This window comes from Streptomyces sp. KR80 (assembly GCF_052245555.1).
In the GTDB taxonomy this organism is placed as follows: domain Bacteria; phylum Actinomycetota; class Actinomycetes; order Streptomycetales; family Streptomycetaceae; genus Streptomyces.
In genome coordinates, this window is the sequence record NZ_JBQQCD010000014.1 from 1 (window position 1) to 115,343 (window position 115,343).

87 protein-coding genes, 1 tRNA gene, 1 rRNA gene, 1 other RNA gene and 1 pseudogene (1 of these 91 running past the window's edge) are annotated in these 115,343 nt (G+C 70.2%); 57 read left to right on the plus strand and 34 right to left on the minus strand.

Features of this window, described 5'->3' with window-relative positions:
* Positions 1 to 6: 6 nt before the first annotated feature.
* Positions 7 to 123: ribosomal RNA gene (gene rrf, locus ACTWQI_RS19745) — 5S ribosomal RNA — on the plus strand.
* A gap of 109 nt (positions 124 to 232) precedes the next feature.
* Here the strand turns inward: rrf and ACTWQI_RS19750 are convergent.
* From ACTWQI_RS19750 to ACTWQI_RS19770, 5 genes are read right to left on the minus strand one after another with little or no spacing between them, the layout of a single operon-like run.
* Positions 233 to 1,546, minus strand: a complete 1,314-nt coding sequence (locus ACTWQI_RS19750) for a DUF58 domain-containing protein (RefSeq protein ID WP_443272208.1) — start codon at positions 1,544 to 1,546, stop codon at positions 233 to 235.
* An 18-nt stretch (positions 1,547 to 1,564) separates the two neighbouring features.
* A complete protein-coding gene (locus ACTWQI_RS19755; protein WP_443272210.1) occupies positions 1,565 to 2,530 on the minus strand; it encodes an AAA family ATPase in 966 nt (321 codons plus the stop codon).
* On the minus strand, positions 2,527 to 3,780 hold the full coding sequence (locus ACTWQI_RS19760; RefSeq protein ID WP_443272211.1) for a DUF4350 domain-containing protein: 1,254 nt from the start codon (positions 3,778 to 3,780) through the stop codon (positions 2,527 to 2,529). Before ACTWQI_RS19760 ends, ACTWQI_RS19755 begins: the two co-directional genes overlap by 4 nt.
* Positions 3,777 to 4,466, minus strand: coding sequence for a DUF4129 domain-containing protein (locus ACTWQI_RS19765; RefSeq protein WP_443272441.1), 690 nt, complete (start codon positions 4,464 to 4,466; stop codon positions 3,777 to 3,779). The genes ACTWQI_RS19760 and ACTWQI_RS19765 overlap by 4 nt, the downstream gene beginning before the upstream one ends.
* Before the next feature lie 7 nt (positions 4,467 to 4,473).
* Positions 4,474 to 5,649 carry a DUF7544 domain-containing protein gene (locus tag ACTWQI_RS19770; RefSeq protein WP_443272213.1) on the minus strand — a complete coding sequence of 392 codons (1,176 nt, stop codon included), beginning with the start codon at positions 5,647 to 5,649 and terminating at the stop codon, positions 4,474 to 4,476.
* A gap of 295 nt (positions 5,650 to 5,944) precedes the next feature.
* Between ACTWQI_RS19770 and mtnA the strand changes: the two genes are divergently transcribed.
* The 7 genes from mtnA to ACTWQI_RS19805 all read left to right on the plus strand — a co-directional run bounded on the left by mtnA (position 5,945) and on the right by ACTWQI_RS19805 (position 14,798).
* The gene (gene mtnA, locus ACTWQI_RS19775; protein ID WP_443272215.1) at positions 5,945 to 7,108 is read left to right on the plus strand and encodes an S-methyl-5-thioribose-1-phosphate isomerase; all 1,164 of its coding nucleotides are present in this window, start codon (positions 5,945 to 5,947) and stop codon (positions 7,106 to 7,108) included.
* A gap of 4 nt (positions 7,109 to 7,112) precedes the next feature.
* Complete coding sequence (gene mtrA, locus ACTWQI_RS19780; protein WP_443272217.1) at positions 7,113 to 7,802, plus strand: two-component system response regulator MtrA; 690 nt, start codon at positions 7,113 to 7,115, stop codon at positions 7,800 to 7,802.
* Between the two features lies 1 nt (position 7,803).
* Positions 7,804 to 9,885, plus strand: coding sequence for an MtrAB system histidine kinase MtrB (gene mtrB, locus ACTWQI_RS19785; RefSeq protein ID WP_443272218.1), 2,082 nt, complete (start codon positions 7,804 to 7,806; stop codon positions 9,883 to 9,885).
* On the plus strand, positions 9,875 to 11,713 hold the full coding sequence (locus ACTWQI_RS19790; protein WP_443272219.1) for an LpqB family beta-propeller domain-containing protein: 1,839 nt from the start codon (positions 9,875 to 9,877) through the stop codon (positions 11,711 to 11,713). Before mtrB ends, ACTWQI_RS19790 begins: the two co-directional genes overlap by 11 nt.
* A gap of 243 nt (positions 11,714 to 11,956) precedes the next feature.
* Positions 11,957 to 12,637, plus strand: coding sequence for a ComF family protein (locus ACTWQI_RS19795; RefSeq protein ID WP_443272221.1), 681 nt, complete (start codon positions 11,957 to 11,959; stop codon positions 12,635 to 12,637).
* Between the two features lie 415 nt (positions 12,638 to 13,052).
* Positions 13,053 to 13,733, plus strand: a complete 681-nt coding sequence (gene hpf / locus ACTWQI_RS19800; RefSeq protein ID WP_443272223.1) for a ribosome hibernation-promoting factor, HPF/YfiA family — start codon at positions 13,053 to 13,055, stop codon at positions 13,731 to 13,733.
* Positions 13,734 to 13,994: 261 nt separating this feature from the next.
* Complete coding sequence (locus tag ACTWQI_RS19805) at positions 13,995 to 14,798, plus strand: response regulator (RefSeq protein ID WP_443272224.1); 804 nt, start codon at positions 13,995 to 13,997, stop codon at positions 14,796 to 14,798.
* An 81-nt stretch (positions 14,799 to 14,879) separates the two neighbouring features.
* On the opposite strand, the gene ACTWQI_RS19810 is transcribed toward ACTWQI_RS19805, so the two are convergent.
* Complete coding sequence (locus ACTWQI_RS19810) at positions 14,880 to 15,017, minus strand: hypothetical protein (protein ID WP_443272226.1); 138 nt, start codon at positions 15,015 to 15,017, stop codon at positions 14,880 to 14,882.
* A 213-nt stretch (positions 15,018 to 15,230) separates the two neighbouring features.
* Between ACTWQI_RS19810 and secA the strand changes: the two genes are divergently transcribed.
* Positions 15,231 to 18,101 (plus strand): preprotein translocase subunit SecA, encoded by a 2,871-nt coding sequence (gene secA / locus ACTWQI_RS19815; RefSeq protein WP_443272227.1) that lies wholly within the window; start codon positions 15,231 to 15,233, stop codon positions 18,099 to 18,101.
* Positions 18,102 to 18,185: 84 nt separating this feature from the next.
* Here the strand turns inward: secA and ACTWQI_RS19820 are convergent, their stop codons facing one another.
* Entirely contained in the window at positions 18,186 to 18,719 is a 534-nt protein-coding gene (locus ACTWQI_RS19820; protein WP_443272229.1) for an Rv3235 family protein, read from the minus strand.
* 507 nt (positions 18,720 to 19,226) lie between these two features.
* Between ACTWQI_RS19820 and ACTWQI_RS19825 the strand changes: the two genes are divergently transcribed.
* Positions 19,227 to 19,733 carry a DUF6912 family protein gene (locus ACTWQI_RS19825; RefSeq protein ID WP_443272231.1) on the plus strand — a complete coding sequence of 169 codons (507 nt, stop codon included), beginning with the start codon at positions 19,227 to 19,229 and terminating at the stop codon, positions 19,731 to 19,733.
* Positions 19,734 to 19,864: 131 nt separating this feature from the next.
* A complete protein-coding gene (locus ACTWQI_RS19830) occupies positions 19,865 to 20,530 on the plus strand; it encodes an HAD family hydrolase (protein ID WP_443272234.1) in 666 nt (221 codons plus the stop codon).
* A gap of 143 nt (positions 20,531 to 20,673) precedes the next feature.
* Here the strand turns inward: ACTWQI_RS19830 and ACTWQI_RS19835 are convergent, their stop codons facing one another.
* The gene (locus ACTWQI_RS19835) at positions 20,674 to 21,240 is read right to left on the minus strand and encodes a DJ-1/PfpI family protein (protein WP_443272235.1); all 567 of its coding nucleotides are present in this window, start codon (positions 21,238 to 21,240) and stop codon (positions 20,674 to 20,676) included.
* Between the two features lie 507 nt (positions 21,241 to 21,747).
* Here ACTWQI_RS19835 and ACTWQI_RS19840 point away from each other — a divergent pair.
* Entirely contained in the window at positions 21,748 to 26,748 is a 5,001-nt protein-coding gene (locus ACTWQI_RS19840) for an NAD-glutamate dehydrogenase (protein ID WP_443272237.1), read from the plus strand.
* Positions 26,749 to 26,883: 135 nt separating this feature from the next.
* On the opposite strand, the gene ACTWQI_RS19845 is transcribed toward ACTWQI_RS19840, so the two are convergent.
* Positions 26,884 to 28,983, minus strand: coding sequence for a PIG-L family deacetylase (locus ACTWQI_RS19845; protein WP_443272239.1), 2,100 nt, complete (start codon positions 28,981 to 28,983; stop codon positions 26,884 to 26,886).
* Positions 28,983 to 29,210, minus strand: a complete 228-nt coding sequence (locus ACTWQI_RS19850) for a hypothetical protein (protein ID WP_443272240.1) — start codon at positions 29,208 to 29,210, stop codon at positions 28,983 to 28,985. Before ACTWQI_RS19850 ends, ACTWQI_RS19845 begins: the two co-directional genes overlap by 1 nt.
* Positions 29,211 to 29,481: 271 nt before the next feature.
* Here ACTWQI_RS19850 and ACTWQI_RS19855 point away from each other — a divergent pair, with 271 nt between their 5' ends.
* Positions 29,482 to 30,366, plus strand: a complete 885-nt coding sequence (locus tag ACTWQI_RS19855) for a PIG-L deacetylase family protein (RefSeq protein ID WP_443272242.1) — start codon at positions 29,482 to 29,484, stop codon at positions 30,364 to 30,366.
* Positions 30,367 to 30,609: 243 nt separating this feature from the next.
* Positions 30,610 to 32,190, plus strand: coding sequence for a DUF6056 family protein (locus ACTWQI_RS19860; protein WP_443272244.1), 1,581 nt, complete (start codon positions 30,610 to 30,612; stop codon positions 32,188 to 32,190).
* 17 nt (positions 32,191 to 32,207) lie between these two features.
* On the opposite strand, the gene ACTWQI_RS19865 is transcribed toward ACTWQI_RS19860, so the two are convergent.
* The 5 genes from ACTWQI_RS19865 to ACTWQI_RS19885 form a co-directional block, all read right to left on the minus strand.
* Positions 32,208 to 32,666 carry a GtrA family protein gene (locus tag ACTWQI_RS19865; RefSeq protein WP_443272246.1) on the minus strand — a complete coding sequence of 153 codons (459 nt, stop codon included), beginning with the start codon at positions 32,664 to 32,666 and terminating at the stop codon, positions 32,208 to 32,210.
* Positions 32,663 to 33,640 (minus strand): glycosyltransferase family 2 protein, encoded by a 978-nt coding sequence (locus ACTWQI_RS19870; RefSeq protein WP_443272443.1) that lies wholly within the window; start codon positions 33,638 to 33,640, stop codon positions 32,663 to 32,665. The genes ACTWQI_RS19865 and ACTWQI_RS19870 overlap by 4 nt, the downstream gene beginning before the upstream one ends.
* 189 nt (positions 33,641 to 33,829) lie before the next feature.
* The gene (locus ACTWQI_RS19875; protein ID WP_443272248.1) at positions 33,830 to 35,500 is read right to left on the minus strand and encodes a glycosyltransferase family 2 protein; all 1,671 of its coding nucleotides are present in this window, start codon (positions 35,498 to 35,500) and stop codon (positions 33,830 to 33,832) included.
* A gap of 19 nt (positions 35,501 to 35,519) precedes the next feature.
* Positions 35,520 to 37,784: a bifunctional glycosyltransferase/CDP-glycerol:glycerophosphate glycerophosphotransferase gene (locus ACTWQI_RS19880; RefSeq protein WP_443272249.1), complete on the minus strand. Its 2,265-nt coding sequence runs from the start codon at positions 37,782 to 37,784 to the stop codon at positions 35,520 to 35,522.
* Between the two features lie 620 nt (positions 37,785 to 38,404).
* Positions 38,405 to 39,442: a glycosyltransferase family 2 protein gene (locus ACTWQI_RS19885; protein WP_443272251.1), complete on the minus strand. Its 1,038-nt coding sequence runs from the start codon at positions 39,440 to 39,442 to the stop codon at positions 38,405 to 38,407.
* A gap of 567 nt (positions 39,443 to 40,009) precedes the next feature.
* Here ACTWQI_RS19885 and ACTWQI_RS19890 point away from each other — a divergent pair.
* The 5 genes from ACTWQI_RS19890 to ACTWQI_RS19910 all read left to right on the plus strand — a co-directional run bounded on the left by ACTWQI_RS19890 (position 40,010) and on the right by ACTWQI_RS19910 (position 44,713).
* Positions 40,010 to 41,011 (plus strand): hypothetical protein, encoded by a 1,002-nt coding sequence (locus ACTWQI_RS19890; RefSeq protein WP_443272253.1) that lies wholly within the window; start codon positions 40,010 to 40,012, stop codon positions 41,009 to 41,011.
* 375 nt (positions 41,012 to 41,386) lie between these two features.
* A complete protein-coding gene (locus ACTWQI_RS19895) occupies positions 41,387 to 41,881 on the plus strand; it encodes a DUF4232 domain-containing protein (protein WP_443272256.1) in 495 nt (164 codons plus the stop codon).
* 178 nt (positions 41,882 to 42,059) lie between these two features.
* Positions 42,060 to 43,274, plus strand: a complete 1,215-nt coding sequence (locus ACTWQI_RS19900) for a helix-turn-helix domain-containing protein (RefSeq protein WP_443272445.1) — start codon at positions 42,060 to 42,062, stop codon at positions 43,272 to 43,274.
* 527 nt (positions 43,275 to 43,801) lie between these two features.
* On the plus strand, positions 43,802 to 43,996 hold the full coding sequence (locus ACTWQI_RS19905; RefSeq protein WP_443272258.1) for a hypothetical protein: 195 nt from the start codon (positions 43,802 to 43,804) through the stop codon (positions 43,994 to 43,996).
* A gap of 177 nt (positions 43,997 to 44,173) precedes the next feature.
* Positions 44,174 to 44,713, plus strand: coding sequence for a 2'-5' RNA ligase family protein (locus ACTWQI_RS19910; RefSeq protein ID WP_443272259.1), 540 nt, complete (start codon positions 44,174 to 44,176; stop codon positions 44,711 to 44,713).
* 31 nt (positions 44,714 to 44,744) lie between these two features.
* Here the strand turns inward: ACTWQI_RS19910 and galE are convergent, their stop codons facing one another.
* Both galE and ACTWQI_RS19920 read right to left on the minus strand, forming a co-directional pair.
* A complete protein-coding gene (gene galE / locus ACTWQI_RS19915) occupies positions 44,745 to 45,731 on the minus strand; it encodes a UDP-glucose 4-epimerase GalE (RefSeq protein ID WP_443272261.1) in 987 nt (328 codons plus the stop codon).
* Positions 45,732 to 45,835: 104 nt separating this feature from the next.
* Positions 45,836 to 46,708: a glycosyltransferase gene (locus ACTWQI_RS19920; protein ID WP_443272263.1), complete on the minus strand. Its 873-nt coding sequence runs from the start codon at positions 46,706 to 46,708 to the stop codon at positions 45,836 to 45,838.
* A 372-nt stretch (positions 46,709 to 47,080) separates the two neighbouring features.
* On the opposite strand from ACTWQI_RS19920, the gene ACTWQI_RS19925 reads away from it, so the two are divergent.
* Positions 47,081 to 47,311, plus strand: a complete 231-nt coding sequence (locus ACTWQI_RS19925; RefSeq protein ID WP_443272265.1) for a hypothetical protein — start codon at positions 47,081 to 47,083, stop codon at positions 47,309 to 47,311.
* 97 nt (positions 47,312 to 47,408) lie between these two features.
* Positions 47,409 to 48,929, plus strand: a complete 1,521-nt coding sequence (locus ACTWQI_RS19930; protein ID WP_443272266.1) for a glycosyltransferase family 39 protein — start codon at positions 47,409 to 47,411, stop codon at positions 48,927 to 48,929.
* A 178-nt stretch (positions 48,930 to 49,107) separates the two neighbouring features.
* On the opposite strand, the gene ACTWQI_RS19935 is transcribed toward ACTWQI_RS19930, so the two are convergent.
* From ACTWQI_RS19935 to ACTWQI_RS19950, 4 genes are all read right to left on the minus strand, one after another.
* Entirely contained in the window at positions 49,108 to 49,950 is an 843-nt protein-coding gene (locus ACTWQI_RS19935; RefSeq protein ID WP_443272446.1) for a carbohydrate ABC transporter permease, read from the minus strand.
* Between the two features lie 86 nt (positions 49,951 to 50,036).
* Positions 50,037 to 51,398 carry a carbohydrate ABC transporter permease gene (locus ACTWQI_RS19940; protein WP_443272269.1) on the minus strand — a complete coding sequence of 454 codons (1,362 nt, stop codon included), beginning with the start codon at positions 51,396 to 51,398 and terminating at the stop codon, positions 50,037 to 50,039.
* Positions 51,399 to 51,413: 15 nt separating this feature from the next.
* Complete coding sequence (locus ACTWQI_RS19945) at positions 51,414 to 52,805, minus strand: ABC transporter substrate-binding protein (protein WP_443272272.1); 1,392 nt, start codon at positions 52,803 to 52,805, stop codon at positions 51,414 to 51,416.
* Positions 52,806 to 53,047: 242 nt separating this feature from the next.
* Positions 53,048 to 57,238 carry an FHA domain-containing protein gene (locus ACTWQI_RS19950; protein ID WP_443272274.1) on the minus strand — a complete coding sequence of 1,397 codons (4,191 nt, stop codon included), beginning with the start codon at positions 57,236 to 57,238 and terminating at the stop codon, positions 53,048 to 53,050.
* A 462-nt stretch (positions 57,239 to 57,700) separates the two neighbouring features.
* Between ACTWQI_RS19950 and ACTWQI_RS19955 the strand changes: the two genes are divergently transcribed.
* Positions 57,701 to 59,422, plus strand: a complete 1,722-nt coding sequence (locus ACTWQI_RS19955; RefSeq protein ID WP_443272276.1) for a serine/threonine-protein kinase — start codon at positions 57,701 to 57,703, stop codon at positions 59,420 to 59,422.
* A 181-nt stretch (positions 59,423 to 59,603) separates the two neighbouring features.
* A complete protein-coding gene (locus tag ACTWQI_RS19960) occupies positions 59,604 to 60,875 on the plus strand; it encodes a serine/threonine-protein kinase (protein ID WP_443272278.1) in 1,272 nt (423 codons plus the stop codon).
* A gap of 192 nt (positions 60,876 to 61,067) precedes the next feature.
* On the opposite strand, the gene ACTWQI_RS19965 is transcribed toward ACTWQI_RS19960, so the two are convergent.
* The gene (locus tag ACTWQI_RS19965; RefSeq protein WP_443272280.1) at positions 61,068 to 61,259 is read right to left on the minus strand and encodes a hypothetical protein; all 192 of its coding nucleotides are present in this window, start codon (positions 61,257 to 61,259) and stop codon (positions 61,068 to 61,070) included.
* 168 nt (positions 61,260 to 61,427) lie between these two features.
* On the opposite strand from ACTWQI_RS19965, the gene prfB reads away from it, so the two are divergent.
* Together prfB and ACTWQI_RS19975 are read left to right on the plus strand one after the other, a co-directional pair.
* Complete coding sequence (gene prfB / locus ACTWQI_RS19970) at positions 61,428 to 62,534, plus strand: peptide chain release factor 2 (protein WP_443272282.1); 1,107 nt, start codon at positions 61,428 to 61,430, stop codon at positions 62,532 to 62,534.
* 463 nt (positions 62,535 to 62,997) lie between these two features.
* Positions 62,998 to 63,636: a hypothetical protein gene (locus tag ACTWQI_RS19975; protein ID WP_443272284.1), complete on the plus strand. Its 639-nt coding sequence runs from the start codon at positions 62,998 to 63,000 to the stop codon at positions 63,634 to 63,636.
* Positions 63,637 to 63,744: 108 nt separating this feature from the next.
* On the opposite strand, the gene ACTWQI_RS19980 is transcribed toward ACTWQI_RS19975, so the two are convergent.
* A complete protein-coding gene (locus ACTWQI_RS19980) occupies positions 63,745 to 63,942 on the minus strand; it encodes a hypothetical protein (RefSeq protein ID WP_443272286.1) in 198 nt (65 codons plus the stop codon).
* A gap of 331 nt (positions 63,943 to 64,273) precedes the next feature.
* On the opposite strand from ACTWQI_RS19980, the gene ftsE reads away from it, so the two are divergent.
* From ftsE to ssrA, 5 genes are all read left to right on the plus strand, one after another.
* Entirely contained in the window at positions 64,274 to 64,963 is a 690-nt protein-coding gene (gene ftsE / locus ACTWQI_RS19985; RefSeq protein WP_443272287.1) for a cell division ATP-binding protein FtsE, read from the plus strand.
* 44 nt (positions 64,964 to 65,007) lie between these two features.
* Entirely contained in the window at positions 65,008 to 65,925 is a 918-nt protein-coding gene (gene ftsX / locus ACTWQI_RS19990) for a permease-like cell division protein FtsX (protein ID WP_443272289.1), read from the plus strand.
* A 68-nt stretch (positions 65,926 to 65,993) separates the two neighbouring features.
* Positions 65,994 to 67,175 carry a S41 family peptidase gene (locus tag ACTWQI_RS19995; protein WP_443272291.1) on the plus strand — a complete coding sequence of 394 codons (1,182 nt, stop codon included), beginning with the start codon at positions 65,994 to 65,996 and terminating at the stop codon, positions 67,173 to 67,175.
* 18 nt (positions 67,176 to 67,193) lie between these two features.
* Positions 67,194 to 67,673, plus strand: a complete 480-nt coding sequence (gene smpB / locus ACTWQI_RS20000) for an SsrA-binding protein SmpB (RefSeq protein WP_443272293.1) — start codon at positions 67,194 to 67,196, stop codon at positions 67,671 to 67,673.
* A gap of 99 nt (positions 67,674 to 67,772) precedes the next feature.
* Positions 67,773 to 68,142, plus strand: a transfer-messenger RNA (tmRNA) gene (ssrA, locus tag ACTWQI_RS20005).
* A 202-nt stretch (positions 68,143 to 68,344) separates the two neighbouring features.
* Here the strand turns inward: ssrA and ACTWQI_RS20010 are convergent.
* The gene (locus ACTWQI_RS20010) at positions 68,345 to 69,439 is read right to left on the minus strand and encodes an MFS transporter (RefSeq protein WP_443272295.1); all 1,095 of its coding nucleotides are present in this window, start codon (positions 69,437 to 69,439) and stop codon (positions 68,345 to 68,347) included.
* Between the two features lie 314 nt (positions 69,440 to 69,753).
* Here ACTWQI_RS20010 and ACTWQI_RS20015 point away from each other — a divergent pair, with 314 nt between their 5' ends.
* The 3 genes from ACTWQI_RS20015 (at position 69,754) to ACTWQI_RS20025 (ending at position 73,054) form a co-directional block, all read left to right on the plus strand.
* Positions 69,754 to 69,954, plus strand: a complete 201-nt coding sequence (locus ACTWQI_RS20015) for a hypothetical protein (protein ID WP_443272296.1) — start codon at positions 69,754 to 69,756, stop codon at positions 69,952 to 69,954.
* 345 nt (positions 69,955 to 70,299) lie between these two features.
* The gene (locus tag ACTWQI_RS20020) at positions 70,300 to 71,691 is read left to right on the plus strand and encodes a nitrate/nitrite transporter (RefSeq protein ID WP_443272298.1); all 1,392 of its coding nucleotides are present in this window, start codon (positions 70,300 to 70,302) and stop codon (positions 71,689 to 71,691) included.
* Positions 71,692 to 71,854: 163 nt separating this feature from the next.
* Complete coding sequence (locus tag ACTWQI_RS20025) at positions 71,855 to 73,054, plus strand: uroporphyrinogen-III synthase (RefSeq protein ID WP_443272300.1); 1,200 nt, start codon at positions 71,855 to 71,857, stop codon at positions 73,052 to 73,054.
* 14 nt (positions 73,055 to 73,068) lie between these two features.
* On the opposite strand, the gene ACTWQI_RS20030 is transcribed toward ACTWQI_RS20025, so the two are convergent.
* On the minus strand, positions 73,069 to 73,845 hold the full coding sequence (locus ACTWQI_RS20030; protein WP_443272448.1) for an SDR family oxidoreductase: 777 nt from the start codon (positions 73,843 to 73,845) through the stop codon (positions 73,069 to 73,071).
* 449 nt (positions 73,846 to 74,294) lie between these two features.
* On the opposite strand from ACTWQI_RS20030, the gene ACTWQI_RS20035 reads away from it, so the two are divergent.
* The 5 genes from ACTWQI_RS20035 to ACTWQI_RS20055 all read left to right on the plus strand — a co-directional run bounded on the left by ACTWQI_RS20035 (position 74,295) and on the right by ACTWQI_RS20055 (position 80,677).
* Positions 74,295 to 74,933 carry a sigma-70 family RNA polymerase sigma factor gene (locus ACTWQI_RS20035; protein ID WP_443272302.1) on the plus strand — a complete coding sequence of 213 codons (639 nt, stop codon included), beginning with the start codon at positions 74,295 to 74,297 and terminating at the stop codon, positions 74,931 to 74,933.
* The gene (locus tag ACTWQI_RS20040; protein WP_443272303.1) at positions 74,930 to 75,700 is read left to right on the plus strand and encodes a zf-HC2 domain-containing protein; all 771 of its coding nucleotides are present in this window, start codon (positions 74,930 to 74,932) and stop codon (positions 75,698 to 75,700) included. Before ACTWQI_RS20035 ends, ACTWQI_RS20040 begins: the two co-directional genes overlap by 4 nt.
* A 98-nt stretch (positions 75,701 to 75,798) precedes the next feature.
* Positions 75,799 to 78,246: a HelD family protein gene (locus ACTWQI_RS20045; RefSeq protein WP_443272305.1), complete on the plus strand. Its 2,448-nt coding sequence runs from the start codon at positions 75,799 to 75,801 to the stop codon at positions 78,244 to 78,246.
* Positions 78,247 to 78,636: 390 nt separating this feature from the next.
* Positions 78,637 to 80,070: an NAD-dependent malic enzyme gene (locus ACTWQI_RS20050; RefSeq protein WP_443272307.1), complete on the plus strand. Its 1,434-nt coding sequence runs from the start codon at positions 78,637 to 78,639 to the stop codon at positions 80,068 to 80,070.
* Between the two features lie 325 nt (positions 80,071 to 80,395).
* Positions 80,396 to 80,677 (plus strand): HU family DNA-binding protein, encoded by a 282-nt coding sequence (locus ACTWQI_RS20055; RefSeq protein WP_443272308.1) that lies wholly within the window; start codon positions 80,396 to 80,398, stop codon positions 80,675 to 80,677.
* Positions 80,678 to 80,752: 75 nt separating this feature from the next.
* On the opposite strand, the gene murA is transcribed toward ACTWQI_RS20055, so the two are convergent.
* The gene (gene murA, locus ACTWQI_RS20060; RefSeq protein ID WP_443272310.1) at positions 80,753 to 82,090 is read right to left on the minus strand and encodes a UDP-N-acetylglucosamine 1-carboxyvinyltransferase; all 1,338 of its coding nucleotides are present in this window, start codon (positions 82,088 to 82,090) and stop codon (positions 80,753 to 80,755) included.
* Between the two features lie 271 nt (positions 82,091 to 82,361).
* Here murA and ACTWQI_RS20065 point away from each other — a divergent pair, with 271 nt between their 5' ends.
* The 9 genes from ACTWQI_RS20065 to ACTWQI_RS20105 all read left to right on the plus strand — a co-directional run bounded on the left by ACTWQI_RS20065 (position 82,362) and on the right by ACTWQI_RS20105 (position 94,011).
* Positions 82,362 to 82,940: a YqgE/AlgH family protein gene (locus ACTWQI_RS20065; protein ID WP_443272312.1), complete on the plus strand. Its 579-nt coding sequence runs from the start codon at positions 82,362 to 82,364 to the stop codon at positions 82,938 to 82,940.
* Positions 82,941 to 82,968: 28 nt separating this feature from the next.
* Positions 82,969 to 83,256 (plus strand): DUF3039 domain-containing protein, encoded by a 288-nt coding sequence (locus ACTWQI_RS20070; protein WP_443272314.1) that lies wholly within the window; start codon positions 82,969 to 82,971, stop codon positions 83,254 to 83,256.
* 478 nt (positions 83,257 to 83,734) lie between these two features.
* A complete protein-coding gene (locus ACTWQI_RS20075; RefSeq protein WP_443272316.1) occupies positions 83,735 to 85,039 on the plus strand; it encodes an extracellular solute-binding protein in 1,305 nt (434 codons plus the stop codon).
* Positions 85,040 to 85,043: 4 nt separating this feature from the next.
* Positions 85,044 to 86,036 carry a carbohydrate ABC transporter permease gene (locus tag ACTWQI_RS20080; protein WP_443272318.1) on the plus strand — a complete coding sequence of 331 codons (993 nt, stop codon included), beginning with the start codon at positions 85,044 to 85,046 and terminating at the stop codon, positions 86,034 to 86,036.
* Complete coding sequence (locus tag ACTWQI_RS20085) at positions 86,033 to 86,899, plus strand: carbohydrate ABC transporter permease (protein WP_443272319.1); 867 nt, start codon at positions 86,033 to 86,035, stop codon at positions 86,897 to 86,899. The genes ACTWQI_RS20080 and ACTWQI_RS20085 overlap by 4 nt, the downstream gene beginning before the upstream one ends.
* A gap of 5 nt (positions 86,900 to 86,904) precedes the next feature.
* Positions 86,905 to 88,626, plus strand: coding sequence for a beta-N-acetylhexosaminidase (locus ACTWQI_RS20090; RefSeq protein WP_443272321.1), 1,722 nt, complete (start codon positions 86,905 to 86,907; stop codon positions 88,624 to 88,626).
* 288 nt (positions 88,627 to 88,914) lie between these two features.
* Entirely contained in the window at positions 88,915 to 89,835 is a 921-nt protein-coding gene (locus tag ACTWQI_RS20095; protein ID WP_443272323.1) for an FAD binding domain-containing protein, read from the plus strand.
* The gene (locus tag ACTWQI_RS20100; protein ID WP_443272325.1) at positions 89,832 to 91,640 is read left to right on the plus strand and encodes a 2Fe-2S iron-sulfur cluster-binding protein; all 1,809 of its coding nucleotides are present in this window, start codon (positions 89,832 to 89,834) and stop codon (positions 91,638 to 91,640) included. Before ACTWQI_RS20095 ends, ACTWQI_RS20100 begins: the two co-directional genes overlap by 4 nt.
* A 37-nt stretch (positions 91,641 to 91,677) precedes the next feature.
* Positions 91,678 to 94,011, plus strand: coding sequence for a xanthine dehydrogenase family protein molybdopterin-binding subunit (locus tag ACTWQI_RS20105; RefSeq protein WP_443272326.1), 2,334 nt, complete (start codon positions 91,678 to 91,680; stop codon positions 94,009 to 94,011).
* 301 nt (positions 94,012 to 94,312) lie between these two features.
* Here the strand turns inward: ACTWQI_RS20105 and ACTWQI_RS20110 are convergent, their stop codons facing one another.
* The gene (locus tag ACTWQI_RS20110; RefSeq protein WP_443272449.1) at positions 94,313 to 94,813 is read right to left on the minus strand and encodes a tetratricopeptide repeat protein; all 501 of its coding nucleotides are present in this window, start codon (positions 94,811 to 94,813) and stop codon (positions 94,313 to 94,315) included.
* 159 nt (positions 94,814 to 94,972) lie between these two features.
* A complete protein-coding gene (locus ACTWQI_RS20115) occupies positions 94,973 to 95,887 on the minus strand; it encodes an IS982 family transposase (RefSeq protein WP_443272327.1) in 915 nt (304 codons plus the stop codon).
* Between the two features lie 70 nt (positions 95,888 to 95,957).
* Here ACTWQI_RS20115 and ACTWQI_RS20120 point away from each other — a divergent pair, with 70 nt between their 5' ends.
* Entirely contained in the window at positions 95,958 to 96,347 is a 390-nt protein-coding gene (locus tag ACTWQI_RS20120; protein ID WP_443272328.1) for a hypothetical protein, read from the plus strand.
* A 293-nt stretch (positions 96,348 to 96,640) separates the two neighbouring features.
* Here the strand turns inward: ACTWQI_RS20120 and ACTWQI_RS20125 are convergent.
* The 3 genes from ACTWQI_RS20125 to ACTWQI_RS20135 all read right to left on the minus strand — a co-directional run bounded on the left by ACTWQI_RS20125 (position 96,641) and on the right by ACTWQI_RS20135 (position 98,261).
* A tRNA-Cys gene (locus tag ACTWQI_RS20125) sits at positions 96,641 to 96,715 on the minus strand.
* A 105-nt stretch (positions 96,716 to 96,820) separates the two neighbouring features.
* Positions 96,821 to 97,693, minus strand: a complete 873-nt coding sequence (locus tag ACTWQI_RS20130; protein WP_443272330.1) for an alpha/beta fold hydrolase — start codon at positions 97,691 to 97,693, stop codon at positions 96,821 to 96,823.
* A gap of 94 nt (positions 97,694 to 97,787) precedes the next feature.
* Positions 97,788 to 98,261: a hypothetical protein gene (locus ACTWQI_RS20135; RefSeq protein ID WP_443272332.1), complete on the minus strand. Its 474-nt coding sequence runs from the start codon at positions 98,259 to 98,261 to the stop codon at positions 97,788 to 97,790.
* Between the two features lie 264 nt (positions 98,262 to 98,525).
* On the opposite strand from ACTWQI_RS20135, the gene ACTWQI_RS20140 reads away from it, so the two are divergent.
* From ACTWQI_RS20140 to ACTWQI_RS20160, 5 genes and pseudogenes are all read left to right on the plus strand, one after another.
* Positions 98,526 to 99,431, plus strand: coding sequence for a LysR family transcriptional regulator (locus ACTWQI_RS20140; protein WP_443272334.1), 906 nt, complete (start codon positions 98,526 to 98,528; stop codon positions 99,429 to 99,431).
* Positions 99,432 to 99,531: 100 nt separating this feature from the next.
* Positions 99,532 to 100,110 carry a cysteine dioxygenase gene (locus tag ACTWQI_RS20145; protein WP_443272335.1) on the plus strand — a complete coding sequence of 193 codons (579 nt, stop codon included), beginning with the start codon at positions 99,532 to 99,534 and terminating at the stop codon, positions 100,108 to 100,110.
* Positions 100,111 to 100,402: 292 nt separating this feature from the next.
* A complete protein-coding gene (locus ACTWQI_RS20150) occupies positions 100,403 to 101,485 on the plus strand; it encodes a YeiH family protein (protein WP_443272336.1) in 1,083 nt (360 codons plus the stop codon).
* A 333-nt stretch (positions 101,486 to 101,818) separates the two neighbouring features.
* Positions 101,819 to 102,979, plus strand: a complete 1,161-nt coding sequence (locus ACTWQI_RS20155) for an RNA-guided endonuclease InsQ/TnpB family protein (protein WP_443272338.1) — start codon at positions 101,819 to 101,821, stop codon at positions 102,977 to 102,979.
* A 183-nt stretch (positions 102,980 to 103,162) separates the two neighbouring features.
* A pseudogene (locus ACTWQI_RS20160) lies at positions 103,163 to 103,684 on the plus strand (flavin monoamine oxidase family protein); the annotation flags it as partial.
* Positions 103,685 to 103,790: 106 nt separating this feature from the next.
* Here ACTWQI_RS20160 and ACTWQI_RS20165 read toward each other — a convergent pair.
* On the minus strand, positions 103,791 to 104,960 hold the full coding sequence (locus ACTWQI_RS20165) for a GDSL-type esterase/lipase family protein (protein ID WP_443272340.1): 1,170 nt from the start codon (positions 104,958 to 104,960) through the stop codon (positions 103,791 to 103,793).
* A 273-nt stretch (positions 104,961 to 105,233) separates the two neighbouring features.
* Between ACTWQI_RS20165 and ACTWQI_RS20170 the strand changes: the two genes are divergently transcribed.
* Complete coding sequence (locus ACTWQI_RS20170) at positions 105,234 to 106,745, plus strand: MFS transporter (RefSeq protein WP_443272342.1); 1,512 nt, start codon at positions 105,234 to 105,236, stop codon at positions 106,743 to 106,745.
* A gap of 272 nt (positions 106,746 to 107,017) precedes the next feature.
* Here the strand turns inward: ACTWQI_RS20170 and ACTWQI_RS20175 are convergent, their stop codons facing one another.
* Positions 107,018 to 109,327 carry a glycosyl hydrolase family 18 protein gene (locus tag ACTWQI_RS20175; protein WP_443272344.1) on the minus strand — a complete coding sequence of 770 codons (2,310 nt, stop codon included), beginning with the start codon at positions 109,325 to 109,327 and terminating at the stop codon, positions 107,018 to 107,020.
* 658 nt (positions 109,328 to 109,985) lie between these two features.
* Between ACTWQI_RS20175 and ACTWQI_RS20180 the strand changes: the two genes are divergently transcribed.
* Positions 109,986 to 111,683 (plus strand): carbohydrate binding domain-containing protein, encoded by a 1,698-nt coding sequence (locus ACTWQI_RS20180; protein ID WP_443272345.1) that lies wholly within the window; start codon positions 109,986 to 109,988, stop codon positions 111,681 to 111,683.
* Between the two features lie 136 nt (positions 111,684 to 111,819).
* Here ACTWQI_RS20180 and ACTWQI_RS20185 read toward each other — a convergent pair whose 3' ends face one another.
* Complete coding sequence (locus ACTWQI_RS20185; protein WP_443272347.1) at positions 111,820 to 112,194, minus strand: ATP-binding protein; 375 nt, start codon at positions 112,192 to 112,194, stop codon at positions 111,820 to 111,822.
* 358 nt (positions 112,195 to 112,552) lie between these two features.
* Between ACTWQI_RS20185 and ACTWQI_RS20190 the strand changes: the two genes are divergently transcribed.
* A complete protein-coding gene (locus ACTWQI_RS20190) occupies positions 112,553 to 113,809 on the plus strand; it encodes a PucR family transcriptional regulator (protein WP_443272349.1) in 1,257 nt (418 codons plus the stop codon).
* Between the two features lie 288 nt (positions 113,810 to 114,097).
* Positions 114,098 to 115,343, plus strand: partial view of a sodium/proline symporter PutP gene (putP, locus tag ACTWQI_RS20195; RefSeq protein ID WP_443272351.1) — the 5' portion only. The gene runs 281 nt beyond the window's last position; only the first 1,246 of its 1,527 coding nucleotides appear in the window; the start codon lies at positions 114,098 to 114,100; its stop codon lies off the right edge, out of view.

Below are 115,343 nucleotides of genomic sequence, written 5' to 3' on the forward strand. Positions count from 1 at the left end.
TAGTGTTTCGGTGGTTATTGCGTGAGGGAAACGCCCGGTTACATTCCGAACCCGGAAGCTAAGCCTTTCAGCGCCGATGGTACTGCAGGGGGGACCCTGTGGGAGAGTAGGACACCGCCGGACAATCTTTGATCCGCAACCCCCGGGCCCCGCCCGGGGGTTGCGGCATTCTTATGTGGAAAACCAAGCGGTTAGTTTTCTTGCCGCAAGCCTCATGCACCCCGTTCCGTGCTCAGAGCCGTCCGGCGGCCTTGAGGGCGAGATAGGCGTCGGCGAGAGCGGGGGCGAGCGCATCGGGCGTGGCATCCACAACCGTGACACCGTGCCGTCGGAGCCGGTCCCCGATACGGAGGCGTTCGGACTTCGTCCGTGCACCCGCCGCGGCCTCGTACACCCCCTCCACCGAGCCACGGTGGCTCACCATCTCTTCGATACGAGGGTCGGCCACGGAGGCCAGCAGGACCGTATGGCGGTGAGTGAGCTGCGGGAGGACGGGGAGCAGGCCCTCTTCCACTGGGGCGGCGTCGAGGGTGGTCAGCAGCACGATCAAGGAGCGCCGTGGTGCAGTGCGCAGAGCCGTGGCAGCCAGGCCTCGTGCATCGGTCTCGACGAGCTCGGGTTCGAGCGGGGCGAGGGCGTTGACGAGTGCCGGAAGCAGGTCCCCCGCTGTGCGGCCCTGGACCGAGGCGCGGGGTCGGCGGTCGTAGGCGAGCAGATCCACTCGGTCTCCAGCGCGGGTCGCGAGTGCGGCCAGCAGCAGTGCGGCGTCCATCGCCGCGTCCAGTCGTGGGGCGTCGCCGACCCGGCCGGCTGAGGTGCGTCCGGTGTCGACGACGAGGAGGATGTGACGATCGCGCTCGGGGCGCCAGGTACGCACAGCGACGGTGGATTGCCGCGCGGTGGCGCGCCAGTCGATGGATCGGGTGTCGTCGCCGGGAACATAGTCGCGGAGGCTGTCGAACTCGGTTCCTTCGCCGCGCGTCAGGATGCTCGTACGGCCGTCGAGCTCACGGAGCCGCGCCAGTTTCGCCGGAAGGTGCTTGCGGCTCTTGAACGGTGGGAGAACGCGTACGGTCCAGGGGACCTCGTGGTGGCCCTGTCGTGCTGCGAGGCCCAGCGGGCCGTGGGAGCGCACGGTGACCCGATCGGATCGGCGGTCACCGCGCCGGGACGGTTGCAGCGTCGTGGTGAGGCGACGGCGCTCTCCGGGAGGGATGTCGACTCGGTGGCGCGAGGAGGTCTCCGAGCTGGTGCCGGACGGCCAGCTGCTGGGCGGCCAGGCATCGCGGATCTGAGCACGCAGGGGGCGGCGAGCGGGGTTCGCGATGGTGAGGTATACGTGCGCCTGTTCACCGAGTCGAACTGATGTGTCACCAGATCGAGTGAAATGGAGCTTGCTCACTGGCGCAGCGAGCATGAGATCGAACAGAATTGCCAGTGCAAGGGGGGCATTCACAGCGACAATGCCGGCCCAGTCGGGAAGCAGAAGGCCGGTGAGCAGAGCGCCGAGTGCGGCGATCAGGGCAGCGCGTCCGGTGATTGCCAATGACCTGTTCCCGTCGACTCAGCGGGGCACGGGGACGTTGGCGAGTACCGCAGTGATGACCGAATCGGGGGTGACACCCTCCATCTCGGCCTCCGGTCGCAACTGGATCCGGTGGCGAAGTGTGGGTAGGGCGAGGGCCTTCACATCGTCGGGGATGACGTAGTCGCGGCCGGTCAGCCAGGCCCAGGCGCGTGCGGTAGCGAGGAGGGCCGTGGCCCCGCGGGGGGAAACGCCCAACGACAACGAGGGGGATTGACGCGTGGCACGGCAGATATCGACGACATAGCCCGCGATGTCGGGGGACACGGAGGTCTTTGCGACGGCTGCGCGCGCGGCTGCGAGGTCGTTCGGGCTTGCCACGGGGCGGAGTCCTGCGGCTTGCAGATCGCGGGGGTTGAAGCCTTCCGCATGACGGCTGAGGACATCGATCTCGTCCTGGCGGGATGGCAGAGGCATGGTCAGCTTGAGTAGGAATCGGTCGAGTTGGGCTTCGGGGAGGGGGTAGGTGCCCTCGTACTCGACCGGGTTCTGGGTGGCCACGACGAGGAAGGGGTCGGGCAGCGGTCGTGGTGTGCCGTCGACCGAGACCTGACGTTCCTCCATCGCCTCGAGGAGCGAAGCCTGAGTTTTGGGCGGCGTCCTGTTGATCTCGTCGGCGAGCAGCAGATTGGTGAAGACCGGGCCGGGTTGGAACGAGAACTCGGACGTGCGCGCGTCGTAGATCAGGGAACCCGTGATGTCGCTCGGCATGAGATCGGGGGTGAACTGGACGCGCTTGGTGTCAAGTTCGAGCGAGGCGGCCAGGGCCCGGACGAGGAGTGTTTTGGCGACTCCCGGGACGCCCTCCAGGAGGACATGGCCGCGGCACAGTAGTGCGACGACCAGACCGGTCACGGCGGGGTCCTGGCCGACAACGGCCTTGGCGATTTCGGTTCTCAGCGCTTCGAGGGAGGTTCGGGCGCTGTCGGAGGTCGGGGCGCTCACGGGGTGCGGTCCCTTTCGATCGGGGGTGGTGCGGAGTCCGACGGTGGTACGGAGTCGAGAAGTGATGCGGTGTCGGAGGTGATGGCGCGCTCGAGTTCGTCGAGTTCATCGGCGAGCCGGATGAGGGCGGAGTCGTCGGCGGGCGCCGGGCCGAACAGCAGGAACGTGATGTCCGGTGCCGGATGGGCCAGATGGGCCGCGACCGCCGGGCAGAGGGCATGCGGACTGTGGACCTGGGCCGCGGGGATGCCGACGAGCGGGGCAAGGCGGGTCCGCATGGCGGTGCGAAGGGCCTCGGCACTCCGGTCGCGGGCGTTCGCCTGCTGGTAGAGGCGGGCACGACCTTCGGTCGCCTCCGCCGCGCGGACCGCTACCGGCAACCGTTCGGGGACCAGCGGGCCCAGCCTGCGGGCGCGCCACAGCGCTGCGAGTGCTGCGGCGATGGTGAGTTGCAGCAGTGCCCAGTTCCAGCCCGTGGGGATGAGGTCGAAGAAGCCGCGTTCGGCGCCGTCGGTGGCGGCGGTGTCCGCGAGGGAGGGGAGGTACCAGACCAGATGCGGGCGGGATCCGAGGAGTTGAAGGGCCAGCGACGCGTTGCCCTGCTTGGCGAGATGGTCGTTGAAGAGGATATGGGGCGAGCCCAGGAGAACGGTGTCACCGCCCTTCGGGCCGGGGATGCGAAGCAGTGTGGGCAGACCCGCGCTGCGGTAGCAGGCATCTACACCCGGGGCGGAGAACTCGTAGCGGACACCTCCGAGTTCGGCGGGACCGGCCCGTTCGGCCGAGGGCAGTGTGCAGTTGGGAGAGCGAACGGTCACTCCTGTGCGGGCACCGGTGCGTACGCCCGGGGCGAGTCCGGCGGAGGAGTCTTCGGCGGTGAGCAGCACCGTGCGGCCTCCGGAAGAGGCGAAGGCGCTGTGCAGCATGGACTGCTGGCGGCCAGTCAGTCGTTCGGGATCGGTGACCAGGACGGTCGTACGGTGGTCGGCGGCGTCCGCGGCGGCGGCCGTGGTGGTCACGACGTCGGTAGTGACACCGTGGTCCTTGAGGAGTTCGGCGACGGCCCGGCTGCCGGAGGGGGCCGCGGAGCGGGGATCGAGACGGCCGTGCCGCTCGCCGGAGCGTACGGCAGCGAGGACGACACCGGCGAGGACGAGAACCACGACGGCGAGCAGAAAACCGCGGGATCGTGTCCACAGTTGACGGACTGTAGGAGAAGTCGACGTGGTGTGCTCGGCCGTTCCGTTCATGTCACGCCCCCGGAGACGGCTGCATCGAGGCGCGGCTGGCTGCGCTGGACGTCCAGATCGAGATCCCGCAGCCGGAGGTACGCATCCTGGGAGGCGGGGCGGCCTCCATACGTGACGTCGTCGAAGTCCCGGGCCGCGGCGTGCAGTCGGGAGGCGTGGTCGGGAAGCGACCGGCCGGCCTCGGCGGCTGCTTCGTCGGAGGTGCGGCCCGGGCGCGGATCGAGCAGCGCACGCTCCTCCAGGGAGCGGACGATGGCCCGCATGCGCTCCTGGACAGCCTGGTCCCACCGGTGTTCGGCCGCGTGCCGTTCGGCGGCTGCGCGATGTTCGGCCGCGCTGCGGGGGCGCTCGTCGAAGAGCGTGGCGCCAATCGTAGAGGTGCGGTGGAGCGCGCCCAGGCGCAGGCGGAGGGCGACCAGAAGGAGAACGACCACGATGGCGATGACGACAAGGCCGAGCGTGCCACCGGGTGTTGCCCCGGCGGCGGCGCCGAGGAGGTCGTCGACCCGCTGCCAGAACCAGTCGAGGGCGCGCTGGAACAGACCGGGCTCGTGCTCCTGGTACACCCGCTTGGAGAGTTCGCGCTCCGCCGCCTCCCGAGCAGGCATGCGTGGGACCGTCACCGGTACGTCGTCGTCGGCGCGCGCCAGGAGTCGCGCCACCGCGCTCGTGCCCCCCGTGGCGATCACCGCATCAGCTCCCTGGGCTCGTGTCGTGGGGAGGTTGAAGGCCCTGTGGCTGCGTGCCGTATCCGGGGACACCGGCGGCTCGTGCCAGCTCCAGGTCGAGAGCCTCGCGACGGATGCGCTGGTCCATGTAGAGGAGCGCGGTGACCCCTGCACTGATCGGGAAAGTGACGGTCGAGCTGATCACTGCGCCGATGCCGACGACGATCAGAAAGGTCCAGCTGGTGGGGACGCTCTCACCGGCGAGCCAGTCCATCGCGCTCTCACCGCCCGTCGTCATGGCAATGATGCTGGTCGGGATCTCGATGACCGCCGACACGAAGAAGATCAGGATGACGGTGAGGAGCTGGATGCCGAAGATCCGCCACCAGGCGCGGCGTACGAGCCTCGCCGAGCGTCGCATGGAAGCAATGACGCCCTGCCTCTCGAGCATCAGTGCGGGCGCGGCCAGGCTGAAGCGGATCCAGAGCCAGACTGCGACGGGCACGGCGACGAGGACGCCGAGGGACGCGAGGGCGGCTCCTCCGTCGGAGTCACCGGTCGAGGACAGGACGAGGCCGGGCGTCATCGCGAGGGTGGCGACGACGGCGATGATCAGGGGCACCAGGAACAGGAGGCCGAACAGTCGCGGCAGCTGCTGCCGGGAGCTGCTCCAGGACTCGGCCATGGAGACCGGACGTCCGAGTACTGCCCGGCTGACGATCACGGTCAGCATGGCCGTGGCGACGATGGTGCCGAGCATGGTGATCAACCATGTCACGCCCAAGCTCGCGAAGGTGCCGGTGAGGGCGTCCGCGGTCTCGTCGAGCGTCGGGTTCGGGTTGTCCTCCAGGCCTTCGAGGCCGGCGGAGTCGCGGAACCACAGCCCGGTGACAAGGGTCGTCGCGGCCTGGGTGACGACGGCGACGGCGAGGGAGATTCCGAGCACGGTGCGCCAGTGGGCGCGCATGGTCGACACCGCGCCGTCCAGGATCTCTCCGACCCCGAGGGGCCGCAGCGGGATGATGCCGGGCTTGGCCGCCGCCGACGGCTGGGCCCATCCGGTGCCCCAGTTGCCGTGACCCCAGCCCTCTGGTCCGCTCGGGCCACCCCAGCCGGGTCCGCTCTCGGTCGGCGGCGCTGCCCCAGGCCCGGTGGGTGGGGCCCACTGGGCGGCGGGCGGCTGCTCCTTGGACCAGTTCACCGGCTGATCCGGCCCGGCCGGCCCTTGCCCCTGCTCCGGCCTTGTGTCCCCTCGCCCAGGCTCGTCGGAGGGGGAGGATCCGGGCGAAGCCCAACCCGGAGAGTCGTTCATCAGCGCTCCTTCACGGTGCCCGTCCGCGGTTTCGACTGGGCTCCGGTGGCGGGGAAACAACCCCTGGAAACCACAGTGACGGCCGGTTGGCTGCCATCGTGCCATGGCCCTCCGGCGTTCGTACCCGGCCCTCTACCCAGGCTGCACCTTCAAATACCTGTGCCCGGCGGGGCAGACTGGGCGAATGGCTGATCAGGACGCGGTACCTCAGGTGGCCGACGGACCCTCCGCTGTTCTTCCCGCACTGCGCTGGGACGAGCCGCCCGAGGGGCCCGTGCTGGTACTCCTCGACCAGACTCGGCTTCCTGCGGAAGAGATCGAGCTGGTCTGCACCGACGTACCGGCGCTGGTGCAGGCGATCCGTACGCTCGCGGTCCGCGGAGCGCCGCTGCTGGGCATCGCGGGAGCGTACGGTGTCGCGCTCGCCGCCGTACGCGGCTATGACGTGGACGAGGCGGCGGAGCTACTGGCGCATGCCCGTCCCACGGCGGTCAATCTCGGTTACGGGGTGCGGCGGGCCGTCGGCGCGTACCGCCGGGCTCTCGGCGAGGACGGCGACCATCGCCGCGCGGCCGGGGCCGCGCTCGCTGAGGCGCGGGGCCTGCACGAGGAGGAGGCCGAGGCGAGTGCGCGGATGGCGGAGCACGGCCTGGCGCTGTTGGGCGAGCTGCTGCCAGGCCGGGGTCATCGCATCCTGACGCACTGCAACACCGGCGCACTCGTGTCGGGCGGTGAAGGGACGGCGCTCGCGGTGGCGCGGGCGGCACACCGGGCCGGGAAGCTCAGACGGCTGTGGGTGGACGAGACCCGGCCGCTGCTGCAAGGGGCTCGCCTGACCGCTTACGAGGCCGCCCGCAGCGGCATGGCGTACACGCTGCTCTCGGACAATGCGGCAGGATCGCTGTTCGCGGCGGGCGAGGTGGACGCCGTACTGGTCGGCGCGGACCGCATCGCGGCGGACGGCTCGGTGGCCAACAAGGTGGGCAGCTATCCCCTCGCGGTACTGGCGCGGTACCACCATGTGCCATTCATCGTCGTCGCGCCCGTCACGACGGTGGACCTCGAGACTCCGGACGGGGCGTCGATCCATGTGGAGCAGCGGCCGGGGCGCGAGGTGACGGAGTTCCCGGCTCCGTATGCCCCGGCTGAGCTGCGGGTGCCCGGTGCCGAGCCCGGCGGGGGAATACCGGTCGCTCCGCTGGGGACGCAGGCCTACAACCCCGCTTTCGACGTCACACCACCGGACCTGGTGACTGCGATCGTCACCGAGCTGGGCGTGGTTTCCCCCGTGACGGGCGACGGGCTCGCCCAGCTGTGTGCCAGGTCACGCCAGGTAACGATTAGCTAATGGGATGATGTCGATTATGAAGGGACGCGTCCTGGTCGTCGACGACGACACCGCACTGGCAGAGATGCTTGGCATCGTGCTGCGCGGCGAAGGCTTTGAACCGTCGTTCGTGTCGGACGGCGACAAGGCTCTCGCTGCTTTCCGCGAGGTCAAGCCGGATCTGGTGCTGCTCGATCTGATGCTGCCCGGACGGGACGGCATCGAGGTGTGCCGGCTCATCCGGTCCGAGTCCGGAGTTCCGATCGTCATGCTGACCGCGAAGAGTGACACGGTCGATGTGGTGGTCGGGCTCGAATCGGGGGCGGACGACTACATCGTCAAGCCGTTTAAGCCGAAGGAGCTGGTCGCCCGGATCCGGGCGCGGCTGCGACGCTCCGAGGAGCCCGCGCCGGAGCAGCTCGCCATCGGAGATCTCGTGATCGACGTGGCGGGCCACTCGGTGAAGCGGGACGGGCAGTCGATCGCGCTGACTCCCCTGGAGTTCGACCTCCTGGTCGCGCTGGCCCGTAAGCCGTGGCAGGTCTTCACCCGCGAAGTGCTGCTGGAACAGGTGTGGGGCTACCGGCACGCAGCCGATACGCGCCTGGTGAACGTGCATGTGCAGCGGCTGCGCTCGAAGGTCGAGAAGGATCCCGAGCGGCCGGAGATCGTGGTGACCGTGCGTGGTGTCGGGTACAAGGCGGGGCCGGGCTGAGATGTCCGAGGACGGTGCCGCTCCGGAGGCCGGAGCTCTGGGGGCCGGGCCCCCGGAGGCCGTGCGCGAGGGGCGGCCCGTGAGTCCGGTCGGCAGGATTTCGCTGTTCGACCGCTTCTGGCAGGGCGGTCACCTGCTGCAGGACGGTGCGCCTGGCGGACCGGTGCACCCCGTGTTGCGGCTGCTCGTGCGCTGGGTTCGCAGGCCGCTGCTGCCCGCCGTACGGCTGTGGCGGCGCAACATCCAGCTGCGGGTCGTCGCGACCACGCTGCTGATGTCGCTGGGCGTCGTGCTGCTGCTCGGTGTCGTCGTCATAGGGCAGGTGCGCAACGGCCTGCAGGACGCCAAGCAGGGGGCGGCACAGAGCCAGGCCGCGGGCGGGTTCAACGTCGCCCGTGAGCAGGCCGACCGGGACGCGCGCGGCCAGAACGCCGGTCAGGTCGCGGGGCGCGGAGCGCAGAACTCCAGCGAGTGGCTGACCGATCTCGTGCAGCAGCTCGCAAGCGGAGGCCAGGGCGTGTACTCGGTGGTGGCGCTCAGCTCCGACACCGAGCAGCCGTTCGTGAACGACAGCAGGGGCACTCGCGCGCCCCGGGCGTCGGGCCTCGTGGAGCCCGAGCGGAGCGTTCCGCAGGAGCTGCGGGACGCCCTCGACGCCGAGCCCGGGACACATGAGCAGCACACGCGGATCTTCCGTGGCGCCAAGGACGACGGTGAGCCCGCGCTGGCCATCGGCAAGCAGCTGAACGACGTCAACGGCAATCCGTACCAGCTGTACTACCTCTTCCCCTTCACGCAGGAGGAGAAGTCGCTGAGCCTGGTCAAGGGGACGCTGGCGACCGCCGGGGTCTTCGTGGTGGTGCTGCTCGGCGCCATCGCCTGGCTCGTGGTACGCCAGGTCGTCACCCCGGTGCGGATGGCCGCGGGCATCTCCGAGCGTCTGGCGGCGGGCCGGCTGCAGGAGCGGATGAAGGTCACCGGTGAGGACGACATCGCGCGGCTCGGCGAGGCGTTCAACAAAATGGCGCAGAACCTCCAGGTGAAGATCCAGCAGCTGGAGGAGCTGTCGCGGATGCAGCGCCGCTTCGTCTCGGATGTGTCGCATGAGCTGCGGACCCCGCTGACGACCGTACGGATGGCGGCCGATGTGATCCACGAGGCGCGGGAAGACTTCGATCCGGCGACCGCCCGGTCCGCGGAGCTGCTGCGCGGCCAGCTCGACCGGTTCGAGTCGCTGCTGTCGGATCTGCTGGAGATCAGCCGGTTCGACGCGCACGCCGCCGCTCTGGAGGCCGCGCCGTTCGATCTGCGGGACATCGTCCACCGGGTGATCGAGGGTGCCGAGCCGCTCGCCGAGCGCAAGGGCAGCCGGATCCTGGTGCGCGGCAGGGATCAGCCGGTGATCGTCGAGGCGGACGCCCGGCGTATCGAGCGGGTGCTGCGCAACCTGGTGGTGAACGCCGTGGAGCACGGCGAGGGCCGCGACATCGTGGTGCGGCTCGCCGCGGCGGGGGGAGCGGTGGCGGTCGCGGTACGGGACTACGGCGTCGGTCTCAAGCCCGGGGAGGCGACCCGGGTGTTCAACCGCTTCTGGCGGGCGGACCCGGCACGCGCGCGTACCACCGGGGGCACCGGCCTTGGCCTGTCGATCGCGGTCGAGGACGCTCGGCTGCACGGCGGCTGGCTGCAGGCCTGGGGCGAGCCGGGCGGCGGTTCGCAGTTCCGGTTGACGCTGCCGCGTACCGAGGGTGAGGCCCTGCGCGGCTCGCCGATTCCGCTGGAGCCGGAGGACTCGCGCCGAAACCGGGGCCTGAACGACGCGGGGCTGCCGTACGGGGGTGCGGGACGGATCGCAGCGGTGCCGCCACAGCCGCGGCCGGTCAGGCACGGGGCGCCTCCTGCCGTCGGCGCGGCGGCCTCCGAAACCGCGATCTCCGAGACGGTGGCCTCCGACTCGGCTGCCACCGGGGCGGCCACCGTCTCAGCGGCCGCCGATCCGTCCGCCCCTGCCACCGGCCGGGAGCCGGGCGAGCGACAGGACGACCGGGAACCGGAACGGGAGGGCGGGCCGCGTGGGCTCTGACCGGCAGACCAACCGTCGATGGTGCCCGCTGCGGCCCTTCGCGCTGCTCGGCTGCGGAAGCCTGCTGGCGGTGGGCTGCGCCTCGATGCCGGACAGCGGGGAGGTGCACCGGGTCGACCCCTCGCAGCGCGCGGACGCCGACGCGCAGGTTCGGGTCTTCGGGGTGCCGCCGAGGCCCGGTGAGGGGCCGAACGACATCGTGCGCGGCTTCCTGGAGGCGACCACGAGCGACGAGGCGGACTACAAGACGGCCCGGCTGTACCTCACCGAGGAGGCGTCGAAGAGATGGGAGCCGTTCTCGCAGACGACGGTGCTGGAGGACGGGCCCATTCCGAGGACGGACGGGGCTCAGGGCGGCCAGATCGAGAGCGGTACCACGGCCGAGCTGAGCGGCAAGCGGATCGCCACCGTCGACCGGAAGCACGCCTACAAGCCTGCGGAGGGCACGTACAGCACACACATCCATCTGACGAAGGTGGACAACGAGTGGCGGATCGACGTCCCGCCACAGGGCCTTGTGCTCGGCAAGTCCGACTTCGAGCGGATCTACCGGTCGGTCAACAAGTACTACTTCGCGGAGCCCGGCGCGGGCGAGCAGGCCTCGGGAAGCCCGAGGGAGGTGCTGGTCGCCGATCCGGTCTATCTGCGCCGACGCATAGACCCGCTCACCTCGACGGTGAAGGCGCTGCTCAGAGGGCCGACGAACTGGCTGGACCAGGTGGTGGACACCAAGTTCCCGAGCGGTTCGCGGCTGGTGGACGAGACCTTGTCCCTGGACGACGCGAACGGGCTGCGGGTCCGGCTGGGCGGCCGGGCCTCACGCGTCGGCGCGCCGCAGTGCACCAGGATGGCTGCACAGCTGCTGTACACCGTGCAGGACCAGGCCTCGGCGAAGATCAGCAGAGTGGAGCTCGCCGACCAGGACGGCAATGAGCTGTGTGTGCTCAGGCCCGGGGAGGCTGCCGCCTACGCGCCTGCGGGGCTCAAGAAGCGGATCGAGCACCAGTACTTCATCGATGCGCAGCACCGCCTCGCGAGCCTGTCAGACGGCAGCGACGAGCCAAGCCGCGTGGAGGGGCCGTTCGGCGACGGTTCGGTGCAGCTGGGCGCGGTCGGGGTCGATCGCGCCGAGTACTTGGCGGCCGGGGTCTCACTGGACGGGCGGGAACTGTACGTGGCCCCGATGAGTTCGGGTGCCGAACGGGGCGGGCCCCGGCTGCGCTCCGGCGCGAAGAAGGAACAGGACGGTCTGACGGCGCCCAGCTGGGACGGGAACGGGAATCTGTGGATCGCCGACCGGGATCCGGACCGCCCGCGGCTGCTGCGGCTGGACTACGGCACGGACAAGCCGCAGGAGGTCGCGGTGCCCTCGCTCGGCGAGGGACGGATCGAGGGCCTGCGGGTTTCGTCCGACGGGATGCGGCTGGCGCTGCTGATCACCCGTGACGGCCGTACCTCCCTGGAGCTGGGGCGCGTGGAGCAGACGCGCGCGGACGGGGGGAAGCCGACCCTGTCGGTGAACGATCTGCTGTCGGTGGCGCCGCAGCTCGAGGATGTCCAGTCGGCGTCCTGGGCGGGCAGTAGCCGCTTGGTGGTCGTCGGCCGTGAGGCCGGCGGGGTCCAGCAGCTCCAGTACGTGCAGACGGACGGGTCCTCTTCGAACACCCCGACGCTGCCGGGGATCAACGGTGTGGAGGCGGTCTCGGCCTCGGAGGACGAGAGCAAGCCGCTGATCGCCGACTCGGCCGACGGCATTGTGCGGCTGCCTCTCGACGCCAACTGGAAACTGGTCACGGAGAAGGGCTCGGCACCGGTCTATCCGGGGTGACCGCCTGTCCGCGACCGGCCGTCTCCGACCGGCCGTCTCCGACCGGCCGTCTCCGACCGGCCGTCTCCGACCGGCCGTCTCCGACCGGCCGTCTCCGACCGGCCGTCTCCGACCGGCCGTCTCCGACCGGCCGTCTCCGACCAGCCGTCTCCGGAGCGGCCCGATGTGGCCGTGCGGAGGCGCCCGGGGTGCGGTTATCCACAGCACTGGTGAGGCCTGCCGCGAGCGGGCACGCTGGCACACATGCGTGGGTGGTGGCAGGACATCGCGGATCTGGTTCTCCCGGTCGACTGCGCGGGCTGCGGCCACCCGCGGACCACGCTGTGCGATCGGTGTCGTGTGGCGCTCGCCGGGAGGGCGCCGCGCCGGGTGGTGCCGACCCCGCCGCCCGACGGGCTGCCGCCGGTGTATGCAGCGGCGGCCTATGCGGACGAGGTACGGTCCGCGCTGCTGGCCCACAAAGAGCGCGGTGCGCTGGGGCTGGCCCGTCCCCTGGGCGAGGCGCTCGCGGGAGCGGTCCGCGCGGCGTCTCCCGGGACGGGCGCGCTGCTGCTCGTACCGGTCCCCTCGGCTCGGCGGGCGGTGGCGGCCCGGGGACATGACCCGACGCGCCGGATGGCCTTCGCCGCCGCTGCGGAGCTGCGGCGCGGGGGCAGGGTGGTACGGGTGCTGCCGGTGCTTCGGCAGCACCGCGTCATGGCCGACCAGTCCGGTCTGAGCGCCCGCCAGCGGCTGGACAACGTCGCGGGTGGCCTGTCGGTGGCGAAGGGCGCCGGAGCGCTGCTGGTCGTCGACTCGGTGGTGCTGGTGGACGATCTCATGACGACGGGAGCGTCACTGCTGGAAGCTGCACGTGCAGTGACGGCGGCGGGCGGTCGCGTCGCCGGTGCCGCCGTGGTGGCCGCATCCGTGACGCCATTTTGAACGGAGAGGTGAACGGAAGCGGTGTGCGGAGGGGAACTGACGCCGAGCGCGCGACGTTGCCGGTGTAGGGAGAAGGAGAAGGTCCGGAACGGTACGGGCCGGTAGGGGGTGCCGACACCCGTCTGGTCGAGCTATGTTCGGTTGTGAGGAATGGCGGACGCTATTCCGTTAAATGTCGGACAAGCGTGCTTCGGGGCTTTCCCGATCCTGAAGTCGATGGGGTGGCGATCTTTCCGGCTGGGGAGGAGGAGGTGGAAGTCGCGGCGCCGCGGTTCCGGACTATCCCCGGTTTCGTGGCGGTGCAGCAGACGCAGTGCCGGACGGGCCTCGCCCGCAGACCAGGCGACCCGACGGCCTCAGGGCAAAAGGGATCTGCTCCGCGCCGTCGCGGAGCGATCCGGGAACGGAGTTCTGCGTGGACATCGTCGTCAAGGGCCGCAAGACCGAGGTGCCCGAGCGCTTCCGCAAGCACGTGGCCGAGAAGCTGAAGCTGGACAAGATCCAGAAAATCGACGGCAAGGTGATCCGCCTCGATGTCGAGGTGTCCAAGGAACACAACCCCCGGCAGGCCGACCGCAGTGACCGAGTGGAGATCACCCTCCGCTCCCGCGGGCCGGTGATCCGCGCGGAGGCGGCGGCCGCAGACCCGTACGCCGCACTCGACGCAGCAACCAGCAGGCTGGAAGCGCAGCTGCGCAAGCAGGCTGACAAGCGTCGTGTGCATCGCGGCGGCAGTCGCACGCCGACGAGCGTCGCAGCCGCCACCGCACCGCTCGCCTTCCACCTCAACGGCGAGCCACCCTCCGAGGACGTCGAGGAGACCGTGCCCACGACGAGGATGGGCTCCCTCGAAGTCCAGGGCGAAGGCCCGCTGGTGGTCCGCGAGAAGACCCATGCCGCGGCCCCGATGACCCTCGACCAGGCCCTCTACGAGATGGAGCTGGTCGGCCACGACTTCTATCTGTTCGTCGACTCCGAGACCAAGCAGCCGAGTGTGGTCTATCGCCGTCACGGCTATGACTACGGCGTGATTCATCTGGAGTCGGACCCGTTCGTCGCAGAAGCCCCACGGGGCGCAGGCGGAGCGCTCGGCTGACACAGACCCGGACGACGACAGGAAACCCGCAGGTCAGTAAGGTACGCGATAGGGGTGTGCCGATACGGCGGCACACCGGGCAACGCATGTCGGTGCCCCCGGGAGCGTCTGTGCGCCCCCCGGGGGCACCACCGTGCGACCACGGGAGCAACGCTCCACCGGCCAGGCATGAAATCATGGCCGCGCAAGCCAACCCACGCTCTTTCGAGACCGGTTGGCCTGGCACCCGATCATGGGCCATGGCCTTCAGGGGGAGGAACGATGGCGGACAGCTTCGAGCCCGGGACCAGCGGGAACGACGAGGCGGTCGCAGACCAGGCGGTCGCGGACGACGCGACCCCAGACGACACAGCCTCGGACGAGGCGGTCGCTTACGCCGGTACGGACGCGAGTGCTCCGCGCGAGGAACCGATCCGGGTTCTCGTGGTGGACGACCACGCCCTCTTCCGCCGTGGGTTGGAGATCGTCCTTGCACAGGAGGAGGACATCCAGGTCGTCGGTGAGGCGGCGGACGGCGCGGAGGCGGTGGACAAAGCCGCCGATCTGCTGCCCGACATCGTGCTGATGGACGTACGGATGCCCAAACGCGGCGGGATCGAGGCCTGCACGTCCATCAAGGAGGTGGCCCCCAGCGCCAAGATCATCATGCTGACGATCAGCGACGAGGAGGCCGACCTCTACGACGCGATCAAGGCCGGGGCCACCGGCTATCTCCTCAAGGAGATCTCCACGGACGAGGTGTCCACCGCGATCCGCGCGGTGGCCGACGGACAGTCCCAGATCAGCCCCTCGATGGCCGCCAAGCTCCTCACCGAGTTCAAGTCGATGATCCAGCGCACCGACGAGCGGCGTCTGGTGCCTGCACCGCGGCTCACCGACCGTGAGCTCGAGGTCCTCAAACTGGTCGCCACGGGTATGAACAACCGGGACATCGCCAAGGAGCTCTTCATCAGTGAGAACACGGTGAAGAACCACGTCCGCAACATCCTGGAGAAGCTGCAGCTGCACTCCCGGATGGAGGCCGTGGTCTACGCGATGCGCGAGAAGATCCTCGAGATCCGCTAGCCCGACCGGTCGGCGCGCGATGCGGCCCACGGGCCCCGCGACGGGTTCGCGCCCGTCCGGGCACGGCCGGCCCGCCGCGGATCAGGGCTCCCGCCGGGCGCCGTCGGCTGACAGGTCGATCACGGACAGTGGCGGTGTCGTCATCGTCGGCACCCAGGACTCGGCCACCGACCGCGCGTCCCCGATGCCGTAGCGGTGCCCGCGCACCCCGAATTTCACGCCACGACGGCCGCACCGGGCACCTTCGGCGCGCTTCGGACGTTGTTCTATCGGGTGATACCGGCTCTCGATACCGACGGACCTCCCGAGGCGGCGGGGTCCTGACTTACGATGGCCGTTGCGGCGGGGCTTAACCTCGCTGCGCCCGCGCACCCTCCCGCCTCGGCGGGGGGACCCCAGTGCCAGGCCCGACCGGCAAGGAGACCAACCTACGTGTCCGTCTTCAACAAGCTCATGCGTGCAGGCGAAGGCAAGATCCTGCGCAAGCTGCACCGCATCGCGGGCCAGGTCAACTCCATCGAAGAGGACTTCGTCAACCTCTCCGACGCCGAGCTCCGGGAGCTCACCGACGAGTACAAGGAGCGGTACGCCGACGGTGAGAGCCTGGACGACCTGCTCCCCGAGGCCTTCGCCACCGTCCGAGAGGCCGCCAAGCGCGTACTCGGCCAGCGCCACTACGACGTCCAGCTGATGGGCGGCGCGGCGCTGCACCTCGGATACGTCGCCGAGATGCGCACCGGTGAGGGCAAGACCCTCGTCGGCACGCTGCCCGCCTACCTCAACGCGCTGTCCGGCAAGGGCGTCCACCTGGTCACGGTGAACGACTACCTCGCCGAGCGCGACTCCGAGTGGATGGGCCGGGTGCACAAGTTCCTCGGCATCTCGGTCGGCTGCATCCTCGCCAACATGACTCCCGCGCAGCGCCGCGAGCAGTACGCCTGCGACATCACGTACGGCACCAACAACGAGTTCGGCTTCGACTACCTCCGTGACAACATGGCGTGGTCGAACGACGAACTCGTCCAGCGCGGTCACAACTTCGCGATCGTCGACGAGGTCGACTCCATCCTCGTCGACGAGGCCCGTACCCCGCTGATCATCTCCGGCCCGGCCGACCAGGCCACCAAGTGGTACGGCGACTTCGCCAAATTGGTCACCCGCCTGAGCAAGGGGGAAGCCGCCAATCCGCAGAAGGGCCTGGACGAGACGGGCGACTACGAGGTCGACGAGAAGAAGCGCACCGTCGCCATCCACGAGGCGGGCGTCAGCAAAGTCGAGGACTGGCTGGGCATCGACAATCTCTACGAGTCGGTGAACACCCCGCTCGTCGGCTACCTCAACAACGCCATCAAGGCCAAGGAGCTCTTCAAGCGGGACAAGGACTACGTCGTCATGGACGGCGAGGTCATGATCGTCGACGAGCACACCGGCCGTATCCTCGCCGGCCGCCGCTACAACGAGGGCATGCACCAGGCCATCGAGGCGAAGGAAGCCGTGGAGATCAAGGACGAGAACCAGACGCTCGCCACGATCACCCTGCAGAACTTCTTCCGCCTCTACGACAAGCTCTGCGGCATGACCGGTACGGCCATGACCGAGGCCGCCGAGTTCCACCAGATCTACAAGCTCGGTGTGGTCCCGATTCCGACGAACCGCCCGATGGCCCGTCTCGACCAGTCCGACCTGATCTACCGCACCGAACCCGCGAAGTTCGACGCGGTCGTCGAGGACATCGTCGAGAAGCACCGCAAGGGCCAGCCGGTCCTCGTCGGCACCACCTCCGTCGAAAAGTCCGAGTACCTCTCGCAGCAGCTCACCAAGCGCGGCGTCCCGCACGAGGTGCTCAACGCCAAGCAACACGACCGTGAGGCGCAGATCGTCGCGCAGGCGGGCCGCAAGGGATCCGTCACGGTCGCCACGAACATGGCCGGCCGCGGTACGGACATCCAGCTCGGCGGCAACCCCGAGCACATCGCCGAGGCGGAGCTGCGCTCGCGCGGCCTCGACCCGGTCGAGCACCTGGAGGAGTGGGCCGCGGCGCTGCCCGCGGCGCTGGAGAAGGCCGAGGCCGCGGTCAAGACGGAGCACGACGAGGTCAAGGAGCTCGGCGGGCTCTACGTCCTGGGCACCGAGCGCCACGAGTCGCGCCGGATCGACAACCAGCTGCGCGGCCGCTCCGGCCGTCAGGGCGACCCCGGTGAGTCCCGGTTCTATCTCTCCCTGGGCGACGACCTGATGCGTCTGTTCAAGGCCCAGATGGTCGAGCGCGTCATGGCGATGGCCAACGTCCCGGACGACGTGCCGATCGAGAACAAGATGGTGACCCGCGCCATCGCCTCCGCTCAATCGCAGGTCGAGCAGCAGAACTTCGAGACCCGCAAGAACGTCCTGAAGTACGACGAGGTCCTCAACCGGCAGCGCGAGGTCATCTACGGCGAGCGCCGCCGCGTCCTGGAGGGTGAGGACCTGCACGAGCAGATCCGGCATTTCATGGACGACACCATCGACGCGTACGTCCAGGCGGAGACCGTCGAGGGCTTCGCCGAGGAGTGGGACCTCGACCGGCTGTGGGGCGCCTTCAAGCAGCTCTACCCGTGCAAGGTCACCGTCGAGGAGCTGGAGGACGCGGCCGGCGACCGGGCCGGGATCACCGCCGAGTTCATCGCGGAGTCCGCCAAGGACGACGTCCACGAGCAGTACGATGAGCGGGAGAAGCAGCTCGGCTCAGAGATCATGCGTGAGCTGGAGCGGCGCGTCGTCCTGTCGGTCCTGGACCGCAAGTGGCGCGAGCACCTCTACGAGATGGACTACCTCCAGGAGGGCATCGGCCTGCGTGCGATGGCCCAGAAGGACCCCCTGGTGGAGTACCAGCGCGAGGGCTTCGACATGTTCACGGCCATGATGGAGGGCATCAAGGAGGAGTCCGTCGGCTATCTGTTCAACCTGGAGGTTCAGGTTGAGCAGCAGGTCGAGGAGGTTCCGGTCACGGAGGCCGCCGAGAAGCCCACCCTCGAGAAGGTTCCGCAGGACGCCGCGACCACCGCGGCAGGGGCAGCGGCAGGGGCGGGGGCCGGGGTCGTCCCGGCAGCCGCGGGCCGCCCCGAGATTCGCGCCAAGGGCCTGGAGGCCCCGCAGCGCCCCGACCGGCTCCACTTCACCGCCCCGAAGGTGGACGGCGATGGTGCCATCATCGAGGGCGACTTCGCGACGGATGGCGGACCCACTCGTTCCGAGTCGGACGGCATGACCCGGGCAGAGCGCCGGAAGGCTCAGAAGTCCGGCGGTCGGCGGCGGAAGAAGTAACCCGACCCACGGTGACGGGCCGCGCCCCTTCCTCGGGGGTGCGGCCCGTACTGCTGTGGGCTGGGCGGTCCCGTTGGACCCGCCCTAGGTGATCCCGCCCAGCTCCACCGCAGAGCAGCGCCAGCGCTCGTCGCGGCACTGCTCCAGCCGGAAGGCCAGGGCCTGGACGCGATCGCCGGAGACGATCCGGGCGAAGGCCTCGATGACACGCGGGTCGGGCCGGTACTCGTCGCATCGGCCGACGACCGGTGCGGCGGGGGCGGGGCCGCCGGCCCGGGCGGTCGGGCGCAGGGGTGCCAGCGGGGCGAGCCGCACCAGCTGGTCGTACGCGGCGCCGAGGGTGTGTCCCAGCATCCAGTGGACGGGCTTCTGGCCGCTCAAAGTGAGCAGCAGCCGGTTCGCGAACCAGTAACGGGGCTGGCGCTCCAGCTCACGTCTGCGCAGCGAGGCAGCGGTGGCGCCGCCCGGGCCGCCGCCGGGCCTGCGCGTGTCCCGTCGCTGCGGAGGCACGATGCCGGCCGCAGTGGCGCCGCGGCCGGGCCCCGCGCGGCCCGCGAGGCGTCGATCGGTGGTGCGGCCTGAGGCCCGGCCGGGAGTTCGGCTCCGGGTGTGGTCCATGGTCATTGCCCCGTGATGTCGTGATGTCGTCTCGAGCGCGAGTACCAGTGGGTAACTTCGCTGCCCAGACTTCTAGTCGGGCCGTCGCAGGCCCGCAACGACGGCGAACGGGGCCTCGGAGCACCGTAAGGGATCACCTATCCGGGTGACAGGGTGGGCTGCGCCGGTCGGAGCCCCGTCTGGCGGACGGCTGTGGGAACCGGGCTGCCCGCGGTCGACGGGCAGCCCCTGGTGGCCGCGTACGGACCGGTCGAGGCGGGATCCCGGAGTGGTCGGGCTCAGTCCCGCGCGCCTGAGTGTGCCGCCGGAGCGCGGTCGGCCCACGCGCGTGTCTGCCGCGTCAGCACGGACGTCTGCCGCGTCAGCACGGATGGGGTGCTCGGACCTCGAAGGGGGACGCACGCCCGTATGCTGGCCGCTGTCCGGCCGGTCCCTGGCCGGCGTCGGCCGAGCGTTCACCACCCTCCCGTCCGACCTACCGTCGGTGTCTTCACGAAAGCGGCAGACATGCGCGTCTACGTCCCCACGACCCTCCCCGGTCTCGCAGCGGCGTACAAGGCGGGCGAGCTCGGGCCCGGCCCGCTGGACGCTTTCGCCGTCACCCCCGCGCTGCGCGAGTGGTATCTCTCCGACGACATCGAGGAGCTGGAGTACGCCGCCCTCAGCCGGGCCGCCCAAGCTTCGCTGCGCCTCATCGCCGGCGATCCCGGGGCACCCCGTCGCCGCGTCGTCGTGGCCTTGGAGGTGGCGGACCGCGAGGCAGTCGCCGATCCGGACCGTGGGCTGGACGTCTCGGGCCTCGGCGCGGTGCGGATCGCCCGGCCGGTGCCCTTCGCCAAGGCCGCCGCCGTGCACGTCGACTCCAGTGAGGCGGAGGCGGACGTTGCGGCCGCCGCGGCGGCGCTGGGCGCGGCGGACCTTGGGGACGACGATGCCCAGTTCACAGTGGACGGCGCGGACGACCACGAGCTGCTCTGGTACGCCACCCAGGAGATCCCGCAGCTTTTCGACTGACCGTTTCCGCTGACCGGTTCGACTGACCGGCCGGTCGGCCGGAGGCTCCGACGAGCCGATGGGAGGGGCGAGCCGCCCGACCGCCGGATCCGCCACGGGGCGCTGTCCGAGGCCCCGGGTACGGTCTTCTTATGGGGAAGTACGCGGCGCACATCGTCTGGGACTGGAACGGCACCCTCTTCCACGACATCGACGCGGTGATCGAGGCGACGAACGCCTCGTTCGCCGAGATCGGCCTGCCGCCGATCACGCTCGCGCGCTACCGCGACCTCTACTGCGTGCCGGTGCCCCGTTTCTACGAACGCCTGATGGGACGGCTGCCCACGGACGAGGAGTGGGAGGTCATGGACGAGGCCTTCCACCGCCACTACTGGGCACGGGCCGAGAGCGCAGGCCTCACCGAAGGCGCCAAGGAGCTGCTCTCCCAGCGCGTGGCCGCCGGGCTGACCCAGTCCCTGTGCTCCCTCGCCCCGCACGAGTTCCTGATACCGATCGTGCGCACGCACGGCATCGAGCAGCACTTCGTCCGCGTGGACGGCCGGATCGGACCCTCGCACACGGGCAAGGCCGAGCACTTGGTACGCCATCTCGCCGCGCTCGACGGCGTCGTCCGGGAGCGCCGCATCGTCGTCATAGGCGACGCGGTCGACGACGCCCTCGCCGCGGCCCACGTCGGGGCCCGAGCGGTGCTCTACACCGGGGGCTCGCACAGCCGCGCCAGCCTGGAGACGGCGGGCGTGCCGGTCGTCGACAGCCTCGTGGAGGCCGTGGAGGCCGCCGAGGAGTTGTTCGGCTAGCGCGTATGGCATGGCATGGGCACGCTCGCCACATGCACCCGCCCGCGCGGCGCCGGGAGCCCGGGAGTCCGGGAGTCCGGGAGTCCGGGAGTCCGGGCAGGCCCGCCGCCCGCCCATGCACCCGCTCGCGCGGGCCGGCGCCGTCAGGCCACCGGCGCCTTGGACCGCAGTACGGTCAGGAACTCGCGCATCCAGGCCGAGTGGTCGGGCCAGGCCCGGGAGGAGACCAGCATGCCGTCGACCACCGCTTCCGCGTCCCGGAAGGAGGCGCCCGCCGCCTGCATGTCCAGCTCCAGGGCCGGATAGGCGGTGACCCGCCTGCCGCTCAGGCATCCGATGGCCGCCGTCAGCAGCGGCCCGTGGCAGATCTGCGCGACGGGTTTGTCGGCGTCGAAGAAGGCCTTGAGCACCTTCCGCAGCTCGGGGTCGTTGCGCAGATACTCCGGCGCGCGTCCGCCCGGGATCACCAGGGCCACGTACTCCCCCGGATCGACCTCGGAGAAGGCCAGGTCGGCGGGCCAGGTGTAGCCCGGCTTCTCGGTGTAGGTGTCGAAGCCGTCCTCGAAGTCGTGCACCACGAACTGCAGCTTCTTCCGGCTCGGAGCAGCGAGGTGCACCTCGTACCCCTCCTCGCGGAGTCGCTGATAGGGGTAGAGCACCTCGAGGGACTCGGCCGCGTCCCCGGTCACGATCAGGATTTTGGCCGCCATGGCCGCCACCTCCACGCTGTCCGATTCGCACCCCTCATGCCCAACCTGCCCCCCGGACCGCTGTTTGCCAAGAGGCCCCCACGTCGCTGTCCAGAACGTCAAACTTCTGCCCCCAGTTTTGTACACAAACGGCTCATGACGTCTCCCCCGGGAGGGGCGATAGCCTTGACCCGTGATCAGCGCGATACGCCCTTCTCCGCTCGTAGCGGGGAGGAGGCGCCGACGCCGGGGCAGCGAAGCCCCGGTCCAGCACCAGGTGAGCCATCGAGCCCCCGGTGCCGTTGATCCCCTGTACCGGGACCGCTCGACGGGATATGGCCGATACCGGCCCGGTCGTCTCTCACCCAGGCATACCGCCGATCCACGACCGGAGACGCCCCCTGACAACTCCCCCAGGCGCCGCCTGGGAGGGACTCCCGGGGGAACCCCCACGTGTCTCGGCGCATGCTGCGAATGCCGATTTCATCGCCTACGTCACGCAACGGCGCGCGACAGGAGCCAGAGGACATGCAGACCAAGCTGGACGAAGCCAAGGCCGAGCTGCTCGCACGAGCGGCCGGGGTAGCTGAGAGCAGCCCTGCCGGGGGGCAACATCCGGTTCAGGGGCTCGCCCCGGAGACCCTCTCCGCGTATCTCCAGCGCTACTACCTGCACGTGGCCGCCGAGGACATCACGGACCGTGACCCGGTCGACGTCCTTGGCGCCGCTCTCTCCCACTACCGCCTCGCCGAGACCCGCCCGCAGGGCACGGCCAACGTCCGGGTGCACACCCCGACCGTCGAGGAGAACGGCTGGACCTGCAGCCACTCCGTCGTCGAGGTCGTCACCGACGACATGCCCTTCCTCGTGGACTCGGTCACCAACGAGCTCTCCCGCCAGGGCCGCGGCATCCATGTCGTGATCCACCCGCAGTTCGTGGTCCGCCGCGACGTCACAGGCCAGCTGATTGAGGTTCTCGGCGACGCCAGGACCGTTGCCGAGGAGACCGGCGGCGCCCTGCCGCACGACGCCCTGATCGAGTCCTGGATCCATGTCGAGATGGACCGGGAGACCGACCGCGCCGACCTCAAGCTGATCACCGCCGATCTGCTCCGCGTGCTGTCCGACGTCCGTGAGGCCGTCGAGGACTGGGCCAAGATGCGCGACGCCGCGCTGCGTATCGCCGACGGGCTGGCCGACGAGCCGCGCCCCGAGGACCTGCCGCAGGAGGAGATCGAGGAGGCCCGTGAGCTGCTGCGCTGGCTCGCCGAGGACCACTTCACCTTCCTCGGCTACCGCGAGTATCAGCTGACGACCGAGCCGACCGACGGCGAAGAGGAGGACGTGCTCACCGCCGTTCCCGGCACGGGTCTCGGGATACTGCGCTCGGACCCCACCCACAACACCCACAAGGAGGCGACCGGCCATCCCGTCTCGCCGTCCTTCAACCGGCTGCCCGCCGACGCCCGCGCGAAGGCCCGCGAGCACAAGCAGCTGGTGCTCACCAAGGCCAACAGCCGTGCCACCGTGCACCGCCCCTCCTACCTCGACTACATCGGGGTCAAGAAGTTCGACGAGCAGGGCAACGTCGTCGGCGAGCGCCGCTTCCTCGGCCTGTTCTCCTCCGCGGCCTACACGGAATCCGTCCGCCGCGTCCCGGTCATCCGCCGCAAGGTCGGGGAGGTGCTGACGACCACCGGGTTCACGCCGGACAGCCACGACGGCCGCGACCTGCTGCAGATCCTCGAGACCTACCCGCGCGACGAGCTGTTCCAGACGCCGGCCGACAAGCTCCGCGAGATCGTCACCAGCGTCCTCTACCTGCAGGAGCGCCGCCGGCTGCGGCTGTACCTGCGCCAGGAGGAGTACGGCCGCTACTACTCCGCGCTCGTGTACCTGCCGCGCGACCGGTTCAACACCACCGTCCGGCAGCGACTGACCACCATCCTCATGGAGGAACTGGACGGCACCAGCGCCGACTTCACCCTCATGAGCACCGAATCAGTGCTCACCCGGCTGCACTTCGTCGTGCGCGTCCAGCCCGGCACGGAGCTGACGGACCTCACCGACTCCGACGTCGAGCGGATCGAGGCCCGGCTCGCCGAGGCGGCCCGCTCCTGGGAGGACGGCTTCGCCGAGGCGCTGAACGCCGAGGTCGGTGAGGAGCGCGCCGCCGAGCTCATGCGCCGTTACGCCAGCGCCTTCGAGGAGGGCTACAAGGCGGACTACTCGCCGCGGGCCGCCGTCTCCGATCTCCAGCATCTCGAGCAGCTCACCGCGCCGGGCGGCGAGCGCGACTTCGAACTCAGCCTGTACGAGCCGGTGGGTGCGGCCCCCGGTGAGCGCCGCTTCAAGATCTACCGCTCCGGTGAGCAGGTCTCGCTGTCGGCCGTCCTCCCGGTCCTCACCCGGCTCGGTGTCGAGGTCGTCGACGAGCGGCCGTACGAGCTGCGCTGCACCGACCGCACCAGTGCGTGGATCTACGACTTCGGGCTGCGGGTGCCGGCCCCGACGAAGAACGGCGGCGAGTACCTCGCCGACGACGCCCGCGAGCGTTTCCAGGACGCCTTCGCCGCCGTCTGGACGGGCGAGGCCGAGAACGACAACTTCAACACGCTGGTGCTGAGCGCCGGGCTGACCTGGCGGCAGGCGATGGTGCTGCGCGCCTACGCCAAGTACCTGCGCCAGGCAAGCTCTCCCTTCAGCCAGGACTACATGGAGGACACCCTCCGCAACAACGTCCACACCACCCGGCTGCTGGTGCACCTGTTCGAGGCCCGGATGTCCCCGGCACGCCAGATGGCGGGTCTGGAGCTGACCGACGCCCTGCTGGAGGAGCTGGACGCGGCGCTGGACCAGGTCGCCAGCCTGGACGAGGACCGCATCCTGCGCTCCTTCCTGACCGTCATCAAGGCGACCCTGCGCACGAACTACTTCCAAAGCGCCGAGGCCGGGTCGGGCCAGCTCGGCGCCAAGGGTGCCAAGCCGCACGGCTACCTCTCGCTCAAGCTGGACCCGCAGGCCATCCCGGACCTGCCCGCTCCCCGCCCGGCCTACGAGATCTGGGTGTACTCGCCCCGGGTCGAGGGCGTCCACCTGCGCTTCGGCAAGGTCGCGCGCGGTGGTCTGCGCTGGTCCGACCGCCGCGAGGACTTCCGTACCGAGATCCTCGGCCTGGTCAAGGCGCAGATGGTGAAGAACACGGTGATCGTGCCGGTCGGCGCGAAGGGCGGCTTCGTCGGCAAGCGGCTGCCGGACCCGTCCGTGGACCGCGAGGCCTGGCTGGCCGAGGGCATCGCCTGCTACAAGACCTTCATCTCCGGCCTGCTGGACATCACCGACAACCTGGTCGGCGGCGGGGTGGTGCACCCTAAGGACGTCGTCCGCCACGACGGCGACGACACCTACCTCGTCGTCGCCGCAGACAAGGGCACCGCGACCTTCTCCGACATCGCCAACGAGGTCGCCACGGCGTACGGCTTCTGGCTCGGCGACGCATTCGCCTCCGGCGGTTCGGCGGGCTACGACCACAAGGGCATGGGCATCACCGCCCGGGGTACGTGGGAGTCGGTCAAGCGGCACTTCCGGGAGCTGGGTCACGACACCCAGACCCAGGACTTCACGGTCGTCGGCGTCGGCGACATGTCCGGTGACGTGTTCGGCAACGGCATGCTGCTCTCCGAGCACATCCGGCTGGTCGCGGCCTTCGACCACCGGCACATCTTCATCGATCCGGATCCCGACGCGGCCACCTCGTACGCCGAGCGGCGCCGCCTGTTCGAACTGCCGCGCAGCTCCTGGGCCGACTACAACACGGAGCTGATCTCGCAGGGCGGCGGAGTCCACCCGCGTACGGCCAAGGCCATCCCGATCAATGCGCAGATCCGCTCGGTGCTCGGCATCGAGGGGCGGGTCACCAAGATGACCCCGGCCGAGCTGATGAAGGCGATCCTGAAGGCCCCGGTCGACCTGCTGTGGAACGGCGGCATCGGCACGTACGTCAAGTCCTCGGTCGAGACGCACGCCGACGTCGGCGACAAGGCCAACGACGCGATCCGGGTGGACGGCCAGGACCTGCGGGTCAAGGTCGTCGGCGAGGGCGGCAACTTGGGCCTGACCCAGCTCGGCCGGATCGAGTTCGCCACCCGCGGCGGCAAGGTCAACACCGACGCCATCGACAACAGCGCCGGTGTGGACACCTCCGACCACGAGGTCAACATCAAGATCCTGCTCAACAAGCTCATCGAGGACGGCGACCTCACGGTGAAGCAGCGCAACCAGCTGCTCGCGGAGATGACCGACGAGGTCGGCGCACTGGTGCTGCGCAACAACTACGCGCAGAACGTCGCCCTGGCCAATGCCGCGGCGCAGGCGCCGAGCCTGCTCCACGCCCACCTGCGGTTCATCCGGCGGCTGGAGCGCGAGGGTCGCCTCGACCGCGAGCTCGAGTTCCTGCCGAGCGACCGTCAGATCCGCGAGCGAATGGGCGCCGGCCGGGGCCTCACCCAGCCGGAACTCGCCGTCCTGCTCGCCTATCTGAAGATCACGGTCGCGGAGGAGCTGATCACCACCGGGCTGCCGGACGACCCGTACCTGGAACGCCTGCTGCACGCGTACTTCCCCAAGGCGCTGAACGAGCGGTTCATCGAGCACATCGACAACCACGCGCTGCGCCGGGAGATCGTGACGACGGTTCTCGTCAACGACACCATCAACAGCGCCGGTACGACCTTCCTGCACCGAATGCGGGAGGAGACCGGTGCCTCCACCGAAGAGGTGGTGCGCGGCCAGACCGCGGCCCGCGCGATCTTCAAGCTCGGCCAGGTCTGGGACGATGTCGAGGCCCTGGACAACCTGGTCCCCGCGGCGGTGCAGACCCGTATCCGGTTGCACTCGCGGCGGCTGGTCGAGCGCGCCACGCGCTGGCTGCTGGGCAACCGGCCGCAGCCGCTGGAGCTGGCGGAGAGCGTGGAGTTCTTCAGCGAGCGCGTCGACGCCGTCTGGTCCGAACTGCCCAAACTGCTCAAGGGCTCGGACCTGGAGTGGTACCAGAACATCCGGGACGAGCTGACCGAGGCCGGGGTGCCCGACGAACTGGCGCAGCGCGTGTCCGGATTCTCGTCCGCCTTCCCGTCGCTCGACATCGTCGCGATCGCCGACCGCACGGGCAGGGCTCCGCTGGAGGTCGCTGAGGTCTACTACGACCTGGCCGACCGGCTGCGGATCAGCCAGCTGATGGACCGGATCATCGAGCTGCCGCGCGCCGACCGGTGGCAGTCGATGGCCCGTGCCGCGATCCGCGAGGACCTGTTCGCCGCGCACGCGGCGCTCACCGCCGACATCCTGGCGTCGGCGGACGGCGGCCCGACGCCGGAAGAGCGGTTCAAGTCCTGGGAGCAGAAGAACGCGGCGATCCTGGGCCGGGCGCGTACGACCCTGGAGGAGATCCAGGGCTCGGAGTCCTTCGACCTGGCGAACCTGTCGGTCGCGATGCGCACGATGCGGCAGCTGCTCCGCACGAACCAGTAGTCGGCGGGGCGCAGGGCGCATGCAAAGGGGCGCCCGGACGATATCCGGGCGCCCCTTGCTGTGCGCGGCGCGACGCGCTGCGAGGCGGGGGTGGCGCGGGGGTGTCGGCGATCGTCGTGGCCGCTGCGGCCGGGGTCAGCCGGTGGTCGCAGGGCGCCAGGAGTCCCCGCCCGGCTTCCAGTACAGGCGGGAATCCAGGCCGACGACCGCCAGCGCTGCTTCCGACGGGCCGTACGGGGCGGCCGCCGGTGCGCTGCCGAAGAGGAAGCCCGTGGAGGACCATCGCGGTGCCCTGCTGTCGTCCCGGACCGACAGTACGTGCACGGCGCTCAGCGTTCCGTCGTCGTTGCGGGTGGCCAGCACTGCCCGGGAGCCGTCCGTGGCGACGGCGACGGGCCCGAAGCCCGCGTGGCCGCCGAGGTCGGCGGTGCCCTGGCCCCAGGAGCGCCCCGGCTCGGGCGATAGAGCGGTGAGCACGTCGGCCGTTCCCGGACGCCGGAAGTAGAGCCGTATGCCCGGACCGTCGGCGTATGCGGTCAGCGGACCGGTGGTCGGGGGCAGTCCGGTGGGCAGCGGGGCGCTCAGCGGGCCGCCCGGCCGGGACTGGGACCACGCCAGCACGGAGGTGGCGGTGCTCGCCACGACATGGATACGGCCGCCCATATCGGTCGCTGCCGCGAGGCTGCCGAGCAGCCCGCTGCCGCCCAGTCCGGTCCATGGCTGCCAGCCGCCGTCCGGCCGCTGCGTACGGGAGCTGAGGCCGTGGACCCCGTTGCGGACGCAGACCATCAGTCGGCCCGAGCCGTCCACGGCCGCGACGGGTGCGCTGAGCTGCCAACTCGACACGTTGTCCGCAGCCGGGGCGCCGAGGGACTGCCAGGGGCCGAACGTGCCCCGGTCCCTGGTCTGCACGGTGGTGACCACTTCCCGCCGGTAGTCCGCCGGGCCGGCGCCGAGCACCGTACGGGTCGCGAAGACCGCGATCCGCCCGTCCGGCAGCCCCACGGCCGTGACCCCGTCGTCGATGCCCGCCCCCGGCAGCAGCTCGGGCCCGGACCACGGGGTTTCACTTTGGCCGGCCGAGCCGCGCGTCGGCCGGCTCCAAACAGCGAGCCGCCCGTCGAGAACGGCGAACGCCCGCAGCGCGCCGTTCTTCCCGGGCTGCAGCCATGTGGTGCTCTCGCCTCGGTGGTAGCGCGTGCTGGGAGCCCAGTTCGAGCCGAGGGGGTGGGCGCCCGCCCCCCGGTCACCGCAGCCCGCCGGGTCCCGGCAGTCATAACCGTCGGCCCAGCCGTAGGTCTCGAGGGCGTCCAGCTTCGCGCGCAGGGCGGCCGGGCCGAGGGCGTGCGGCAGGAAGCCGTTGAGATAGCCGAGATAGACCTGGGTGCCGACGCGTGGACGGAAGCGGGCATCCGCAGCCGTGTAGCGGGCGAGAGCCTGCTGGACGAAGCGGGCCCCGTATATGTGGTCCTGGTGGTCGATCCAGCCGCCACCCGGACTGTGGTCGGGAGTGGGGTCCTGCATCCGGACGAAGGTCGGTGCGAAGCGCTCCATCAGCCCGGCGAGCGTGGCTATGAGCTGCTCCTTGGTGTACGCGAAGTCGCGGGTGACCAGGCTGCCGGTGGCGAGCAGCGAGCGCAGGGCCGGCGTACGGCCGTCCCACAGCCCGCGCAGGCTGTGCGGCTGGTCGCCGCTCACGCTCTCCGCCTCGTGGAGTTGGAGCCAGATCAGCCGTATCTGCGGGTGGTTCTCCAGTGTGTCCAGTTCGGCCAGTCCGCCGCCGGCTGTCGGTATCACCTCGCGCCGCCAGGAGCTCGTACGGTCGCCGGTGGCTATCCGGGCGTACGCGGCACGTATGCCGTTCTGCCGGGCTTTCGCGAAGGCGGCGCGATCGGCGGGCGGAGGATTGAGCTGTCTCTCCTGGGCCGGTGCATTGATGCCGTCGGACTGGCCCGCCGTCAGATAGACCGTGACCACGGGGTTGCCGGAGCGGAGCGACTGACCCAGGTCCGGGTTCATGAAGTACAGGTCGTCGTCCGGGTGGGCGACGACGTGGAGCACTGTCTCCTTGGTACGGATGGGGAGGGTCGCCGCTTGGTCGGCCGTCGCCGCGCCGCCCCCCTCCAGCTGCCCGGCCGTGCTCTCGGAGAGCGACGCGGTGCATGCAGCCACCGTGCCCGTCAGGGCGAGGGTGACCGCGCTGGTGAGAACGCGGCGTCGGGATATCGGAGACATCAGGGGGCGCTTTCGTGCTCTGCCGAGGCGGCGGCCGCTGCGCTCGTCGTGGATTCCATGAGGACGGCGGCCGTGAGCGCGGCAGCGGTCACGGCGTTGGTGCGGCCGACGACGGGTCGGTCGTGGGCGCGCTCCCAGATCGGCAGCGGGGTGAGGGTCGCGTCACCCGAATCGAGGACCACGAGCCGGGTGAGGGGGCCCACACCGTTCTCGTGGTGTACGGACACGGCGGCAATTATGCAGGTGACCGCAGTGGTCGCTGATAACGGGACCGAAACGGTACGTGTACGGGACAGCCTCTACCCCCCGATGCCCCGTCAGACACGACGGGATGGCCTGTCACGCAATGCGCGTCCCGGAGCGGATCGAGACCTACAGTGCGCACACCGCCTGGCCGGGCCGCGGGTGACACCATCCGGCGCCCGCTCACCGCCCTGAACCCTGATGCGTCCGGAGGCCGTTGGCGCGCGAATGTGAGACAGACAAAGCGGAGAGGTCATGATGAGTCCGGATGACTTCACTCTGACGAGACGCCGTCTCCTGGAGGCGTCCGCGGCGGCTGCGGCGGGCGTGGCACTGGATTCAGCGGTGTTCGCGCCATCGGCCGGAGCTGTCGGCCGACCTGCCATCTTCTACTCCCCGCACCAGGACGACGAGGCCATCGGCATGGCGGGTTCGATCATGGAGCTCAAAGCCGCCGGACGCCCCGTGTACCTGGTCCTGGTCACCAGAGGCGAGAACCGCGAGCTGGCCGCGATCATGAACGAGGGCACATGCGCCAGACTCCGCGGACGCTGCCCCGCTCCTCGCCACTACCACCACCTCGGCTGGAACCCGGCGGACGACGCCACGCTGGTGCGCTGCCGGACAGCCGAGTTCCACGCCTCGGCCCAGGCGCTGGGGGTGGACCAGGTCATCCGTTTCGACCTGCCGGACAGTGCGCCCGGCGAACCTCCTGCGTACGACCAGTTAGTCCGCGACATCGTTGCCCAGATCCGCGCCTTGGCACAGAAGTACCCTGCGGCCTCGCACAGGTTCGCGGCAGGCTGGCTCGACGGGAACGCGACGCACAAGGCATGCAGCGATGCGGCCCACGCGCTCCGCGACGAGATCTCGGATCTGCGGTTCCACCACATCTACACGTACAACCAGTACGACCGGAGGCACCGCGACCGCGGGGCCGAATCCGTGCTGCACATCCCACCACGGCACATGGCGGCCAAGCGGCGGTCGATCCTGGCGTACAAGACCTGGAACCCGGCCGAGAATCTCTACGCGCTCGGCTACCACAGCGTCCCCCGATTCCTGGACGAGGCGTACGCGGACCCGCGGGAGTTCATCTATCGGCTGCCCGTCGACTACAAACCAGGCAGGCCCTGGTAGCACCGGACGCCGCCCGGAGGGACGGGCCCGCCCACCACCGTGAGATCGCCGTTACTCCAGCCCTGTGGTTCCACCTGGGTGGAGACCTCATCCGTGCGGGGCTCGCGACCAGCACCATTGCGGCAGATGGACGAATCGGGCAGCTGTCCACGGCGAGCGGTGCCCCGTAGGAGATGCGAGGCTGGCTCGAGTCCGGTCTCCGCCCGGGCCCGGTGCAATCGAAGGCCAAGGGGAACATCCGCGATGCCCCAGCTCACGCGCAGCGCCGAACAGGGAGAGCGCGGCCTGCACACCTCTTCCTCGTCGCTCGCCTGGCAACGATGGGTGGCGCACGCAGCCGGCCTGATCCTGATCGCGGCGGGTGCGCTGCTCCTTGTCGGATGCTTCCTGGGCCTGTACCTCCGTCCCACCTCGGACGACTGGTGTGCCGGCTGGAAGAGCCGCGACATGGGTGTTCTCGGTATCGCACGGGACTTCTACGAGACGCAGAACGGCCGGATCGCCAACGGACTCATCAGCGGAATCGTGTACTCGTCCGGCCTTGTCGGACCAAAGATCCTTCCGGCCGTGCTGGTGATGGCGCTGGCGGCGGGCCTGGTTCTGTTGCTGCGGATCGTCTGGCGGATGCTGGGATGGGATGCGCCCCTGCTGGTGATGGTCGCCGCTGTGGCCGTTGTGGAGATGCTGCTGTTCTTCGCGGGGACCAGGTCCTACCAGGTGCTGTTGTGGGCGCCCGCCACCATCACGCACATCGTGCCGGGCGTGCTGGCCGTGTGGAGTGTGCTGATCGCGATCTACGCCGGCCGCCGTGGTGGCCGGACCGCCATCCGGTGTGCACTGGCGGTCGCCGTCGTCACGGGCATCGTCATCGGCACTCTCAGCGAGCCCTTCACCGTCGTGATCAGCCTGTTCGCCGGTACCGCCGCCCTGCTCCTGCTGCCCAGGCGCCGATCGTGGAAGGACTGGTACCCGTTCGCCTGGTGCGTGACCTGGTGCGTCGGTCTGGCCGTCGGGTATGTCCTGCTGTACACCTCACCAGGTGCCGCCAGGCGGCGTGAGCAGCAGTTGCGGGAGGTATCCCCGCTGTCGCCCACCGAGTTGATCGGTGCCTTCCACGACTGGCAGCACATGTGGTCGGCCATCGGCGGCCAGTGGGCCTATCTGGGTGCGATCACCGTTGGTCTGCTGCTCGGGGTGGCGACGGCGCGGCGTGCCGGGCCGGCCGCCCAGGACGGCCCCGCCACCGGTGGCATGGAGCCCATGACCATGGACCGGATCCGCACGCTGCCGGTCAGCCTGCTGGTCCTGCCGGCTCCGCTGGTGGCCGTCTCGTCCTTCGCAGTGGCCATCGGGGTACGGATGGGCTCGAGCTGGACGTACGCCCGCACCTGGGTCGGCTTCCTGTTCCCCACGCTCCTCCTGCTGTGCATGTACGGAGTGGTGGGTGGACTGGCGCTGACCCGCCGCTGGGCCGCTGCGCGCGACCTGGGAGGTCGCGGTCCCACCAGGTACAAGGCCCCAGCGGCCGTGGCTGTGGCTGTTGTCGCGGCAACGGCGGTGAGTCTCTGGGCGGCCGCCCACCTCGTCCCGGTCGTGCACACCATGGCCAAGCAAACGGTGACCCGCTCGGTGACCTGGGACCGCCAGGACGCCCGGATCCGCAAGGAGGTGGCCAACGGCGCGACCGTCGTGACCTACCGTCCGCTGCACATCGGCTTTCTTGCCGAGCCGTACTACACCTCGGACTACTCCAAGGACTGGGCCGCCGCGTGCGTCTCTCGCTACTACGGCGTCGAGCGCATCCGGAAGCCTGCACCTGCCTAAGCCCGGTGGCCGGGCGATCACGACCGGCGGCGCCCTTCTACGAGAGCGGGCGGGTTCGTCGGCGCGGGTGCGTCGGGCGCCGAGGGGACGAGGATCAGGCGCGAGACGAGATACGTGACGGGGATCGCGCCGGCGGCAGCGAGGAGTGGTGCGATCCGCGAGTCCATGCCCAGGGTGGAGACCAGAACGTATACGCCCACGGTGGTCAGCAGCAGGTTCGTCGCATTGGTCAGTGGGAAGAGCAGGAACTTCCGCCAGGTCGGGCGGGTCCGGTAGGTGAAGCGGACGTTCAGGAAGAACGAGCCCACCATGCTCAGCAGGGTCGCGACGACATGGGCGACCAGATACGGCAGCCACAGGTGCAGCAGCCGGTAGAACACGTAGTACGTACCGGTGTTGACGACGCCGACGAGGGCGAAGCGGGTCATCGGCGCGCTGATGAGGGCCCGGGCGCCCCAGGAGCTCAGGACCCTCATGGGGAGGGAGCCCGCAGCGACGAGGACGGGGCGGCGCTGGCGGCACCCTCCACGGTGGCTGGGCCAGGAGTGTGCTCGCGCACCAGGTAGTGCGGCCGCTGCTTGCTCTCGTTGTAGACCCGGCCGACGTACTCGCCGATGAGTCCGAGCAGCACCATCTGCATCCCGCCGAATCCGGTGATCGCGACGAGCAGAGTCACATAGCCCGGAGCGGTGATCCCGCCGAGGAGCACCGCGGCGATGCACCAGGCGGCGTAGAGGAAGGCAAGACCGGCGAGCAGCAGGCCGACGTGGATGGCGAGGCGCAGCGGACGGCTGTTGAAGGACACCAGGCCGTCGACGGCGTAGTTGAGCAGCTTGCGATAGCTCCACTTGCTGGTACCGCGGGCGCGCGGGGTGTCCTCGTAGTCGAAGAAGACGGTGTTGAAACCGATCCACGAGAAGAGGCCCTTGGAGAAGCGGTTGCGTTCACCCATGTTCAGCAGCGAGTCGACCGCGCGGCGGGACAGCAGCCGGAAGTCTCCCGCGCCATCGACCAGCTCGACCTCGGCCCAGTGGTTGAGCAGCCGGTAGTAGCCGCGGCTGAACAGGGTCCGCAACCGGCCGTCGTGGGCGCGGCTGCGGCGAGCGACGACCTGATCGAATCCTTCGCGCTGCAGTTCGAGCATGCGTGCCATGAGCGCCGGCGGGTGCTGGAGGTCGGCGTCCATGATGACGACCTGGTCTCCGGTGCTTTCCCGCAGGCCGGCCAGCATGCTGGCCTCCTTGCCGAAGTTCCGGGACAGCGCGAGATAGCGGACGCGGTGGTCGCGGGCGGCGAAGTTGCGGAGCAGGGACAGCGTGCCGTCGGTGGATCCGTCGTCGACGAAGACCACCTCGTACGGCGCCTTCAGCTCGTTCAGGCGCACGTGCAGCTCGTCGTTGAACGCCTCGAGCACCTGCTCCTCGTTGAAGCAGGGCACCACGACCGACAGCAAAACCGCACACCTCCGGTGCCGCACCGTCAGATCTCGCACACCATGTGCGATATGTCTTAGCTTGGCATGTTACGTCCAGTAACACTTTCGGACAGGACAGTTCGGCGGTAGGTGATTGATCCTCGGAGGTTGCAGTCGGAGGGGACAGGCACGTCCCCCCGTCAGGGCGGCTCCTGGGCGGTGTGATCAGCGCACGAGGCCGCGCGTCAGTGCGCGAGCGACGCTCAGGTGAGGGCCGATGACACCACGGACGACCGGCAAGTGGGGCTCGGCTCTGGCCAGGAGGCCCGCCCGCTGCCAGACCACCTGCAGCCGCCCGGCGCCCTTGCCCTCCGGCTCGACGGTGATCAGGTGCTCGCCGACGCAGTGCGCGATCCGCTGATGGACCGTGGGGAAGGCGAGGGGAGCAAGCAACGGTCCGGTGTTGTGGCGGCGGTACCGAGTGATGGTGAGCACGGGGTGGCGCGCGCCGCTGAAGCCGTGCAAGGCCAGCGGGACCGCCGAGAGATCGAGTGTGACCGTGCCCTCGTAGAGCCCGGGGCGCACGAGGTCGAGCCGGAAGGAGGTGCGCAGTCTCCGACGAGACGTGGCCAACTGGACCGTCGCGGCGACCGGTCCCATCGGCAGCTGACGGCCGGCATCATAGGTACGGACGTGCAGGCCGAGGCGAGAGTCGGACAGCGGTTCGATCCGGGTGATCTCATGCCGCAGCAGTGCCCGATGAAAAGGGCGGGAGCGCAACGCCTCGGTCACGTCCAACTCACATGCGGCGGACGGATCGGCGGGCAGCTCGGAGCCCCAGAAGAGGCGCCCCGTGCCGTCCTCGACCACCTCACGCGGCCCGACATTGCGGCCCAGCCCGCGAGCGGCGAGCTGTGCCTCCTCGAAGCGTTCGGAACGCAGAAGTTGGATGCACACCCGCTGGTCGCGTGGCAGCCGTGCGAACGCCTCAGGAGCGAGAGTGTCCAGATAAGGGGACGTTTCCTCGGTGAACTGACGGATCCATTCCGGGGTCCGGTGCGGCAGGTCACCCGTGTACATACGCAAGTCGTGCTTGAGGAACTTGTGGTCCTTGTCAGCTTTGATGCGCTGGTAGCCGTTTTCCAGCAAGAAGTCGTCGACCAGACGGGCGACATGGACGCGGTCCCGGACATTCTCGATGCGGTGCCGTTGGTTCGAGATGGACAACGTGGCTTCGGCCTCATACGGCGAGATATGCCAGCGGTAGACGGGTTCCGGGATGATCGCGAAGGAGTTGGCGAGGCAGTAGGCCTGCGCGCTGAACAGCTGATCCTCGTAGTGAATGCCGAGCGGGAACCGGAGCTGGTGCTGGTCCATGAATCGCCTGCGATACATCTTGTTCGTCGCCAGGTGGTCGAACATCAGCTCCGGCTGCTCCTCGATGCCGTGCACGGTCCGCTGTTCGCTGAACAGGCCTGGATGCCAGGAGCCCACGCTCCCGGTGTCGGCGCGTACCCTCTCCACGGCGCCCATGGCGAAGTCCAGACAGTCGTCGGCGAGCAGCGTCTCCAGCAGCATCCGACAGGCGTCCTCCGGCAGTTCATCGTCGCTGTCCAAGAACATGAGGTACGGCGCGCGGGCACGTTCGATCGCAGCGTTGCGCGGAGCGCTGCACCCGCCACTGTTCACCGGCAACCGGAGGTAACTGATGCGGTCGTCCTCGGCAGCGAGAGCGCGGGCGACCTCCGGGCTGCGGTCGGTCGAATGGTCGTCGCTGATGATGATCTCGATGTTTCGCAGCGTCTGTCGGCGCAGCGACGCCACGGCGCGCACCAGGCGTTCGGCGTCGTTGTAGACAATCACGATGACGGTGACGTCGGGCGTCGTCCGCGCCATAGCTCAACCTTTCCGGATGTCAGGGTACGAGAGCCGTGGTCGAACGCGGCGGAGTGGGCGTCGCAACCCCGGGCGGCGGAGCCGGGGTACGGCGCTCGATGGGGATGATCGGCGGAGTTCCGGGCTGGCCGAGGAAAACGTGCCGTACGACCCGTTCGGCCGCGTGGCCGTCGTCGAACTGGCAGAACCGGCGCCGGAACTCGGCCCGCTGCTCGCCCGCTTCGGGGCTTCGCCAGGCGTCGGAGAGGAAGATCTCCACCACGTCCTCCTGGCTTCGGGCGACGGGCCCCGGAGCACACCGCGTCACGTCGAAGTACACACCGCGGGTGTTCGAGTAGATCTCCCAGTCATCGGCGAAGATCACGATCGGCCGGTCCAGATTGGCGTAGTCGAACATCAGGGAGGAGTAGTCGGTAATCAGAGCATCCGAGGCGAGCGCGAGTTCTTCCACCGAGTCGGAGCCGGAGACATCGATGACGATGCCCCGGCGGTGCAGCTCTTCAAGGGGCGAGGGGCCGCTGTCGTAGAAGTAGTGGCCCCGGACGAGCAGCACGAAGTCCTCACCGAGTCGGCGGGCGAGGGTTTCGAGATCGAGGCGCGGTGTCCACGTCGCCTCGTAGTCGCGATGCGTGGGCGCGTACAGCAGTGCCACTCGCCCCTGGGCGATGCCCAGACGTTCTCGTACGCGCCGAACGTCGACGGCCGTGGCGGTGTAGTAGACGTCGTTGCGCGGATAGCCGTAGTTGAGGGAGGTGAACGGGACGGGATAGGCGCGCTCCCAGATCTCAGTGGAGTGACTGTTCGCGGAAATGCTGTAGTCCCAATTCCTGCAGCGTTCCACCAGCGCTTCGTAGTCCACTCCGCGCGAGGTGGCAGGGAATGGGATCTGATCGGTGCCCATCCGCTTCACCGGCGTGCCGTGGTGCGTCTGGACGAGGATCTGGCCTGGGCGCTTGATCATCTCGTCGGCGAAGTTGACGTTGTTCACCAAGAACTTGGCGCGGGCGAGCACGCTCCAGTAGCGGCGGGTGCCGGGGACGACGCAGGTGGTGCCGGGTGGCACCAGCGGTGCGTCGGCGCTGCGCACGACCCAAACCTGGCGGATGTCCGGGGCGAGTTCCCCGAGCTTCGCGGAGATCGCGGCGGGACTGCAGGCCACCCCGCGATCCCAGTAGGAGGAGAAGACGGCGAGATCTTCCGCGATAGGCCGTAGCAACTGCTCACGGTAGTAGCCGGCGAGCGCCGTTTCCTCAGCACGCTGCTTGGCCCGGGCAGCGAGTTCGCGCACGTTCCTGCGCTTGTGGTTGGCGATCTGCAGGGCGCGGTAGCCGGTGAAGCCGTCGCGCTCCAGCAGCGCATGGCGGATTCCGTCGAGACCGGCGGGGCGCCGGTATCCGGTCGGTCGGAAGCGTGTGAAGTGTTCGGATGCCCGGTGGAAGACACCAGCCCGTGCGCTCTCCGGAAGGCCGGGAGCGGCCAGAAGTCTCAGATAGTGGCGGACCATTCCGGTGAAGAAGACGTTATGGAGCGGGGCCGTCTCGGGCCGTGCCGCGATCAGGGCCATCAGGGCGTCGTACTGGGCGAAGAGGTTGCCGTACGCGTCGGGGGTGTCGGGAAGCTGCGGAGCGTCGGGCTCGTACCGCCGGACATACACCGCGTCCGTGGCGGCGATCCGTTCGGCGGTGAGCAGGCTGCCCAGTGCCGGGAGGACTTCCGCGAACTCGTCCTTGGTGAACAGCTCGCGATGGGCCCGGTAGAGGTCTCTGCGCAGCAGGCGGTTGCCGAGGGTCGGAGTTGCGTGCAGCAGGTTCGGGTGGTCGGCGAGCGGGAATGCCGCTGGCCCGGGTCGGCCGAGCAGCCGACTGTCGCCGCTTTCGATCGCCAGGGTCCGCCAGTGCCAAGAGGCATGGTCGAAGACCAGGACGTCAGGTTCCTCGGCTGCGTCGAGCCGGGTCACCAGCGATGGCAGGGCGTCGGGGACGAGCGCGTCCGTGCCGCCCAGGAAGAGGAGGTACGAGCCTTGGGCGAGCGCCGCGCCGGCGTCCCGGGCGGCGCCGGCGGTGAGGGGCCGCGGGAAGTGGAGCGCCCGGACCCGGCTGTCGCGGGCGGCGAATTCATCGAGGATGGCCCTGGTGCCGTCCGTCGAGCCGTTGTCCACGCCGATGAGCTCGAAGGCCTTGCCGTCCGCACGGTTCCCCGAGGGCAGGGCGAGAGCGCTGTCGAGACACTCGCGGAGGTATCCCTGATGGTTGCGGGCTGTGACGATGACGCTGACCGTGATCATGACGGGCGGCTCCTGCTGGCAGGCTCTGGCGGGTGCAAGGTGGTCACGTGGGCACTGAAGCCTGTTTTCTGGCCTAATAAGCGGAATCGTACGACAGAAGCCATGGCGACCGCCCGATATGTGCGGCGGGACGGTCGCAGATGTGTTCGCGATCTACCTGTAGTGCTCGACAGGCGGGCGGCGTTGTTGAACGAGATCGACCGTTGCCGCCGTGTGGGGTCCCCGAGCCGAGACGGACCGCTAGGGAGACGCCAACCGAGCGGTGTACGGGTGGGTGGATCAACAGCAGCCGGTGCTACTGGCTTGCCGCCCTACCCGCCTGTTGCTTGGGCAAGGCAGGTCGCGTCCGCACGCGCGGGAATTCAGTATGCCGGTGCCGGTCTTGGCGGCCTGCAGCCAGTCGACCTAGCGGGCGACTGCACGGGACATGCCGCGAGGGCGGCGGGGTCGACGACGGCCAGGGAACACCAGGCATGTGTGTGGCACTGGACGGCCTGGTCGCGCAGCAGGCGTCGGCAAGATTGGCCAGCAGACGGGAACCGGCGTGGTTGACCACCCCGCGCGAGGACGCCGAACCAGAGGGCGACGCCGGGCTCCGCATCGTCCTCCGCGAGTCCACGTCAGGGCGGCGAAGCAGTCCTCGATGGAGGGTCAGACCGGGGCATGACCTGCTGGAAATCCCTTCCGGGGTCGACAACGAGCCGTCTTCGGCCTCCGGGGCCGACGCGGCGCGGCGCGCGCCTCGGCGCCGGGTAGGCAAGGTGCACGAGTCGGGACTGTTCTTGTCGCATGTGCATGACCGACTCGAGGATGTAGCCGACGAGCAGGATGAGTGCCGCGATGGTCATGATCGCGGCCGCGAGGATCGCTGTGGGGAAGCGTGGCACGGTGCCCGTGCGGATGAAGTCGATGACGATGGGGATACCGAGAATGAGCGCGCCGAGGGCGAGCAGACCCGCGGCCACGCTGTGGACCAGCGAGGGCCGCTCGCGCCGCGCCAGATTGAGGATGACTCGGAGGATGCGCCAGCCGTCTCGATAGGTCCGCAGTTTGCTCTCGCTTCCGGCGGGCCGGCCCTTGTAGTTGACTGCGACCTCTGCCGTGGGAAGCCGGAGGTTGAGTGCGTGAACCGTCATCTCGGTCTCGGTCTCGAACTGGCGGGAGAGAGCCGGGAAAGACTTGACGAAGCGCCGGGAGAAGACCCGGTAACCGCTCAGCATATCGGTCACATCATTGCCGAAAAGAGACCGCACTGCCCCAGTGAGCAGCTTGTTACCCACAGCATGGCCCGCCCGATAGGCACCGTCGACCGTCTCGTGGCGAGCACCGACGACTTGGTCGTAGGGCCCCTCGAACAGGAGATCCACCATTTCACGCGCCCGTGACGCGTCATACGTGTCGTCACCGTCGATGATGAGCAGGGCGTCAGCGTCGATATCGGCGAATGCGCGCCGAATGACGTTGCCCTTCCCCTTGCGAGGCTCCTCCCGGATAATTGCGCCCGCCTCGCGAGCGACCTCCACCGTGCGGTCGGTTGAGGCGTTGTCGTAAACGTAGATATCGGCATCGGGGAGCGCCTCCCTCAGATCGCGCACAACGTTGCCGACGGCTGCTTCCTCGTTGTGGCACGGCACGACGCAGGTGACAGTCGGGCTCACAGCCTCTCCTCAGCTGAATGGACTCTGGGGATAATAGGACATTATGTGAGATTGGTGAGTTCAATCGGCGAAGGCGCGCCGCGCCGTTGAGCTGTTTTTGGCGCTGACCGAAGCTCCGTCTCGGTAGGCAATGCGCGTCCGGCCCTGGCCTCGTTGTTAGCATCCTGACATATGGGATATCTCCGAGCTATCTGGCATGAACGGGGCTGGGTCTGGAGTCTGGCGATCACTGCCGCGGCCTGCTGCCTGGCCACCGCCGTCCTGTTCTCGCCCGGTTACATGAGTTCCGACAGTATTTCCCAGCTCAAGCAGGCCATGGGCGAGGAACCACTGAGTGACTGGCACCCACCCATCTTGAGCTTGGTATGGCATGCGCTCATCGTTGTGACCGGCACACCCGCGTCCATGGCTGTCCTACAGTCCATCGTTCTCTGGGGGGCCCTTTGGGTAATGGCCTGGTGTGTCTGGGAACTGACCGCAAGTCGTCCAGGATCCCTCGCTGTCCTCGGCCTTGGGCTAAGTCCCCACGTTCTGACGTTCGTCGGAGTTGTGTGGAAGGACGTCCAGATGGCGTTCGCTCTTCTTGCCACCAGCTCGGTCGCGCTCATCGGCCTTCGCCTGGTAGTCCGTCGCCCCGCCTTGCGGTGGGGACTTTTGGGGCTCGGTCTCTTCTTCCTTGTCTATGCCGTCTTGGTGCGCAAGAACGCGATCTTTGCCGCCATCCCGATCTTCGTGATGCTTGTGCTCGCGCTGTGGCGCAATCCCGGACGCCGGATTTGGGTGATGTCCACGGTGGCCCTCGTCGTTGGCCTACTCGTGCCCACTGCCGCCATCTCCTTGATTGCCCGGCCGGTACAGACGAGCCAAGGCTCGCAGATCATGTTGGATGATCTGCTCCACGTACTGAGCGTGGACGAGTTGCGGTCGGCACCCGTGTCACCGGACCTTCGGGATCGCCTCGTGAATGCGGCGAAGGAGTGCAACCGCGTCAAGTCCTTGTCAGACTCGTACTTCACCTGTTACGAACGCGGCGCGAGCGGGTTGGTTGGCCACTCGGACCAGATTACGTCTTTGTGGATCAGGGGGATGACCAGCCACGTTCCCGGCTACCTCCAGTACCGTCTGCAACTCTTCTCGGAATTGCTCTTCAAGACCCGCTATCAGTACAAGTCCGGGATCTCGGAGAACGACCTGGGGTTCAAAGTCTCCCACGCACGACTAGAGGCGATGCTCCACAACTACGTCAATGGCGCGGTCAGGGATCTGTCGCTGCTTTTCAGGGGCTGGTTCTGGCTCACCGTCGCGCTCGTGCTGTCGATGCGCCCGGGCAGAGGAATGTTTTCGATGCCGGTTCGGGCGCTGGGGGTCAGTTCGGCGGCCTACATGGTTGGTTACCTGCCCATCATGCCGACGACGGACTACCGTTACGTCTACTGGTCGGCGATCGCCGGCACGCTTGGTCTCCTCTTCTGCTGGCTGGGGCGTGGCACGCCCTCGCCTCCAGCTGACTCCGCCGTCACGACGGAGCTCCACGTGACGACGCATCAGCCAGTAGAATCCAAGAACTAGCCTCTGGCCAGCTGAAATAGCAATCCGCTACTGACGGAACAGTACGCGGACTCGGGTGTACCGGCCGCTCAGCCTCCCGCTTCTCGCCAGTCGCCTTGGTGGATGTCGTCGAGTACGAGAATCTCCGGGAACGGCCGTTCCCTGCCGCAGTGTTGGCAGGACCGCTTCCGCGATGTGATCGGCTCGCTGAAGTCGATCACGATGGTGCTGACCTGTCGGCGGTGGCCGTAAGCCGGGGGAGGCGTCTGCGATGCGCGGTGTCCCCGCACATCTGGGTACAGCTCAGGGTAGTCGGAACCACGACACGCCCGGATGCGTCTTTCCCTTGCATATCTCCATATCGATTCCCTTCGCAGGATGGAGGAGATGTACGCCATGTATCCCTCTGCAACGGTCGCCCTGGCCGCCGTGCTCGCCGCGGGAGGGGCCACGTACGGCGCCGTCCAGTCCGAGGTGTCGACCAGCTTGCGCACATGCACGCTGGATGACTTGTACCTGTCCATGGGTACCAAGGAGGGTGCGGCGGGCTCGGTCTACTGGCCGATCCACATCACCAACACCAGCACCAGCGGGTGCGCGCTGCGCGGCTACCCCGGTGTCAGCGTGCTGAACGCCGCTCACCAGCAGATCGGCTCAGCCGCCACCCGTACCAGCCGGCCCTACGGCACCGTCGGGGTGGCCCCCGGCAAGACGGTCACCGCGGTCGTCCGGACCACGAACGGCCCGGTCGGCGGCCCGTGCCGGCCGACCGGAACTTACCTGCGGGTGTATCCGCCGGCCTCGTACAAGGCGGAGTTGATCCCGGCCCCGATGCGGGTGTGCTCCAACGTCTTCGAGGTGGGCCCTGTCACCACACAGACCGCTTCCTGACGGATTACGTCGCGGTCGCGGCTGTAAGGCGGGATGTCTCGCTGTCGGCAGACGGCAGGCGTCCCGCCGCTCACACCGTCAGCCGGTAGCGCATGGCTGGCCCCCGCTTCATGACGGCCACTCAGATAGCCCCGGCAGGGCGTAGCGTGGAAGATACGTCCACCTGGCGGGGGTGACCATGCAGTTCGAGGACCAGCCCGGTATCGGCGACCGGATCGCCCGACTCCGGGTGCGCCGCAAGCTCACCCAGGAGAGGCTGGCTGAACTGGCGGGGGTGTCTGTCGATGTCGTGCGCAAGCTCGAACAAGGCCGTCGGCAGACCGCGCGACTCTCGACCCTGAACGGGCTCGCCCGAGCGCTCGACGTCGAGCCCTCGGTCCTGGTCGGCCAGCCCACCACCTTCGAGGCCCGCGACGACGGCGACTCACCCTCCGTACTGGCGCTGCGGCAGGCCGTCTCGCCCGTGACCGACCTGCTCGGCGAAGATCCGGATCCCGAAGACCCACCCAGCATTGGGGCGTTGCGTGCTTCGCTGCGCTCCACGGAGGGCATCAGGCGCGCAGGCCGTATGGGCGAGATCGGCGTCCTGCTGCCTCAGCTCATCCGGGACGCCCGTTCCGCCACCCGGGCTTACAACGGCGTCGACCGGGCGGCCGCTTACTCAGTGCTCGCGGAGGCGTACCAGGTGGCCGCCACGACACTCACCGCTCTGGGCAAGGAAGATGCCGGGTTCACCGCCCTTGAGCGTTCCTTGGACGCCGTGAGTGAGTCCGATGACCCGAAACTCGAGACGGTGGCCATCTCCAGCCTGTCGTGGATTCTCACCAAGCAGGGACGACTCGAGGACGCCGAGCGCGTCGCTCTCACCGCCGCCGAGAGGATCGAGCCCGGATTCCGTTCGCAACCTCTCGACCTTTCGCTGTGGGGGATCTTGCTGCTGCGGGCGGCCACCGCCACCGTCCGGCAGGGCAAACACAACACCGTGGAGGAACTCCTCAACATGGCGTCGGCCGCCGCCGCCCGCATCGGGCAGGACCGTCTCGACTACGCCACTCCCTTCGGCCCGACCAATGCGGGGGTGGCCAAGGTGAACTTTCTGGTGGAGATGGAGAAGAGCGCGAAAGCACTGAGCGCGGCCCGCGCCGTCCCCGAGGTGAACGGCCTCCCACCGACCTGGCGTGCCCGCTTCCACGTCGACCGCGCCCTGGCGTACGCCGACTTGGGCAAGGACGACAGCGCGACCCGTGCCCTTCTGGTGGCCGAGAGCATCGCTCCGGAGTGGATGCGCTACCACGGAACGGCTCGGCGGATCGTGTCCGAGCTGCGCGGCCGGGAGCGCCGTCGTACGTCCCCGGTAACCGAGTTGGCCGACCGGCTCAACCTCGACGGGTAGGGCGCAGCGTCCTAGCTGCGCGGCAATGTGGTACGTAGCGTCACTGTCCGGCTGCTCTTCGCACTTCTAGCGTGCCGCTCACTGGACTGCGGTGCACGTCGATGCAGCCCCATCAGGGTCATGACCGGCGCCGCCTCGAACAGTAGTGAGGGGACGTGGACCAATCATGACCAGCAGCGAAGCCGTGCCCCGGACGCCTCCCAAGGGCGTCGACATGGAGATGCAGCCAGCCGCCCGCGCGGACGGGGCGAGTCGGCCGGTCCCGCCGGGCTCACCCCGGGTGTGGTACAGCCCGACACCCCTGCCGGGCTGTGCATGTCCCCGCTGCCAACGGAGGCGTGTGGAGGAATCGGACCAGTGAACGTCTCCAACACCCGGCCGCCGCTGCCCGTACGGCACCCCGGCGTCACGCTGCCATGCCACGAGCGTGCAAAAGGCCGGTGGGTTTTCGTCCGGCGCCCGGGGTTGCCGCCCGTCGCCGACTACCGCCCGGTCCGCTCCGAAGGAGCCGACCAGGAGGCTGCGGGATGAAGGGCTGGTGCAGCTGGCATGAGGGCTATGCGGAGGATCCGGTGCTGGTCGGCGTCGTCGAGGTTGGCAGCGGCCCGGGCGGGTCTCTGTACGCCTGCCGGGACTGCGTGGAGGCGTACAGGCTGAAGCCGCTGAGTGACCACCCCGAGGAGAGCGATGGGTCGCCGCTGTACGAGCAGCGCCGCTCATGAGGCCGCACCCGTCGACGGCACGAGCCGGCCTCCGTGGGCCTGTCGGTCTCTGGCCTGCGGGGTATGGCGGTTGCGTGTCTCTTGGCGGCATTCGCGCCTCCCCCGGCTGACTTGACCGTCAGATCTCCCGTCCGGATTGCCGAGACCCAGGTGGGATCCGGTGGCATCATCCGTGTCATGGCAGAGGGAGGCTCAGGCGTATTCCAGGCCGGGCAGACGGCTCTTATCGTGGCGGTTCCGGAGGCGGAGCCGGTCGTCGGCAGATGGCGTGAGCGGCTCGATCCCTCGGTCCGGGCGGGGGTTCCCGCGCATGTCACCGTGCTCTTTCCATTCCTCGACGAGAGCCGCGTGGACTCCGGGGTCCTGGCCGCCCTCGCTGAACTGATGGGCGGACACGAGGTGTTCGATGTGCGCTTCGAGGTCTGCGGGCGGTTCCCCGAGGTGCTCTATCTGACACCGGCACCGGACCGCCCTCTGCGGGATCTCACTCGGGCCGTTGCGGACCGATGGCCAGAAGCGCCGCCGTATGGAGGGCAGTTCGCCGACATTCTTCCTCACCTGACGATCGCCCAGTACGGAAGCTCGGAGGATTTCGACGCCGTGGAAGCGAGTCTCCGGGCGGAGTTGCCCATCGTCGCCCGCGTCTCGGAGGTGCACCTCATGGTCTGCGACGGCGTGACGTGGCATGACCGAGAGATGTTCGCCCTGCGGGAGTGACGAGCGCGGCTCGTCACTCCCGGCCCCCCGCTCAGGGGCGGCGGGCCGCCGGGTGGCGGAGGCACCAGCCGTCCCAGGCCGAGCGGATCATGTCACGTACGTCGTGGTGGGCCGTCCAGCCCAGCTCCTTGGCGATGAGCGCGGCGGCCGCCACCACGCGCGCCGGGTCGCCGGGACGGCGCGGGGTGACCTGCGGGACGAGGTCGGTGTAGCCCGTGATCTCGGCGATAAGGGCGGTCATCTCGCGGACCGAAACCCCTTCGCCCCGGCCAATGTTGACCGTCAGGTCCCCCGTCCAGTCCTCCTCCGCGAGCCTCCGGGCGGCCGCCAGGTGGGCGTCGGCCAGATCCTCGACGTGGATGTAGTCGCGGATGCAGGTGCCGTCGGGGGTCGGGTAGTCGTCGCCGAAGATGCGCGGCGGCTCGCCCGCGGTCAGCTTCTCGAAGACCATCGGGATGAGGTTGAAGACGCCGGTGTCGGCGAGTTCGGGGGTGGCGGCGCCCGCCACGTTGAAGTAGCGCAGGCACGCGGTCGCGATGCCGTGCGCGCGCCCGGTGGCCCGGACCAGCCATTCCCCGGTCAGCTTGGTCTCGCCGTACGGGCTCATCGGCACGCAGGGGGTGTCCTCGGTGACCAGGTCGACGTCCGGCATGCCGTAGACGGCGGCGGAGGAGGAGAAGACGAAGTTCTTCACCCCGGCGGCGGCCACGGCCTCCAGCAGCACGGTCAGTCCGTGGACGTTCTCGCGGTAGTAGTGCAGCGGGCGCTCGACCGACTCACCGACCTGTTTCTTCGCCGCCAGATGCACCACGCCGGTCACGCCGTGCTCGGCGATCGTACGGTCCACCAGCGCCCGGTCCAGGACCGAGCCGCGGACCAGTGGGACATCGTGAGGCACCCTGGCGGCGTCACCCGTGGAGAGGTCGTCGAGCACCACGGCCCGCTCGCCCGCCTCCGTCATGGCCCGCACGACATGGGCACCGATGTATCCGGCTCCACCAGTGATCAAGAAGGACATCGTTCTCCTGTCGCGAAGGTCGGCCACCGGTCGGTCCTCGGCCAGTCGGTCCTCAGCCGGTCGGGGGCCGGCTGCTCATCCGGCCGGCCGACGGCAGCGGGCGGTCACATGGCGCAGCTTACGGCCTGCCAGCACCACCGCGGCCCGCGGCCCGCGGGCGATCCGGACGGCCAGCGAGCGTCCCCGCCGTGGGGTACGGCTGGACCTGCAGTACGCCGTGGCGCCAGGACAGGAGGACCGTACGCCGCAGCCCGGGACCACCGCCCGCACTGCGGTGCGGACCGAGGAGCCGTCCGCACAGAGCACCCGGGCCCGTACGTCCCAGACGTCCGGGTCCGAGCCGCCACGGCCGGCCAGCGCGTCCAGGTCCAGCAGGAGCTGTACCGGAAGGCGCCCTCCGGGAACGTGATGCCGTGCTCGGTCAGGAAGGCGCGGGAGTACATCTTGTTGACGCACAGGGTGTCGCGGACCAGCCGGGGCCGGTCGGCGGGGGAGTCGTGCACCGACTCCTCGAGGAAGAGCGCGGGCTGCCAGGGAACATCTCGTCGGTCGGGCAGTTCACGGCGCACGCAGGCGCCCGCGACGACGGGTGCGTCATGGCGTACGGCGGCGGCGAGCAGGGCGTCGACGGCGCCCGGCCCGAGCACGTCGTCGCTGTCGAGAACATGACATACGGGCGGCGGTGGCGTGCCGCAGGCCGTGGTTGCGGGGGTGCCGCAGCCGCCGCTGTTCTTCGTACGGCGTACGACACGGACCCGGGCGTCGCGTGCCGCGAGGCCTTTCAGCACCTCGGGCGTGGCATCCGTGGAGGCATCGTCGACCACGACGACTTCCGCGACGGCCGGGCCCTGGCGGAGCGCGGAGAGCACGGCGTCCCCGATGTGCTCGGAGTCGTTGAACCCGATCACGATGACGCCGACCAGCGGCTCCGGCTCTGGCTCCGGCTGGGTCGCCGGGGGCGGCGCCGTGGTCGTCATCGGGTGCGCTTCTGGTGCCATATGTGCAAAGAGTCTATTTCAGTGACGAGAGTTGCGTTTTTTCATCGAATCTGCCCAGATCAGCGGGCAAGATCGAGTCATGCGCACCGCGGACCCCTCGCTGCCGCAGCCTGACGGCCCGGCCCTGCCGGTCGGTCCGCCGTCCGCCGCGTCGACGTCCACGGCCTCCGGCCATCCGGCCGTCGGCTCCGGGACGGATACGCCCGAACGGGGCACGACCGCGCACGTGCCGGGCGCAGTCGAGCCGCAGGACGCGCCCGGTGCCGCAGGCTTGGGCGCGGCGCCGTGCCCGGGACCGGCTTGGGTGCCGAGGGTCTCCGGGACCCTCGAGGCCGGGAGGTGCCGCCCCGCGTGCTCCGGGAACGGCTGCGCCGGATCGAACGGGTGTGGATGGTGGCCGGGGCCGGCATCGAGGAGCAGGAGTGGTTCCGGCGCAGCCGACGGGAGCAGGCCAAACTCGCCACACTCCGGCAGGACTTCACCGAGCTCTCCCGCGTGGGCGTACGCAGCGGCACGGTCGCTCTCCATGAGCGGAACGGGCCGCCCCCGGCCGTCCGGGCGCGTACAGGGCCCGCGCGGTGAGAGCCGACGGCAGTGCCAAGGGGATCGGACGGGGGATCAAGCGCACCCGCGCTGATGCCGAATCAAAAGGCGGACAGCCAAGAACAGGAGCTCGTCGATGGTGACAACCGAGGTGAAGATCCCGCTCCAACCGGTCTCGGTGGCGCGCCGGACGCCCGTCGCGACCCTGCTGATCCCGGCTGCCGCGATGGCGGCCCTGGGGATGTGGGACCTGGACCGGCGCGGCCTGTGGAGCGACGAGGCCGCCACCTGGTCGGCCGCCCGCCGCACCCCGGAAGAGCTCTGGCAGCTGACCGGCAACCTCGATGCGGTCCACGGGATCTACTATCTGCTGATCCATGGTCTGTTGCGGCTGCGCGCGGACGAGATGATGCTGCGGCTGCCCTCGCTGGTGGCCATGTGCTGTGCCGCGGCCGTCGTCGCGGCGATCGGCGGCCGGCTCGCCGGGCCTCGGGTGGGGATGGTGTCCGGCACGCTCTTCGCGGTGGTGCCGCTGGTGAGCCTCTATGCGCAGGAGGCCCGCTCGTACGCGCTCGTGACGGCTTTCGTGGTCACCGCCACGTACTTCCTGGTCCGCGGCTGTGAGAGCGGCGAACTGCGCTGGTGGGGCTGGTACGCCATGAGTGCCGCGCTCGCCGCGGTGCTGCAGCCCTTCGCGCTGCTGGTGCTGGGCGCGCACGCGGTGACGCTCCTGCTGGCCCGCAGTGACGCTCGCGACTGGCTGCGCTGGGGCGTCTCGGCCGCGTTCGCGGTCCTGGCCATGACGCCGGTCGCCTGGCTGGCGAGCGGACAGAGCGACACGGCGAGCTCGTGGACCGGCGTGCCGGGATGGGACGCGGTGGCCCGGCTCGTACGGTCCTTCGCCGGGCCGTCCGGCTGGGTCGCCTGCCTGGTGCTGCTGCTCGCCGCGGCGGCGCTCTTCGCTCCCCGGCGCGGTGTCCTGGAGGCGCGGGTGCTGCGGATGCCCCGGCTCACGGTCATCAAGGTCGGGCTGCCGCTGCTGGTGGTGCCGCCGGCCCTGCTCATCGCCGTGTCGCAGCTGTCTCCCGTCTACGACCAGCGACATGTGCTGTACGCCGTGGTGGGCCTGTCCCTGCTCGCCGCGCACGGGATCGACCGGATCACCGCCCCCGTGCTCTGGCGGGGCAGCATGCCGCTGGCGGCGGCGCTGGTCGTGTCGCTGGTGCTCGGCGGGCAGCTGGCCGCCCACCGGCATGTGCGCTCCCCGGAGAGCCGGCCGGAGGACCTGCGGGCCATCGCGGACCTGGTGCGGCAGCAGGCGAAACCGGGTGACGCGGTGCTGTTCCTCTCCGGGAGCCGGCGCAAGGTGGCGGTGGCCTACCCCGAGGCGTTCGCGAACCTGCTCGATGTGGCGCTGGCCAAATCGCCGGCCACATCGGGCACCTTGTACGGCACCGAACTGCCGCCGGACCGGCTGCGCGAGGCGCTGTCGAAGGCCGGGCGGGTGTGGCTGCTGGACCGGGAGGACTCCGACCAGCCGCGGGTCTTCAAGGAGCCCGGGGAGCGGGTCAAGCAGGAGGTGCTCTCGGACGCGTTCCACCGGGAGAGTGTGAAGCGGATGCGCGGCGGCAGCGTGCACCTGTACGTGCACAACTGACCGCCGCGCAGCTGCCCGCCATTCAGCCGGCCCCGCCCACCCGGCCGCTGCCCGCGGGGCACTGCCGACTCGGCCTCGCGCGCCCGGCCGCTACGCGTCGGGTCCCGGGTGCCCGACCGCGCTCCGGCTCGTACGGGTCGGGGCCTGCCCGCGCGTACGTCGCACGCGGAAGTACGAGCTACTTCACGGCGCCCGCCATCACTCCCGAGACGAACTGCCGCTGGAAGGCGAAGAACACGGCCAACGGGATCACCATCGAGACGAAGGCGCCGGGCGCCAGCACATCGATGTTGTTGCCGAACTGCCGCACCTGCTGCTGCAGAGCGACCGTGATCGGCGGCGAACCGCTGTCCGCGAAGATCAGCGCCACCAGCATGTCGTTCCAGACCCACAGGAACTGGAAGATGCCGAGCGAGGCGATGGCGGGAGCGCCGAGCGGCATCACCACCCTGGTGAACAGCCGGACCTCGCCCGCGCCGTCCAGCCGCGCCGCCTCCAGCAGCTCGCGTGGAATCTCCGCGAAGAAGTTCCGCAGCAGGAACACGGCGAACGGGAGCCCGAAGGCGGTGTGGAAGACGACCACGCCGACCGTCGTCTCGAAGATCCCCAGGCTGTTGAAGAGCTTGGACACCGGGATCAGCGCCACCTGCACCGGGACCACCAGGAGCCCGACCACCAGCAGGAACAACCAGTCCCGGCCCGGGAACTCCAGCCAGGCGAAGGCGTATCCGGCCAGCGCGCCGATGACCACGACGAGCACCGTGGACGGAACCGTGATGGTCACGGTGGTCAGCAGGGACTGGGTGATCGTGTCATTGCCGAGCAACTCGGCGTAGTTGCTCGTGGTGAGCTGTGCGGGGGCGGTGAAGACCTCCCCCCAGCCGGAGGTGGCGATGTCGGTCGAGTCACGCAGCGAGGAGATCAGCAGGCCGAGGGTCGGCATCAGCCAGAACAGCGCGACGAGGACCAGGAAGACCTGCGTCACGCCGCCGCTCGCCCGGGCCGCCAGCCGGGACGCCATCGACGGCCTGGCCTTCGCCGCCCTCCCTGTCCCGCCGTTGCCCTGGTCATGGGGTGCGGGCACGGTATCCGCCGACGTCGGGGCGGTCATCGTCGGCCCTCCCTCCGGATCCGGCGGACATTGACGATCATCACCGGCACGACCAGCAGCAGCAGGAGCACCGCGATGGCGCTGCCGACTCCCTGGTCGGCGGACGTGCCGAAGGACCGCAGATACAGCTCCAGCGCCAGCACGTTCGCATCGTGCTGGGTCGCTCCCGGCGCGATGATGTAGACCAGGTCGAAGATCTTCAGCACATTGATCATCAGGGTGACGAGGACGACCGCGAGCACCGGCGCGAGCAGCGGCACCGTCACCTTCCGGAAGACCTGCCACTCGGTGGCGCCGTCGACCCGCGCCGCCTCCAGGAGCTCGCGCGGTACGCCCGCCAGGCCCGCCGCGATCAGCACCATCGCGAAGCCCGCCCACATCCAGACGTACGACCCGATGATGGCGGGGGTGACCAGGGACGGGCCGAGCCAGTCCACGCCGTTGTACTGCTCCTGGAAGTTCGAGGCGGGCAGCCGCAGATGCGCTCCCTCGGCCTTGCCGGCGGGCAGCGCGTACCTGCCGTCCTCGCCGGCCTCGGCGGTGGCGACCACTGTGCCGCCCTTCACCGCCTCGATCGTGATCCCGGACAGGGCCTTCTCGCCCGGGTCGATGACATTGGGCCGGCCGCCGCCGCCCTTGACGAAGTCCAGCCACACCGTGCCGGTGATCTTCCCGGCTGCCGTCTCCGCGGCCTTGGCGTCGGGCGCGTCCTCCGGGATCGTCCCGGCCTTGACCCCGACGAGCGGCAGCATCGCCGCATCCCCGGGCCGTACGGCCGTCCTGGTGGTGAAGGAGCCGCCGCCGGACTCGGCGAGATCGGCCGTGGGCAGGGGGTGCGCGCCCGGATACGCGGAGGCCTCGGCGAAGGTGTCGTGCACCCCCACCCACACCGCGTTGGCCACGCCGCGGTCCGGGTCCTGCTCGTACACCAGCCGGAAGATGATTCCGGCCGCGAGCATCGAGATCGCCATCGGCATGAAGACGATCAGCTTGAACGCGGTGCCCCAGCGGACGCGTTCGGTCAGCACGGCGTAGATCAGTCCGAGTGCGGTGGAGACCGCCGGGGCGACCACCACCCAGATGAGGTTGTTCTTGAGGGCGGTGAGGGTGCCGTCGTCGGAGAACATCTCGCGGAAGTTGTCCAGGCCGACGAAGTCGTCGCCGAGGGCGCCGTAGAGGCTGCGCCACACCGTGTACCCGATCGGGTAGACCACGAGTGCGCCGAGCAGCACCAGGGCGGGCAGCAGGAAGCAGGCCGCCGCCCAGGGGCGGGTACCCAGCGCGCCCTTTCCTTTGCGTGAGGTGGCGGAGGGCGGCGTGCCGGGCGCGGCCGCGCCCCCCGCGGTCGCTGTCGTCATGGCGTTGACTGCCCGTCAGTTCCGAAACGCCTTGGCGGCGTCGGCCTCCAGCTTCCGCTGGGCACCCGCCACGTCCTTCGGGCTCTTCAGGAAGTCCTGGAGCGCCTTCCACTCGCCTTCGCCCTTGGTGCCGCCGAAGGATGCGGGGGCCTGGTCGGACATGTCGAAGCGGAAGTCGTCGCCGGCCTCGATGAGCGCCTTGGCGATGTCGCGCTGGACGTCGTTCGGGTACGCGGCGAGATCGAGCTCCTTGTTGGGTGAGATGTAGCCGCCCTTCTCCGCCCAGATCTCCGCGGCGTCGGTGGAGGCCAGGAAGGTGAGCAGCGCCTGCGCGCCCTTGCCGTCCTCCAGCGCCACGGCCACGTCACCGGCGCTGACCACCGGCGCCTGGTCGCCCACGGCCGGGAACGGGAAGACCTTCGCGTCCGAACCGATCTCCGCCTTGGTGTCGCTGGCGATGTTGATGGAGACGAAGTCCCCCTCGAAGACCATGGCGGCCTCGGGGGTGTCACCGCCGGCGAAGGTCTGGGTGACGGACTTCGGGAACTCCGTCTGCAGCGCGCCGTTCGGACCGCCCGCGATCAGGGTCTTGTCGCCGAAGAGCTCGCCGAGCGTCTCGAGCGCCTCTTTGACGGACGGGTCCGTCCACTTGATCTCGTGCTTCGCCAACTGGTCGTACTTCTCGGGGCCGGCCTGGGAGAGGTAGATGTTCTCGAACCAGTCGGTGAGGGTCCAGCCGTCGGCACCGCCGACCGACACCGGGGGGACCCCGGAGGCGGAGATCGTCCGGGCGGTGTCCAGGAACTCCTCCCAGGTCTTCGGCTCGCCGACGCCGGCATTCTCGTAGGCAGCGGTGTTGTACCAGACCAGGGACTTGTTGGCGGCCTTGAAGTAGACGCCGTACTGCTTGCCGTCGTGGGCGCCGAGGTCCTGCCAGCCCTGGGAGAAGTTCTTGGTGAGCTGGGCCGTCACCTCACTGCCCGCGGGTTTGAGCCAGCCCTTCTCGGCGAACTGCTTGAGCGCGCCGACCTGCGGCAGCATCGCGACGTCCGGCGGCTCCCCGCCCTCGATCTTCGTACCGAGGAACGTGGAGATGCTGTCGCCGGTTGGCACGAAGGACACCTCGGCGCCGGTGCGCTTTTCGAACTCGTCGAGCACGGCGGTGAAGTTCTTCTGCTCGGCGCCCGTCCAGACGGCGGCGACCTGCAACGTCTGGCCGTCCAACTTGGGCAGTTGAACGGTGGGTGCGCGGTCCTTCGCGCCGCCGCCGTCTGCGGAGTCCTTGTCCTTGTCGGCGCCTGATCCGCCGCAGCCCGCTGCGGTCAGAGCGAGTGCGCCCGCGGCGACGATCGCCCATGCGGCTCGGGTGGTGCGCCTGCTACGTCGTGCTCTGACTGTGCGTCGCATGACCTGCCGACCTCCCCTGGTCTCCGCCATGGGAAGCGCAGCTGTCGGGCGCACCCGCAGTCGGCCGCGCCGTATGTGCTCCCCGTACGTTCCGTCCGACAGGTCTACGCCCGGAACGTGAGCAGCCGCAATACCGCGTTCGCGGCGAATCAGGCGATCGTGATGGGGCTGTGACTCGGCCCGGCCTGCTCGGAGTTGTGCCCGTCGGGCCGTCAGGCGGCCTGCGGGCGGGCAGCGGTCGGTCAGGGCAGGAGCGATGGGGCCGGGGGCGTCGAGGACTGGGACGCCGCACGTTGGAGCGCACTGGCGAGGAGTGCGAGGTCCGTCGGGCCGTTGCCCAGCTCGCGGAGGGGCCGACGCGTCGGCGGATCTCCCATCCGCTCCCACTCCAGCGGCACCACGGTCGGCCGCAGCGTCGCCGTCCGCGGGATACGGCCCGTCACCCGGCCCGCCTGGAACCACGTCACCGAGTCGTCGCCACGACGCAGCAGCCGTCCCCGCCCCGCCGACGCCTCACCCGCCTCCGGGCCATCGGTCCGCGCGGGCAGGACGTCCAGCGTGATCCGCAGGCCGGCGTGCTCGGCCGCCGCCGTCCGCGCCGTATGGTCCGGGCGGCCGGTCGCCGCTATCAGGTGGACACCGAGCCGTGCGCCCTCCCGGGCCACTGTCTCCAGGGCCCGTACCACCGAGCCCGCCGCGGGCCGTCCGGGACTGCCCAGGGCCGGTGCCACCAACTCGTCGAAGTCGTCGACCAGCACCAGCAGCCTCGGCAGGTGCGCCGCACCGCCGGCCGCCCCGTCCCCCGGCGCCGGTTCGCAGTCCTCCGCCGTACGCCCGCTGCTCCGAGCCCGCAGCTTCACACTCCCTCCCCTGGCTCCCCCCGGCTTCGCCGGGGGGACCCCCACGGGGATCGGGAATCCCAGCACGGACTCGGGGTCGCCCTGGCGGTCCGCGGCCGGGTACGCGCCGGGGCGCCGTGGAGCGACCAGCCGCGAGGCCACGGTCCGCTGCCGGTGCCAGTCGGCGAAGTCGAGATCCCCGAGCAGTTCCGCGCGGCGCTTCAGCTCGGTGCCGAGCGCCTGGGAGAACTCGCGCATACGGAGGGGATCCGCGGCCGTGAGATACGTCGACACGTGCGGCAGGTCGGTGCACATCTGCAGGCCGCCACCGTGCTCCCCGTGCGGCTCCGCCGGGCGCGGACCGGATGGCTCCGGCAGCGAAGACCGCGCGCCGTCCCCGCCGCCGTCGACCAGGGCAAGAGCCACCCGGTCGGGCCGGTCCGCGGCGGCCAGGGAAGCGGCCAGTGAGCGCAGCAGCTCCGTCTTGCCCGTACCCCGCCCGCCCTCGATCAGCAGGTGCGGGCCGTCGGCGGCCACGTCGACGGAGAGGGCACCGTGCGGTCCCGCGCCCAGCACGGCACTCGTCCGGCCTCCCTCGGCACCGCCGGCGTCCTCGGCGGCGGCCCAGCGGGCCAGTAGCGAGGCGGGAGTGGCCCGGGACAGACCCAACTCGTCGAGCAACCGCGCGGTACGGGGCAGGGGCACCGCCGGCCGCCACGTGGGGACGCCCCCGGCGCTGCCGGGAGGACGGCCGTTCGCCGCGGTGCCGTCCGCGGTCTGCGCCGCTCGCAGGGGAGCCAGGGCCCGCGCGAAGCGCTCCGCCCAGGCGGCCGATACGGCGTCGACGGTCGCGACCGCGCCGTTGTTCAGCGGCCCGGCAGGGCCGAGCGGCAGCAGCCGGAGCGCCGTGGCGACATCGCCGCTGAGCAGCGCGGCGGCTCCGCATTCGGAGAGGGGCGGCGGGGCGGCACGCGCCGCCTCGAAGGTGCTGGCAAGCGGCGAGGAGGGTGAGGCGGCGGGCGTCTCGGCGAGGCAGAGGAGGTGGATGCCCGCGGCCGGGCCGCCGGCCGCCAGTCGCGCGGTCGTGCCGCGCAGCGCGGCGGAGCCGGGGTCGCCGTCGACGATCACCAGGGTGTACGGGCCGTCGTAGCGCTGCGCGGCTGCGGAGACGGTCGCCCGGTCGGCGGTGACCCAGCCGGCGCCCAACGGGCCGTCGTCCAGCCTGCGCACCAGCTCGGCGGTCCGGGACGCGGCCTGCTCACGGTCGTAGGCGAGCAGCAGTCGGCAGTCCTGGCCGTGTCCGGGCCGCAGGTGCGGGAGCCAGCCGAGCCAGGACCACTCCGCGAGCCGCTCGGCGGCATCCCGGGTCCGGTCCGTGCTGATCAGCACGATCTCGAGGTCGGTGGGGGAGTGCAGCGCGGCCAGCTGCGCCACGACGGAACGAGTGAGCCCGGCCAGTCGTACCCGCGGCCCTGCCAGCCCGAGCGAGCCGACGTCGCGCAAGCCGACGGTGAGGGGGTGGGCGGGACCACCGGGGCGGTCGGCCGTCCCGAGGCGGACGGCGAGGGCGTCCGGATGGCCGGGACGGCGCTCCCAGAGGCGGGGGCCGGGGCCGAGGGCGGTGAGGAGGACCTCGGCGGGGTCGGGCCACCGCTCCGGCGCGACCGACTCGGCCGGCGTGCGCTCCGCGCCGGACGGCTCATCGTCGACGGGGTCGTACTCGCCATCGGCGGCGCCCCGTCCCCCGGCGAGCCGCCGCGCCCACGCTCCTATCCCACGGCCGATCCTGGCCGGCCGCGGCCGGGCCTCCCCGGCGGTGCCCGCCGCTCGCGGGTCACGCGGCTCCGGGATGGTGCCCTCGGCGTGCCCGAGGCCCGGGAGGCGCCGCTGCCCGGTGTGCGTGCCGTCGGCACGGCGCCTGAGCTCGGCGGCCCGGGTGCGCTGGTCGTGGTGCAGCCCGGCCATCGGGCCTCGGGGCCCGGCAGGGGCTTCCGCATCGGTGTGCCCGGCACCGCCCGCCGCGTATGGGGCGGGCTCGCCGTGCGCCCCGGTCTCGTCGGTGCCGGGGCCACCGGAGGCAGCCTGCTGGGACGACGGTCCCTGCGCCGCATCGCCGCCGGGCACCACACCCGTACTGCCCAGTGTCCCGTCGGGGGTGGCCCGGCCGGTGGCGTGCGGGCCGTTGTCGCGTGCCGGAGGTGGCGCGCCGGTGCCGTCGGTCCACCCTGGTTCGGCATGCCGGTCGGCAGGCGGTGACGCAGCGGCGGGGCGAGGACTGTCGAAGTCGTGCGTGTCGGTCGGGAGCGCCCGCGCCTGTACGCGGTTGGCCGCACTGCCGCCGCCGGCCTGGGGCACGCGCCTGGGCGGGTCGGCGTGCGCTCCCGTGTCCGGAGACGAGTGGTGCACCGGATCGGCAGCCGCAGTGGCGTCTGTCTCGGCGCCCAGTGACCGGGCTTTGCGTGGCTCGTGGCCGCCCGGTTCGCCACGGTCGCCCGGTGCGGTGAAGGGCAGGGAGGTGCCCGTGACCGCACCAGTTGTGGGCCCGGCGGGGTGCTCGCCTCCGCTGGGCGCGTGGGGGTCGATGGCCCAGGACGGACGGTGAGGTCCGGCACGGACCGGCGTCTCTCCGCGCGGTACGGCCGGGTGGGGCCGAGCGCCCTGAGGATTCTCACCACCGGGCGGGCTCTGCCGAGCGTGGGCGTCCTGCGCCCTGTGGGATCCATCCATCGGGGTCGGGGCCAAGGAAGCGGGGGCCGGCCCAGGCGTGGTGGTCGTCTCGGCGACCGGCGCCGGGGCGGCCGGTGAGCCGGGCGTCGCCGCCGGTACGAGGCGGAGGTCGCCCTCGTCGTCCGGCGTCGGCGCCAGGGTGACACGGAGGTGGCCCTCGCCGTCCGGGGCCGTCGGCAGGGCGGGTGGGAGCGGCGAGCGGCCCATGCCCATCGATCCGACACCGGTCGCGCCGCGCGGCCCGGGGACCAGCCGGAGGGCCGACTCGCCCAGGCGGAGCAGCGCGCCCGGCCGGAGCGGGGCGGGACGGGCGCCGATCGGGGTGCCGGACAGCGTGGTGCCGTTCGTCGAGCCCAGGTCGGCGACCGCGACCCGGCCGTCCTCGGCGACCGTCACCGCGCAGTGCAGGCGCGAGACGTCCGGGTCGTCGAGCGGTACGTCGGCGTCCGCCGAGCGGCCGATGCGGATCTGGCCGCCCTGCAGCAGATGGACGCCGCCCGAGTCCGGCCCGGCGACCACATGGAGCTGCGCCGACGCGTCCGACGGTGCGTCATGCGGCACGCCGGGGTGACGGCCGGGTTCGGCCGGAGCGTGCAGGGAGAGCACCGCGCCGTCCGTCAGCGGCGGCTCGCCCAGCACGCTGCGCTGCGCGTCGAGCCGCTCCGCGCCCGCGTAGAGCACGACAGATCCGGAGGAGCCTGCCGTGGGCTCCGCCCCCGAGGATCCGGGCGAGGCGGCGGCGACGGCGGCGGCGAGCCCCCCGGCGACCGCCGCGAGCGCCGTGCCGGCCGGAGCAGTGACGAGCACGTCGCAGGCGCGCAGGGCGTGGCCGCCACGCGGCCCGAGGACGGTCAGCCGGATCTGCATCGCCGTCTACGGTCCCTTCTGACCCGGCTGCGCATCGCGGGTGGCCTGCTGTCCCCCGCCGCGCACGGGCCCCTCGGCACGTACAGGTCACCACGTCGGGCGGAACCCCCGCTCCCCGCCGATCCGGTGCTGGATGCATCCTCGCACCTGCCACTGACACCTCGCCCCGCGATGACCATCATTCGATCTTGGATGGAACGTCATCGGCCGAAAACTGCCTGCTGGGGCGCAGACACGATCACCCCGTTCGCCCTTTCGGGGACAGTGCCGGGCAACGTCCTTCCGGCCGGGCAACCATCCGCTCCCGGGCCGCGTCTTCCAGGCAAGCCCCCGGGGCGCCCCGGTCGGCAGCAGCCGTCGGCCCGTAAGCCTTGCGCATCGCCACTACAGTTGGTCGAACGGGTCGGCGAGCCTTCCGGCGGCCCCCCAGGAGAGTTGGACGACGATCAGGGAGCACATGACGTGCGGCCGGTAGGCAGTAAATACCTGCTCGAGGAGCCGCTCGGACGCGGAGCCACGGGCACGGTCTGGCGGGCTCGCCAGCGAGAGACGGCGGGTGCCGAGGCGGCCGTGCCGGGCCAGCCCGGCGAGACGGTCGCGATCAAGGTCCTCAAGGAGGAGCTGGCGAGCGACCCGGACGTCGTGATGCGCTTCCTGCGCGAGCGGTCCGTGCTCCTGCGGCTCACGCATCCCAACATCGTCCGGACCCGCGACCTCGTCGTCGAGGGCGATCTCCTCGCCCTGGTCATGGACCTGATCGAGGGTCCCGACCTGCAGCGCTATCTGCGGGAGAACGGTCCGTTCAGCCCGGTCGCCGCGTCCCTCCTCACGGCGCAGATCGCCGACGCCCTCGCCGCCAGCCACGCCGACGGCGTCGTGCATCGCGATCTGAAGCCCGCCAACGTCCTGCTCACCGGCAGCGACGGCCAGATGCACCCGATGCTCACCGACTTCGGCATCGCCCGGCTGGCGGACTCGCCCGGCCTGACGCGCACCCAGGAGTTCGTCGGCACGCCCACGTACGTCGCGCCCGAGTCCGCCGAGGGGCGGCCGCAGACCTCGGCGGTCGACGTCTACGGCGCCGGCATCCTGCTGTACGAACTGGTCACCGGCCGTCCGCCGTTCGCCGGGGCCACCGCTCTGGAGGTGCTGCACCGGCACCTCAGCGAGGAGCCGCGCCGGCCCACCACCGTGCCCGAGCCGCTGTGGACGGTCATAGAGCACTGCCTGCGCAAGAACCCGGACGAGCGGCCCTCTGCCGTGAACCTCGCCCGCGCCCTGCGCGTGGTCGCCGGAGGCATCGGCGTGCACGCCTCCGCGGCCCAGGCCGAGGCCGCGCTCGGCGTCGCCGCACTGCTCGCGCCCGACCCGGCGCCCGCCCCGGTCCCGGGTACGGGCACCGGCGCCGGAGCGGGGACCGGAGGCGACGCCGACGCGACGCAGTTCCTGCCGTCGGGCAGCGCGGGCTCCTACGACCCGAACGCCGCGACCAGCGTGCTGTCCGCGGACGGCCCGAACGCCGAGCCCACCCAGGTCATGCAGCACGGCAGCGGCCCGGGCGGCCCCGGCCCCGACGCCGATCCGACGCGCGCGATGCCGCCCGTCCCGGACGGCCCGCACCCCTGGCAGACCCAGATGGCCGCCGCCCGCGACCGCAACGAGCAGACGCAGATCCAGTACCTCGACCCGAGCGAGGATCTGCTGCGCCGCCGTCCGCAGCGCCGTCCGGCCCCCGCACCCCCGCCGCCCCAGCCGTACGGGCAGCCGCAGGGCGGCCCCCCGCCGGCCCCGTACGCCCCGCCGCAGCCCCAGCAGCAGCCGCGCCGCAGGCAGCCCCAGCCGCAGCGGTACGCCCCGCCGCCGCCCCCGCCGGAGCGCCCCGCTCCGCGCCGGGAGCCGCGCCGCAGCGCGAACCCGATGCGGATCCCGGGGCTGGGCTGCCTCAAGGGCTGCCTGTTCACCATCGTGATCTTCATCGTGGCGGCCTGGCTCATCTGGGAGCTCACTCCGCTCCAGGAGTGGATCGCCGAGGGCAAGAGCTTCTGGAATGCGACCAGCGAGTTGATCGGCAAGGTGTCGGACTGGATCTCCGAACTCGGCGCTGCGACGGAGCCGGCCGGATCGGGCACGAGCTCAGGCACGAGCTCCGGCTCGGGCATCGACAGCGGGGCCGGCACTCCGTAACTGACCGGCCATCCTGGAGACTTGTCGACTTCCGGCGGGCGATTTCCCCCACAGAAGTGACGGTTGCCGTCGACCGGGGCACGCAGCTGCCGGTATCCGCGTAGCTTTGTCGTCAACGCCAGCCTCCAGAGGGCTCGTAGAACCCGCGAGCCCTGTGGAGGCACGACACGTCGGAGCAGTCTTGGCACGGAAGATCGGCAGCCGATACACCGCCCACCAGGTCCTGGGGCGTGGATCCGTCGGCACGGTGTGGCTCGGCGAGGGTCCTGAAGGGCCCGTCGCCATCAAGCTGTTGCGTGAGGATCTCGCCGCCGACCAGGAGCTGGTCGAACGGTTCGTCCAGGAGCGCACCGCTCTCCTCGGCCTTTCCCACCCGCGCGTGGTCGGCGTCCGCGACCTCGTGGTGGACGGCGACGACCTCGCTCTCGTCATGGACCTCGTCCGCGGCACGGATCTGCGCACCCGTCTGGACCGCGAGCGGCGCCTCGCCCCCGAGGCGGCCGTCGCCATCGCCGCCGACGTGGCCGACGGCCTCGCCGCCGCCCACTCCGCGGGCGTCGTGCACCGCGACGTCAAGCCGGAGAACGTCCTCCTCGACATGCAGGGTCCGCTCGGCCCCGGCGGGGCCCACCCCGCGCTGCTCACCGACTTCGGGGTGGCCCGGCTCGTCGATGCTCCCCGGCGCACTCGCGCGACGAAGATCATCGGTACCCCCGACTACCTCGCCCCGGAGATCGTCGAGGGTCTGCCGCCCCGCGCCTCCGTCGACATCTACGCTCTCGCGACGGTCCTCTACGAGCTGCTGGCGGGCTTCACCCCGTTCGGCGGAGGCCACCCTGGCGCCATCCTCCGCCGCCATGTCACCGAGACCGTCGCGCCGCTCCCCGGCATCCCCGACGAGCTGTGGCAGCTGCTCGTGCAGTGCCTCGCCAAGTCGCCCGCGTCACGGCTGCGCGCGGCCGAGCTGGCCGGCCGCCTGCGTCAGCTGCTGCCCGGCCTGGCAGGCATCCCGCCGCTTGACGTCGACGAGCCCGGCTGCGAACCCGAGGGCCCGGACCCGGTGCCGTACGAGGAGCCTGCCCAGGGGACCGCTCCAGGCGCGCCCCGCAGGGCGGCCGTCCCCCTCGTCCACGGCTCCACCCCGGACTCCGGCCGCGACACCCACACGAGCATGCGCGTGCCGAGCGCCGAGGAGCTCGCGGGCGGCGCTCGCGGCACAGCGCGGGTGCCGCGCGCCTCAGGAGAGCGCCGTCCCGGTTCGGCCCGCCACCGCACGGCGGCCGTACGACGCCGCAGGGCCAAGCTCGGAGCTGCGGCCGCGGCTCTCGTCGCAGCGGCGGGCTTGGGCGGCTGGCTGGCGTTCTCGGACGACGACGCGGACACGTCGCAGCCCGGCGTGGAGCAGTCCGAGGACAGTCCCTCCGGCTACGGCAGTGGCGGGACCTCCGGCTGAGGGAAGCCCTCGACGACGCCCTGACGGCGGCGGTTGATCAAGCGGTTGATCACAAGGCAGAACCGCCGCCGTGATCGCACGATCATCGATCACGGTCGGCGTTCGGCGTTCGGTGCTCGGCGCACAGGTCCTCAGCGGCCAGGAGCCCGGAACGGGGACGCCGGGCTCACAGCCGACCGGTGATGCGAGGGTTCAGGGAAGGTATCGCTCGGCGGCCGCCGGTCCCATCTCCTCGAGCAGGCGCCGGGCCCTCTCAAGCCGCTCGGGCGTCACATCACGCCCCGACACCCGTACCAGATCCTCCGGATCGATCGGCGTCTCGCTCCCGGTGCGGAGCTGCAGACGCCGGGGCGCTGTGGACTCTTCTTCGCGCTTCTCGGTCACGGCGGCCCTCCTTCTCCTGTGGGGTCCTGCCGGTCGGCTGAGCAGCCGCGTACCCACCCATTGTGGACCGATTCCCGGCAAAAGTATCCGTCGGTGCGTATCGCCCCGCCGGGAGCGGCCGCGACGAGGGCGGCGAGGCCCGTCGTCGGCAGCCGTTACGCTGGACCCGTGGCAGTCGTCGATGTATCCGAAGAGCTGAAGTCCCTCTCCTCCACCATGGGGTCGATCGAGGCCGTCCTGGACCTTGACCGGATGCGGGCCGACATCGCCGTGCTCGAGGAGCAGGCGGCGGCCCCCTCTCTGTGGGACGACCCGGAGAACGCGCAGAAGATCACCAGCCGGCTCTCCTACCTCCAGGGCCAGCTGCGCCGGGCCGAGGAGCTGCGCGGCCGCGTCGACGACCTCGAGGTTCTCTTCGAGCTGGCCGACGCCGAGGACGACGCGGACACCCGTGCCGAGGCCGAGGCCGAGCTGGTCGCCGTCCGCAAGGCGGTGGACGAGATGGAGGTCCGCACGCTCCTCTCCGGCGAGTACGACGCCCGCGAGGCCGTGGTCAACATCCGCGCCGAGGCGGGCGGTGTCGACGCCGCCGACTTCGCGGAGAAGCTGCAGCGGATGTATCTGCGCTGGGCCGAGCGGCACGGCTACAAGGCCGAGGTCTACGAGACGTCGTACGCGGAGGAGGCCGGCATCAAGTCGACGACCTTCGCCGTCCAGGCCCCGTATGCGTACGGCACGCTCTCCGTCGAGCAGGGCACCCACCGCCTGGTGCGGATCTCGCCGTTCGACAACCAGGGCCGCCGTCAGACATCCTTCGCGGGCGTCGAGGTGCTCCCCGTCGTCGAGCAGAGCGACCATGTCGAGATCGACGAGTCCGAACTGCGCATCGACGTCTACCGCTCCTCCGGTCCCGGCGGCCAGGGTGTCAACACCACCGACTCGGCGGTCCGTATCACCCACATCCCGACCGGCATCGTCGTCTCCTGCCAGAACGAGCGCTCGCAGATTCAGAACAAGGCGACCGCGATGAACGTCCTCCAGGCCAAGTTGCTCGAGCGGCGCCGTCAGGAGGAGCAGGAGAAGATGGACGCGCTCAAGGGCGACGGCGGCAACTCCTGGGGCAACCAGATGCGTTCGTACGTCCTGCACCCGTACCAGATGGTCAAGGATCTGCGCACCGAGTACGAGGTCGGCAATCCTCAGGGCGTCCTCGACGGTGACATCGACGGTTTCCTCGAAGCGGGCATCCGCTGGCGCAAGCAGCAGGAGAAGTAACTCACCTGTGCGGAGGCCCTGCGAGAGGAACAGTGGGTGCAGCCTTGAAGCGGGCGTCCGCCGCAAGCAGCGGGAACAGCAGTAACGCGGCAGTGGTGGCAGGGCAGTTGCGGCAGGGCAGTTGCGGCAGGCCCGTAGCGGTCGGAACTGAGCGGCGGCGTATCGCGCTTCGTCAAGCGCGGTACGCCGCCGCTCGGTTGCCGTGTGGAGGCTATGTCACATTCCGGTGTTGATCAGGCCGGACAAGTCCCCCAACAGGGGGCATGACGTCCAGAAATGACCTTGACGGGCCTGTGAAATCTGGGAAAGCTGAGGCGCGGCATGCCCATGACTGGGGGCGCAGTGTGAACGGGGTGGGGCAGGGCGTGAGTTCCTGCGGATCGACTCTCCCATGCGGCTGCGGCCGGCGCCTGATGACATGGCTGCTCCACTCACGAGAACAGCTACTGGGGGTAGCACGCATATGACGAAGAAGACGCGGCTGCGCGTGGCGCGGATAGCCGCCGGTGCGGTGATCGCGGCCGGTGCGTCGCTGACCGCCGCGGGCGCAGCCTCTGCGGTCGGTGTCGAGGTCGCCGGCATCGGCGTCGAGGCGCACGCCGACGACAACGGCGCCGGCCTCGGCGTCGGCATCGGGAACGGCAACGACGACCCGACGGAGGAGCCGACCGAGATCCCGACGGAGATCCCCACGGATATCCCCACGGACATCCCGACCGACATTCCCACGGACATCCCGACCGATGTCCCGACCGACGTCCCGACGGACGTCCCGACGCCGCCCACCGAGGAGCCGAGCGAGCCGGGCGAGGAGCCGTCCGAGCCGGGTGAAGAGCCGTCCGAGCCGGGCAACGGCACCGGCGGTGGCGACAGTGGCAACAACCCGGGCCCCGACGGTGAGACGGGTACGGACGTCGGCACCGACACCGACAGCGTCGGCTCGGCACCGGTGCAGCAGGGCAAGGCCAAGGAGGAGCTCGCCGCGACCGGTGCCTCCGAGACCGCGTTCCTGCTGGTCGGCGCCGCGACCATGATTGCGGGCGGCATTGGCTTCCGCATGATGCCGCGCCTGGTCAGCCGTGGCGGTGGCGCCGCCGCGTAAGCGGATCGCGACATTCGGTGAGATGACAGGACCGAATGCGCTGTGCAAGCGAGGGGCCCCGGAGTGCGACAGCACTCCGGGGCCCCTCGAACGTCGTGTGGGCTCGGCCTACGCCGGCGCCGCGATCACCGGCGCCAGTACGGCCACCGCGATCAGCGCCACCAGTAGCACGAGCAGCGCCGCGGGAGACAGTCCGGCGAATATGCCCTCTTTCTGCAACCGCTCCCTGCTGGCGCGGCAGACCGGGCAGCGGCCCTCACTGACAGGGGCCGCGCAGTTGGCGCACACCAGACGGTCGCACGTCATGCGATCTCCTCCTCACTGTGGCCAACGCACCGGAGAGCCACTCGGTTCCCCCGCTCTCCACTATCCACTGTGCCAGCTTCCGCAGAATTCGGCGCGGCCCCGCTCGCATCCGTGACACCCAGGTAGCACGGGACGGTCACCGTACGGCACCGGTGACCGTCGGCAATGTCGGTTTTATGCCTGATGGTGCCGTGAATAAACGCTCAACCTTCGCCGAACCCCCACCGACAACTGCACGGCCCTTGCGCCTTCGCGTATGGTCACGGTCACTGAAGGGATCCGCTGTACGGCATCCCGTACCCCCCATCCACAGGTCGACACTGGTGCATCCGTGATCCGATTCGACAACGTCTCCAAGACCTATCCCAAGCAGACCCGTCCCGCCCTCCGTGACGTCTCGCTCGAGATCGAGAGAGGCGAGTTCGTCTTCCTCGTGGGCTCTTCGGGCTCCGGCAAGTCCACCTTCCTGCGGCTGCTGCTGCGCGAGGAGCGTGCCTCCCACGGCCGGGTGCACGTGCTGGGCAAGGACCTGGGCAGACTCTCCAACTGGAAGGTGCCGCAGATGCGCCGCCAGTTGGGCACCGTCTTCCAGGACTTCCGGCTGCTCCCCAACAAGACGGTGGGCGAGAACGTGGCCTTCGCGCTCGAGGTCATCGGCAGGCCGCGCGGCCAGATCCGCAAAACCGTCCCCGAGGTCCTCGATCTCGTCGGCCTGGGCGGCAAGGACGACCGCATGCCGGGCGAGCTGTCCGGTGGTGAGCAGCAGCGCGTAGCCATCGCACGGGCCTTCGTCAACCGCCCGATGCTGCTGATCGCGGACGAGCCGACCGGCAACCTCGACCCGCAGACCTCCGTCGGCATCATGAAGCTGCTGGACCGGATCAACCGGACCGGCACCACGGTCGTGATGGCCACGCACGACCAGCAGATCGTCGACCAGATGCGCAAGCGCGTCATCGAACTCGAGAAGGGCCGGCTGGTTCGCGACCAGTCGCGCGGTGTGTACGGCTACCAGCACTGAGTAACCGCCCCTGGAGTCGCTCACACCACCCCTGAAAGGACATCATGCGCGCCCAGTTCGTCCTGTCGGAGATCAGCGTCGGTCTCCGTCGCAATCTCACGATGACCTTCGCGGTCATCGTCTCCGTCGCCCTCTCCCTCGCCCTCTTCGGCGGGTCGCTGCTCATGCGCGACCAGGTGAGCACGATGAAGGGCTACTGGTACGACAAGGTCAACGTCTCGATCTTCCTCTGCAACAAGAACGACGCGGAGAGCGATCCCAACTGCGCCAAGGGTGCCGTCACCGAGGACCAGAAGACCGAGATCCGCACCGACCTCGAGAAGATGTCGGTCGTCGACAACGTGCAGTTCGAGACCGCCGACCAGGCGTTCACGCACTACAAGGAGCAGTTCGCCGACTCTCCGCTCGCCGACTCCCTCACCCCGGACCAGATGCAGGAATCCTTCCGGATCAAGCTGAAGGACCCCGAGAAGTACGAGGTGATCTCCAGCGCCTTCTCCAGCCGGCCGGGTGTGCAGGAGGTCCAGGACCAGAAGGGGCTGCTGGAGAACCTCTTCAATCTGCTCAACGGGATGAACTGGGCGGCGCTCGGCGTCATGGCGCTGATGCTGATCGTCGCGCTGATGCTGATCGTCAACACCGTCCGGGTGTCGGCGTTCAGCCGCCGCCGTGAGACCGGCATCATGCGGCTGGTCGGGGCGTCCAGCTTCTACATCCAGATGCCGTTCATCATGGAGGCGGCGGTCGCCGGGCTGCTGGGTGCGATCGGGGCCTGCGCGATGCTGCTGATCGGCCGTTACTTCCTCATCGATCACGGCCTGGCGCTCGCCGAGAAGATGCAACTCATCAACTTCATCGGCTGGGACGCGGTGCTGGCCAAGCTGCCGCTGGTGCTCGCTATTGGCCTGCTCATGCCCGCGGTGGCGGCTTTCTTCGCGCTCCGCAAGTACCTCAAGGTGTGACACATACCCCTTGCACCGTACGGTCAACCTGCCGTGCGGCGCCCTTGCGTTGTCCTAGACTCACCCGCATGTCGGGCCCGTGGATGTTCGTCCGGCCCCGCGGGATTCGCCGCGGGGCTGCCCTGACATTGGTCTTCGGTTGTGTGCTGGCGACCGGTGTGGCCACCTCCTTCGGGGAGGAGGCCCGCAATTCCTCCTCCCCGCCGTCCCGTTCGACGGCCGGGACCGCCGACCGTACCGAGGTCGCCCGAGCCGCCGCCGAAGCGATGGCCGAGGGCAAGTCCGGCTCCGAGGCGGCCGAGGAAGTGGTGAGCCGCAGCGGCGACCGCTGGAGCGCCGTCTACAGCGCCCGGGAGTACCAGGACGTCCAGCAGGCCCTCGACGGCGAGTACGTCGGTGTCGGCCTGTGGGTGCGATCCCGCCCAGGCGACCGGATCGAGGTGGCCCGGGTCCAGCCGGGCAGCCCCGCCCACCGCGCCGGCATCAGGGCCGGTGACACGCTCCGGACCATCGACGGCGAGCGCATCACCGGGCGGCCCGTCACCGAGGTCGTCTCCCGGCTCCGCGGTGGCGACGCGGACGGCGAGCGGGCGGCGGCCGCGGGCACGCCGGTGGTGCTCGGCCTGGAGCGTGACGGCCTGACCTGGCAGCAGACGCTGCGCCGCACCCGGCTGGCCACCGAGAACGTCACCGCCGACCGGTCGGCCGCCGATCGAACCACCCGGATCAAGGTCGGGTCCTTCACCAAGGGCACCGGCGAGCAGGTGCGGCGGGCCGTGCGGAACGTCCCGCAGGGCGACGGAATCCTGCTCGATCTGCGCGGCAACTCGGGCGGCCTGGTCTCGGAGGCCGTCACCGCCGCCTCGGCCTTCTTCGACGGCGGCCTGGTGGCCACGTACGACGTCCAGGGCGAGGAGCGGGCCCTCTACGCCGCGGAGGGCGGTGACGACCGCAGCGCGCTCGTCGTCCTCGTCGACAGCGGCACCATGAGCGCCGCCGAACTGCTGACCGGTGCGCTCCAGGACCGCGGCCGTGCCGTGGTCGTCGGCTCGCGCACGTTCGGCAAGGGCACGGTGCAGATGCCCAGCGAGCTGCCGGACGGCTCGGTCGCCGAGCTCACCGTGGGCCACTACCGGACCCCCGCCGGGCGTACCGTGGACGGCGACGGCATCACCCCCGACCTGAGCGTGCGCGGCCGCGCCGAGCAGCGGTCCCGCACAGTATTGAGTGGCCTCGGGGACGGGGCGTAGTGCGAGAATGGCCGGGCTATGGCTAAAGAGACGGGTCGCAAGCTGATCGCGCAGAACAAGAAGGCGCGGCACGACTACACCATCCTCGACACCTACGAGTGCGGTCTGGTGCTGACCGGCACGGAGGTGAAGTCGCTGCGGCAGGGACGGGCTTCGCTCGTGGACGGCTTCGCGCAGCTCGACGGTGGTGAGGCGTGGCTGCACAACGTGCACATCCCCGAGTACAGCCAGGGGACGTGGACGAACCACTCGGCGCGGCGGAAGCGGAAGCTGCTGCTGCACCGGGCGGAGATCGACAAGCTGATCGGCAAGACCCAGGAGACCGGGCACACGCTCGTACCGCTGCAGCTGTACTTCAAGGACGGCCGGGCCAAGGTGGAGGTCGCGCTGGCCAAGGGCAAGCGGGAGTACGACAAGCGGCAGACGCTGCGGGAGAAGCAGGACCGCCGCGAGGCGGACCGCGCGATCTCGGCCGTGAGGCGCCGGCAGCGCGCCTGACCGGCGGGAATGCGCTGGCATCGGGGCGTGTTGTTCCGTACGATGACAGCTGCACCTCACGGGGTGCGCACGCGGTATCCAACTCAATAGTGGCCACATGGGGATGATCGGTTTCGACAGCGGATGTCGAGGCAGGGGAAGCGAGCCGAGGAAGCGGCAATGATCTCGTAAACCACGTGTCGCAAAAAATAATCGCCAACACCAAGCGCGATTCCTTCGCCCTCGCTGCCTAAGTAGCGATCTGCGAAGTGTCAGCCCGGGGGTGTTCCCGACCCGGATCCTGGCATCAGCTAGGGAACTAAACCGCTAGGCCCGGTCACGGGGCGTAGCGGGAAACCAAACAGTGACTGAGCCCGTCGGCAGCTTGTCTGCGTGACTGCCGGGGCCGAGAAAAGCACAGCAGACTGCGCTCGGAGAAGCCCTGGTTCCGCACCGTTGGACGCGGGTTCGATTCCCGCCATCTCCACGAAGGCGAGCGGCGAGGTGTGTCCGCGGAAAGCGCGGACCGCCTCGCCTTCGTCGTTTCTGCGCGGCTTCGCCGCGCTGGGCGGGGGCTTCGCCACCCGCACCCCCTTACCCGGGTGTGTCCGCGGAAGGTGCGGACCGCCTCGCCTTCGTCGTTTCTGCGCGGCTTCGCCGCGCTGGGCGGGGGCTTCGCCACCCGCACCCCCTTACCCGAGGTGGAGCCGCCTCCGCCCGGCGAGCGCGGCGATCAGCGCGAGCAGTCCGGCAGCCGCCGGGGCGGCGTAGGCGTACGACACGGCGGCGCCGTCCAGCCGGTCGACCGTCCATCCCCCGGCCGCCGCCCCCGCGGAGATGCCGATCAGCAGGCCGGTGAAGACCGTGGTCATGCCCTCGTTGAGCCGGGCCGCGGGGACCACGTCCTGGACGAGCGTCATACCGGTGGCCATGGTGGGCGCCGTCGCCATTCCCGCGACGAAGAGCAGCACGGCCAGGGTGCCGAGACCGTCTGCCGCGAGCAACGGCAGAACGGCCACCGCCATGGCGGCCACCCCGGCCACGAACCGCATCGGTGCCGTACCGCGCACCGGCACGGCGCCGAAGATCAGGCCCGCGACGCAGGAACCCGCCGCCTGGAGCGCGAGGAGGGCGCTGCTCGCCGATCCGCCACCCAGCGCGTCCACCGTCGCGATCGTCGCCACCTCCATGGAGCCGAAGAGAGCGCCGGTCGCGAGGAAGGTCACCAGGACCACCCGCAGACCGGGGTTGTGCAGCGGCGAGCGTGCGCCCTCGCCGATACGGGCGTGCACGGGCGGCTCCGTCCGCCGCTGCGCGGCGAACAGCAGGGTCCCCGCCACTAGCAGCACGGTCGCCGTCAGCAGCCCCGCCTCCGGGAACGCCGTCGTGCACAGCAGCATGGCCAGCACCGGCCCCAGCATGAAGCACAGCTCGTCCAGGACCTGTTCGAAGGAGCCGGCGGTGTGCCGGGACGCGGCGTCGTCGCGGTAGAGCTCGGTCCAGCGGGCACGGGTCATCGCGCCCAGGCTCGGCACTGCCGAGGAGCCCGCGCAGCACACGAACAGCGCCCAGTCCGGGGCGCCGTACCGCACGGACAGCAGCATGGCCGTGGCGCCGGCGGCGAAGACGAGCGCCGCCGGCACGGCCACGCGCGCCTGGCCGTGCCGGTCCACCCACCGCCCCAGCAGCGGCGACATGATCGCGGTCAGCGCCACTCCGGTCGCCGAGACCGCCCCGGCGAGGGCGTACGAGTCCCGCGTCGTGGCGATCATCACGACGGTGCTCACCGAGCATGGAGACCGGCAGCCGACCGAGGAAGCCTGCGAGCGTGAAAGCCAGCGGTGCGGCGGAGAACAGCCGATGGTAGGCAGCGGTCGGCGAGCGCCGGGGCGAGGCAGGCGGCGCTGCCGGCGGTGCCGGTGCCGGGCTCGTACGGGGGACGGGTCGGAGGGCAAGGAAACGAATCACCGCCCCACCTTGATCGCCCGCACCCATGCGGTCCACAGATTTTCCACCGCCCCAGGCAACCAGGGGCCCTCGAGATCGCACCGCCGCTGCTCTCGCTCGACAGACATGAAACGTGGCCCCTAGCCCGGCCGGTATGGCGGCGACCACAGGGTTCAGGCCCACCGAAGAGGACGCGCGGATCATCAAAGCCGCGATGCGCAGGGGTGAGAGCCCGAGTGATGTGATCCGGCGCGCGTTGCGCCTGCTGGAGCGCGAGGTGTGGCTCACTCGGGCACGTGCGGACGCTGCGCGTCTGGCCGGTGAGGATCTCTTCGGGGAAGAGGACGCTTGGTGATCCGTGGCGCCGTGTCCGGATGGTGACGTTCCTCACGCGAGGCTGGTCGCGTGGGGCCACGGCCGCGCTCCTGCGGGAAGTGGCCGACTGGCACACGTCGGCATGGCAGCGGGGGCGGGCCCGCTGGGCCTGGACAGGGGGTGGCGGGCCGTGTTTACCCTGGCCGCCACTCGCGGCCGGCTTCGGTCGCCCGGCCTCGGCGGCTCTCACACGCTGGGAGCCACGCCCGTGAGTGCAAGGTTTCGTCGACGTCACCTGCCGCCACGGGACGGAAACCCGACATCTCTACTTTCGGCATCACGGCGCCATGTTCCTGGCCTCGGCCCGACACTTTGTGGAGGCGTGATGACAGCCCCGACGACGACATCCCGTAAACGGGGCCGCTGGATCGACCAGTGGGATCCGGAGGACGAGACCTTCTGGGAAGAGAAGGGCGAGAAGGTCGCGAACCGCAACCTGACCTTCTCGATCATCTCCGAGCACATCGGTTTCTCCATCTGGACCCTGTGGTCGGTCCTGGTCCTCTTCATGGGGCCGGAGTACGGGATCGACCCGGCCGGGAAGTTCTTCCTGGTAGCTGTGGCCACCCTGGTCGGATCGATCGTCCGGGTGCCGTACACCTTCGCCGTCGCTCGCTTCGGCGGACGGAACTGGACGATCATCGCGGCATCGATGCTGCTGCTGCCGACCATCGCCGCGTTCATCGTGATGGAGCCCGGCACCTCGTACACGACCTTCATGCTGGTCGCGATGCTCACCGGGGTCGGCGGCGGCAACTTCGCCTCCTCCATGACCAACATCAACTCCTTCTTCCCGCTCCGTAAGAAGGGCTGGGCGCTGGGCCTGAACGCCGGTGGCGGCAACATCGGGGTGCCGGTCGTCCAGCTTGTCGCGCTGGCGGTCATCGCCACCGTGGGCGCCGGGCAGCCGCGGGTGCTGCTGACCATCTATATGCCGCTGATCGCGGTGTCGGCGATCTTCGCCGCGCTCTTCATGGACAATCTCGCGCCGGTGAAGAACGACACCGGAGCGGCGAAGGAGTCCGTGAAGGACCCGCACACGTGGATCATGTCGTTCCTCTACATCGGGACGTTCGGCTCCTTCATCGGCTACAGCTTCGCCTTCGGTCTTGTGCTGCAGACCCAGTTCGGCCGCACCCCGCTGCAGGCGGCGTCGGTCACCTTCATCGGGCCGCTGCTGGGCTCGCTCATCCGGCCGGTGGGCGGCTGGCTCGCGGACCGGTACGGCGGCGGGCGGATCACGCTGTGGAACTTCGCCGCCATGGGCGTCGCCACCAGCTTTGTGATCATGGCCTCGATGCAGAAGTCGCTGCCGCTCTTCCTCGTCGGCTTCATCGTGCTGTTCGTGCTCACCGGGGTCGGAAACGGCTCCACGTACAAGATGATCCCGGGCATCTACCACGCGAAGGCCGTTGCGCTGGGGTTGACCGGTGAGGAGGCCGGGGCCTACGGGCGGCGCCTGGGCGGTGCCGCGATCGGCCTGATCGGCGCGGTGGGCGCGGTCGGCGGGCTCGGTATCAACCTCGCCTTCCGGCAGTCCTTCCTGACGGCTGGGACAGGCACCGGCGCCTTCGTCGCCTTCCTCGCCTTCTACGTGGTGTGCTTCGTGGTCACCTGGGCCGTATACCTGCGGCGCACGCCATCGCGTACGCAGGTGGTGGCAGGGCAGGGGCAGCAGGTGTCCGAGCGGCCTCAGCCCGCTTTCGCGGAGGTCTGATAGCGGTCCGCCCGTCACGGTGCGTACGGCTCGGGACACCCGGGCCGTACGCGCTGTAACACCGGGGAAATCTGGGCGCCCCGCGCATGTCACCCGGGGTTGGGACCATCCCAAGCCGGGGCGCACATGCACCCACACCGCGAAGCGGGACGAAAGCAGAGCCATGCACGGAGAGCAGAAGAGAGCCCGACCGGTCCTCACGGGCGAGGCCGCCGAACCCAAGACCGCCGCCGCCCAGCAGCCGCTGGCCGGTTTCACGGTCGGCGTCACCGCCGCCCGCCGCGCCGACGAGCTGCGGGCACTGTTGCAACGCCGCGGCGCGGCCGTGCTGCACGCACCGGCGCTGCGCATCGTCCCGTTGCCCGACGACGCCGAACTCCTCTCCGCAACCAAGCAGTTGATCGGCAACCCGCCGGACGTCGTGGTCGCCACCACCGCCATCGGTTTCCGCGGTTGGGTCGAGGCCGCCGACGGCTGGGGTCTTGGCGAGGCCCTGCTGGAGCGGATGCGCGGGGTGGAGCTGCTGGCCCGTGGGCCCAAGGTGCGCGGTGCGATCCGGGCCGCCGGGCTGACGGAGGCGTGGTCGCCGGCCTCCGAATCGATGGCCGAGGTGCTCGACCGGCTGTTGGAAGAGGGGGTGAGCGGCCGGCGGATAGCGATTCAGCTGCACGGCGAGCCGCTGCCGGGTTTTGTGGAGGCACTGCGCGCCGGCGGTGCGGAGGTCGTCGGCGTGCCCGTGTACCGCTGGATGCCGCCCGAGGACATCGGCCCCGTCGACCGGCTGCTGGATGCGACGGTCGCCCGCTCGCTCGACGCGGTGGCCTTCACCAGCGCCCCGGCCGCTGCCTCGCTGCTGGAGCGGGCACGGGAGCGCGGCATGCTGGACGAACTGCTGGACGCCCTGCGGCACGACGTGCTGCCGGCCTGCGTGGGCCCCGTGACCGCCCTGCCCCTCGAAGCGCATGACATCGCCACCGCCCAACCGGAACGCTATCGCTTGGGGCCGCTCGTCCAGCTGCTGTGCGTGGAGCTGCCGGGCCGGGTGCGGCCGTTGCCCGTCGCCGGCCGGAAGCTCGAGATCCGCGGCCACGCAGTGCTGGTGGACGGGGAGATGCGCGCGGTACCGCCCGCGGGCATGGCGCTGCTCCGGGCCCTGGCCCGGCGCCCGGGCTGGGTGGTGCCGCGCGCCGAACTGCTGCGCGCGCTCCCCGGCGCGGGCCGCGACGAGCACGCGGTGGAGACCGCCATGGCGCGCCTCCGTGCGGCCCTGGGCGCGCCGAAACTCATCCAGACCGTGGTCAAACGCGGCTATCGGCTGGCCCTCGACGCCTCCGCCACCACCAAATACGGCACCGACGCGTAAGTCTTGTCCGCCCCCTAGGCGAAGCCGCCGTTGCTCATCAGCAGTTGACCGTTGATCCACTGGCCCTGCGGGGAGCAGAGGAAATCCACCAGGTGCGCGGTGTCCTGCGGGGTGCCGAGGCGACCGAGCGGCGTCTGGCGGAGGCAGAACGTCCGCGCCTCGTCGGACATCCAGCCGGTGTCCACCGGGCCGGGGTTGATGACGTTGGCGGCGACGCCGAGCTGAGCGAGTTCGCGAGCCGTAGCCAGAGTGATCCGGTCTTGAGCTCCCTTACTCGCGCCGTACGGAAGGTTGCCGACGGTGTGGTCGCTGGTGAGGCTGATGACCCGCCCGGTCCCGGGGGCGCCCTGGAAACGCCGCCCGTTCTCGCGGATGAGCAGCCAGGTGGCGCGCGCGTTGACGGCGAAGTGCCGGTCGAAGCTCTCGACCGTCGTGTCGAGCAGGCCGGAGTTGACCGACTCGCAGTGACACATCACGAGCGCGGTGACACCGCCGAGCCGGCGTTCGGCCTCGTCGAAGATCCGCGCGGGGGCGTCCGTGTCGGAGAGGTCGGCTTCGATCGCCGCTGTTGCGGCCCCGTGCTCAACGAGGGCTGAGCTGATCGCATCGGTGGCTTCGGCCTCGACGCCCCACGGCATGCGCTCGTCGTACGGAGTCCAGTAGCTGAAGGCGATGTCCCAGCCGGACGCCGCCAGTCGGCGGGCTATGCCCGCGCCGATGCCGACGGTGCGGCCGACGCCGGTGACCAGCGCGAGCGGGCGGGAGGTGAGCTGGGGGTACCTCCCAGCGATAGCTGGGGGAGGGTCGCGGCCGGTCCGGTCCTGGTCGGCGGTCCTTGTCACGGAGAGGATCCTCCGACGTCACCCGGGTGGCGACAACTGATTTCTCCACGACGGCGTCCCCGGCTGCCAGGCGCGCATCGGCTCGTCGCGTCGGGCTGCGTACGTACTCATGGCGCCCGTCGAACGTAGGGAGCCGGAATGAGATGTGCGTCACATGAACCCGGGTGAACGGCAAGGGGCTTCCGTCACGTACTGAGGGGGGAACGGCACCCAGCCCGCCTCGCCGAATTCCTGGGGGAACCCGCCATGCGCAAGGTGAAGAGCACAATCCGCTTGCTCACGGCGTCTCATGCTCCTCGGGCAACTGACCGGTCCCCCACGCCAGTGGGCCCGAGGAAGGGTGGGGGTCCGCCGCAGACGAGGGCCGCGGACCCCCGCTACAGCCTGCTTTTCGTCCAATGACTGCCCCCAGCCTTCTTTCCAGCTGGGACTCGACCGGGAGGTTCGGGGTGCGCAAGGATGCGGCCGTGGTCGAACACCGTCCTTCAAGAACCCGGCACAGGGCCGAGAAGCCCAAGTCGCGTACCGGGGAGCCGGATGAGGAGCTCATGCGAGCCCTCTACCGCGAGCACGCCGGTCCGCTGCTCGCCTATGTGCTGCGGCTCGTCGCCGGTGACCGCCACCGTGCCGAGGACGTGGTTCAGGAGACCCTGGTCCGCGCGTGGCGCAATGCGGATCAGCTGAACCGGGCGACCGGATCGGTACGCCCCTGGCTGGTCACCGTCGCTCGACGCATCGTCATCGACGGGCACCGGAGCCGCCAGGCGCGTCCGCAGGAGGTGGATCCCTCGCCTCTGGACCTCATGCCCGCGGAGGACGAGATCGACAAAGCCCTCTCGCTCATGACGCTCTCCGATGCTCTCGGCGACCTCAGCGACGCCCACCGCGAGGCGCTCATCGAGACATACTTCAAGGGACGTACGGTCAATGAGGCGGCCGCACGGCTGGGCATACCCAGTGGCACCGTGCGATCCCGAGTGTTCTACGCGCTGCGCTCCATGAAGCTCGCGCTCGAAGAACGAGGAGTGACGGCATGACCCGGCATGAGCACCCTTCGGAGCACGAGGCCGTCGGCGCCTACGCGCTCGGCGTGCTCGACCCGGCGGAGGCGGCCCAGTTCGAAGAACACCTCGCCTACTGCGAAGCCTGCGCCGATCAGCTCGACGAGTTCATGGGCATCGAGCCGCTGCTCGCCACCCTCGCCGAGACCCCGACGGCCGTCCCCGACCCCGCCGCACTGCACGCACAGCCGAGTCCGCAGCTGCTGGGCCGCCTCGTGGACGAAGTGGCCGCCAAGCGCCAGCAGCGCCGCAGGCGCGGCCTCTACCTGGTAGCCGCCGCGGCCGCCCTGATCATCGGCGGGCCCACGGTCGTCGCCACCGTGGTCACCTCGGACGACGGCAGGTCGACCACGGCGCAGCCGCACGCCCACTCCACCAGCCCGGCCGAGGACGCCTTCTTCAACCACATGACTGCGAAGGTCGGGGCGACGGATCCGGCCAGCAAGGTCTCCGCGAAGATCGGTATAGAGAAGAAGGGCTGGGGGACCCACGCCGTCCTGGAGCTGAAGAATGTGAAGGGCCCGCTGAAGTGCAACCTCGTCGCCGTCTCCAAGGACGGTGAAGAGGAGATCATCACGTCCTGGGCCGTGCCCAAGTGGGGCTACGGCATCCCGGACAGCACCCATGAGATGGCCAAGCACCCGCTGTACGTCCATGGCGGCGCGGCCATGGACCGGAGCGACATCGATCGCTTCGAGGTCCGCACCTTCGAAGGAAAGCGTCTGGTCTCGGTCGACGCCTGAGCTGGGACCGATCACCAGGAATCCTGATCACCAGGTGCGCGGTACGCCCCCTTCGCGTACGGTTGACGGCTGCCCAGCACGTCAGAAGGGGGCCTCGGGTGGTCGCGCAGAAAGCCGCAGCCGGTCCCGCACGGGATTCCGTACGAGATCAGGAGATCGGTGTCGAGCAGGAACACCTCGACCGGGTCTACCGGCGTCTGGAGGAGAAGATCCACGAGGCCGAGTTCCTGGTGGACGACGCCGCCCGCCGCGGCCAGGTCGGCACACCCGGCGCGCTCGCCGAGCGGGACGCCCAGGTCTTCCGTGCCGGTATCCACCTCAACCGTCTCAACAGCGAATTCGAGGACTTCCTCTTCGGCCGGATCGACCTGCTGCTCGGCAAGGACGGCGAGCGCGGCCCGGACGGGGCGTACACCTCCGTGGAGCCCGCCGACGGCGCCGTCCAGGGGGAGCGGGCCGAGATCGCCGAGACGTTGCACATCGGGCGGCTCGGTGTGCTCGACGCGGACTACTCGCCGCTGGTGATCGACTGGCGGGCCCCGGCCGCCGCGCCCTTCTACCGGGCCACCCCGAAGGACCCGGGGCGTGTCGTCCGGCGCCGGGTCATCCGCAGCAAGGGCCGTAAGGTCCTGGGCGTCGAGGACGACCTGATGCGGCCCGAGCTGGCCGCGTCGCTGGACGGGGCAGAGCTGCCGGTGGTCGGCGACGGTGCGCTGATGGCCGCGCTGGGCCGGGCCCGCAGCCACACCATGCGCGACATCGTCTCCTCCATCCAGGCCGAGCAGGACCTGGTCATCCGGGCTCCCGCCGCGTCCGTCACCGAGGTCGGCGGCGGGCCGGGCACCGGGAAGACCGCTGTCGCGCTGCACCGGGCGGCGTATCTGCTGTACCAGGACCGGCGCCGGTACGCCGGGGGCATCCTCGTCGTCAGCCCCACTCCGCTGCTGGTCGCGTACACCGAGGGCGTGCTGCCCTCGCTGGGCGAGGAGGGCCAGGTCGCGGTCCGCGCGGTCGGCTCGCTCGTCGAGGGGGCCGAGGCCGACACCTTCGACGAGCCCGAGGTGGCACGGATCAAGGGCTCCGCCCGCATGGTGAAGGTGCTGCGCAAGGCGGCGAGGGGAGCTCTGCAGCTGCCGCCGCCGGCGGCCACCGGCGACGGTGTCCCGTCGCGGCTGCGCGCGATCGCCTTCGGCGAACGCGTCGAGCTCGACGCGGAGGAGCTGCGGGACATCCGTCGGGCCGTCCTCGGCGGCACGGCACCCGTCAACCTGCTGCGCCCCCGGGCCCGCAGATTCCTACTGGACGCCCTGTGGGCCAAATCCGGTGCACGGAAGAGACACACCGACCCGGAGCTGGCCGCCGAGGCGCGGTCCGCCTTCGACGAGGACATCTCCACCGAGCCGTACTTCATCGACTTCCTCGACGCCTGGTGGCCCGAGCTGACCCCGCGCCGGGTGCTCGCCGCGATGGCGGACGAGCGGCTGCTCGGTCGCTGGTCCGGGGGGTCCGGGAGGTCCGGGGCCACCACCACCCGAACGAAGTCCGGAGGTGGGGCCAGGGGGAGGGTGCTCCAACCCCGCGAGGTGCGGCTGCTGGCCCGCTCCCTGCGGCGGCTGGACGCCGAGGGCCGAGGGCCGCTGTCCGTCCACGACGTGGCGCTGCTCGACGAGCTGCAGGTCCTGCTCGGCGCACCCGCCCGCCCCCGGCAGCGCGAGGCCGGCCCGCTCGACCACCTCACCGGCCTGGAGGAGCTCACCACCTTCGCCGACCGTGCGGCCGCGCGCCGCAGCCGCGACGAGCGGCTCGAGAGCCTGCGGGAGGAGGCGCGCACCGACTACGCCCATGTCATCGTCGACGAGGCGCAGGACCTCACGCCCATGCAGTGGCGGATGGTCGGCCGCCGTGGCCGGCACGCCACCTGGACGATCGTCGGCGACCCGGCGCAGAGCTCGTGGCCGGACCCGGAGGAGTCGGCAGCGGCCCGCGACGAGGCGCTCGGCAACCGCCCGCGCCGCCAGTTCATGCTGACCGTGAACTACCGCAACCCGGCGGAGATCGCCGAGGTCGCGGACAAGGTCCTCGCGCTGGCCATGCCGGGGTCGCCGTCCCCGGAGGCGGTCCGCTCCACCGGCGTCACCCCGCGCTTCGCCGTGGCCGGTGACGAGGGCCTGGGAGCGTCGGTACGGGAGGAGGCGCGGCGGCTGCTGGCGGAGGTGGACGGCACGGTCGGCGTGGTGGTGGCGATGGACCGTCGTGAAGAGGCCCGCCGGTGGCTGGCCGACCTGGGGGACCGGGTGGTGCCGCTGGGCAGCCTGGAGGCGAAGGGCCTGGAGTACGACGCGACCCTCGTGGTGTCGCCCGCCGAGATCGCCGGGGGCCGCACCCGGGACGATGTCTCCGCGGGGGCGTCACCCGCCGGTCTGCGCGTGCTGTACGTGGCGCTGACCCGGGCCACACAGCGTCTGACCGTGCTCTCCGGGGAGCGTGACGCGCCGGATGCGGACGGCGTGCCGGAACTGCTCAGGGGCGGCGGACCACGCGGCTGATCGGGGCCTGTTTCGCGGCCGTTCAGCTCAACTGCCCGATGGGGGAACGACTTCCCGGAGCTGTTTGTTAGCCTGAGTAAGGCACCGGCTCGATCCAAGCCCCCGGGCCCAACCTTCGTCGCTTCGAGCGACCACTTGCCGCGAGGCGAGCATGGCGGGTCGGTGTCGTAGTCGTTACGTGACGGGCGCCCCTCTCAGCTGGGAGGGGCGCCCGTCGCAGGTGTCGGAACAATATTTCCGAAACTCGAAGGCGACTAACGCGTACCGGCAGGTAGGTGCGACGATCGGGCCGAGCGAGGAGCTACCAGCGCGCTCCGAGCCACTCCCCCTGGGGGACCCCCACCGCGGCTGCGCGCGACGCGACACAGAGGAAAGTAAAGGAAGTCGGCCATGGCAACGGCGCCCAGCGTCTCCTACTCGATGACCGTCCGGCTGGAGGTACCGGCCAGCGGCACCGCCGTCAGCCAGCTCACCACCGCCGTGGAGTCCTCCGGCGGCTCGGTGAGCGGCCTCGACGTCACCGCGTCCGGCCACGAGAAGCTGCGGATCGACGTCACGGTCGCGGCGACCTCCACGACGCACGCCGACGAGATCGTCGAGAAGCTCCGGGGCATCGAGGGCGTCACACTCGGCAAGGTCTCGGACCGTACGTTCCTGATGCACCTCGGTGGCAAGATCGAGATGGCGTCGAAGCACCCCATCCGCAACCGTGACGACCTCTCCATGATCTACACCCCGGGTGTCGCCCGGGTGTGCATGGCGATCGCCGAGAACCCCGAGGACGCCCGCCGCCTCACCATCAAGCGCAACAGCGTCGCCGTCGTCACCGACGGCTCAGCGGTCCTCGGCCTGGGCAACATCGGTCCCAAGGCCGCGCTGCCCGTCATGGAGGGCAAGGCGGCCCTCTTCAAGCGCTTCGCCGGCATCGACGCCTGGCCGCTCTGCCTGGACACCCAGGACACGGACGCCATCGTCGAGATCGTCAAGGCCATCGCCCCCGGCTTCGCGGGCATCAACCTCGAGGACATCTCCGCGCCCCGCTGCTTCGAGATCGAGGCGCGGCTGCGCGAGGCCCTGGACATCCCGGTCTTCCACGACGACCAGCACGGCACGGCCATCGTCGTGCTCGCCGCGCTCACCAATGCGCTGCGGGTCGTGGGCAAGGCCATCGGTGACGTCCGGGTGGTCATGTCCGGCGCCGGGGCCGCCGGTACGGCCATCCTCAAGCTGCTGATCGCCGCCGGTGTGAAGCACGCGGTCGTCGCCGACATCCAGGGCGTGGTCCACGCGGGCCGCCGGGACCTGGTCTCCGCCGACCCGGAGTCGCCGCTGCGCTGGATCGCCGACAACACCAACCCGGAGGGTGTCACGGGCACCCTCAAGCAGGCGGTCGTGGGCGCGGACGTGTTCATCGGCGTCTCGGCTCCGAACGTGCTGGGCGGCGAGGACGTGGCGGCGATGGCGGACGACGCGATCGTCTTCGCGCTGGCCAACCCGGACCCCGAGGTGGACCCGGCCGTCGCCCGGCAGACCGCCGGCGTCGTCGCCACCGGCCGCAGCGACTTCCCGAACCAGATCAACAACGTGCTGGTCTTCCCCGGCGTCTTCCGCGGTCTGCTGGACGCGCAGTCACGCACGGTGAACACCGCCATGATGCTGGCCGCGGCCAGCGCCCTCGCCGATGTCGTCACCGACGACGAGCTGAATCCGAACTACATCATCCCGAGCGTCTTCAACGACAAGGTCGCGGGTGCGGTCGCCGGCGCGGTCCGGGACGCCGCGAAGGCCGCCGGACCCGCTGTGACAGCGGCCACGACGGACTGAGCACGGCGCGTCGCGCGGCTCGCGGGTCGGCTGCTGCCCATAGGGTGACGGGCAGAAAAAACGGCCGCGAGCCCTGACCGCACACTTGAGTGAGCCCGGCGGTGCGCTGCCGGGAGCGGACGGAGCGTCACTACGATGAGGCAGTGGCGCTTTCCGTGTGACTCCCGAGGGTGCCGGATTGGCTTTCCCGCCACAGGTAGGGGCAGGATGCGTACCCGGGCGCGAGGGTCTGGCATCAGACCCGGGTCCGGGGACTGTCCGAGGGCCCTGGCAGCATCGGCTTCGATCTCACGCCTCAATGGCAAGTTGAACACGGGAGTACAACATGAACCGCAGTGAGCTGGTGGCCGCTCTTTCCGAGCGCGCCGAGGTGACCCGTAAGGACGCCGACGCCGTCCTGAACGCGCTCGCCGAGACGGTGGGCGAGATCGTCGCCAAGGGCGACGAGAAGGTCACCATTCCCGGCTTCCTGACCTTCGAGCGCACCAAGCGTGCTGCTCGCACGGCGCGCAACCCGCAGACCGGCGACCCGATCCAGATTCCGGCCGGCTACAGCGTGAAGGTCTCCGCGGGCTCCAAGCTCAAGGAAGCAGCCAAGGGCAAGTAAGTCGCAGGAAGACAGGAAGGGCGGCCACCCTCGGGAGGGTGGCCGCCCTTCGCCCGTCCGAGGGCCTCGCCGTGCTCAGGCGCGTGGTGCGGGTTTGGGCCGTTCGACTTTGCCGCCGAGGTCGGCCAGCTTCGCCATGAAGTTTTCGTAGCCGCGGTTGATCAGGTCGATCCCGTGGACGCGTGACGTGCCCTGGGCCGCCAGCGCGGCGATCAGGTACGAGAAGCCGCCGCGGAGGTCCGGGATGACCAGGTCCGAGCCCTGGAGCTTGGTCGGGCCGGAGACGACCGCGGAGTGGAGGAAGTTCCGCTGGCCGAAGCGGCACGCGGAGCCGCCCAGGCACTCGCGGTAGAGCTGGATGTGCGCGCCCATCTGGTTCAGCGCTTCGGTGAAGCCGAGCCGTGACTCGTAGACCGTCTCGTGCACGATCGACAGGCCGGAGGCCTGGGTCAGGGCGACCACCAGCGGCTGCTGCCAGTCGGTCTGGAAGCCGGGGTGGACATCCGTCTCCAGCGCGATCGCGTTGAGCGAGCCGCCCGGATGCCAGAAGCGGATGCCGTCGTCGTCGACCTCGAATGCGCCGCCCACTTTGCGGAAGGTGTTGAGGAAGGTCATCATCGAGCGCTGCTGGGCGCCGTGGACGTAGATGTTGCCCTCGGTGGCGAGCGCCGCGCTCGCCCAGGAGGCCGCCTCCAGGCGGTCCGGAAGGGCGCGGTGGTTGTAGCCGCCCAGCTTGTCGACGCCGGTGATCCGGATGGTCCGGTCGGTGTCCATGGAGATGATCGCGCCCATCTTCTGCAGCACGCAGATGAGGTCTTCGATCTCCGGCTCCACGGCCGCGTTCGACAGCTCGGTGACCCCCTCGGCCAGCACGGCCGTCAGCAGCACCTGCTCGGTCGAACCCACCGACGGGTACGGCAGCCGGATCTTGCAGCCGCGCAGCCGGTGCGGGGCCTCCAGGAACAGGCCCTCCGCCCGCTTTTCGATGACGGCGCCGAACTGGCGCAGCACGTCGAAGTGGAAGTCGACCGGCCGGCCGCCGATGTCGCAGCCTCCCAGGCCCGGAATGAAGGCGTGCCCGAGCCGGTGCAGCAGCGGACCGCAGAAGAGGATCGGGATCCGGGACGAGCCGGCGTGCGCGTCGATGTCGGCGACATTCGCGCTCTCGACGCGGGACGGGTCGAGAATCAGCTCGCCCGGCTCGTCACCCGGGCGCACCGTGACGCCGTGCAGCTGCAGCAGTCCGCGGACGACGCGTACGTCGCGGATATCGGGCACGTTGCGGAGTCGGCTCGGTTCGCTGCCGAGCAGCGCGGCGACCATGGCCTTCGGCACGAGGTTCTTCGCGCCGCGGACACGGATCTCGCCCTCAAGCGGTGTGCCGCCGTGGACAAGCAGGACGTCGTCGGTCATGGGTCTCGCGTTCCTGGAGTCGGACAGGGACCAGAGGGAAATGGTAAGGGCCACGAGACCCCCCTTCGTAAGCCCTGGTGCGCCAACGACACGTCATGGATTCGTCACAACACGCTCGGTTCATCTTCCGCACCGACCCCGTCACGGGGACGCGCCCTCTCCCCCATAGCCTTCGGCTTGGAGGTGCCCCCTGCCGCCGTACGCCTGCACGGACTTCGGTCGCGTCGTCGCAAACTCCCCACAAACGGCGCCGGTGCGGGATCATGTGGTCATGACCGAGGTGTCCTCCCTCACAGGGCGACTGCTCGTCGCGACACCGGCGCTGGCCGATCCGAACTTCGACCGCGCGGTGGTACTCCTCCTCGACCACGACGAGGAGGGCTCGCTCGGGGTTGTGCTCAACCGGCCCACGCCCGTGGACGTCGGCGACATCCTCGAGCCCTGGGCCGCGCTGGCGGGAGAGCCCGGGGTGGTCTTCCAGGGCGGTCCGGTGTCGATGGACTCGGCGCTGGGGGTGGCCGTGGTGCCCGGTGAGGCGGAGACGTTCGTGGGGGAGGGCCCGCTGGGCTGGCGGCGGGTGCACGGCGCGATCGGTCTTGTGGACCTGGAGGCGCCGCCCGAGCTGCTGGCCGCGGCGCTGGGTTCGCTGCGGATCTTCGCGGGATACGCGGGCTGGGGGCCGGGCCAGCTGGAGGAAGAACTGGTCGAGGGCGCGTGGTACGTGGTGGAGTCCGAGCCGGGGGACGTGTCGTCGCCGGACCCGGAGCAGCTGTGGCGCGCGGTGCTGCGGCGGCAGCGCAACGAACTGGCGATGGTGGCGACGTACCCGGACGATCCAAGCCTGAACTGAGGCGGTCCCCCGAGTACCCTTGGCTGGCATGAGCACTCTTGAGCCCGAGCGCGGGGCAGGGACCGGCACCCTCGTAGAGCCGACGCCGCAAGTGTCGCACGGCGACGGTGACCACGAGCGCTTCGCCCATTACGTACAGAAGGACAAGATCATGGCGAGCGCGCTCGACGGCACCCCCGTCGTGGCGCTCTGCGGGAAGGTCTGGGTCCCGGGGCGCGATCCGAAGAAGTATCCGGTGTGCCCGATGTGCAAAGAGATTTACGAGTCCATGGGCGCCGGTGGCGACAAGGACAAGGGCGGCAAGGGCGACAAGTAACTCCCCCAGCTGCCGCTGGGTGAGGGTCCCCCCGGCGAAGCCAGGGGGCGTGCCCCCAGCGCGGTTTATGGCCGACGGGCCCCGGCGCGGTGACGCGCCGGGGCCTGTGGTGTGCAACACACCGCAGGCCCTGCCACGCAGCACTTCGCGTACGGCCCCCGACGGCGACGACTGCCAGAACCGATGAGGCGGGTGCCGGGTCGGCGGAGCAGGGCCTGGCGCTGACGTCCTCCTCCCCCCGCGAGTCGGCGTCGTTCCGCTCGCCCGGCTGATTCCCGCCCGCCGGGTTCCCGTACGGCCGTCAGGCCGCGCACCGCGCGCCTCTGGCGGCCGTTCCGTTGCACATGATGCTTCGGCCGGTCACGAAGTGGTAGAGACCTCTTGTCGCGGCGGTGATGCCTGCCTAGCCTCCTCCGTGTTGTGCAGTACGAAACGCCCGTTGCGCATACTGCAACACGAGCCGTTGGGGGTTCTTCCGATGAAGCTCTCCGTCCGCCTCGCCGCCCCGACGGCGGCCCTCCTCCTCACCGGGCTCACCGCCACCGCGTGCGCCCCGTCCACCGCCGAGGACAGCGCATCCTCGGATGAGAAGAGCGGCACCCTGCGTGTCTGGCTCTTCCAAGAGGTCAACAACAAGCCCAAGGAGGCGGTGGTCGACAAGGCCGTCGCCGACTTCGAGAAGCAGCACGAGGGGGCGAAGGTCCAGGTCGACTACATACCTGTCGAAACCCGTGCGCAGAAGATCAAGGCAGCCTTCAACGACCCGAAGAGCGCCCCCGATCTCATCGAGTACGGCAACACCGACACCGCCGGTTACGTGAAGGACGGCGGACTCGCGGACGTCAGCAAGGAGTTCGGGGCCTGGGACGAGGCCGCGGACACCGACCCCACGGCCAAGGAGTCCGTCACCGTCGACGGAAAGGTGTACGGCGCGCCGCTGTCCGTCGGCGTACGGGCGTTGTACTACCGCACCGATGTGTTCGAGGATCTGGGCCTCGACGCCCCCAAGACGCAGGCGGAGCTGATCGAAACCGCCAAGAAGATCCGCGAGAAGCGCCCGGAGCTCTACGGGCTCGTGGTCGGCGGCGCATACACCTACGGCGCGATGCCCTTCATCTGGGCGAACGGCGGCGAACTGGCCACGGAGAAGGGCGGCCGTTACCAGTCCGCCATCAACAGCCCGGCCGCCCGCAAGGGCATCAAGGCGTACACCTCCCTGTTCGGCGACGACAACTGTCCCGCCGCCAAGTGCGCCGAGATGGGCGGCAACGACACGGTCACCGCCTTCGCCTCCGGCAAGGCGGGCATGGCCATCGGCGGCGACTTCAGCCACCAGGCCATGGAGGACGGCAAGGTCAAGGGCAAGTACGCGGTCGTGCCGCTGCCCGGCGTCAAGAAGGGCGAGATCGCTCCGGCCTTCGCGGGCGGCAACAACCTCGGCGTGCTGGGGAGCTCGTCGCACCGGACGCTGGCCGTCGACCTGATGAAGTCCCTGGCGGGGAAGGAGACGCAGCGGCAGTTCTTCGACGCGATGGGCTTCCTCCCGACGTACCCGGACGTCCGGGAGGACGTGGCGAAGAAGGAGCCGTTCGTCAAGCCCTTCGTCAAGACGCTCGACTCCGGCACCAATTTCGTCCCGGCCTCGCCCGCCTGGGCGACCATCGACAGCTCCCTCGTCCTGCCGACGATGTTCCAGGAGGTCGTGCGCGGCGACAAGAGCGTCGAGGAGGCCGCGAGCGGCGCGGCGAAGAAGATGGATGACGCCTTCGCCGCAACGGGCTGAGGCGATGTCCCAGAACGTCACCATGCCGGCCGCCACGGGGCAGCAGCAGCCCGTGGCGGCCCCGGCTCCGGCGCCGCCTCGTAACAGCCGCGTGCGCGCTCGGCGCCACGATGGGTGGACGCCCTGGCTCTATCTCGCCCCCGCGCTGGTCGTCCTCGGCGGGTTGCTCATCTACCCGATCTATCAGCTCGGGCTCATCTCGTTTCTGGAGTACACCCAGGCCCAGGTCAGCGGTGGCGAGCCGACCTCCTTCCAGGGCCTGGACAACTACGCCACGCTCTTCGGCGACAGCCAGTTCTGGCAGGTGCTGCTCGCGACGGTGCTGTTCGCGGCGGCGTGCGTGCTGTCCACCCTGGTCGTCGGCTGCGCGCTGGCCGTTCTCCTCACCCGGGTACGGGCCGTGCCCCGGCTGGCCCTGATGCTCGCCGCCCTCGGCGCCTGGGCCACGCCCGCCATCACCGGATCCACCGTCTGGGTCTTCCTCTTCGACCCCGACTTCGGTCCGGTCAACCGGGTGCTCACCTTCTTCGGACTGAGCGGATTCGCCGACTACTCCTGGACGTACGACCGGTACAGCACCTTTGCGCTGGTGCTGTTCGAGGTCGTCTGGTGTTCCTTCCCGTTCGTGATGGTGACCCTCTACGCGGGCATCAAGGCCATCCCGTCGGAGGTGCTGGAGGCCGCTTCGCTCGACGGCGCCTCGACCTGGCGGATCTGGCGCAGCGTGATGGCTCCCATGCTCCGGCCCATCCTGGTCGTGGTCACCATCCAGTCCGTCATCTGGGACTTCAAGGTCTTCACCCAGATCTACGTGATGACCGGTGGCGGCGGCATCGCGGGCCAGAACCTCGTCCTCAACGTCTACGCCTACCAGAAGGCCTTCGCGTCCTCGCAGTACAGCCTCGGCTCGGCGATCGGTGTCGTCATGCTGCTGATCCTGCTCGTGGTGACGCTCGGCTATCTGCGGCTCCTGCGACGACAAGGACATGAACTGTGAGCACGGCGAGTTTCCTGCGCATCCAGCGGCCGTGGCGGCTGGCGGCCGAAGCCACCGCCCTGATCGTCGCGGCCGTCGTCGCCTTCCCGCTCTACTGGATGGTGCTCTCCGCCTTCAAACCGGCGGGCGAAGTGCAGTCCACCGAGCCGCGGCCGTGGACCCTCGCCCCGTCGCTCGACGCGTTCCGCCGGGTCTTCGAACAGCAGGACTTCGGGCGCTACTTCGTCAACAGCCTGATGGTGGCGGGCACGGTCGTCCTCGCCTCGGCGCTGATCGCCTTTCTGGCCGCCACCGCCGTCACCCGCTTCCGCTTCCGGTTCCGTACCACGCTGCTGATCATGTTCCTCGTGGCGCAGATGGTGCCCATCGAGGCACTGACCATTCCGCTGTTCTTCCTGATGCGGGACCTCGGGAACACGGTGCCGGGGGTGGGTCTCAATACGCTGGGATCGCTGATCCTGCCCCACATCGCGTTCTCCCTGCCCTTCGCGATCTGGATGCTGCGGGGCTTCGTGAAAGCCGTGCCGGAGGCGCTGGAGGAGGCCGCGTACATCGACGGCGCGAGCCGCTCCCGCTTCCTGTGGCAGATCCTCTTCCCGCTGGTCTTCCCAGGACTAGTGGCGACCAGCGTCTTCTCCTTCATCTCGGCTTGGAATGACTTCCTCTTCGCGAAGTCCTTCATCATCAGCGCCACGGAGAATTCGACGCTGCCGATGGCGCTGCTGGTCTTCTTCAAACCCGACGAGAACGACTGGGGCGGAATCATGGCGGCGTCGACCGTGATGACCGTTCCCGTGCTGGTCTTCTTCGTCCTCGTACAGCGCCGCCTGGTTTCCGGACTCGGCGGTGCGGTGAAGGACTGACTGTGATGGGACCTTTGGCCGAGCTCCTCATCCCCGCCCCGGCCCGCGCACACCGACATGGGGACGGCGGGTGCTTCGCCTTGCGCCCCGGCACCCGGCTGACTGCCGGCGAGGGAGCCGGCGGCACCGAGCGCTGGCTGCGCAGCGAACTCGGTGCCGCGACCGGCCTTCCGCTGCCCTCCCGCGGCGATCGGGAGGACCGTCGGGACGACGACCGGGACGGGGCCATCCGGCTGTCCGTCCACCCGGAGGTCGCCGAGGACCTCGGCCGGGAGGGCTACCGGATGGCGGTGACGCAGACCGGCGTCGACCTGGTCGGTGGCGGTCCGGCCGGACTCTTCTGGGGGGCACAGACGCTTCGGCAGCTGCTCGGCCCGGACGCGTTCCGGCGGGCACCGCTCCCGGGTCGACAGTGGCGGCTGCCGTTCTGCGACATCCGGGACGCACCCCGCTTCGCGTGGCGGGGTCTGATGCTCGACGTCGCCCGGCACTTCATGCCCAAGGACGGCGTCCTGCGCTGTCTCGACCTGCTCGCCGCGCACAAGCTCAACGTCTTCCACCTCCACCTCACCGACGACCAGGGCTGGCGCATCGAGATCGAGCGGTATCCCAGGCTCACCGAGGTCGGCGGCTGGCGCGAGCGCACCAAGTACGGGCACCGGGCGTCCCCCCTCTGGGACGAGCGGCCGCACGGCGGTTACTACACCCAGGACGACATCCGCGAGATCGTCGCGTACGCCGCCGAGCGGCACATCACCGTCGTCCCCGAGATCGACATTCCGGGCCACTCGCAGGCCGCCATCGCCGCGTACCCGGACCTCGGCAACACGGATGTCGTCGACACGTCCTCCCTCGGCGTCTGGGACACCTGGGGCGTCAACCCCAACGTCCTCGCCCCCACCGACCACACCCTCCGCTTCTACGAGCGAGTGCTGGAGGAGGTCCTCGACCTCTTCCCGGCCGCCGACTCCCCGTTCATCCACATCGGCGGCGACGAGTGCCCCAAGGACCAGTGGAAGGCGTCCGCGACCGCCCAGGCCCGTATCAAGGAGCTCGGACTGGCGGACGAGGATGCGCTGCAGAGCTGGTTCATCCGGCACTTCGACCGCTGGCTCACTGATCGCGGTCGCAGGCTCATCGGGTGGGACGAGATCCTGGAGGGCCGGGTCGGAGCGCCCGGAGGCGAGACGACGGAGCTGGGCCTCGGGAAGGGCGCAGCCGTGTCGTCGTGGCGCGGCTACGCGGGCGGGATCGCCGCCGCGCAGGCCGGCCACGACGTCGTCATGTGCCCCGAGCAGCAGGTGTATCTCGATCACCGGCAGGCTCCGGGCGAGGACGAGCCGATGCCCATCGGCTTTGTCCGCACCCTGGAGGACGTCTACCGATTCGAGCCGGTGCCGCCGCAGTTGACGCCCGAGCAGGCCGCCCACGTCCTGGGCGCCCAGGCCAATGTGTGGACCGAAGTGATGGAGACCCGGCAGCGCGTCGACTACCAAGTCTTCCCGCGGCTCGCCGCGTTCGCCGAGGTCGTCTGGTCCGAGCTGCCGGCCCCCGGCGAACGCGACTTCGCCGCCTTCGAAGCCCGGATGGCCGCGCACTACGCCCGGCTCGACGCCCTCGGGGTCGACTACCGCCCGCCGTCCGGGCCACGGCCCTGGCAGCGGCGGCCTGCGCCCGAAGGCGTCGCTCTCGGACGCCCGATCGAGGGAGCGCCCCCGATCGTGTGAGCCGCGCGGAAGGCGCTCACCGGCGCTGCACGCCCCTGGAACCGTGGATCCTCACACGGCAGAAGCTGCGCAAGGCTCCGTGGAAACCTCCGGAAAAATCCGCGAAAGCGGCAACCCGCAGGTAAGGGTGGAAGGTCAAAAAACGGGCTATTTCCCCGCTAGGTGACGAACGTCTCCTAGCGGACCCCTGTGCCGGAGTCTTGCGAAGATGTGCCAGAGTTGCCACGTCCGGACTGTGAGCACGTACCGTACGGCGAACAGGCGGGACACCGGGAAGGGGCAGCTGGGTTGACCACGCACGCAGCGCAGACGGCACAGACGGTGACGTTGCCGGTCTCGCTCGACGAGGCCGTCGCGGCGCTGGCCGCCATGCCCGCCGCGGTGCCCGTCGCGGGCGGTACCGACCTCATGACCGCCGTGAATTCCGGCCTGCTGCGGCCCGCTGGGCTCGTCGGCCTCGGCCGGATCAGTGAGATCCGTGGCTGGCAGTACCAGGACGGCCACGCCCTGCTCGGCGCCGGCCTCACCCATGCGCGGATGGGACGGCCCGACTTCGCGGCGCTGATTCCCGCGCTCGCCGCCGCGGCGCGGGCCGCGGGACCGCCGCAGATCCGCAACGCGGGCACCCTCGGCGGCAACATCGTCACCGCGGCCCCCACCGGTGATGCGCTGCCCGTGCTCGCCGCCCTCGAGGCCACCCTGATCATCGCCGGGCCGGGAGGGGCGCGCCGCGAGATCCCGGTCAGCCATCTGCTGGCAGGGATGGAGATGCTGCGGCCGAGCGAGATCGTCGGCTTCGTCCGGGTGCCGCTGCTGCACGCTCCGCAGACGTTCCTCAAGGCCACCGGCCGTACGGGGCCGGGCCGCGCGACCGCGTCCGCCGCGGTCGTGCTCGACCCCGCGCGGCGCGAGGTCCGGTGTGCGGTCGGAGCGGTGGCGCCGATGCCGCTGCGGCCGTTGGAGGCCGAGCGCTGGGTGGCCGGGCTGATCGACTGGGACGGGGACCGCGGGCTCCCGCCCGAGGCGTGCGCGGCCTTCGGCGAGTACGTCGCCGCCGCCTGCATCCCCGACCCGCCACCCGAGATGGGGTCCCCCATGCCGGAGGCCGGGGGAGGGGCCGAACCGGCTGCTCTGCCACCCGCCGTGCTGCACCTGCGGCGTACGGTGGCGGCACTGGCCCGCCGAGCACTGGGGAGGGCGCTCGCATGAGTTCGGACCAGCCGCAGGAGCCGCAGCGGCGGCAGCCCGAGCAGGGCTGGCAGCCCCTACCCCAGGGCGGCGATTACGACTCCGAGGCCACGGCCTTCGTCCAGCTGCCGGACGGCATGTTCGACCCGTCCGCCATGCCACCGGGGTCGGATCCGCTGGCCGCGCCCGGCCAAGGCTACGTGCCACCGCCCCTGGCGCCCGGCGGGCCGCCGTCGCCCCCCGCCGAGTCCGCGGCTCCAAGAGCTCATGCCTCGGCCGACCCGGCAGCGACCGGGCAGTGGACCATGCCGTTCGCCGACCCGAGCCCCCGCCGCCCCCTCGGCATGGGCCCCCGCCGCGACCCCGGGCCGGCCCCGGGCCGGCGCGACGGCGGCTGGGGCGAGGCGGGCACCCCCGGCGGTGACGACGGCGCCACGGGCCAGTGGCGCATCCCTCCCGCCGCCGACGACTCCGTGGACGAATCCGGCGAATACCTGATGGACGGCCGCACGGGTACGGCCGGGGCGGGGCCGTACGGCAACGGCGCGCCCCTTGCGGGCGGTGAGCAGTGGTACGCCGGGGAGGGGACTGGGAGCCCGGCAGGTACGGGAGCCCAGTGGCCGGGCTCTCGGGCAGGGGAGCGGCTGCCCGACGCGCCGGAGGCGTCGCCGAACGGCGGGGCGGCGCGGAGCCCGCGCGAGCAGGGCGACTGGCGTACGACGGCCTCGGCGCCGACGGCCCCCTGGCCGGTCCCCGACGCAGATCCGCCGGTCGCGGACCCCTCGGCCGCGCCCCGCGGGGGCGCCGGCCCGCGCACCGACTCCCGTACCGACGCCCCCGCCGACGACGCGAGCCGCGCCTGGCCGAGACCCTCCGGCGAGAGCTGGCAGCCCGCGGCCCTGGACGAACTGCCGGGCCATACCCACCCCGGCCGCACCGACGACCGCCCGGATGCCGACCCCACAGGCGACAGCCGTTCACTGTCGGGCCACGCGGCCGAGGACGCGATCAACAGGGTCACGGGTGCCGGACCGGCCGCGCACGACTGGGCCGAGGCGACAACCGACGGGACGGCCACCGGCTCCGCCGCGTCGACGGACACCGCCCACGCGGCGCAGGCGGACACGGACTCGGGCGCCGACGCCACCGCGAGCGGCACGCGCGGCGCACCTGCCGCCGAGGCCACCGGCGTGCAGGACCACGCCGATGAGGCCGCCCCCCAGGACGCGGAAGCCACCGGGCCCGGGTCGGCCGAGCCGCACAGCGAGCATCCGCACGCGTCCTACGTGCTGACCGTCAACGGCGCCGACCGCCCCGTCACCAACGCCTGGATCGGCGAGTCCCTGCTCTACGTCCTGCGCGAGCGCCTGGGCCTCGCCGGCGCCAAGGACGGCTGCTCCCAGGGCGAGTGCGGCGCCTGTTCCATCCAGGTCGACGGGCGGCTCGTCGCGTCCTGCCTGGTGCCGGCGGCGACCACCGCGGGCAGCGAGATCCGTACGGTCGAGGGCCTGGCCGCCGACGGCGTCCCCTCCGACGTCCAGCGGGCGCTCGCGGCCGCCGGGGCCGTCCAGTGCGGCTTCTGCGTACCCGGCCTGGCGATGACCGTCCACGACCTGCTCAAGGGCAACCCCGCCCCGACCGAGCTGGAGACCCGGCAGGCGATCTGCGGCAACCTGTGCCGGTGTTCCGGCTACCGAGGCGTCCTGGACGCAGTGCGCCAAGTCGTCGAGAGCCGGGCGGAGTCGGCGGAGCCGGAGTCCGAAGCCGAACCTGCGGACACCCCCCGCATCCCCCAGCAGGCCCGCCCCGCGGAGGACTCGGCATGAGCGGCCACAACCTTCTCGTAGCGGAAAGGGCGGCGTGATGACTGGTCCTGACGCGGCCACCGCGACCCCGGCCGCGGGCACTCCGACGGACTCCGTCGAGTCCCCGGCGCACGGCCTCGGCGCGTCCGTCGCGCCCGCCGACGCGCTGGCCAAGACCACGGGCACCTTCCCGTACGCGTCCGATCTGTGGGCCGAGGGCCTGCTCTGGGCGGCCGTCCTCCGCTCACCCCACCCGCACGCCCGGATCGTCTCCATCGACACCTCGCAGGCGGCCGAGATGCCCGGCGTACGGGCCGTGGTGACCCACGAGGACGTACCCGGTGACGCCTGCCACGGCCGGAAGGTCGGGGACCGCAAAGTCGCCGACCGCCCGGTCTTCGCCAAGGACCTGGTCCGCCACCACGGTGAGCCGATCGCCGCCGTCGCCGCGGACCACCCCGACACCGCCCGCCTCGCCGCCGCCGCCATCGCCGTCGACTACGAGGTTCTGGAGCCCGTCACCGACCCGGAGAAGGCCTTCGCCGCCGAGCCGCTCCACCCCGACGGCAACCTCATCCGCCACATCCCCCTCCGCTACGGCGATCCCGACGTGACCGGGGAGGTCGTGGTCGAGGGCCTGTACCGGATCGGGCGCCAGGACCCAGCCCCCATCGGGGCCGAGGCCGGGCTCGCCGTGCCCCGGCCCGACGGCGGCGTGGAGATCTACACCGCCTCCACCGATCCGCACGCCGACCGCGAGCTGGCCGCTGCCTGCTTCGGGCTCGAGCCCGAGCGCGTGAAGGTCGTCGTCACCGGCGTGCCGGGGGCGATGGGCGACCGCGAGGACCCGGGCATGCAGCTGCCGCTGGGTCTGCTCGCCCTCAAGACCGGCTCCCCGGTGAAGCTCGCCGCCACCCGCGAGGAGTCCTTCCTCGGCCACGCCCACCGCCACCCCACCCTGCTGCGCTACCGCCACCACGCCGACTCCGAGGGCCGTCTGATCAAGGTCGAGGCGCAGATCCTGCTCGACGGAGGCGCGTACGCGGACTCGTCCGCCGACTCCCTCGCCGCGGCCGTCGCCTTCGCCGCGGGCCCGTACGTCGTGCCGCACGCCTTCGTCGAGGGCTGGGTCGTGCGCACCAACAACCCGCCGTCCGGACATGTCCGAGGCGAGGGCGCGATGCAGGTGTGCGCCGCGTACGAGGGCCAGATGGACAAACTCGCCGCCAAGCTCGGCATCGACCCGGTCGAGCTGCGGCTGCGCAATGTGATGGCCACCGGTGACCTGCTGCCGACGGGCCAGACGGTGACCTGCCCGGCGCCGGTGGCCGAACTGCTCCAGGCGGTACGGGACGCACCGCTGCCCCCGCTGCCTAAGGACGCCCCGGAGGAGGACTGGCTGCTGCCCGGCGGCCCGGAAGGCGCGGGCGAGCCGGGCGCGGTCCGGCGCGGCGTCGGCTACGCGCTGGGCATGGTGCACATGCTCGGCGCCGAGGGCGCGGACGAGGTCTCGACGGCGACGGTCCGGGTCAACGGCGGCGAGGCGACGGTGATCTGCGCCGCCGTCGAGACCGGCCAGGGCTTCTCCACCCTCGCCCGGCAGATCGTCCAGGAGGTGCTGGGCGTCGAGGAGGTGCACGTCGCCTCGGTCGACACCGACCAGCCGCCGGCCGGCCCGGCCTGCCACGGCCGGCACACCTGGGTCTCGGGCGGCGCGGTGGAGCGGGCCGCCAAGATGGTGCGTACGCAGCTGCTCCAGCCGCTGGCACACAAGTTCGGGATGTCTACGGAACTGTTGTCGATCGCGGACGGCAAGATCACCTCGTACGACGGAGTGCTCAGCACGACGGTCGCGGAGACACTGGACGGCAAGGAGCTGTGGGCCACCGCGCAGTGCCGCCCGCATCCGACCGAACCGTTGGACGAGACGGGCCAGGGCGACGCATTCGTGGGCATGGCCTTCTGCGCCGTGCGTGCCGTGGTCGACGTCGACGTCGAGCTCGGCACGGTGCGCGTTGTCGACATGTCGGTGGCGCAGGACGTCGGGAGGGTGCTGAACCCGCGTCAGCTGGCGGTCCGTATCGAAGCGGGTGTGACCCAAGGGGTGGGCGCGGCGCTCACGGAGAACCTCCGTACGTCGAAGGGCGTGGTCCGCCGGCCGGACCTGACCGGCTACGCACTTCCCACCGCCCTGGACGCGCCGGACATCCGGATCGTGAAGCTCGTCCAGGAGCGGGACGTCGTCGCGCCGTTCGGGGCGAAGGCGGCGAGCGCGGTGCCGGTGGTCACCTCCCCGGCGGCGGTCGCAGCGGCCGTCCGGGCGGCCACCGGCCGTCCGGTGAACCGCCTCCCCATCCGCCCCCAGGCCACGGTCGCGACGCCCCCGCGCTGACGCCTCTCGCCGCACCCCCCGGACGGGCCGGGCCGCGCACCCCGAACTTCCCGGCGCCGCCCGGGAAATGGGTGGATCCGCTCTGCGTTCGGGCACCGAGCCGCAGCTCGAAACGAATTCAGGGTTCGCTTCCCTCAGAACGCGTGGGGTTTCCTGTTGCCCAGCGCGAATCGCTACTGAGAACGCACAGGCCACCGGCCTGGGTCACCGGCGTCAGGCCGCCCACCAGGGCAGACGCAAGGCCCCAACGAGATCTTTGCCATCGTCGTGCCGTGGCCCGGCCCAGGGCGGGGCGTGAGGATCACGCGGTCTCTTCGAGGTCCTTGGAGTAGTGCTCGATGGACCGGCGGTACTGCTGCACGTAAGGGTCATGGCTGGTGGTGGCGAGCAGCGTCAGCAGGATCTGCATGGCTTCGTGATGACGCTCGATGTTGAACAGGGCCATCGCCAGAAACGTCTGCAGAGCCCCGTCGTCCGGGTACTGCGATACGCCGAGACGGAGGGTGTCGACGGCCATCGCATACCGACCGAGCACACGGTAGGTGCTTCCGAGGCCGAGGAAGGCGCCGCGGCGGTTTTCGTCCGAGAGCCCGGTCCCGCTCAGGCAGCGTTCGTAATGGGCAACAGCCTCCGATTCCAGTCCCAGACGGTCGTGGATGGCGGCTGTGCGGTAGGCGACTTCGGCGTCGTCGGGAAATCTCGTGGCCAGGGCCAGTAGGTGCTCTCGGGCTTCTTCGAGGCGTCCCTGGTCACGCAGCCGGATGGCTTCGGCCAGCAGGACTTCCTTGCTCTCTGAGGTCATGCGCACATCGTGGCAGGTCCGGTACCAGGCGATCAGCGTTGCCATGAGGGTCGCATCGGTGGCATCAAATGCTGCCGTACGAGAGTGGGCAGCCCCGCCTTGTGCTTCGAGACTGTCACGTCCAGCCGACGCGCCGCCTAGATGATCTATTCCAAGGGGTCAGTGATCGTAGGCGATCAGTGAGCGTAGGACGGGTTGTCCGGTGGCGTCGTTGTGCCAGGTCGCGGCGGTCAGCGCGAGGATGCGTTGCATGACGCGGGCTATGACACCTCCGGGTGTGCGCCCTCGGTGCCGTTCGAGGTCAAGCTGCCCCTTGAAGGTCTCGTTGATCGATTCGATGACCTGTCGCAGCGGCTTGAACAGGGCTGCGCCAGGCCGTTCCCGTTCACCTTTACGGGCAGGCCGCAGCAACTGGACTCCATGCTCGGGCAGTTCGCGTTCGAAACCACGGCCGAAGTAGTTCTTGTCGCCGATGAGAGTCTGTCGGGGGCGCTCTCGCAGAAGCTCGCATTCGGCTGCCAGGAGGTCAAGGAGGGTCTCGCGTTCGTCGGCCTTGGCCCCGGTCAGGGCGAAGGCGATGGGCAGGCCCTGAAGGGTGCAGACCAGGTGCAGGCGCAGGCCCCAGAAGAAGCGGCTGTGGCTGGCGCAGTAGCCGTATTCGGCCCAACCTGCCAGGTCGGAGCGTTTGACGGTCTCGCGGGAGCGGCCGCATTCCACCGGGGTGGAGTCCACGACCCATACGTCGTCGCTCCACACCGAGGTGGTGGTGGCCAGGATCCGGTTGACGCTTCGCATCAGACCGGCGGCCTTGCGCAGCCGCTTGTTGTAGCCGGGCTGCTGGGGCAGGTAGGGGAAGAGGTGGCGCAGGTGGGCACGGGCATGGCGGAGCCATTTGGCCTCGGAGGTGTAGCCGAGTATGGCCTGCATCGTGGCGAGGGTGACCAGTTCGGCATCGCTCAGGCGGGGCGTAATGCCGACCGGCGGGCGCCACGGCGCCAGGTCGGGATGCTCCTTCAGCATGTCGTCGGTCGTCGCATAGAGTGCTGTCGCGAGGGTGTCCACGTCGTTCGTCACAAAACGATCTTGGACACCCTCGTTCTCGTCTCCGCAGGCACCCCTTGGACCACACCACCAGGAGGAACCAGTGTCATGCCCGCAACTGCTCACCCCCGAGGAGAAGCTCGCCGACGCGAAGAAGCTGTTGAGCTTCCCGCGTATCGTCGTGATCTGCGGCTCCACCCGCTTCATGACCGAGATGACCGAGGCCGATCTGCGGGAGACCAAAGCCGGAAAGATTGTCGTCAAACCGGGCTGTGACATGAAGTCGCTGCACGAACTTTGGTCCGATCCTGTCGAGGCCGAGGCGCTGAAGGTTCGACTCGACGATCTGCATCGGGCGAAGATCCGGCTCGCTGATGAGGTGCTCGTAGTCGGCGACTACATCGGAGACAGCACCCGAGCCGAAATCGCCTACGCCCGGTCGCTGGGCAAGCCCGTGCGGTTCACGCACCCCGAAGTCGACCCTGACGCCTGACCGCCCGCTGCCACCTCGACAACCAGGGCCGGCAGCCCGCCACCTGACCGTCTCGCGGTGGCTTCGGCCGCCGCCCACCCCACACCCTCCGCAGGCATCCCTTGGAATTGATCATCTAGCAAGCCGGGGCTGCAGCAGGCTCGTTACTGAGGTGCGTAGTCACATTCACGACGGGGGACTTCCAGGCCCCGGTACTGGCTAACCGAGACCAATCTTGAGACCAAGAGGAATCATGAGGCGAGCTCTGCATGAGCCCCGCCCCTTGATCCTGGCAGCTCAGCGCGCTGGGCCGATGGAGGCCGTGACTGGAATCGAACCAGCGTAACTCGCTTTGCAGGCGAGCCCCTCAACCACTCGGGCACACGGCCGTGTGCTGTGCTTCGACGTCGACCGTAAGCGCGCGTTCCCGGCGAATCAATGAAAACGCGCGCCGTGCCATACGAATGCCATATGGCGTTCACAGATGCGCGCACTCAGCCCCTGGAGGCCGTCAGGAACTGTTCCACGAGCGGGACCAGCATCTCCGGCTCGTCCACCCAGGGGTAATGGCCGACGCCGTGCAGCGGCCGCAGTACGGCGTGCGGGAAGGACTCCGCCACCAGCTCGCCCGCTCGGATCCCGGTCACCGCATCCCGGTCGCCGGTGACGACCAGCACCGGGCAATCCACCTCCCGGAGCCGGGCGAGGATCGCGCGACGCGCCGGTTCGTCGACGCCCTGCCAGAAACCCGCCCGCGGGACCGGGTTGAGCTGCGAGCCCTCCGCCTGCGCATGCGTCTGCTGGGCTTCGTCCCAGCGGCCGTACGCCATCGGCGCCACCCGTAGCAGAAGCTCCCGCAGCTCGTCGAAGTCCGACACCTCGGCGAGCCGTTGCAGGGCGACCGAGGCGTCCGGCCACCAGGGCTCGTTGATCCGGGACTCGAAGATCTCCCGGGCGTCCTCGGGGAGCTCGCCCTGCAGCCGGGAGCCGGGGCACAGGAGCACCAGATGGGAGAGGCGCTCGCCGTGGGAGGCCGCGTACGCCTGCGCGGTCGCCGCCGCCGCGTCGTGGGCGAGCAGGGCGAATCGTTCGAGCCCGAGGTGCGCGCGCAGCGCCTCCACGTCCTCGGCGAGGTGCGGGAAGGCGTATTCGCGCGGGTCGGCGGTCGGGGGCGAACCGCCGGTGCCGCGAGCGTCGGGCAGGACGAGGGGCCGGTGCCCGTCGAGCCCGCCGAGGTTCCCGAGATAGCCGGCGTCCCGACCGGGCCCGCCCGCCAGGCACACGAGCGGCGGCGCGGCGGCGCCGTCGCGCGCATCGAGCACGCGGTAGTGCAGTTCACTGTCGTCGTACGAGCGGTAGTGCGGCATATCGCCCCGAATCTACCCGACCGGTGGCGCGCCCTCGCATCTGTGACCGCCTGGCGCTGCGGTCCGAATTCGGGAGCCGAGGCGTGACGGGCGGTCAGGGCGTATCGGGGAATGCGTCGTCGGCCTGCGCGAAGGCGTCCAGGTAGGACCATGCGAAGAAGACGCAGAATCCGATGAAGACGCTCAGGAAGGCCAACGTCAGCACGGTGCGGATCAGCACCTTGGACCCGTGAGGCGGAACCGCGGTGGCGCGCTCCGGCCGGTCCGCCGGGTAGTGGACGACGACGACGTCGCCCTCGACCGTCGTCCCGGGGCCGTCCTGCTCCTCGAATCGCACGGTCCGGCCTGCGCGGTCGGTGAACTCATAGACGTGGTGCTGCGTCGTGTGGACATGGTGCTCACCGCCGCGGCTGGTGGTCGTGTAGGCCCGCAGACAGCGGGCCTCGGCTGTGAGCCCACTGCCCCAGGCGGCCCTGAGCCGCTGATGATGCAGGACTGTCCGAGCTGCCACCCAGAGACCGAGGGCTGCCATCAGCCCGGGCACGGACACGAAAACGAAGTCGATCACGCAATCCCCCATGTGTCGCCCTGACAAGAGACACCAGCGGCACCGTTGGTTCCACTCCGGGGCGCGCAGTCGCGACGCCGGCTGACGGAACAGCTTCCCATGAGTGGGGCCTGGGGAGTCGCCGATGGCCGAGGCGCCCCTGAGCGGCACCAGGGTGTGGGCCGTGATCCCCGGAACGGGTGGGCGCCGCTTCGCGCGGCTGTGACCGAAAAGTATCGGGTCGAGGAAATGTCGCCGTTCCCAATGTCTGCTTATGATTCCCGCGTGTTCGAATCCCGGCACATCAAGACGTTTCATGAGGTGATCAAGGCTGGTTCGTACTCGGCGGCCGCCCGGTCGCTCGGGTACACCCAGCCCGCCATCACCCAGCAGATGAAGGCTCTCGAACGAGACGTCGGGAGCCCGCTGTTCACCCGCGTCGGCCGCAAGATGCAGCTCACCGAGGCGGGAGAGGCGCTGGCCCGTCATGCGCAAGCCATCCTCGACAGCCTGTCCACCGCGCGGCAGCAGCTGGACGCCATTGCGCGGCTGCGCTCGGGGCGGGTGCGGATCTGCGCGTTCCCGAGCGCGAGCGCGACGCTCATACCCGAGGCCATCGCCCGGCTCACCACCGGACACCCCGGTGTGCACCTGGAGTTGTACGAGGGCGAGCCGCCCGAGTCGCTGCGGCGGCTGGTGCGCGGCGAGTGCGACATCGCCCTCGCGTTCACCTACCCCGGGATGCATGCCGAGGTGCCGGCTGAGCTGGTCGAGTTCCGGCTGATGGAGGACCTGCTGACGGTGCTCCTGCCGACCGGTCATCCGCTGGCCCGGCGGAGGGCGGTGCATCTGCGGGATCTGGCGGAGGAGCGCTGGATCGCCGGCTGCCCGCGCTGCAGCGCCAACTTCCTCCACGCCTGCGCCGAGGAGGGCTTCGTGCCGGACATCGCGTTCACCACGGACGACAACCTCGTCGTGCAGAGCCTGGTCGCGGCCGGGGTGGGCGTCGCCATGATGCCGGCGCTGGTGCTGTCCTTCCTCTGCCACGAAAAGGTGACTGGACGGGCCGTCGAACCGCACACCAGACGGCAGGTGTCGGCCTACGCCCTGCGTGAGCACCTGCGCATTCCGGCGACCGCTTTGGTGCTCGACGAGTTGAAGGCGGTGGCCGCGGCGCGGATCGGCTGCTGACTTGCGCGCGTGACCAGTGCGCGCTCCCATAAGCGGGCGTTGGCGGGGGCGAAGAAACCGTCGTTGGACGCGATGGATCGGACGGCAGGACGCTGCGGCCATGACCACGCCTGCCGCCTCCGGAGCGACTACCGCCGCCCGATCCCGTACGCCCCCACTCCTCGACTCCCTCGTCGAGGACGTACGGGAGGCGGTCGGGCGTGGCCTTCTACCCGACATGACGGCGCAGCTGGTCGCCGAGCGGCTCGCCCCGTTCCTCGGTGCGCCCGGCCTGCTCACCGCCGAGCAGCGAGAAGGCGACCCGGAGCGCTACCGCCAGCATGTGCTGCACGTCGAACGCGACGGCAGCTTCTCGCTCGTCGCGCTGGTCTGGCTGCCCGGGCAGCGGACGCCGATTCACGACCATGTCTCGTGGTGCGTCACCGGCGTCCACGAGGGAGTGGAGAGCGAGCGGCGCTACCGACTGGTGTCGGACTACGCGACCGCGCGCCTGGTGGTCACCGAGGACGTGCTCAACCTGCAGGGCGCGGTGAGCGGTTTCGCGCCACCCGGCGACATCCACCAGGTACGCAACGCCGGTACGTCGACGGCGATTTCGATCCATGTCTACGGCGCGGACGTCTCCCGCCTCGGCTCGAGCGTCCGGCGCGTCTATGACACGCCGCACGGCGAGCTGTGACCCCGCGCGGGGTGATGCTGCGCGTTCCGGGGCGCGGAGGCACCCGCCGTCCTAGCCGGGGAGTGGCGCGGCCATGGCACTGACCGGCACCGGCGGCAGCCGCAAGCCCCCCGGCGGGACGCCGGCGGGGATATCCGGTGGCGTACCGGGGCCGGTCAGCGGCTCCCGACACCCACCGGAACCACGGCAGGCTGGGGAATCCGCGGGGCCGGGTCGGGCCGAGTCGTCACGGTCGGTACCGAGATCGGGGCAGGGGCCAGGCCCGTCACCGGGGAGGACCAGGTATGCGCGCGTGCCCGGGCTCGCGCTGGCCGCGCTCGGCGTCGTCGCCGCCTGGGCGGTGCACCGGCTCGTTCCGGCCGTGCCGCTGCTGACCGCGGCCATCGTGCTCGGCATCACGGCGGCTCATCTCCCCAGGGTGCAAGGCCTCGTACGCGGCCCCGCCCGCCCAGGGCTCGCCTTCGCCGCCAGGCGGCTGATGCGCCTCGGCATCGTTCTGCTCGGGCTGAAGCTGAGCCTGGCCGATGTGCTCGGTCTCGGCTGGGAAACGGTGACGATGGTGCTCGGCGTGGTCGTGGCCACGTTCTTCGGCACCTGGTGGCTGGGCCGCCGCATGAGGCTGCCGGGCGACCAGCCGCTGCTGATCGCCACCGGGTATGCGATCTGCGGCGCCTCGGCGATCGGCGCGGTGAGCGAGGTGAGTGACAGCGACAGAGAGGACGCGGCCACGTCCGTGGCGCTGGTGACGCTGTGCGGCACGCTCGCCATCGCCGTACTGCCGCTGCTCCAGCAGCCGTTGGGGCTGAGCGATGCGCAGTTCGGCCGGTGGGTGGGCGCGGGCGTGCACGATGTCGGTCAGGTCGTGGCGACCGCCCAGGCCGGCGGGCCGGGAGCGCTCGGCGAGGCGGTCCTCGTCAAGCTGATGCGGGTGGCGCTGCTCGCGCCGCTGGTCGCGGCGATGGCGGTCGCGGTGCGGCGTCGGCGTGCGTGCCGGCGTGCGTGCCGGAGCGACAGGTTGCGTGACGGTCTTCCCGAGCGTCGGCTCAAGCGTCGGTGGGGCGCTGCGAAGGTCGCTTGGTGGCGCGACCGTCGACCGAGCGGTGCGGCGCCGCGACGGCCGCCTCTGGTCCCGTTGTTCGTCCTGGGCTTCCTGGCCATGGTGGGGCTGCGCAGCACGGGTCAGGTTCCGGGAGCCGTACTGGATGCGGCGCAGACCGCCCAGGAACTCCTGCTGGCCGCCGCGCTGTTCGGGCTCGGCAGCGCCGTTCACCTGCCGTCGCTGACGCGTACCGGCGGACGGGTCGCCGCCCTCGGCCTCGGCGCGTGGGTGGTGGTCGCCGCGACGTCGTACACGGGTGTGCTGCTGACCGCCTGACCCTGCTCCACCGTCGTCCAGCGGGCCGTTCAGCCGCCGCCTCGACGGGCAGCTCGCCCTGCCGCTCCACCGACCCCGCGTGGGCTCCCGGCCCGTGCGGGTGAACATCACCTTCGCGCCCTGGTAGCCCTTCGTGTCGATATGTACACAAGGGGCTATAAGGTCAAGTTGCCCTGACAACACGTCCGTTGAGATCGAGCACCTCTCCCGCCGCAACTTCACCGGGCCTCTCGAATGGAGGTCCGGTCCTTCGGGCCGGGAGGAAAGCGTCCTTGGATGCTGCGAATTGGCAGGTCAGCGGGCACTGTCAGTGCCTCCTTCTAGCCTGCAGGGGTGAAGATCGTGATGAAGGTGAAGCTGCTGCCGACGCCGGATGAGGCGTCGGCTCTTGGGGCAACCCTGTGCACGGTGAACGCCGGGGCGAACATGGTGTCCGCGGTCGCGTTCGAGAAGGGCGTGACCTCGCGGAACGACTTGCAGAAGCTTGTCTACGGCCGGCTGAAGGCCGAGTTCGGTCTCGGAGCGCAGGCCGCTGTGCGCACGGTGAAGAAGGTCGTGGACGCCTACGCGACGCTGCGCGCCAACGTGGGCGCCGGGCGCTTGGGCCCGGAGGGATCGAAGCGCCGGGGGAAGGCGACCTCGAAGCCGATCGTGTTCCGGGAGGATGCGGCGCAGCCGTTCGATGACCGCATCCTGTCCTGGCAGCACGATGCGGGGACGGTGAGCATCTGGACCACCTCGGGGCGACTCAAGGGCCTGCGGTTCGTGGGCTCCCCTGACCAGCTCAAGACGCTCGCCGCGTTCCGCAAAGGCGAAACCGATCTGGTGTCCCGGGACGGGAAGTGGTTCCTGGTCGCGGTGTGCGAAGTGCCATCCGAGCCGCTGAACACTGATCCGGTGGACTGGATCGGTCTGGACCGTGGCATCGTCAACCTCGCCACCACCTCGGACGGTACCCACTACTCCGGCCGGAGGCTGACCCGCTACCGCAGGTGGCAGGCGCGCAAGAAGGCCGAGCTGCAGGCCAAGCAGACCCGCTCCGCCAGGCGCCGGTTGAAGCGGCGGGCAAAGAGGGAAGCGCGGCACGCCGCGCACATCAACCACGCGATCAGCAAGGAGTGCGTGGCCGTCGCGAAACGCACCGGACGCGGGATCGCCCTGGAGGAGCTCCGGGGTATCCGTGACCGGGTACGGCCTGGCCGCGACCAGCGGGCCGCGCTCTCCTCCTGGCCGTTCCACCAGCTCGACCGGTACATCGCGTACAAGGCCGAGCGGGCCGGGGTGCCGGTGATGTGGGTGGACGCGGCCTACACCTCCCAGATGTGCCCACGCTGCGGGCACACGGACCGAGCCAACCGGCCCACTCGGGATCACTTCCGCTGTCGTCGGTGCGGGCTCGCTGGCCCGGCCGACGTCGTCGCCGGGGTCAACGTGCGCAACCGTGCACGCTCGGCGTGGGTCCTTGTCAACGGACCCGCACTGCAAGGGACGTGAACGCCTTCCTTGTGGTGGATGCGACCCGTGACCGCCCTGTCGTAGGGGGCAGTCGGGAGCGCGACCTGGCTTGAAGGAACTGAGCCAACAAGCTCGGTCCTTTAGGGCCGAGAAGTTGACCGCAGGAGCCGGCCTGGCCGCCGTCACCGGCCTTGCTTTCACGGCGGGTGCCGCCACCGCCGCCCGCCCGGGCACATCTCCCCGGCGCAGCGCGTGCACTACGCGGCCAACCGCTGGGTCTCACGGGACCAGCCCGAGGCGGCGGGTGTGATCGGCGGCGGGTCGGTCACCGACAATCCGAACCGCTTCATGTTCAACCCTTCGCACCGGGTGCCGGGCAGTGCCGGAGGCGTGGTGCTGGCCTCGTACAGCTGGGCGGACGACGCCCTGCGCTGGGACTCCTTCGACGACGACGCGCGCTATCCGTTCGCGCTGCGCGGCATGCAGGAGGTGTACGGACAGCGCATCGAGGTCTTCTACACGGGCGCCGGCCGCACCCAGAGCTGGCTGCGGGACCCGTACGCGTACGGAGAGGCCTCGGTCCTCCTCCCCGGACAGCACACCGAGCTCCTCGAGGACATCGGCAGCCGGGAGGGCCCGCTGTACTTCGCGGGTGACCACACCTCGGTCAAGCCGGCATGGATCGAAGGGGCGCTGGAGTCGGCCGTACGCGCGGCCCTGGATGTGCACCAAGCCCAGGACTGACCGAGTCCTGCGGATGAAAGGACGCCGGGCAAGGTCCCCCCGTATCCGGTGCCCGGTTGAGTCCGGCCGCCGCCCGGCGCAGACCGGGCGGCGGCCGGGCGGTGTGTCAGGACACGGAGGAGAGGTACATCCCGGAAGCGTCCCCGCCTGCCGAGTTGCGGCAGGCGTAGCTGCCGGTGGGCCTGGCGTAGAGCAGCGAGAGGCAGCGGCCCTGGGCGAGTTGGCCGTAGTAGTTGGGGTGCATCGACTCCTGGGGTCGGCCCTGGGTTCCGCTGACCTCCATCCAGCGGACCCACTCGCCGGCCGTCGGCGACGGGGGTTGGCCGGCGGTGGCGTGGCGGGTCGCGGTCGAGCAGACCTCCCGGCCCTGCAGCATGTCCCGCAGATCCAGGAACTGGGCGCCCTTGGCGGTGGCCACGGCTTTGAGGCCGCTCGCGATCTGCGGCACCAGCGAGTCCCGGGCCCAGTCCGCGTCGGCGTCCCAGAACGGGCATCCGCCGGTGTCCACGCGGCTCCACCCGCTCTCCGGGTACCGGTTCTCCGTGGAGCGTGGGATCGGGGACGGGTAGGACTGCAGCACGATGCGGTAGTCCGCGGCGGTGTAGCCGTTCGCCGACATCACCGCGCGGATCTCGTCGATGGACGTGCCGACTGCGGCCATCGCGGTGTCCATCCTGGAGTCGACCGCGCGCTGCTGGTCGTCGTGGCAGTAGGAGTAGAAGAAGGTGTAGTCCGCCGCGCACTTGGCGATGACGCCCGCGAAGTCCAGGTCGTTGCCGCCGATCGACAGCGCGATCACCTTGACGTTGTAGTTCGCTGCGATGGTGGCCAGTTGGTCCGCCTGGGGCGATTCGCCCTTGTACGGCTTTCCGCCGTTCGACGAGCGGAAGATGTGCTCGGTCGTCGCACCGGAGCAGGCGATGTTGAGCTTGACCTCGGTGGTGTCGGTGGCGCTGTGGACCGGGGCCGAGTCGGAGCGGTGGCAGCCGTTGTCGTACGTCTCGCCGTAGACCTGGGTCGGGTCGTAGCCGCTGCCGGTCCAGGCCCGGTCGGTGCCGTCCCGGCTGCCGCTGTTGGTGAGGCTGTTGCCCTGCCAGCGGCCGGCTTCGCCGGAGATGTAGCTGTCGCCCATGGAGACGATGGCGGTGGGCCCGCTGGGGGTGGCGGCCTGGGAGGGGACGGCCGCCAGGACCGTCACCGCGGTGATGGAGAGGGGGATGGCAAGGGCGATGGCAAGGCGCCGGGATCTGCTGCCGCGTCTGCCGGAAGGTCTCACGGGTGCTCCTGCGGACGGCCCTGTCGGCGGCATGCCTCAGCGGCATGCGCCAGTGCGGGGTGATGAGGGGGGTAGGGGGCGACCGCCGGCCGGTGGGGCAGCAACTTGGCATATGCCAGTGGGCTACCACAAGGTAGCTGCAGCATTTCGTTGCGATGCCCGGCGTTCGTCCGCGCTGTTCGCGGAAGTCCGCGTGGCCTAGGCCCAAGGACCGATGCGCTGCCCCGCCCAGCGACAGGCGCAGTCGACGCCCATGGCCCTTACGCTGGCGCAATGACCGCTCGCGACCCGGGCGAGGCCGATGCCGCCGACGCCACTGATGCCGCCGTCTCCCACTCCGCCTCCCGGGCATATCCCGGCGACGGCACGCCGGCGAGCACCGTCACCGTCCTGAGCCGCCCCTTCCGGGCCCTGACCCTCGGCATCGTCTCCGTGGTCTCCCTCATCGCCTTCGAGGCGAGCGCGCTCACCACCGCCATGCCTGTGGCCGCCCATGACCTGAACGGCATCGGGCTCTACGCGTTCGCGTTCTCCGGCTTCTTCACGGCGAGCCTGTTCGCCATGGTCCTGTCCGGCGAGTGGTGCGATCGCCGGGGCCCGCTCGCACCGCTGTTCGCCGGCATCGCGGCGTTCGGCGCCGGGCTCGTGATCTCCGGCACCGCGCAGAGCATGTGGACGCTGGTGGCGGGGCGCAGCGTGCAGGGCATCGGCGGCGGGCTGGTGATCGTCGCGCTGTACGTGGTGGTGGGCCGCGCCTACCCCGAGCGGCTGCGACCCGCGGTGATGGCCTCGTTCAGCGCGGCGTGGGTGCTGCCGGTCATCCTCGGACCCCTGGTCGCCGGGACAGTCACCGAACGGCTCGGCTGGCGCTGGGTGTTCCTCGCGATCCCCGTCCTCGTCCTCCCGCCGCTGGCCGTGATGCTGCCCGCCCTGCGCGGGCTCCCCGACGACGAGCGCGCCCCCACCATGGACCGCCGCCGCATCCTCCTCGCGCTGGCCGTGGCCGCCGGTGCGGGACTGCTGCAGTTCGCGGGCCAGGGCCTGTCCGAGGACGGTGCGAGCTGGACGACGCTTCCGCCGGCCGTCGCGGGGCTCGTCCTGCTCCTCCCGTGCGTGCTGCGCCTCCTCCCCAAGGGCACGTTCCGGGCGGCGCGCGGACTCCCCTCCGTGATCCTGCTGCGCGGCGTCGCCACCGGCTCCTTCTTCGGGGCGCAGACGTTCGTACCGCTGATGCTGGTCACCGAGCGCGGGCTCTCGGCGACGCAGGCCGGACTCTCGCTCACCGCCTGTGGGCTGACGTGGGCACTCGGCTCGTACGTGCAGAGCAGGGCGCGCCTGGAGCCGTACCGCGAGCGGCTGATGACCATCGGCACCGTCGTCATCGCGCTAGCCATCGCGGGGACGGTGCTCGCGCTCCACGACGGGGTCCCTGCCTGGAGCGTCGCCGTCGCGTGGGCCGTCGGCGGCTTCGGCATGGGGCTGATCATCGCCAGCGGGAGCGTGTTGCTGCTGAAGCTCTCCCGGCCCGAGGACGCGGGCAGCAACTCCGCGGCGCTCCAAGTCTCCGACGCCCTCGGCAACATCACCCTGGTGGGGACGGGCGGGGTCCTCTTCGCCGCGCTCGGCGGCGGGGCGGCCGCGGCGGATGCGCACGCGGTGTCCGCGGCGGACGGGGGCGGTACGGGCCGACCGTTGGCCTTCGCCGCGGTCTATCTGACGATGGCGGCCTCGGCCCTGGTGGGCACGTACATCACGACCAGGCTGAGGACAAGAACCCGGCGATGATGCGCCGTGCCGACGTCGACGGCTGTGGCACCACGGCTGTGGCACCACGGTTGCCGGAACGCGGTCCCATCGAACGACCTCACCCCGACACGGTCCGGCGCGGTCCCGGGCGCCCGTGCGGATCGCAGCACACCGCGCAGACGCCCAGGCCCCGCGGCCCAGTCCGCGCCGCTCGGCGTTGTCGCGAGCAACGCGGACCGGGCCATCAGTCCGGCCGTCGTCCGGGCCGTCCCGGTTCGGGCGAGGGCAGCGAACGCCGGATGCGTACGGCGCTACTGGAGTCCGTTGTGCAGGGCTCCGAGCAAGGTGCCGTTCGGGGTGTCACCGGACATTTCCCAGATCATTCCGCCGAGCAGTCCCTTGGACTTGATGTACTCGGCCTTCTTCCCGATGGACCAGGTGTCGTCGAAGGACCACCATTGGCCGCCCGGTCCCGTATAGCCGTACGTGGCCACCGACTGGGCGTCGTGGTGGACCGTGAGTCCGGGGACGCTGCTGATCAGGTTGTGATAGCCACGGGTGCCGGCTTCCTCCGGGAACTGCCCCGGTGCCGCGCCGTTCGCGGCCTGCCACTCGCCGTTGACGCCTCCGTCGGCGACCTCCTTCCAGCCACGGCCGTAGAACGGGAAGCCGATGGTCAGCTTGCGCGGGGAGACCCCGGCGTCGAGATAGACCTTCACGGCGCCGTCGATGCTGAAGTCGTTGCTGTACGGCGACTCGGCATCGGGGTAGAGGTTGGCCTGGTGACCGGCGCGCTTGGGCTCCCAGGAGTTGTCGCTGCCCGCACCGTGGAAGTCGTAGCCCTGGACGTTGGCGAAGTCCATGTACCTGAAGATCTGTGACAGGTCCCAGCCCGCGTCGATCTTCTTCGGGTCGGCGGGAGTGAAGGCGGTGAGCAGCTTGTGCTCGCCGCCCAGCGCGTCGAGCTGCTTGCGGAACTCTGCGATCAGAGCCGTGTTGTTGGCCTTGTCCGCAGGGCTCCAGTGGTTACCGGGGTGACCGTCGGGGGAGCCCGGCCACTCCCAGTCGAGGTCGATGCCGTCGAAGATCCCGGCGGCGACGCCCGGTCCGCCCGCCCCGTTGTACACGGGCAGGTCGCCCTTGATGTACATGTCGATGCAGGACTTCACGAACTTCTTGCGGGAGGCGTCGGTGGCGGCGGCGTCCGAGAAGTACTTGGAGAAGGTCCAGCCGCCGAGCGAGATCATGATCTTCAGGTGCGGGTGCTTGGCCTTGAGCTTCTTCAGCTGGTTGAAGTTGCCGCGCAGCTTGCCCCAGCCGTCGTCGGCCACGCCGTCCACGGACTGGGACGCGGCGAAGGCTCGGCCGTAGTCGGCCTCGGCGTCGCCCGCTCCGTCGCCCTCGTTGGGGTCCTGGGGGTTGCCGGAGACACCCTTGACGACACCGTTCAGGCAGGTGTGGTTGACCGGGTCGATGTTTGCGAAGGCGTAGTTGATGACGTCCAGCTTGGCGGCGGCGCCGGAGGTGTCGAGGTTCTTGACGAAGTACTGGCGGCCGTAGATGCCCCACTGGGCGAAGTAGCCGACCTTGGCGTACTTGCCGCCGCCGACGGGGTCGTCGGTGGTGACGGCGAGGGTGTTGCTGGCCGGGGATGCGTTGTCGGCGGCGTCGCGGGCCTTGACCGTGAACTCGTAGCGGGTGGCGGGGGCCAGGCCGGTGACCGTGCTGGTCAGGGTGTCCGCCGGGACGCTGGTGACCAGGGTGGAGCCCCGGTAGACGTCGTAGCCGGCGACCCGGTTGTTGTCGGTGGCCGCGTTCCAGGCGAGGGAGACGGTGCTGGAGGTCTTCGCAGTGGCACGGAGGTTGCCGGGCGCGGTCGGCGGGACGGTGTCGGTCGCCGGGTCGACGGTGGTCGCGGTGACGGGGGCGCTGGGCTCGCCGAGATTGCCGCGGGTGTCCTTGGCGCGGACGGTGAAGCTGTAGCTGGTCGCCGGAGTCAGATCGCGGACGGTGGCCGAGGTGGTGGCGGTTTCGGAGACGACCGTGCCGCTGCGCAGCACCTCGTAGGAGGCGACGGGGTGGTCGCCGGCGGCGGACGCGCTCCACTTCAGGCTCACCGTACGGGCCGTGGTGTCGGTGACGGTTACGCCGGTCGGCGCGGCGGGAGGCTTGGCGGGGCTGCCGTCGCACTTGTCGCCGTTGATCAGGCAGCCGGTCGGCTCGGCGATCGGGCCGGAGGCGACGAACCAGTAGCTGTAGGGCTCGGTGCTGCCGTTGGCCGGGACGGTGCTGTTGTAGTAGGCGGGAGTCACGGTGACGTGCGAGCCGTTGACGGTCGCGGTGCCGTTGTGGTGCTCGCTGACCGTCACTCCGGACGGCAGGTCGAACTCCAGCGTCCATCCATCGACCGATGCGCTGCTGTTGTTCTTGACGATGAAGGTGCCCTTCCACCACGAGCCGTTGTCGGCGCTGGTGAAGGACGCGGTGAGCGCACCCGCGGCCTGCGTCGGGGGAGCCAGGCCGACGAAGCCGGCCAGTGCGAGGACGAGTGCGGTGAGGACGGCGGTGAGTCGTCGTCGAAGCCGCCGGGTCGGCGATATCGATCTGAGTCGGGTGGACACGGCTCTCCTTGATGTGAGGGGGGTGAGGGCGGGCCGTGTCCGCGGGCGGACCCTGTCGCGGCGGGCCCGCGGCACCGGACGTTCTGTACTGCGGTACCGGTTACAGAACACCGAGCTGTCGTTGGCGCGTCAACAATCTGGCAGCAGAAAGGACTGGACCAATAGGGGCGGCGGGTCGGGTTTGCCAATGCTTCTGCTGCTGAAACGGGATGGACCAACCCCGCTGGATTTTGCCGTCACTTGACCTTTCGGCCGACGCCTCTGCCGTACCGCCGTGCGGTACGACCGTGTCCGGGCGAGCGTGAACCGCCCCTGAACCTCCGCGATACCAGGGCGAGCGTGCAAGGAGTTCGCATGTGTCGGCGGGTGCACCGGCTCGCGCGACGCATGGCCCTCATCCCGCGCGGATGACTATGGGCACGGCTATTGACGGTCGGACGGAGCGTCCGCTTCAATCCGATCTCACAGGTCCAGACCAGTTGTGGCCCGGCCTGCTCCCGTCTCCCGGAGAGGGTTGCTCGACCCTTCTCCGTCCTTCATGGCGCACGGTGTGGCATGCCCATGCCGTAAGCGCCCCCTCATCCCGGGTGTCACACCCCGCCCTGTGGGCGCCGGTGTCCACCGTCCTCCTTCTCCACTCCTCCTCGGGAGGCCCCCCGTGAGTACTCCAAGTACCAGACGCACCAGACGTATCAGACAGCGACTGCTGGCTTGTCTTGGCTCGGCACTGCTGGCCGCCGGAGCGCTCACCCTGCTGCCGGGTACGGCCCAAGCCGCCAATCTGCTCACCAACTCCGGTTTCGAGAGCGGGTCCCTGTCCCCCTGGTCCTGCTCCGGCGGGCTGGGCTCAGTGGTCAGCAGCCCCGTCCACAGCGGCAGCAAGGCCCTGGCCGGTGCCGCCGACTCCAGCGACCACGCCAAGTGCACCCAGACCGTCTCGGTGCAGCCCAACACCGCCTACACACTCTCCGCCTGGGTGCGCGGCAACTACGTCTACCTCGGGGTGAACGGCGGATCCTCCACCTGGACCCCGTCCGCGGCCAGTTACACCCAACTGTCCGTCTCCTTCACCACCGGCGCCTCGCAGACCAGCGCGGAGATCTACCTGCACGGCTGGTACGCCCAGGGCACCTACTACGCCGATGACGTCAGCCTCGACGGTCCCGGCGGCGGAGGCAGCGGAGACACCCAGGCGCCCACGGCCCCGACGAATCTGCGCTCGACCGGCAAGACGTCCTCCAGCGTCTCGCTGGACTGGGACGCCGCCACCGACAACGTCGGTGTCACCGGCTACAACGTCTACCGGGGCTCGACCCTGGCCACCACGGTGACCGGCACCAGCGCCACGGTCTCCGGCCTCGATGCCAGCACCTCCTACAGCTTCACGGTCAAGGCCCGTGATGAGGCGGGCAACCTCTCGCCGGCCTCGTCCTCGGTGAGTGTGACCACGAGCGCGGGCGGCGGCGGCAGTGCCGACTTCAAGCAGGCCGCTCCGTATCTCTACCTCGGCTGGGGCGATCCGCCGAGCGCCACCTCGGTGATGAGCGAAACCGGCATCAAGTGGTACACCATGGCCTTCATCCTCTCCTCCGGCGGCTGCAACCCGGCCTGGGACGGACAGCGTGCGCTCACCGGCGGCACGGACCAGAGCACCATCAACGCCATTCGCGGCGCGGGCGGGGACATCGTTCCCTCGATCGGCGGCTGGAGCGGCAACAAGCTCGGCCCGAACTGCTCGACCCCTGAGGCGCTGGCCGGTGCCTACCAGAAGGTGATCGACGCCTACAACCTCAAGGTGATCGACGTCGACATCGAGAACACCGACGAGTTCGAGAACGCGACGGTCCAGGACCGGATCCTCACCGCCCTGAAGATCGTCAAGCAGAACAACCCGGGGCTGAAGACGATCCTCACCTTCGGCACCTCCACCAGTGGCCCGGGCTGGTGGGGCAACCGGCTCATCGAGCAGGCTTCGGCGCTGCAGGCGGACATCGATGTGTTCACGATCATGCCGTTCGACTTCGGCGGCGGTGCGGACATGTACGGCAACACCGTCAACGCGACCGAAGGGCTGAAGGCCAAGCTGAAGAGCACCTTCGGCTGGTCGGACGCCACGGCCTACGCGCACATCGGCATCTCGGGAATGAACGGTCTCAGCGATCAGCAGGAGCTGACCAGCCCGGAGACCTGGACCAAGATCCGTGACTGGGCGAACTCGCAGCGCATCGCCCGGCTCTCCTTCTGGTCGGTCAACCGCGACCGCCCGTGCCCGGGTGGCGGGGTCACCAGCAACTGCTCCGGCATCAGCCAGAGCAACTGGGAGTTCACCAAGATCACCGCCGGTTTCACCGGCTGATGCCCAGCGACGACTGACGCTGACCGACCGCGTCCGGGTGGTCCATGGGGGGCCACCCGGACGCGTCCGCGCGTCCCACGACTACCTGTCGCTCAGCGGGGCGCGCAGCGTCCGGGCCACAGCGGTCGTCACCGAGTCAAGGGCGGCAGCAGCCCCGCACGGCGCAGGTCGCCAATTCGAACCAGATGATCTTGCCGTCGCCGAGGCCCCGGACGCCCCACTGCCGGGCGAGCACCTCGAGCAGATGCAGGCCGCGCCCCTCCTCACTGTCCGGCGAGAGCGGACGGATCTGAGGGATGCTTGCGCAGCAATCGGTCACTTCGAAGCGCAGTGTGCCGTGCCAGCACCTCAGGTACAGCCTGACGGGACCGTTGCCATGGGTCAGCGCATTGGTGACGATTTCGCTGACCAGCAGCTCCGCTGTTTCGCAATGCTCGGGGAGAGCCCAGTGGACCAGTACGTGCCGCGTCAGCTGCCGTGCCTGCCGTGGTTCTGTCGGGTGATGCGTCACGACCCATGAGGAGTCCCGCGAGGGTACGACGGCTGGGCGCCCATGTGGGACGGCTCCGGTACTCGCCGGGTTGCCCCGGCCGCGTGGCTCTGGGCCACCCTGGCGGGCGCCCGTGGGGCTGTTCGGTTCCTGCTGGCGGTACATGGAGCACATCTGCCTGGGACTGGATGCGGCGCTTCATACGGCTATACGGCGCTCTCGTTATGAATGTCGCAGTATGTGACCCTTCGCGCATGATGGCTCACCCACACAATGCCGATGGTCGGCTTGTGGTCGGGTCACAACCCCGGGGAGTAGCCTGAAAACCGATTCAGCCAGCCGCCCGCTCGTCGGCCCGGAAGTGCGACGGAGCATGCCCATGAAAGCGGCGGATACCAGCGTCGAGCCGGTCGGTCGCATCGTCGCTGCGATCGAGGCCTCATTCGACCGAGTGGTCGCCACCGCGGTGGACGCGATCTGGGAGCAGGTGCCCGCGTACCCGGCCTGCCCGGAGGAACGGCTCCGTGCTGACGTGACCATGCATGTCGGCGCCATCTTCCGTGTCCTGCTGGCAAGTCTGCGGGAGGGCAGACCCGTGCAGCGCGCTGATTTTCCGGTCACTGAATCGCAGGCCGTGCGCCGCATTCGGCAGGGCATCTCGTTGTCCGACTTCCTTCATGCCTCCCAGGTGGGGCAGCTCACCTTCTGGAGGGCCGTGCTCGACGCGGCGGGGGACGACCCCCGGACGCGTGACGCGGCGCTGTCCCTCGTGGAGCAGGTCATGCAAGGGGTCGACGTGGGAACCTCGGTCGGCGCGGAGATGTATCTGTACGCTCAGCAGCATCAGCTCGCCGAGAGTGACCGGATCCGCCGGGACCTGCTCGAGGACCTGATGGCCCGTCGGGACGTGCCACCCGGCCCGAAGCACGCGATGCTGAGCGCGGCAGGGCTCGAGCCAGGCGTTCGGCTGGTCGTGGCCTCGGGAACGCCAGCGCTTCCCCTGGCGGACGACCGGACACTGCAGGACGCGGTGACCGTGCTGCGCAGGCTCGCGTCACAGGGTTTCACCGTGGTCCGACAGGACGAGATCGTCGGCATCGCGCCGGTGCCGGCCGGCGGGTCGGCGGGGGCCGTGAAGAATCTCCAGCGCGTGATCCCTGACCTGGAGCGCCAGGGCTGGCGCTTCATGCTGGGTATCAGCACGGTTCATGCCGGGCTCGCCGAGGTCCCCGAGGCGTACGCCGAGGCCTGTGCCGCTCGCGACGGCCTCGGAGGCACGCCCGGGGTGGTCGCGCTCCCGCTGCTCTCGAGCCTGGACTACCTGGTGCTGCGTCACGACGAGACCGCCCGGCGGCTGATCCGGCCCGAGGTGTACCGCTTCGTCGAGGAGGACCTGGCCCGCGGTGGCGACCTGATCGCGACTTTCCTCGAGTACACCGCGAGCAACCTCAACGCCAAGATCGCGGCGCAGCGGCTGCACATGCACGTCAACACCGCGTACTACCGGCTGGAGCGGATCGCTGAGCGCACCGGGTGCGATCTGCGCCGTTTCGCCGACGTCGTGGAGCTGTTGATCGCGGTGCGGCTCCTGGACGCTCATGGCGCGCCCGGCGTGCCTCGCGGGCGGAGCGCATGATGACTCGGCCACAGTCCACCGTCTGGCGACGGATGTGCGGCTGACCACACCCGGGTGGTGGCCGCACCGCTGGGAGCCAGGTCCTTCGCGGGGCCGCCCACAGCCTCGACGCGAGCCGTACGCGAAGAGGTGGTCCAGCGTCCGCGGCCCTTTCGGTCCGGCGAACCGTCCCGCTCCATCTCGGTTATCCGTATTGTCGGCGCGCTCCCTTGCGCCTAACCTCCGGGGTCTCCGACACGGTGAGGCAGTCCCCGTGTGACGACCATGCCTGCGCCAAGGGAGAAGCGGATGCTAGTCCTCACCGTACCGGTCATGATCACCTTCGGGATCTTCCTGCTCGCCATGGTCATGGTGAGTATCTGGGCCTATCAGGAAACCACCACGTTCTCCGACTTCGCTCTCGGCGGGCGCCGACTGGGTGCTCCGGTGGCCGCCCTGTCCGCTGGGGCCAGCGACATGTCCGGCTGGTTGTTCCTGGGGCTGCCCGGTGCCGTGTACGCAGGCGGGATCGGCGCCACCTGGATCGCCGTCGGTCTGGTCATCGGTACTTACCTCAACTGGCGGTTCGTCGCACCGCGGCTGCGCACCTACACCGAGCTGGCCGACGACTCCGTGACCTTGTCGGCGTACTTGGAGGAGCGGTTCGAGGACACCAGCAGGGTTCTCCGTATCGTCTCGGCGACCGTCATCGTCGTGTTCTTCACCGTCTACGTCGCCAGCGGCCTGCTGGCCGGCGGCGTGCTGTTCGAGGAGATCTTCGGGGGCGGCTTCGACTTCGCGCTCACCGTCTTCGCCGTGGTGATCGTCGTCTACACCTTCATCGGCGGTTTCCGCGGCGTGAGCGTGACGCACTCGGTGCAGGCCACGCTGATGCTGCTGGCGGCGATCGCCCTCCCGGTGACCGGTATCGGGCTGCTGGGGGGCTTCGATGTGCTTCAGGGTGCGCTCGCCGACAAGAGCGGGGCACTGCTGGACATGGGAGCGAAGGCCGACTTCGACGGCGGCGGGTGGGCGGCCGGCGAGCCGCTCGGTACCGTCGCGGTGATATCCCTGCTCGCCTGGGGGCTCGGCTACTTCGGCCAGCCTCACATCCTGGTCCGCTTCATGAGCATTCGCAGCACACGGGAGATCCCCATGGCTCGCCGTATCGGTGTGGGCTGGGTGGTCGTCGTGCTGGCGGGTGCTTCGCTTACGGGACTGGTGGGGATCGCTGCGCTGAAGGAGCCGCTGGACAACCCGGAGACCGTCTTCATCACCCTGTCCGCGGAATTGGTCAACCCGTGGGTCGCGGGCATCCTGCTGGTGGCCGTGCTGGCCGCGATCAAGTCCACCGCGGACAGCCAACTGCTGGTGTCGGCGACCGCCCTCACCGAGGACTTCTACCGGGCGTTCCTCCACCGGCGGGCCTCGGATGCGTCACTGGTGGTGGCCGGACGCGCCACGGTGGTGGCCGTGGCACTGGTCGCCTACGCCATCGCCCGCAGCGGCGGCGCCGTGCTCGACATCGTCGCGTATGCGTGGGCGGGCTTCGGCG

Excerpts from the sequence above, each read along its gene's own strand:
- ACTWQI_RS19945 (WP_443272272.1), bottom strand. The coding sequence starts at position 52,805 with ATGCGACGCACAGTCAGAGCACGACGTAGCAGGCGCACCACCCGAGCC.
- ACTWQI_RS20070 (WP_443272314.1), top strand. The coding sequence starts at position 82,969 with ATGAGCACTCTTGAGCCCGAGCGCGGGGCAGGGACCGGCACCCTCGTA.
- ACTWQI_RS19940 (WP_443272269.1), bottom strand. The coding sequence starts at position 51,398 with ATGACGACAGCGACCGCGGGGGGCGCGGCCGCGCCCGGCACGCCGCCC.
- ACTWQI_RS19835 (WP_443272235.1), bottom strand. The coding sequence starts at position 21,240 with ATGGCGGCCAAAATCCTGATCGTGACCGGGGACGCGGCCGAGTCCCTC.
- ACTWQI_RS19865 (WP_443272246.1), bottom strand. The coding sequence starts at position 32,666 with ATGAGGGTCCTGAGCTCCTGGGGCGCCCGGGCCCTCATCAGCGCGCCG.
- mtnA (WP_443272215.1), top strand. The coding sequence starts at position 5,945 with ATGGCTGATCAGGACGCGGTACCTCAGGTGGCCGACGGACCCTCCGCT.
- ACTWQI_RS19930 (WP_443272266.1), top strand. The coding sequence starts at position 47,409 with ATGGTGACAACCGAGGTGAAGATCCCGCTCCAACCGGTCTCGGTGGCG.
- ACTWQI_RS20090 (WP_443272321.1), top strand. The coding sequence starts at position 86,905 with ATGGGACCTTTGGCCGAGCTCCTCATCCCCGCCCCGGCCCGCGCACAC.
- ACTWQI_RS20040 (WP_443272303.1), top strand. The coding sequence starts at position 74,930 with ATGACCCGGCATGAGCACCCTTCGGAGCACGAGGCCGTCGGCGCCTAC.
- ACTWQI_RS19825 (WP_443272231.1), top strand. The coding sequence starts at position 19,227 with ATGCGCGTCTACGTCCCCACGACCCTCCCCGGTCTCGCAGCGGCGTAC.
- galE (WP_443272261.1), bottom strand. The coding sequence starts at position 45,731 with ATGTCCTTCTTGATCACTGGTGGAGCCGGATACATCGGTGCCCATGTC.
- ACTWQI_RS19875 (WP_443272248.1), bottom strand. The coding sequence starts at position 35,500 with ATGGCGCGGACGACGCCCGACGTCACCGTCATCGTGATTGTCTACAAC.
- ACTWQI_RS19860 (WP_443272244.1), top strand. The coding sequence starts at position 30,610 with ATGCCCCAGCTCACGCGCAGCGCCGAACAGGGAGAGCGCGGCCTGCAC.
- ftsX (WP_443272289.1), top strand. The coding sequence starts at position 65,008 with ATGCGCGCCCAGTTCGTCCTGTCGGAGATCAGCGTCGGTCTCCGTCGC.
- ACTWQI_RS19890 (WP_443272253.1), top strand. The coding sequence starts at position 40,010 with ATGGCGTTCGCTCTTCTTGCCACCAGCTCGGTCGCGCTCATCGGCCTT.
- ACTWQI_RS19820 (WP_443272229.1), bottom strand. The coding sequence starts at position 18,719 with ATGGACCACACCCGGAGCCGAACTCCCGGCCGGGCCTCAGGCCGCACC.
- ACTWQI_RS19950 (WP_443272274.1), bottom strand. The coding sequence starts at position 57,238 with ATGCAGATCCGGCTGACCGTCCTCGGGCCGCGTGGCGGCCACGCCCTG.
- ACTWQI_RS19895 (WP_443272256.1), top strand. The coding sequence starts at position 41,387 with ATGTATCCCTCTGCAACGGTCGCCCTGGCCGCCGTGCTCGCCGCGGGA.
- ACTWQI_RS20055 (WP_443272308.1), top strand. The coding sequence starts at position 80,396 with ATGAACCGCAGTGAGCTGGTGGCCGCTCTTTCCGAGCGCGCCGAGGTG.
- smpB (WP_443272293.1), top strand. The coding sequence starts at position 67,194 with ATGGCTAAAGAGACGGGTCGCAAGCTGATCGCGCAGAACAAGAAGGCG.
- ACTWQI_RS19920 (WP_443272263.1), bottom strand. The coding sequence starts at position 46,708 with ATGACGACCACGGCGCCGCCCCCGGCGACCCAGCCGGAGCCAGAGCCG.
- ACTWQI_RS20130 (WP_443272330.1), bottom strand. The coding sequence starts at position 97,693 with ATGCCGCACTACCGCTCGTACGACGACAGTGAACTGCACTACCGCGTG.
- ACTWQI_RS19805 (WP_443272224.1), top strand. The coding sequence starts at position 13,995 with ATGGCGGACAGCTTCGAGCCCGGGACCAGCGGGAACGACGAGGCGGTC.
- ACTWQI_RS19845 (WP_443272239.1), bottom strand. The coding sequence starts at position 28,983 with ATGTCTCCGATATCCCGACGCCGCGTTCTCACCAGCGCGGTCACCCTC.
- ACTWQI_RS20020 (WP_443272298.1), top strand. The coding sequence starts at position 70,300 with ATGACAGCCCCGACGACGACATCCCGTAAACGGGGCCGCTGGATCGAC.
- ACTWQI_RS19905 (WP_443272258.1), top strand. The coding sequence starts at position 43,802 with ATGAAGGGCTGGTGCAGCTGGCATGAGGGCTATGCGGAGGATCCGGTG.
- ACTWQI_RS19795 (WP_443272221.1), top strand. The coding sequence starts at position 11,957 with ATGCGTGGGTGGTGGCAGGACATCGCGGATCTGGTTCTCCCGGTCGAC.
- ACTWQI_RS19760 (WP_443272211.1), bottom strand. The coding sequence starts at position 3,780 with ATGAACGGAACGGCCGAGCACACCACGTCGACTTCTCCTACAGTCCGT.
- ACTWQI_RS20065 (WP_443272312.1), top strand. The coding sequence starts at position 82,362 with ATGACCGAGGTGTCCTCCCTCACAGGGCGACTGCTCGTCGCGACACCG.
- mtrA (WP_443272217.1), top strand. The coding sequence starts at position 7,113 with ATGATGTCGATTATGAAGGGACGCGTCCTGGTCGTCGACGACGACACC.
- ACTWQI_RS20015 (WP_443272296.1), top strand. The coding sequence starts at position 69,754 with ATGGCGGCGACCACAGGGTTCAGGCCCACCGAAGAGGACGCGCGGATC.
- ACTWQI_RS19975 (WP_443272284.1), top strand. The coding sequence starts at position 62,998 with ATGACGAAGAAGACGCGGCTGCGCGTGGCGCGGATAGCCGCCGGTGCG.
- ACTWQI_RS20035 (WP_443272302.1), top strand. The coding sequence starts at position 74,295 with ATGACTGCCCCCAGCCTTCTTTCCAGCTGGGACTCGACCGGGAGGTTC.
- ACTWQI_RS19910 (WP_443272259.1), top strand. The coding sequence starts at position 44,174 with ATGGCAGAGGGAGGCTCAGGCGTATTCCAGGCCGGGCAGACGGCTCTT.
- ACTWQI_RS19980 (WP_443272286.1), bottom strand. The coding sequence starts at position 63,942 with ATGACGTGCGACCGTCTGGTGTGCGCCAACTGCGCGGCCCCTGTCAGT.
- ACTWQI_RS19995 (WP_443272291.1), top strand. The coding sequence starts at position 65,994 with ATGTCGGGCCCGTGGATGTTCGTCCGGCCCCGCGGGATTCGCCGCGGG.
- ACTWQI_RS20190 (WP_443272349.1), top strand. The coding sequence starts at position 112,553 with ATGAAAGCGGCGGATACCAGCGTCGAGCCGGTCGGTCGCATCGTCGCT.
- ACTWQI_RS20025 (WP_443272300.1), top strand. The coding sequence starts at position 71,855 with ATGCACGGAGAGCAGAAGAGAGCCCGACCGGTCCTCACGGGCGAGGCC.
- murA (WP_443272310.1), bottom strand. The coding sequence starts at position 82,090 with ATGACCGACGACGTCCTGCTTGTCCACGGCGGCACACCGCTTGAGGGC.
- ACTWQI_RS20100 (WP_443272325.1), top strand. The coding sequence starts at position 89,832 with ATGAGTTCGGACCAGCCGCAGGAGCCGCAGCGGCGGCAGCCCGAGCAG.
- ACTWQI_RS20105 (WP_443272326.1), top strand. The coding sequence starts at position 91,678 with ATGACTGGTCCTGACGCGGCCACCGCGACCCCGGCCGCGGGCACTCCG.
- ACTWQI_RS19840 (WP_443272237.1), top strand. The coding sequence starts at position 21,748 with ATGCAGACCAAGCTGGACGAAGCCAAGGCCGAGCTGCTCGCACGAGCG.
- ACTWQI_RS20170 (WP_443272342.1), top strand. The coding sequence starts at position 105,234 with ATGACCGCTCGCGACCCGGGCGAGGCCGATGCCGCCGACGCCACTGAT.
- ACTWQI_RS20080 (WP_443272318.1), top strand. The coding sequence starts at position 85,044 with ATGTCCCAGAACGTCACCATGCCGGCCGCCACGGGGCAGCAGCAGCCC.
- ACTWQI_RS19880 (WP_443272249.1), bottom strand. The coding sequence starts at position 37,784 with ATGATCACGGTCAGCGTCATCGTCACAGCCCGCAACCATCAGGGATAC.
- ACTWQI_RS20075 (WP_443272316.1), top strand. The coding sequence starts at position 83,735 with ATGAAGCTCTCCGTCCGCCTCGCCGCCCCGACGGCGGCCCTCCTCCTC.
- ACTWQI_RS19830 (WP_443272234.1), top strand. The coding sequence starts at position 19,865 with ATGGGGAAGTACGCGGCGCACATCGTCTGGGACTGGAACGGCACCCTC.
- ACTWQI_RS19855 (WP_443272242.1), top strand. The coding sequence starts at position 29,482 with ATGATGAGTCCGGATGACTTCACTCTGACGAGACGCCGTCTCCTGGAG.
- ACTWQI_RS20050 (WP_443272307.1), top strand. The coding sequence starts at position 78,637 with ATGGCAACGGCGCCCAGCGTCTCCTACTCGATGACCGTCCGGCTGGAG.
- mtrB (WP_443272218.1), top strand. The coding sequence starts at position 7,804 with ATGTCCGAGGACGGTGCCGCTCCGGAGGCCGGAGCTCTGGGGGCCGGG.
- ACTWQI_RS19935 (WP_443272446.1), bottom strand. The coding sequence starts at position 49,950 with ATGGCGTCCCGGCTGGCGGCCCGGGCGAGCGGCGGCGTGACGCAGGTC.
- ACTWQI_RS20145 (WP_443272335.1), top strand. The coding sequence starts at position 99,532 with ATGACCACGCCTGCCGCCTCCGGAGCGACTACCGCCGCCCGATCCCGT.
- ACTWQI_RS19900 (WP_443272445.1), top strand. The coding sequence starts at position 42,060 with ATGCAGTTCGAGGACCAGCCCGGTATCGGCGACCGGATCGCCCGACTC.
- ACTWQI_RS20110 (WP_443272449.1), bottom strand. The coding sequence starts at position 94,813 with ATGACCTCAGAGAGCAAGGAAGTCCTGCTGGCCGAAGCCATCCGGCTG.